Genomic DNA, 111,894 nt, shown 5'->3' on the forward strand with positions numbered 1-111,894 from the left:
GTCCTTGCCCTTATATTGCGCGAGATACCAATCGCCCCTCAGCTTGAGATAGCGGGTGGAGATCTTCTCCTCGCCCTGACGCACTTCATAGGCATGCTTGCCGCGGGTGGAGATGACGAGATCGCTGCGTTCCTCCTCGCCCAGCGCACGATATGTGCCGGTGAAATCGACGCCCGAAGCGGTCTTTGCCGTCAGCAGAGGCTTTTCGGAAAGCCAGCAGGCGGACAGCAGGCATGCCAATGCAGCAACAATGCCGGGGCGAAGAACCGTTCGGGAAAGCCGGGACAGGTCCACTGCCCTAACCCAACCGGATGCTCTCGATTACCCAGCCGCTTTCGCGCCGGACATAGTCGGCCTTCAGCAGGTGCCGCTCGCTGCTCCGATGGGCCATGTTGCCTTGCATCCGCGCCATCTGGAGCAGGGTATCCTCCCCATCCAGTGCATGTTCGGTCTCGACCGTGCAGACATAATGCGCGCTGGCCCGCGCGCCGCCTTCTGCCAGTTCGAAATGAGCGGGTTCTTCCATATCGTCGAGCGAAAGGCGGGCTGCGCCGTCGGCCAGTTGCGGCGCCTTGCCGTCAGCGAACAGTTCCGCCGTCGCTGCCATACCGGAACCGTTGAATCGGCGCACGAAGCTGCGGTTCAGTGCCTCGATCGCGCGTGTATCCTCGAGCATTGCCAGACGGGCGCGGTTGCCGTCATCCGCCATGGCGGCAGCGGCCGCAGGCGATGCGACAACCGCAATGGGGGCTGCGACAATTGCACCCGACTTGAGAAAGGATCGACGCGAAGTCATGGGTTTACCAGCCATTCTTTCAACTCCCTTTCAAGCCCTGTTCTTGAAGAAACGATCAATGTCGAACTTGCCGGCATGGCGGGCATGGGCGCCCACCTGGCTCATGCTCAGCCCTTCCTGGCCGCAGTGATAGCCGATCCCGGAATCATGCATCGTGCGCATATTGATCACGATAGTGCCCAGAGTGCCGTTGCAGGCATCTTCCAGCCAGTAAGCGAAATAGAGATCGTCGCGGATCTTCACGAAATCGCCCGGCCCGCTCCATTCCAGCCCGCCTGCGCCCGTATCGGTGAAGATGATCCACGATACTGTGTGCGGCGTGGAATAGAGGTGCATCGAGGTAAGCCCCGGTGCGTAATTCCAGGTAATCGCCCGGCCCAGCAGATCGTTGGTCCGCTGATGGCGGCGCGCGCCGGCCGATGGCAGGCCCTTCATCTCGATCACGCCGAACAAGGTCCGCGCACCAGCCTCATTCGCGAAATAGGGCGTGTTGAGATGGCCGTTGAAGGTAGTGACCAGGCCGGTTTCGAAATCGGCGCAGATGGAATGGCCGTCATGGTCAGGCTCTCCATCCAGCACATGGCCGAACAGGATCACTCCCGGCGCGGGCTCATAGGCCTGATAGCGCGCCGTTACCCATTCGCCGCCATTCTTGCGCCACTGGAGCGAATCCTCGCTCATCACCTTGTATTCCATCACAAGGCCGCCGTCGTAGCGCAGCGTGAAGCTCTTGCTTGAAAGCCAGTCGACCGCAGGCAACCCGTTGGCAGCCATGCCCGCTGCGCCGCTGCCTGCCCCGGTGCGCGGGGCGAAGACACGAGTGTTCTCCTTCACCGCCGCTGCGACTTCAGCCTTCGACATCTTGGGCATGGTGCCCAGCGGACGATAGATCCCCCGTGCGCCCTTGGCATCGGGATCGAGTTTGCCGGTCTGCCCCGGTCCGGGGCGCGGCTTGGTCGGCCCGCCGCTGATATCGCCGAATTTCTCGAACTGGGCGATCTGGCCCAGCCATTCGCCCTTGCCGGTGAAGGCCCGGAATTCCAGTTCGTCTGCCGCATTGAAGCCCAACCGCAGGCCGACCTGGGCCAGCCGGTCAAGGTCCATCAGATAGACAGTGAAGATGCCCGAAAACTCGCTTTCGGTGCGGGTGTAGAGATAGAACCGGTCGTCGATCTGGATATAGTCTGAGGGCGCGCAATAGCCCTGCTTTCCGTCCAGCCGCGTCAGTTCGACCCAGTGCGAATAGGCAATGGAGGGAAAGAATTCGAGCGTCTCGTCGCCCGTATCCGTCTTCCAGTACAGGCCCTTGCCCTCCACCCGATTGGTCGCCCTATGGCGGCCGACCGGTGCTTCGCCGCCTTTCTCGAACAGATAGCCCTGCCACACGGCGCGGCTCACTTCGCGCTTCGCATCCTGCCCGCCGAACCATAGTTCGAACGCGGTGACGAGGCCCGTGTGATTGTCCACCGCCACCGCATAACCGCGCAGGGTGCCGGGGATCAGATGGGCAAAGAAGGTGAAATGCTCCCACGACAGCGCGACATAGCCTGCGTTTACACCATCGCCGCCATTCTCGGACAGGATCAGCCGGTTGCCGGTCATGAAGCGATAGGACAGGGTCGGCCCGGCATTGGGACCATCCGCATCGGTGACGATCTGCATCGTCTTGCCGGACAGCGAAATATCCGGTGCGGAGGCGCATTGCGGCCCCTGCATGGCGACTTTGTCGATTGCCGCACTGATGCTGGCCTCGGTCAGTTTCGACCAGTCATACCGATAGAGCTGCACGTCGGGATAGGCTTTCCCCGGCATCGTTTCCCCCTCATTCCCGGCGCTCCGCCTCAAGCGGGCTGGAGTCGCTGTTGGGAGCCTATCATGCAGCAGCGCGGCGTCCAGCGCTCAAACACTCCATTTGAGGCTACATACCGTAGCTCAGCACCAGCAGGAATGAGAGTGTGGCCACCATCAGCAGCACCAACGGTACGCCGGTGCGGATATAGTCGGCAAAGGTGTAGTTGCCCTCGCCCATGATCAGCATGTTCGTCTGATAGGCGATTGGCGTGGCGTAACACAGGTTGCAGCCGAACAGCACGGCCAGGATCAAAGGCTCCTGCGGCAGGCCCAACTCGCTGGCGATGCTGAACGCGATAGGCGTGCCGATGGTGGCCGCCGTGGCGTTGGAGGCGAAGTTGGTCAGCAGAGTCACGAACAGCATGATCGCCGCCAGCACGGCGGCGGGCGGCAGATGCTGTAGCCCCAGCGCCATGGATTCGCCCAGCCAGGCCGCCGCGCCGCTTTCCAGCACCAGTTGGCCAACCGCGATGCTGGCCGCGACCAGCACGATCACCTTGGCGGAAAGTGCGCGCCCCACCCGATCGAACTTCACGCAGCCGGTGATGAACATCAGGATCGCCCCGGCCAATGCGGAAATGGCGATGGGTAGCAGGCCTGCCGAAGCAAGGCCGATAGTCCCGAGCATGATGGCCAGTGCCATGATCGCCTTGGACCGGCGCGGTACCTCGCGCGCGCCGTCCAGGATCAGCAGGCCGTCATTGCGGGCGAATTCCTCCAGATCTTCGGGCAGGCCCATGGCAAGGAGCACATCCCCTTCCCCAATCTCGATTTCCCCCGCACCCGGTGGCGGCGGCCCCATCAGGCGGCGCAGCTTGTGGATGCCCAGCACCGCCGTGCTGTAGAGGTCCGCAATACCCGAGGTGGCGAGCGTGCGGCCGATCAGGCGGGAATCCGCCGTCACAGCCATTTCCACCACGATGATGTCATCCCCTTGCGAGCGGGCCTTGCGCTCGATCCGGTCAATCACCCAGCCCGGCGCGGCCTGCCCCTTGAGCAGCCGCAATGCCTCTTCCAGAGCCTCATGCGTGCCCGAAACGGCAAGGCGGTGCCCGGCCTCCAGAGCCGTGGAAGGCACCCCATCGAAAGAAAAGCCGGCAGGCAGCTTTACCCGCACCTGCTCAATGGTCTTGCCCACCAGATCGCTTCCCGCCGGAATGCGCAAAAGGGCGGAAAACCGCCGCGGCTCGAAGCTGGGTTCCTTGCTGTGATCGGGCAGCAGGCGCGGCATGACCAGCCACAGATACGGCAAAGCCACCAGCGCGGCCGCCAGCACGATGGGCGTGAAGTGGAACACGTTCATATGCGGCATGCCCAGATCGCGCGCGATCGAGACGACCAGCAGATTCGTCGATGTACCGATTGTGGTCGCCATCCCGCCGATCAGCACTGCGGCATTGAGCGGCATCAACGTCTTGGATGCGGGCATCGCCCCATTGGCGGCGAGCTGCACGAAAATCGGCAGCAGCAGCACCAGCACCGGCGTATCGTTGACCACCATCGACAGGGTGAAAGCCAGCAGCAGCGATACAAGCATGCCCAACTGCCGGTTGATCGCCCATACCCGGCCCAGCAATCGCGCCGCCGGATCGAGCGCACCCGTCACCACCAGACCCCGCCCCATAATCATCAGGGCACAGATCGTGATCAGCGCGTAATGGCCAAAGCCCGAGAAGGCGAGCCGCAGCCCGTCCGTCGGCTGGCTATGCGGCAACGGATAGAAATACAGCCCCACCGCGATCAGCGCGATCGTGAGGAGCGAGACGATCTCCGTCGGCATACGTCCGCGCGCAAAGGCAACGAACATGCTGATCGTCAGGATAATGGTGGCAATGGCATGCAGGGAAGGAACGGCAATCATCGTCGCCAGACTAGCAAGGCTTTGCCGGAACGCGAACCCGCAAAGCTGACCGTTTGCATGAAGCCGGTCAGCTTCGCGTGGTGCCCCTGGCCCGACTCGAACGGGCACGCCTTGCGACAAACGATTTTGAGTCGTTCGCGTCTACCATTCCGCCACAGGGGCCTGCGCTCGCCGCGCTTAGCGGGCATGGCCTCCGGGTTCAAGCGTGGTCAGAAATTCCAGCCCAGATGAATGCCCGCAGCGCGCATTTTCAGCGCGGCATTCCCATCATCCCAGTCAAGCGACGGCAGGACGGACTGTTTCTGCACGGGTTCCGGCCCGGCAATGCGTGGATAGGCCACTGTCTGCCGCACTGCGATGGGCGAAGGCAGAACGCCGGATCCGGCGGTCTCCGGCAACTGGAATGTCGGCGCCGGTGCCGGCGTCTGGCGCTGCACTACCACTACACGATGCGGTTCAAGCTGCGCCGCCGGCGCAACAACACTTGCGACGGCAAGGCCGCCGAGAATTATGCTGAGACCCATAAATGCCCCCGATCTTTCGGATGGAAGCATTTTGCTGGCCGCGTGCCTAATTCCGGGTTCCCGAATGCGGTGCCCGGAGCATTAAGGACGAAATCGGCGCCCGATCAGCCCTTGATCGCGCCCGCAACCAGCTTGTGCAGGCGCGAATGGAGCGGATCGTTCCCGGCAATTACCTGCTTGTCGCAGATCGCCTCGGACCGGCCGCGATAATCGGTAACGAAACCGCCAGCCTCACGCACCAGCAGGCAGCCCGCCGCCGTATCCCAGGGCGCAAGGTCGCTTTCCCAGAAACCATCGAAACGGCCTGCCGCGACCCATGCAAGGTCGAGCGAGGCAGCGCCGAAGCGGCGGATACCGGCAACCTGCGGGCCAATGGCCGCGAAGATGCGGGTCCATTCATTAAAGTCGCCATGCGCGTGATAGGGAACGCCAGTAGCAATCAGTGCTTCCGACAGGTGACGGCGGGCGGAAACGCGCAGGCGCGCATCGTGCAGCCACGCGCCACGGCTCTTTTCCGCCCAGAAGGTCTGGTCGGTGATCGGCTGATAGATCACGCCGGCAACCACGTCGCCCCAGCCCGAACCGTCGAGCTTGGGTTCCTGCACGGCAATCGAGATCGCGAAATGCGGGATGCCGTGAAGGAAATTCGACGTGCCGTCGAGCGGGTCGATGATCCAGCGCGGCTGATCCGGATTCGGGTCGATTTCGCCGCTTTCTTCCAACAGAAAACCCCAGTCGGGGCGGGCCTGCCTCAGCTCGTCATAAAGCGTGCGCTCAGACGCGTGGTCCGCCTTGGACACGAAGTCCGACGGGCCTTTGCGGCTGACCTGCAGGTGCTCCACTTCGCCGAAGTCGCGACGAAGGCGACCGCCCGCCTTGCGGGCGGCGCGCTCCATCACGCGAATCAGGCCAGAAACTGCTGCCATCGAAGTATTTCCTATTTACGGCGCCGGAGCGCCGCCGGCACTCCAATGCGCGGGATTTGTCAGCGACCCTCGCCGCTCGGCTTTGCGGCAGGCTGGGCATTGGCCTTGAACGAAATGCCGCAAACGCCGGCAGCCGCGCGATAGATATCGCCCGGCTTCTTATCGTCCAGCCCCTGTTCCTTCATCACCTTGCCAGTGGCGACGCTGATCTTGCCCAGCGAATTACCATAAAGGCAGGTGAGCATCCGGGTCTTCACCGGCTGTTCCACTTCCTTGGAAGTGAAGGCGGTGTTGAACAGGCGGAAAATGATCGCCGCACGCTGAATATCGGCCGCCTGTTCGGGCGTAAGCTTGGTGGGAGCCGGCGTGGCCGCTCCTTCGGCACCCGCGGCCTGGGCTGCGGGAGCGACCGACGCAACAAGGGCGGCGGCAGCGGCGGCAAGAAGGAGCGGTTTCTTCATGGTCAGTCGGCCTTTCTCACATATTCGCGTGCATAGACGTCCACCACGATGCGGGTCCCGCTTTCAATATGCGGAGGCACCATCACCCTGACGCCGTTTTCAAGCACGGCAGGCTTGTAGCTGGAGCTGGCGGTCTGCCCCTTAACCACGGCGTCGGCTTCGACGATTAGGGCTTCGACCTGTTCTGGAAGCTGAACGGAAATCGGACGCTCGTCATACATTTCGAGCACCACGTCCATGCCATCGGTCAGGAAGGCGCGGGCTTCGCCCAGCAGGTCCGACTCAAGCGTGATCTGGTCGTAAGTGTCCTTGTCCATGAACACCAGCTGGTCGCCATCCTCATAGAGGAACTGGAAGTCCTTGGTATCGAGGCGAACACGCTCCACCGTATCGGCGCTGCGGAAGCGCACATTGGTTTTGCGGCCGTCGATCAGGTTCTTCATTTCGACCTGCATGAAGGCCCCGCCCTTGCCCGGCTGGGTATGCTGGATCTTCGCGACTCTCCAGATGCCGCCCTCATACTCGAGGATGTTGCCGGGGCGGATGTCCACGCCACTGATTTTCATGGGGTTCAGCTTTCCAATTGCAAAGAGCGTTGCACAAACATGCGTGTGAGCGCGCGCCCTAGCGCGTGGCGTAGCCTTCGGCAAGCTGCAGCCACGTGCAACTGCACTGGCGCACCGCAGCGGCGCATGCTAGCCGCCGCGGCGGAAAGAGGAGCCATGAAGCAGGCATTCAGCAGTTTCCACCGGGCCATGCTGGTTGCGGTTCTTGCCACTGCAAGCCCCGCACTGGCGGATGATGGCGGCCGGCTGTCCACGCTGGAACGTGGCACCTATTCCTGCGAACTGCCCGGCGATGCCGCAACACAGCGCGGTGTACCTGTGGCGGAGGAAGCCTTCGTCATCACCAACGGCTCTGCCTATTCGGCAGAAGGCAAGGCCGGCACCTATCTGCGCATTGGCGATCTGGTGACGATGACCAGCGGCCCACGCAAGGGCAACCGCTATGAAGTGAAGAGCGGCCGCTATCTGCGCAAGCTGGATGAAAAGGGCGAACCGACCGGGCTGCGCTGTATCAGGATTGGCGCGACACCGAAGTGAGCTTTTCGGCGAATGCCCGCACGGCCGCCGCTTCATCTCCGTTCCACACCGCACCCGAAACCGCGAGGAAATCCGCCCCTGCCTCAATCAGTGGCGCGCAGTTTTCAGGGGTAATGCCGCCGATCGCGACGCAGGGAAGCTCAAACAAGGCAGCCCACCACGCCAGGATTTCCGGTTCGGCGCGATGTTCGATTTCCTTGGTCGCCGTAGGGAAGAAGGCCCCGAAGGCGACATAGTCGGCCCCTTCTTCGCCCGCTTCCATCGCAAGATGCCGGCTTGCATGACAGGTCACGCCGATTTGCGCATCGCGCCCCAACCGCTCCCGCGCTTCTTGCACCGATCCGTCTGACTGGCCCAGATGAACGCCATCGGCCCTGATCCGCTTCGCAAGAGAGATGGAATCGTTCACGATGAAGGCCACTTCCCGCTCGGCGCAGATGCGCTGCAGCGGCTCGGCAAGGCGTACGGCCTCGTGTTCATCCACGCCCTTCACGCGGAACTGGAAGGCGGCGACCGGCCCGGCATCGAGCGCCCTTTCAAGGCGCGCAGGGAAATCGCCCCCGACTTCGAGCGGGGAGATCAGATAGAGCTGGCAGTCAGGCGTTTCGGCAGTCATGGGAAGCGCCTGTAGATTTTCCGGGCCGACTAGCCAAGCGTTCCGGCGCGGTTCAGTTGTCCGATCTCAGGAAGCACGCGATGAAACACGCCCTCCTTCTGTTTTCCGCCATGGCGCTTTCTGCCTCTCTCGCTGGCTGTGTCCAGCCGCAGAACACCCCGATCGTCAGCACCGAGCCGGCCCAGGCGGACGGCACACAAGTGGCCATCGGCCAGCCGGTTCAGGTCGGCAGACTGACAGTCACACCGATGGAAGTAGCGGAAGACAGCCGCTGCCCGATGAACGCACGCTGCGTCTGGGCGGGTCGTGTGATCCTCGTCACCAGGATCGACGGCGCAGGCTGGCGCGAAACTGTGCCTCTCACTCTGGGCGAGACTTACGGCACACATGGCACCACCCTTACACTGTCCTCCGTCAGCCCAGAGCGGGTCACCGGGGAAGACCCGGTGCCCGCAAATTATCGCTTCGGCTTCGAGGGCGGGAATTAGGCCGCGCAATTATACAATCGAGGCGCGATAGATCTCGTCGATGGCACTGCCGAGCGCCGAATCGAATTCCTCATCGCTCATCCCCGCGCGCAGATCTTCCAGCAGCGCGCGGCTGAAACTGGCGATCATGCCGGGGTTCCTGGCGAGTTCAGCGCAAGCATCGGGGCGATTATAGCCGCCGGAAAGTGCCACGACGCGGGCCACTGCCGGATGTTCGATCAGCGCCTTGTAATGGTTCGCCACGACCGGAATCGACAGCTTGAGCATCACCATCTGCCCGTCCGGCATGGCGTCTAGCTGCTTGAGGATTTCCTCGCGCAGCAAGGTCTCACCCTCGGCACGGTCAGTGCTCTTGATATTATATTCCGGCTCCAGGATCGGCATCAGCCCGGCGTGCCAGATCTGCGCCCCGACTTCGAATTGCTGCGCCACGATTGCCGCGATGCCGACCGGGTCGGCAGCATTGATCACGCTGCGCATCTTGGTGCCTACTACGCCCAGCGCCTTCGCGCGGGCCAGCAGATCGACAAGCCCCGGCATGGGCTTCATCAACTGGACGCCGTCGGCCTCATCCTCCAGCCCTTTGTCGACCTTGAGGAAGGGCACGACATTGCGTTCACGCAGCAGTGCGGGAACCTGCTTGCCATCGGCCAGACCGTCCATCGTGCGCTCGAACAGGATCGCACCGAGCACCTTCTCACCTGTGAAGGCAGGCGACGTGATGATCCGTACCCGCATTTCATGGATGAGACCAAACATCTCTTCCTCGGAGGACCATGCACCTTCTTCGATGCCATAGCCTTTGAGCGCCTTGGGAGTTGAACCCCCGCTCTGGTCGAGCGCGGCGATGAAGCCCTTGCCCGTCCGTATCCGTTCCAGCATCCGAGCTTCGATCATTGTCCTCTCCCTGACTGCAATCAACGTTCCAGCGCAGCGACCCCCGGCAATTCGCGGCCTTCCATCCATTCGAGGAAAGCACCACCGGCAGTCGAAATATACGTGAAATCGCCCGCAACGCCTGCATGGTTCAGTGCGGCCACCGTGTCGCCGCCACCGGCCACCGAAACGAGCGAACCTTCCTTGGACAAGGCGGCCGCGGTCTTGGCCAGCGCGACGGTCGCCGCGTCGAAGGGCTGCGTCTCAAAAGCTCCGAGTGGGCCGTTCCAAACCAGAGTGCGACAGGTTTTCAATACGTCGCCCAGGGCTTCCACCGCCTGCGGGCCGACATCCAGGATCATTTCGTCGGTAGCGACTTCATGGACGTTACAGATGCGCATGCTGGGCGGGTTGGCGGCGAATTCCTTCGCGACAACCACGTCGTAAGGCAGGTGAACAGTGCATCCTGCCACATCGGCGGCATCCAGGATCTCTTCTGCCGTGGCGGCCAGATCATGCTCGCACAGCGATTTGCCCACGTCCACGCCGCGCGCAGCGAGGAAAGTATTGGCCATGCCGCCGCCGATGATCAGGTGATCCACCTTGCCGACGAGATGCTTGAGTACGGCCAGTTTGGTCGAAACCTTGGCCCCGCCAACCACTGCCGCCACCGGCTTTTGCGGATTGCCCAGCGCCTTTTCCAGCGCCTCAAGCTCTGCCTGCATCGCGCGCCCGGCATAGGACGGCAGCAGGTGAGTGAGGCCTTCGGTAGTCGCATGGGCACGGTGTGCGGCGGAAAAGGCATCGTTCACGAACAGATCGGCATTCGCGGCAATCGCCTTGGCGAATTCGGGATCATTCGCTTCTTCGCCCGGCCAGAAGCGCGTATTTTCAAGGATGGCAATGTCGCCATTGCGCAGAATGCCGATAGCCTGTTCCACAATCGGACCGGCCACCTCAGGCACGAACATCACTTCCTTGCCCAGCACGTCCTGCACGGCATCGAGCACCATCGAAAGCGACTGAGTGGAACTGCGCTGCCCCTTCGGGCGACCGAAATGGGCCAGAAGCAGCACCTTGGCGCCCTTTTGGGAAAGTTCGAGAATAGTCGGCGCACTGGCGCGCACGCGCGTGTCGTCAGTCACGCGGCCGCCATCCATCGGCAGGTTCAGGTCCACCCGGACCAGCGCGACCTTGCCGGTTACATCACCCGCATCGTCAAGCGTCTTGAAACCGGCCATCTCACCCACCTCGCCATTCTGATCAAGCGCAGTCGGAGAGGAATACCGTTCGTGCCCCGACTGCGCGCGGCACGAACGGTTCAATCATGACTTCAGAGGAAGCTCGCCATCACACCTGCGGTGTCGAGCATCCGGTTCGAGAAGCCCCATTCGTTGTCGTACCACGAAAGCACGCGCACCAGCTTGCCCTCGATCACAGCCGTTTCCAGGCTGTCGATGGTCGAGCTGGCCGGGCAGTGATTGTAGTCGATGGAGACCAGCGGCTCGTCCGAATAGGCCAGAACGCCCTTGAGCGGGCCTTCGGCAGCAGCCTTGAGCAGCGCATTGACTTCCTCGGCCGAGGTATCGCGGCCCGGCTGGAAGGTCAGGTCGACAACCGAAACATTCGGGGTCGGCACGCGGACGGAAGAACCGTCCAGCTTGCCCTTCAGTTCGGGCAGAACCTCGCCCACGGCGCGAGCAGCGCCGGTGGTGGTGGGGATCATGCTCATTGCTGCGGCGCGGGCGCGGCGCGGGTCGGAGTGGATCTGGTCCAGGATCTTCTGATCGTTGGTATAGGCATGGATCGTGGTCATCAGGCCGCGTTCGATGCCGATATTGTCGTTCAGAACCTTGGCCAGCGGCGCAAGGCAATTGGTAGTGCACGATGCGTTGGAAACGATCGTGTGTTCCGCCGTCAGCTTGTCATGGTTCACACCGAACACAACGGTGAGGTCCACATTCTTGCCGGGGGCCGAGATCAGCACCTTCTTGGCGCCTGCATCGAGGTGCTTCTGGCAGCTGTCGCGGTCAGTGAAGAAGCCGGTGCATTCCATCGCGATATCCACGCCATTGGCAGCGTGCGGCAGGTTCGCCGGATCGCGCTCGGCAGTCACGTGAATGCGCTTGCCGTTGATGATCAGGTCGTTGCCGTCAACTTCGACGGTGCCAGCAAAAGTACCGTGCACGCTGTCATGCTTGAACAGGCGGGCATTGGCCTTTGCATCGCCCAGATCGTTGATCGAGACGAGCTCCAGATCGTGATCGGTCCGTTCGAAGATCGCGCGGGCCACGTTACGTCCGATGCGTCCGAACCCGTTGATTGCAACCTTGATCGCCATGGTTTGCTCCTTTGCGATGCCAGCTTGAATTACTGGCCCAGTTTTGCCGTGATCTGCGGCACGATGGCTTCAGCGCTGAAGCCGAAATGCTTGAACAGGACTTCTGCCGGAGCCGAAGCGCCGAACCGGTCCAACCCGATATTGATACCGTCGCGGCCGGTATATGCCTGCCAGCCCAGGGTGGTGCCCGCTTCGATCGACACGATCAGCGCATCGCGCGGCATCACCTCGTCACGATAGCCTGCATCCTGCTTGTCGAACAGTTCAAGGCAGGGTGCGGAAACTACGTCCGCGCCAATGCCCAAGGCTTCGAGCGCGTCAGCAGTTTCGATTGCCACGGACACTTCGGAACCGGTGGCTACCAGCACCACCTTGCGCTCCGCCTTGGCGGCGCGCAGGCGATAGGCACCCTTGGCCGAACGGTTGGTGCCCGGGGTCCATTCCTCGTCACCTTCACCACGCAGCGCGGGCAGGTTCTGGCGCGACAGGGCCAGGGCCGAAGGCGTGTTCGGCGTTTCGAGCGCCAGCGCCCAGCATTCCGCCGTTTCGATGGCATCGCAGGGACGATAGACGTTGAGATTGGGGATCAGGCGCAGGCTCATCACCTGTTCCACCGGCTGGTGGGTCGGGCCGTCTTCACCCAGACCGATCGAGTCATGCGTCAGCACATAGATCGCACCGACTTTCTGCAGCGCCGAAAGGCGGATGGCATTGCGGGCATAATCGCTGAAGATCAGGAAAGTGCCGCCATAGGGCACCACGCCACCATGCAGCGCCATGCCGTTCATCGCCGCGGCCATGCCGAATTCGCGGATGCCGTAATAGACATAGCGACCGGAATAATCCTGCGCGGAGAAAGGCTTGGTGGCCGAAGTTTTCGTGTTGTTGGAGCCGGTGAGGTCCGCCGAACCGCCCACGAGCTGCGGCAGTTTCTCGGTGAGCGGGCCGAGCGCCATTTCCGAGGCCTTGCGGCTGGCAACCTTCGGCGCATCCTTGGCAAGGCCGCGAATATAATCGGTCAGTGCATCGCCGGCCTTGTCAGCAACGCTGGCCAGCTGTGCCTCGAACGCATCCTTGTTGGCACTGGCGGCCAGGCGCGCTTCCCATTCGGCGCGGGCATTGGCGCCCTTGGCACCGAGCGAGCGCCAGTCTGCCAGAATATCGTCGGGCACGACGAAGGGTTCGTAGTCCCAGCCCAGTTCGACGCGGGCGGCAGCGACTTCATCGGCGCCCAGCGGCGAGCCATGCACTGCTGACGTGCCCTGCTTGTTGGGCGCGCCCTTGCCGATGATGGTGGCGCAAGCGACGATTGATGGGCGCGGATCGGCCAGAGCCTCGTCAATGGCGCGGCGGATATCAGCCGGATCGTGGCCGTCGCAGCTCACCGTATGCCAGTTGGTCGCACGATAACGGGCCAGCACGTCCTCGCTGGAGGAGAGATCGACCTTACCGTCGATGGTGATCTTGTTGTCGTCCCACAGCACGATCAGATTGCCGAGCTTCAGGTGGCCGGCAAGGCCGATCGCTTCGTGGTTGATGCCTTCCATAAGGCAGCCATCACCGGCGATCACCCAGGTGCGGTGATCGACCAGATCACTGCCGTGAACGGCGTTGAGGTGGCGTTCAGCCATCGCCATGCCCACGCCCATCGCCAGGCCCTGACCCAGCGGGCCAGTAGTGGCTTCGACGCCATCGAGCAGGAAGTTTTCCGGATGGCCGGCGCAGGGGCTGCCGAGCTGGCGGAAATTGCGGATGTCGTCCATCGTCGGCCGTTCGAAACCGGTGAGGTGGAGCAGCGCATAGATCAGCATCGAACCGTGGCCGGCCGACAGCACGAAACGGTCCCGATCCGGCCATTGCGGCGCGGCGGGATCGAACTTCAGGTAATCGGACCACAGCACGGTGGCGACATCGGCCATACCCATCGGCATGCCCGGATGGCCGATATTGGCCGCCTGGACCGCATCCATCGAGAGAGCGCGGATGGCGTTGGCCATGGGCGCGAGGCGGGACGGATCGATGGTCATTCTGGCTGGCTCCTGCGGTGCGCTGCAAACTGGCTGAATTGTGACGATTCGGCGCGGGGCCTCCTTTGCGGGTTGCCGCCCCCCCGTCAAGCGGGGGTGCCCCTGTGTCGATGCAGCGTGTCAGTTGGGACACAAGCACCCCTCGCCGAAGGATAATTCACAACTTTCGTAAGCAAGTTTTTGCGCCGAAGGAGAAGTTTGCGCTAGCGAGCGGTCATGGAACGGCAACGTATCGAACACGCGATTGCCCGAATTGAGGCTGCCGCCGGCCGGATTGAGGCTGCTGCGGCCAATCGGCGTAGTTCAGGCGACCCGGAGCTTGCCCGCAAGCATGAGGAACTGCGCGCCAGCGTCAGCGCTTCGCTGCGCGATCTCGACACGCTGATCGGATCGCTGGACCAATGAGCAACGTTCAACTCACTATCGGTGGACGCACATATACTGTCTCCTGCCAGGATGGGCAGGAGGGTCACATTGCCCGGCTTGGCCAGGCGATTGAGGCCAAGGTAGCTTCGCTCAAGGGCAATGTCGGGCAAAGTGAGCCTCGCACCCTGTTGTTCGCGGCACTGCTGCTCGCCGATGAGGCGCATGATCTGCGCAATCGCCTTGCAGCGGCTCCCGCCCCCACTCTCCCCCTCGACGGCCCGCCTATCCCGGCCGATCGGTTCGAGGCGCTGGCCGAACGGCTCGAAAAACTTGCCGAGAGCCTTGAGGGCTGACGCTCCCTTCCCTAGATAGGCCCGTGACGGGTACTGCCCGGTACGCGCCGATCGAACATCCCTGAGGCTATAAGCAAATCCATGGGGGCTGTCCCTGGCTGGGCCCTGGCCCAGCACAAATGGTCCCCACCTGACGTGAGGCGTCAGAGGATTTCTCCGGCACCGGCCCATGGTGGTCCCGTCACCTGATTCCTTCCGGCTCGCGCCGGTCATGCGGAGCGGATGCGTGACGAGCCCTGTCGAGACCAACCCCGTGGACGAGGAAAAGCAGCGGCTGCGCCGCGCGATGCGCAAGGCGCGCCGCGAACATGCCGCCTCGCTTGATCCGACGACGCGCGCGTTGTTGTTCCGCCGCCCGCCGAATCCGGTGCTGAACCTGATTCCCGCCGGCGCGACCATCGGCCTTTATTACAGCACGCCCGACGAGGCCCCTGCCCTGTCCTATGCGCGCTTCCTGTTCGAGCAGGGCCACATCGTCGCCCTGCCCTGGATCACCTCGCCCGACGCACCGATGATCTTCCGCCAGTGGAGTGACCCCATCGGGGAAAGCGACATCGAAGACGGGCCTTATGGCCCGCAGCCTTCGTCCGAGAATCGGATCGTCGTGCCTGATGTGCTGTTCTGCCCGCTGGTGGCCTTTACGGAGCGCGGCGAGCGCATGGGCCAGGGCGGCGCCTTTTACGACGGATGGTTGGGCCGTAATCCCGGCAAGCTGGCAATCGGCATGGCGTGGGACATCCAGAAGGTCGAATCGCTGCCGCTGGAACCGCATGACGCACCCCTGAAGGCCATCGTCACCCCTACCCGGCTTTACGGACCGTTCTGAATGCGCAGCAAACCCACTTTGCGAATCCCCTTCGGGATTCTCGGACTGCTGATTGCGTTGGCAATCTATGCCCTGTTCGTCGCCTGGGCCTCTCATTGGATCGGCACGCTGCACGTCCTGTTGCAGACGCCGATCTATATCGTGTTGGGAACCATCTGGCTGCTGCCCCTGAGGCGCTTCCTGATCTGGATGGAAACCGGCCGCTGGGGCTGAGCGAGAACACCCCGCTCTCCTGAAAATCTGACCACTTCGCTTGGCGCACGATTGCGCCGGGACGCACTTTGCCAGTGCGCCCGAAGGCGAAGATTATTCCAACTTTTCAAGTAGATCCCCCAAGTGGCGCGAGTGACGGGGCTCGAACCCGCGACCTCCGGCGTGACAGGCCGGCGCTCTAACCAACTGAGCTACACCCGCGTTCTCTTGGGCGTGCACCCCTTGGGGAGCGCCGCCACTAGGGCAGGCTGCCCCCCCTGTCAACAGGGGTGATGACAGGTTTTTCACATCGTCATGGTGAGCGCGCCATTAACCATATGTTGGTGCTTCGCTGAGATGATTCCGCCCGGACAAATGAGGGGGCATTCTCATGCGGAAATTGCTGTGCGCAGCACTGATTGCCAGCGCGATTGCGGCACCGGCCGTGGCACAAAAGCCGGTTTCGCTGGATAGCGCAGTATTCGTTGAACGGCTGGGCCACACGAATGACGGGCGCGTGGAACGCCGGATCGAGCCGGCAAGCCAGCTGCGGCGCGGTGATCGCCTTGTGATGGTGGTGGAATGGCAAACTTCCCCGGAAGGGAAAGCCTTTGCCGTTACCAGCCCGATTCCGCGCAGCATTGCGTTTCAGGACACGAGCACAGATGCGATTCAGGTATCCGTGGACGGCGGCAGGAACTGGGGCCGCCTGGGCGCACTGAAGACCAGCGATCGTTATGGCAACCGCCTCGCCACGCCCGAGGATGTCACGCACCTGCGATGGACAGTCAGCCCTACGGATGCACGGCGCGGAATCGGCCGCGTGACCTATTCAGCCATCGTCCGCTGAGAATCAGACCGCAATCGGCGCCTTGATCGCTCCCTGCGGGGCATAGCCGGTCACTTCGAAATCCTCGATCCGATAATCGAAGATCGAATCAGGCTTGCGCCGTATGGTCAGACGCGGATCGCCCTCCGGCCGGCGCCCGAGTTGTTCCTCCACCAGTTCCGAATGGTTCAGATAGAGATGGGTGTCCCCGCCCATCCACACGAACTCGCCCGGCTCCAGCCCGGCCTGATGCGCGACCATCCGCTGCAGCAAGGCGCCGGACCATAGGTTGAACGGCAACCCCAAAGCCACATCGCAGCTACGCTGATAGAGCAGGCAGTTCAGCCGGTCCCCCGCGACATGGAACTGGTAGGTCTTGTGGCATGGCGGCAGCGCCATCTGGTCAAGCTCCGCCACGTTCCATCCTTCGATGATATGGCGGCGGCTGCCGGGATTGGTCTTCAGGCTTTCCACCAGTTCGGCGACCTGATTGATGCCCTGCCCCTTGCGGAACGTACCGTCGCCATTGGACTCATAAGTCGCCCAGTCGACCCACTGCTTGCCATAGACCGGACCGAGATCGCCCCATTCGGCCGCGAATGATTCGTCCTCCGCGATACGGGCGACGAAGTCGTCCAGCGCAATGTCATGCCCGGTCGCGCGGACATATTTGGCGTGCGGCCATTCGTTCCAGATCTTCACACCCTGCAGCACCAGCGGGCGGATGTTGGTCTCGCCGGTGAGGAACCACAGCATTTCACGCGTGGCCGTCTTCCAGAAGACTCGCTTGGTGGTGATCAGCGGCATGCGCCCTTCGGACAGATCGAAACGCATCTGTGCGCCGAAGATGGATCGCGTGCCTATGCCCGTGCGGTCTTCCCGCTGATCGCCCTGCTCCCATACCTGCCGCAGCAGATCGAGATATTGCCACTCGGGATGCCGCGACTCATGCGCGGTTTCGTCGAAGCCGAAGACGGTATGCGATGCCATGGACGTATCTAACGCCCGCAAGGCACGCAGGTAAACGCGCCGAGCACGCTTGTGCAGGATAGTTTGTGGATGACGGGCGCCGCGCAAAGCGCCCAAGAAGTTAAATGGTCGGGGAGAGAGGATTCGAACCTCCGGCCCCTGCCTCCCGAAGACAGTGCTCTACCAGGCTGAGCTACTCCCCGACCGGCGCCATCGCAGTTTCCTGCGGGGCGAGGCAGAGGCGGCCCAATAGCGGCGAGTTGGCAGGGTGGCAAGCGGGCATTTTGCACCTGTGTAAATGCACGGTGTTCCGCACCTCAAACAGGTTTCAATAGCCACCATCTTTGCTTGGCACCCCTTGTAATCGGCGCGTAACATCGCCATTGGGGCCCCGAAGGAGCGCGAAGGGCGTTCCAAGGCTGGCGAGTCACCCAAAAATCATGATCGAACGCGATTCCCTGCGCGACGAAACCCCGTGGGACATTTGGTCCGACGAATCGGGCGACGACAAGCTCCACGAGGAATGCGGTGTGTTCGGGGTAATCGGTGCGGCAGACGCTTCGGCGATCTGTGCGCTCGGCCTCCACGCGCTGCAGCATCGCGGCCAGGAAGCCGCCGGCATCACCAGCTTTGACGGCAGCGAGTTCTTCTCCCGCCGCGGCTTGGGCCATGTGGCGGAAAACTTCTCTTCCGGCGAGGCTCTGGCCGAACTGCCCGGCCGAACTGCGGCAGGCCATGTGCGCTATTCCACCACCGGTGGTTCCGGCCTGCGCAACATCCAGCCGCTTTATGCCGACCTCGCATCGGGTGGCTTTGCCATCGCGCACAATGGCAACATCTCCAATGCCATGTCGCTCAAGCAGGATTTGGTGAAGAACGGCGCGATCTTCCAGTCGACGTCGGATACCGAGGTGATCATCCACCTCGTCGCCACCAGCCGATTCCCCACCATGCTCGACCGCTTCATCGATGCGCTACGCATGCTGGAAGGTGCCTATTCGCTGATCGTAATGACGCCTGAAGGCATGGTGGCCTGCCGCGATCCGCTGGGCATCCGGCCACTGGTGATGGGCCGCATCGGCGATGCGACCATCTTCGCCAGCGAAACGGTTGCGCTTGACGTCGTAGGCGCGGAATTCATCCGCGAAGTGGAGCCTGGCGAACTGATCCGGGTCGATCATTCAGGCGCGCTTGAAACGCACCGCCCATTCGGCAATCCGAGCGCGCGGCCCTGCATCTTCGAACACGTCTATTTCAGCCGGCCTGACTCGATCCTCGATAACCGCGCTGTCTATTCCGTGCGCAAGGAAATCGGCGTTCAGCTGGCGCTGGAAAGCCCGGCTGATGCGGACCTGGTTGTTGCGGTTCCAGACAGCGGCGTGCCCGCCGCCATCGGTTTTTCTCAGCAATCCGGCATTCCGTTCGAACTGGGCATCATCCGTTCGCATTATGTCGGCCGCACATTCATCCAGCCTTCTGACGGCGCGCGCCATGCCGGCGTGAAGCGCAAGCACAATGCCAATCGCCTGATCGTAGAAGGCAAGCGCATCGTGCTGATCGACGATTCGATCGTGCGCGGCACCACCAGCCTCAAGATCGTGCAGATGATGCGCGATGCAGGCGCCAAGGAAGTGCATTTCCGTGTCGCCAGCCCGCCTACCGGATGGGGCTGTTATTACGGCGTGGACACACCTGAACGCTCCAAGCTGCTCGCGGGCCGCATGGACCTCGAAGCGATGCGCGATTTCATCCAGGCCGACAGCCTCGCCTTCGTTTCCATCGACGGTCTCTATCGCGCCGTGGGTCACAAGCAGCGCAACAATAGCTGCCCGCAATATTGCGACGCCTGCTTCACCGGCGATTATCCCACCAGCCTGACCGATCTTGCCCGTCGTGAGACGGACGCAGCGCAGCTCTCCCTGCCGGTCAACAAGGTCGCCTGATGGCCACTGCTTTCGGTAACAGGCCGCTGGACGGTCAGGTCGCGCTCGTCACCGGTGCCAGCCGAGGCATAGGTGCCGCCACAGCCAAGGCGCTAGCCGCTGCCGGGGCGCATGTCGTCATCACCGGCCGCAATGCCGCCCTGCTGGAGGAAATCGAGGAATCGATCCATCAGGCAGGCGGCAGTGCTACTATCGCCCCGCTGGACCTTGGCGAACCGGACGCAATTGCAAGGCTCGCAACGGCAATCTCCAATCGCTGGGATGCGCTGGACATCATGGTGCTTTCGGCGGCCTTCCTGCCGCAGCTTGGCCCCGTCACGCAGATTGAACCGCGCTATTTCAATCAGGCCCTGACCACCAACGTGCTGGCGACGCAGGCGCTGATCGCCGCGTTCGATCCGATGTTGAAGCGCAGCAAAGATGCGCGGATCGTCGGCCTGACCAGCAGCCTTGCGCAGGCTCCGCGCCCTTATTGGGGTGCCTATGCCGCCAGCAAGGCCGCGTTCGAAGCGCTGCTGGAATGCCATGGGCAGGAAGTGGCTCGAATTTCCGAAATCCGCGTCGCCATTCTCGATCCCGGTGCAACCCGCACTGCAATGCGCGCTCGCGCCTATCCGGGCGAAGACCCGCAAACGGTCAAGGCGCCTGAAGTGGTGGCGGACCGCATTGTGGCGCTGGTGCAGGAGGATTTCCCCACCTGCCATCGTGAACGGGTTCAGCCGGCCGGTTAACCAGCTCCGAAAAGAGCGGATAAAGCAGAATCGCGCATCCTGTCTAAACCACGGGACGCCCCTCCCGTGGACCAGTTTGGCTTATGGGAGACCGCCGCGATGAACAATGAGAGGGTAACGACCCGCTACGAGATCGCCGCGCAGGAAGATCGCTGCGCGCCGCGCACCCGGATCACCATACCCGCCCAATTGCGGGTTTCCGGCGGACGAGGCTTTCAGACCGTCGTTCACGATCTTTCGCTCTCGGGCTTTTCCGCCACAGCGATCAACCGGATGTACCCCCGTTCGATCTGCTGGCTAACCTTGCCGGGACTGGAGGCGTTGCAGGCCGAAGTCGTGTGGTGGGACAATGCGATCTGCGGCTGCGCCTTTTCACAGCTTTTGAGCCCCATCGTGCATGACAATATCATCGCGCGCTTCCGGGGCGACGGTATCTACAAACCGGTCTGAAGGCTCAGCTTTTCACCAGCGTTGCCTGGCTGACCGTGATCCCGCCGCCACGAAAGCCGCCTTCGCAATACATCAGGTAGAAACGCCATAAGCGGCAGAAGCGATCGTCGAAGCCATCCGGCAGCCGGCCCTCGGCCACGGCCCGGTCAAAATTCACGCGCCATGCTTTCAGCGTTTCGGCGTAGTCGATGCCGAAATCTTCCTGATCTTCCCATGACAGGCCACGCTCCGCGGCAAGACGCAGGAACTCGCTGGTGCGAATCAGCAGCCCGCCTGGGAAGACATAGGCCTGAATGAAATCGGCATTGCGGGCATATCCATCAAACAGTTCCTCCCGCATGGCGATGAACTGGATCGCGGCCCGGCCGCCCGGGCGCAGGTTGCGGGCGAGGCAATCGAAGAAGGACGGCCAATATTCACGGCCCACAGCCTCCACCATTTCCACGCTGACGATCCCGTCGAACTGACCAGAAACGTCCCGATAATCCTGATGACGGAAGTCTATCGCGCCAGACTGGTGCGAGGCTGCCCAGTGCAACTGCTCGTCCGACAGGCTGATGCCGGTCACCTGGCTCCCGCGCGAGGCGAAATAATTGCTGAGCGCGCCCCAGCCGCAGCCGATTTCCAGCAGCTTTTCCGGATTGCCGAGCCGCTGAGCGAGTCGCTGCCACTTGGAATGCTGCGAAGCCTCCAGCGCCGCTGCGCCTCGCCTCGTGTCGTAATAGAGCCCGCTGGAATAGCTCATCGTGGGATCGAGCCAGGCGCCATAGAAATCATTGCCCAGATCGTAATGGGCATGGATGTTCCGTTCCGCCCGTTCCCGCGTGTTGCGGTTGAGCCAGTGGAGCAGCCGCCCGGCCAGTCGCCACGGCCCTTTGGCTCTGCCCGCATCGCCCAGCGATTCGCCATTGGCCATTACCAGCGCAAACAGCGCCACTTCATCGGGGCTGGTCCACTCACCGGCTTCCCACGCCTGGTAAAAGCCGACCGAACCCGCAGTGGCCAGCCGGACCAGCGCACGCCAGTCCCGCAATGTGATTTCCGCTTCGAAGCCCGGAGCACGCCCCCCGAGATGACGCGTCGTGCCATCGGGAAGATGGGCGCAAAGCCTGCCCGTTGCGAGGCCGCGATCGAATTCATCCAGAAGCTTGTGCCCGCCCCCGGCAAACAGGCGCGCAAGAAGAGTGGGCCCGGTGTGGACCCGGTGGCTGCCATCAAGCAGCATGTCCCCGCGTCTGATCCCCTCCACAGACATGACGCGAGTATGACTCCCGAGTCGCAATTGGGCAAGACGCCAGCCTATCCGCTTCGGAGCGCACCCCAGGCCGCCAGCGCCCGTTCCCTGCCCTCGCGATGACCCACGCGTTTTCGCGGATAATCGCGCGGGCGCATGCCATAGGAATCGGGATCATGGATGTAAGGTGCGTCCAGCCCGGAAAGCTCCGGCACCCATTGGCGGATATAGGCCGCGCAATCGAACTTCTCGCTCTGCGTCAGCGGCGCCATGATTCGCCCGAACATGTTTGCGTCGGCGCCGCACCCGGCTGACCACTGCCAGTTCACGCCATTATTGCCGTAATCGGCATCCACCAGAGTATCCCAGAACCAGCGTTCGCCATGGCGCCAGTCGATCAGCAGATGCTTGATGAGGAAGCTGGCCGCGATCATCCGCACCCGGTTGTGCATCCAGCCAGTGGCCCACAACTGGCGCATCCCGGCATCGACGATGGGATAGCCGGTGCGCCCCTGCTGCCACGCGGCCAGATCATCCGCCGCTTGCGAGTCGCTGAGCGGATCGCGCCATTCGAATTGCTCGAACTCAGGCTTGTAGGACCGTTCGGGATAGTTCGGAAACTGGCGCAGGATCGTGGCGGCATAATCGCGCCAGACAAGTTCGCGCAGGAAACTCGCGGCTTCAGCACCACTTGCGCCATCCAACCCATGCCACACCTGCGCTGGCGAAATCTCACCGAAATGCAGATGGGGTGAAAGGCGGCTGGACCCGTCGATGGATGGCAGATTCCGCGCCTCGTCATAAGCAGCGACTCGCTCGGCGAAATCTTCCAATTGCGCATGCGCCGCCGCTTCGCCGCAGTGCCACGCTTCGTGGAAGCCCCCTGCCCAAACGGGGTGATTCGGAACCAGCGCCCAATCTTCCAGCCTTTCCGAATCAGGCCATTGGGCGGGCGCGGAAAGTTGGGGTTCCGGCAACGGCTCGGGCGGCGGCATGTGCTGTAACAGCGCGCGGTAGAAGGGCGTAAAAATCCGGTATTGCCCGCCCTGCCCGCTCGTCACGCTGCCCGGCGGCATCAGATAGAGACCGTCATGCCGCTCGAAAGTGACGCCATCGGGCAAGGCATCCTTCACGGCCCGCTCCGCATTGCGCCACCAGGGCTCGACATGGCGCAAGGCATGAACCGCCGCAGCCCCGGTTTCCGCCGCCAGAGCCGCCAGCACTTCGTCACATCGGCCACGCCGCAGGATCAGCCGCGATCCGCGCGCTTCCAGATCGCGCGCCAGCGAGGCGAGGCTGTGATGGAGCCACCAGCGACTTGCCCCGCCCATCTTGCGATGTTTCGGCGTGTCGTCATCCAGCACATAGACGGGAATGACCGGCCCGGCGGCAGCGGCAGCGCGGAACGCCCGCTGATCGGCCAGGCGCAGATCCCGCCGCAGCCAGACGATTTGGGGCGCGGTCACTTGCAGGAAACCCCCGGCACCTCCACCGCGAAGCGTCCGCGTGTCAGCGGATCGAAGAAACGCGCATCGTTGAATTCGATTCCCTTGCCATCCGCAGCCGGGGTAACGATCGGCATACGCGACCAGAAAAGGAAGGCGGCAAGGTCAGGACGGTTCACGGTCAGGCGCTCCACATCAGGCCAGCTGCATTTAGTCGCCGGCTCCAACCATTCGACCTGTCCATTGGGGTATCTGCGCCGGAACCAGCGCCCATCCGCGCCCTGCGCCAGCACATCCCGCTGCCAGAAAGCGAGCGGAACCGGCGTGACATAAGCAACGGCCGGATAGGGTTCCAGCAGCCGGGCCTGTTCAGCGGCAAAGCGGCTGAAAGCGATATTGCCACCGATATAGGCGAGCACCATGGCCAGCGCGATTTGGGCGGGCTTGCGCCAATGGCCGCCTGCCTTCTCCCGCCGTAGCGAGAACCACACGGCAAAGCCCATGCCCAGCCACAGCCACAAGTCGATGATGAAGATCGCGTCGCCATAGAACCAGCGATGGCTGAACGGTTCCAGCAGGCGGATGCCGTAATTGTTGAGCCAGTCCATCGCCGGATGTGTGAGGCAACCAATCAGGCTCAGCGCATAGAGCCAGCCGAAATGCACCGGCAGTCGCCTTTCGGGGCGCTTGCCGCGCTTCGCCTGCCAGCGATCATACCACCACAGAAGCCCGGCCAGGATCAGCGGCAGCACCACCCATGCAATCGGCCCATGAGTCAGCCCACGCCGCATGGCCAGGCTTTCGATGCCATAGACTGTGCAGGTCGCATCGATGTCGGGAATGTTCGCACCGACGATCAGCGCGGGCATGGCCAGCCCCGTCTTCCGCTTCAGCCCGGCCTGCCCCAGCAGCGCGCCGACAAGGCTGTGAGTCAGATTGTCCATGCGAATGCCCCGGTAAAAGTGACACAGAACGGGTGGCGAAACTGTGTGACCATTCGAGGGATTATCGTTTTATAACATCGAGTTGCAGCAGGAATATGCAACACCCTGTGTGACTTTTCGTTCACTCACCTTCTCCCCGGCAATCACAGGCGCCGCCCCGTTCCGACGCATCAAAGCAGCGGGGGCGAGAGTAGGAAAGTGTTTCTTGGGGCAGGCGTCTTGAGTTGGTTCGCAACGCTCTGCCCGTTACCTTCATCGTCATGCTGAACTCGCTTCAGCATCCATCCCTCCCCAAGGGCTGCAAGGCGATCTGGAAAAATGGATCCTGAAACAAGTTCAGGATGACGATATGAGAGGCTGCCCTTCGACCAACAGGACCTCACCTTGAACAGCTCTGCCCAGCCTCGCGATAACCATCTGCACCTGAAAGCCGCACCGATCTTTGCCGGGGTGGCGGTTCTGCTCAGCACCTTTGCCGGGTTGGCGCATGAAGTGACCGAGGATGAGCCGCTTGGTTTCGACCGCGCGATCATCACGGCCCTGCGCAGTCCGCCCGATTACGCGGTGCCTGTCGGGCCGCATTGGTTCAACACTGCCATGGTGGACCTGACTGCACTGGGCGGCGTGACCGTGCTGACGCTGGCGGTGATCCTGTCCACCGCACTGCTGTTGCTCCATCGGCGCTGGCGCATGGCCGGGCTGCTGGTTTGCGCCACGGTCAGCGGGGCATTGGCCGGAACTGCGTTGAAGCACTTGTTCGCCCGCCCCCGTCCGGACGTGGTGAACCATCTGGTGGAGGTCAATTCGCTCAGCTTCCCCAGCGGCCATGCGATGAACAGCGCCATCGTGTTCCTGACGCTGGGCGCCATTGTCTCGCGCAATTACCGGGAACGTTCGACGCGAATGTTCATCCTGATCTGCGCCGTGGGAATGACGCTGATCATCGGATTTTCACGCATCTATCTGGGAGTCCACTGGCCAAGCGACGTGCTGGCCGGATGGAGCATTGGCGGCGCATGGGCGCTGCTGATGGGGCTGGTGGCCAGCCGGATGCAGGAATGGCACAGGATCGAGCAGCCCTCCTCCGATTAGGAAGGCTGCCCGTTCGATCCCGTCAGATGTGGTCGGCGTCCGATGCTTCGACCGTCCAGGTCTGGCCCTTGGCCAGCAGCTTGGCCAGATCGGCGACCTTGCCTTCGCTGGCCTTGGCATTCTGGGCAATCACGGCGCTTTCGAAAGTCGGGCGCGGATCGTCATAGATCACGCCCAAAGCCATCGGGAATGCGCCGAAGGGCATTTCCACCAGCATGTGGGCCAGCGCACGGTTCTTCACATCGTGCACGGCAACACCGGCAGCTTCCCAATCGCCATCGACCACGTCCACCACTTCAAGGCAGCACTTGTCGCGGTTCAGGCTGATGCCCTTGGTGCCATTGGCGAACAGCAGCGGCTGGCCGTCCTGCAACCAAAGCTGGCGTTCTTCCCCGCCCTTGGGCGCGGCGAAATCGTTGAACACGTCCTTGTTGTAGACGATGCAGTTCTGGAAGATTTCCACGAAAGCCGCGCCCTGATGGGCATGGGCCGCCTTGAGCACTTCCGGCAGGTTCTTCGACACGTCGAAACCGCGCGCCACAAAGCGGGCGCCCACACCCAGCGCGAAGGCGCAGGGGTTGGCCGGGCGATCCACCGAACCCAGCGGCGTGGAAGGCGACAAAGTGCCTTCACGGCTGGTGGGCGAATATTGCCCCTTGGTCAGGCCGTAGATCTCGTTGTTGAACAGCATGATCTGCAGGTTCACGTTCCGGCGCAGCACATGCATCAGATGGTTGCCGCCGATGGACAGGCCATCGCCGTCACCCGTGACCATCCACACATCCAGTTCCGGATTGGCCAGCTTGATGCCGGTGGCAAAAGCGGGCGCGCGGCCGTGGATCGTGTGGAAGCCGTAGCTTTCGACATAATAGGGGAAGCGGCTGGAGCAGCCGATGCCCGAAACGAACACGGTGTTCTTCGGGTCGGCACCCAGCTGCGGCAAAGTGCGCTGCACGGCCTTGAGGATCGCGTAGTCGCCGCAACCCGGGCACCAGCGAACTTCCTGGTCGGTTTCCCAGTCCTTCAGGGTGGTCTGGATCGGAGTCATGTCGTTCATTGAGCTTACTCCGCCAGCATGGATTCAATCGCCGCTTCGATTTCGGCGATAGTGAAAGGCTGGCCGCTCGTCTTGGTGAAGGGCCTTGCATCGACCAGCAACTGGTCGCGCAGAACGGTCTTGAACTGGCCGGTGTTCATTTCGGGCACGAGGATCTTGTCGAAGCCCTTGAGCAAATCGCCCAGATTGGCGGGCAGCGGCCAGACATGGCGGACATGAATCTGGCTGACGTCCAGCCCCTTGGCCCGCGCGCGGCGCACGGCCTGGTGGATCGGGCCATAGGTAGAACCCCAGCCGACCACGGCCAGCTTGCCAGTGGCATTGCCCTGGGTCACTTCCTGTGCCGGAACGCCCTTGGCCACTCCATCCACCTTCGCCTTGCGGGCATCGGTCATGGTCTGGTGGCTGGCGGGCGAATAGTCGATATTGCCGGTGCCGGGGTTCTTCTCGATGCCGCCGATGCGGTGCATCAGGCCGGGCGTGCCGGGCTTGATCCACGGGCGGGCGCCCTTCTCGTCACGCGCGAAGGGCAGCAGCAGATCGTTGCCTTCCGCGTCCTTGGAGTTCTTCTCGGTGAGGAACGTCACCGGGAACGGCTCGTAAGACGCAGGATCGGGCACCTTCCACGGTTCGGCTGCATTGCCGATATAGCCATCGGTCAGCAGCATCACCGGGGTCATGTACTGAACCGCGATACGGCATGCCTCGATCGCGCAATCGAAGGCGTCGGCGGGCGAACGGGCGGCGATCACCGGCATCGGCGCATCGCCATTGCGGCCATAGACCGCCTGATAGAGGTCGCTCTGCTCGGTCTTGGTCGGCAGGCCGGTGGAGGGGCCGCCGCGCTGGGAATTGACGATGACCAGCGGCAGCTCGGTCATGATCGCAAGGCCCATCGCCTCGCCCTTCAGCGCAATGCCGGGGCCGGAGGAACTGGTGACGCCCAGCTGGCCCGCATAGGAGGCGCCGATGGCCGAACAGATCGCGGCAATCTCGTCTTCCGCCTGGAAGGTGGTGACACCGAATTCCTTGAGCCGCGCCAGATGGTGCAGGATCGCGGAAGCAGGCGTGATCGGATAACCGCCGAAGAACATCGGCAGATTGGCGAGCTGCGCACCCGCCACGAGGCCAAGCGAAACCGCTTCGGCACCGGTGATGGTGCGATAGAGGCCCGCAGGCTGCGGATAGGCTTCAAGGTGCAGCTTCTTGAGCGGCCCGGCCAGTTCCGCCGTTTCGCCATAGGCATGGCCGGCGTTGAGTGCGGCGATGTTGGCGTCGGCAATGGTCGGCGCCTTGGCGAACTTGCCCTTCAGCCAGTCGATCAGCGGCTGGCGGTCACGGTCGAACATCCACAGGGCCAGGCCCAGCGTCCACATGTTCTTGCAGCGCAGCGCTTCCTTGTTGCCGAGGCCGAAGGGCTTCACGGATTCCATGGTCAGCGCGGAAATGTCGAAAGCCAGCACGTCCCACTTGGCGAGCGAACCGTCTTCAAGCGGGTTCGTATCGTATTTCGCCTTGTCGAGATTGCGCTTCGTGAACTCGCCCGTATCGGCAATGATCAGGCCGCCCGGCTTGAGCGAAGCCAGGTTCACCTTCAGCGCCGCCGGGTTCATCGCGATCAGCACGTCAGGCGCGTCACCGGCCGTGTCGATCTCGGTCGAGCCGAAATTGATCTGGAAGGCCGAAACACCGAACAGGGTGCCCTGCGGCGCACGGATTTCCGCCGGAAAGTCCGGGAAAGTCGCCAGATCGTTGCCTGCCAGCGCGGTGGACAGGGTGAACTGCCCGCCGGTGAGCTGCATGCCGTCGCCACTGTCGCCCGCAAAACGCACTACCACCGCTTCGGGAACGGGAGCTGCGGCGACCGGCTTTTCGGCTGCGAGTGTTGCCATTGTCTTGTCCTTCGGGCGCATTATCGCGCCATTTCGCAATATGGTGCGGCCCCTATGCCCCCCCAAGGCGTGTCGCAATCAAGTTTTTCTGTCCCCGGCAAAATAGGCTGTGGCAAATTCCGGATGGAAAGGCGTGCCCAAGCCCCTTATCCATCGGCGGAAATAAGGGAGAGGAATTACCATGAGCGCCAGCGAGCCTTTCATGCGCGAAGATGTGCGCGCCTTCCTCGCCATGGTGGCGGGCATGAGCCGCCCGGATATTGCCAGCGTTCCCATTGAACAGACCCGCGCGATGATGGCCGCGATGCAGGAATTCGCTCAGCTTCCCGGCCCGGACCTGGCACTGGTGAAAGACCTTGCCGCGCCCGGCCCGGCAGGCCCCGTGCCACTGCGCCTCTATGACGCGCGGGCGGAGCGCGGACCGTCACCGCTGCTGGTCTTCATCCATGGCGGCGGCTTCGTTGCCGGAGACATTGCCAGCTATGACCGGACATGCCGCACCATCGCGGCGGAACTGGATCTGCCGCTGGTCTCGGTGGAATATCGCCTTGCGCCCGAACACCCCTTCCCTGCCGCGCCGGAAGATTGCGAGGCTGCCGCGCGCTGGCTGGCGGGCAGCCCCGCTGAACTTGGCCGTGAAGTGACCGGCCTGATCCCGCTGGGCGACAGTGCGGGCGGCAACCTTGCCATCGTAGTCACCCAGTCGCTGATGCTGGAACCGGCAGCGGTGCCGGTGATCCTGCAGGCGCCGATCTATCCCATTGCCGACCCGCTGGCGCCCCATGCATCCTATGCGCAATTTGCCGATGGCTATCTGCTGACCAGGGACACGATCGAGTTCTTCGACCGGTCCTATGCCCTCGATCCGGAAGACCGCCGGGCCTATCCGATCCTTGGCCCCATCGCCGGCACCCCGCCAACCGTGTTGGCAACGGCCGCGCTCGATCCCTTGCGCGATTCCGGCCGCGCCTATTCGGCGGCACTTATTCAGGCGGGAACCGATGTGACCTATCTGGAACTCGCCGGGAATATCCACGGATTCATCCAGATCAGGAAAGCGATCCCTAGCGCACATGGGGATCTGCTTGCTATTCTGGGTGCAATCAAGGCCACGCTGGAACGGATTGCATGACTACATCCCAATGGGATCTCCCCTATCGCCCCTGCGTGGGCGTGATGCTGGTAAACGGGGATGGCAAGGTTTTCGTCGGCCGCAGGATCGACAACAAGGAAGGCGACGCCTGGCAGATGCCGCAAGGCGGGATGGACGATGGCGAGGATATCGTCACGGCCGGCCTTCGCGAACTGGCGGAAGAAACGGGGGTCACCGATGCCAGCGCCGCGTTGATCGCGCGCAGCCGGGAAGAACTGCTTTACGATCTGCCGGAAGAACTGGTCGGCAGGCTATGGGGCGGGAAATATCGCGGCCAGCGCCAATACTGGCTGCTGATGCGCTTCACCGGGATGGACAGCGAGATCGACCTCGAAGCCCATAATCCGCCGGAATTCTGCGAATGGAAATGGATCGATCCGGAATTGCTGCCGGACGTGATCGTGCCGTTCAAGAAGCGCGTCTATCGCGCCGTGCTGGAAGAGTTCAGAGAACTGATCTGAGAACGAGGCTCGATGTTGCGGCCCGGGCTAGCCCGTGGCTACAACGTCGACTGCCTTCGTCATTGCGAGGGCCGAAGGTCCGAAGCAATCCACGTCTAAGCGCGCATGGCTCTGGATTGCGTCGCTTCGCTCGCAATGACGAACGAAAAATCAGTTATGGCTGACAACCGGCTCCGGCTGCACCGCTTCCGCAGTCAGCACCTTGGGCGCAGGCGCGGTTTCGATGGCGCTGGCGAGGGCCTTGGTTTCGGCGCATTTGGCGCCGCACATGGATTCCAGCTTGGCGAGATTGCGCCGGGCTTTCTCCACCGCGCCCTTTTCCACCAGAGCCTCACCCTCACCGGAGATCGCGGCGAGATTGCTCGGGTCGCGCAGCTGGGCGGAGCGGTAATAATGGATCGCCTTGCCCTGCATGCCATTGAGGCGCGACGCTTCGGCAAGATCGAGATAGACCGAGGAATAGCCCGGATCGACCGCCAGCGCAGCCTCGAAGGAATCGATGGCATCCTGCACCTTGCCCGCTTCGATCTGCGTACGGCCTTCGGCAACAAGTGCCGCAGCCCGCGGATCGGGCTTGTAGGTACCCGCCTCGCCCACGCTGGCCGACACCGCGACAAGCAGCGAAAGGGCACAAGCGGCGGGGAAGTAACGCATCGCAATCTCCTTGAGCGCAGTCATCTTGATACGGTCCTGATCCGCCTTAGTGACTCAGCCATTTCGACAGCGACCTAACATGCCCTCGATAAACGGGCGATGAAAAAACCATCTGTGCCCTCGGCCAATGGAGTCAAGCGGATTCCCCCGCCGCGCGCAGTCCCTGCGGGGAGAGCCACGGCCTCCGCCCGCCAGTCCGCGTGGCGGGCGAGAAAGCCTTCCACCTGATTTGCCCCCTCCTGATCGAGCAGGGAACAGGTGACATAGATCAGCCGCCCACCCGGCCGCACCAGATCGGCGGCAACATCCATCAGCCGGGCCTGAGTATCCACATAACGCGCCAGTTGTGCCTCGGTCAGGCGCCAGCGTGCTTCGGGATTGCGGCGCCAAGTGCCGGTGCCGGAGCAAGGCGCATCGACCAATACGGCGTCCGCCCCGCCCCGCCATTGTTCCAGTGCTGCCAGTTCACGGCCGGGATCGAGCAGCACCGTATGCGCCACAACTGCCCCTGCCCGTTCCGCGCGCGGGGCGAGGCGAGACAGGCGCGCCCGGTCCGTATCGGCAGCGATCAACGTGCCCCTGTTTTCCATCGCGGCAGCGAGCGCGAGCGTCTTGCCGCCTGCCCCGGCGCACAGATCGATCACCGTCTCGCCCGGCGCTGCACCGACTGCCATGCAACATATCTGGCTGCCGCCATCCTGCACTTCGATCTGGCCGAGCTGATAGGCCTGCCACTGATCGACCGGCGTTCCTTCCGGCAGGCGCAGCCCGTCAGGCGCGGCAAGTTCCTCGCCCGCCACTGGCAGTTCCAGCATGTCGCGTGCTGCCTTGAGCGTATTGACCCTGATGTCGAGCGGAGCGCGTTCGAGCAGGGCCAGTGCCCCTGCCCCTTCGATCCCGGAAGCGGCCAACTTCGCTTCCAGCCATTCCGGCGCGATGCCGCCCTGTGCAGGCGCATCCCCGGCAGCGATTTCCGCCGGGCCATAGGCCGAACCGTCGAATAGGGAGCGGAGGGCTGAATCTTCATCTGCAAGACGCAACATAGCCGCGCGGCCATTTTCCGGCACCGGCCCGCAGGCCCGGATGGCGCCATAAACCAGTTCACGGATCGCCCGCCGGTCTTTCGATCCGGCATAGCGGCGTTGGCGGAAGCCTTCGGTAATCAGCCGGTCAGCCGGCGCACCATTGCGGCGCGCGGCCTCAATGATCTGGTCGAGCAGATCGATGGCGGCCTGAACGCGGGCAGCGGGAGTCATATTTCAAATCCTCCTCGGCACGGGGAGGATCAAATTGCTCACCGGGTCGGGTAATTCGGTGCTTCGCGCGTGATCGTCACGTCGTGGACATGGCTTTCGGCAAGGCCCGAATTGGTGATGCGGACGAACTTGGCTTTCTGCTGCAGCTCTTCGATGGTGGCCGAGCCAGTGTAGCCCATCGCCGCCTTCACCCCGCCCACCAGCTGGTGGATCACATCCTTGGCCGGGCCCTTATACGGAACCTGCCCTTCGATCCCTTCTGGAACCAGCTTCATCTGGTCCTTGATGTCCTGCTGGAAATAGCGGTCCGCACTGCCGCGCGCCATGGCGCCGACGGAACCCATGCCGCGATAGGACTTATAGGCGCGGCCCTGATAGAGGAAGGTCTCGCCCGGGGCTTCTTCCGTGCCTGCCAGCAGCGAACCGATCATCACGGTAGATGCGCCGGCCGCCAAAGCCTTGGCCGCATCGCCCGAAGTGCGCAGACCGCCATCGCCGATGATCGGCACGCCAGCCTTGCGGGCTTCTTCTGCGGCTTCGAGGATCGCGGTCAGCTGTGGCACGCCAACGCCCGCCACGATGCGCGTGGTGCAGATGGAGCCGGGGCCGATGCCCACCTTCACTGCATCCGCGCCTGCATCGATCAGCGCCTTGGTCGCTTCAGCCGTGGCGACATTGCCTGCCACCACCTGCACGGCGTTGGACAGTTTCTTCACGCGTTCGACGGCCTTGGCCACATCGCGATTGTGGCCATGGGCCGTATCGATGATCACCACGTCGCATTCCGCGTCGATCAGGGCCTCGGTCCGTTCAAAGCCCTTGTCGCCCACCGTTGTTGCCGCCGCGACACGCAGGCGGCCCGCGCCGTCCTTCGTCGCTTCCGGATAGGTCACGGCCTTTTCCATGTCCTTCACGGTGATCAGGCCGACGCAATGATAGGCATCGTCCACCACCAGCAGCTTTTCGATGCGGCGCTGGTGCAGCAGCTTGCGCGCTTCTTCCTGGCCCACGCCGATACGGACAGTGGCGAGGTTTTCATGCGTCATCAGTTCGCGCACTGGCTGCGCCGCATTATCGGCAAAGCGCACGTCGCGATTGGTGAGGATGCCCACCAGCTTGCCGTTGGCTTCCACCACCGGGATGCCGCTGATGCGGTTGTCGCGCATGATCGCCTGCGCTTCACCCAAGGTCGCATCGGGCGCGATGGTGATGGGGTTCACCACCATGCCGCTTTCAAACCGCTTCACCTGACGGACGGCAGCGCATTGCTGCTTCACCGAGAGATTGCGGTGCAGAACGCCGATTCCACCCATCTGCGCCATCACAATCGCCATGTCGGCTTCGGTGACGGTGTCCATCGCGGCGGAAATCACCGGAATGTTCAGGCGGATTTCACGGGTAAGCCGCGTTGCGGTGTTGGCCTGCGAGGGGACGATATCGCTTTCCGCCGGACGCAGCAGAACGTCGTCGAAGGTCAGGCCGGTCGGGATATCAAGATGTGCCACTGCTCGCTCGCCTCTGGAGAATCGTGGCGGCCCATGTAACCGCACTGTGTGAACTGCGCTAGGGGGCGTCCGTTCAAATGCGATGCGAATTGCGCAATTTTATTACACAAATCCGCAACATGGCCTGAGCGGGGGCGAAGATCCCCTATTCAGCCGTCCACCCGCCATCGATCGAGTAATTGGCGCCATTGATATTTTGCGCCTCGTCCCGGCAAAGGAACAGGGCCAGTGCAGCCACTTCCTCCACCTGCACGAACTTCTTCGTCGGCTGCTTGGCCAACAGCACATCGTGCATGACCTGCTCGCGCGTCATGCCCCGCGCCTTCATCGTGTCGGGTATCTGGTTTTCAACCAGCGGGGTCCAGACATAACCGGGGCTGATGCAGTTCACCGTGGTGCCGAACTGGGCCAGTTCCAGCGCCAGTGTCTTGGTCAGCCCCGCGATCCCGTGCTTGGCCGCCACGTAAGCGGCCTTGAAGGGCGAGGCGACAAGCGAATGGGCGCTGGCCGTGTTGATGATCCGCCCCCAGCCAGCCGCCTTCATATGCGGAATGGCCAGGCGACTGGTGTCGAATGCCGCCGTGAGATTGAGCGCGATGATCGCATCCCACTTTTCCGGCGGAAACTCGTCCACCGGGGAAACGTGCTGCATCCCGGCATTGTTGACCAGAATGTCGACCGGCCCGGCCGCCTCCATCAGGGCCTCCACACCGGAACGCTGCATCAGATCGGCCGGAACATGCATCGCATCGGCCCCGCTCATGGCCGACAATTCGTGGAGAATGGCCGAGATCGCTTCCGCATCGCCGAAGCCGTTGAGCACAACCGATGCCCCCTCGCCCGCCAGCGCGCGTGCGATGCCCAGCCCGATGCCCGAGGTGGAACCCGTTACGACGGCGCGCTTACCCTTGAGGAACATGCTCGACTCCCTGACGAATGCCGTGCCAGAATTCACCCCAAGCGGGCGGCAGGTCCAGCCCTTTTTCGCAACTGCACAATAGCGGGAATGCCCTTTCGATGCGCCTCAATGATTTCAACCCGGCCAAAATCCGCGTGCGTGACCAGCGTGGCGGCGGCGGTGGAGGTGGCGGCCTGCCCGGCGGCGGCATCGGCGTCGTGGGCGTGCTGGTGGTACTGGCCGTCGCCTATTTCACCGGGGCTGACCCGGCTCAGTTGCTGGGCGGGTTGCAGGATGCGCAGCAGGGCCAGGTGCAGGAACAATCCGTGGGCGGGCGTTCGGTGGAGGAAAGTTGCGCGGTCAACCAATACAGCACTGAAGCCTGCGCGCATCTCGCCAGCCTGAATGAGACATGGGAACCCAAATTCCGCGCGGCGGGCGTGCAGTTCGAGCAGCCGATCCTCAATTTCTATTCCCGCTCCGGCAGGTCCGGCTGCGGCGAGGCGCAGAGCGCGATGGGGCCGTTCTACTGCCCCAGTGACATGGGCATCTATATCGACACCGACTTTTTCGACGAAATGGCCCAGCGCATGGGTGCCAAGGGCGATTTCGCCCGCGCCTATGTGATGGCTCATGAATATGGCCACCATGTGCAGAACCTTACCGGACTTGCCCTGCAGGTGCGCCAGTTGCAGAAGCGCAATCCCGATCAGGACAATGCGCTGCAGGTGCGGATGGAGCTTCAGGCCGATTGCTATGCCGGCGTCTGGGCGGCGAACAACCGAGCAAGGATCGAGCCGGGCGATATCGAGGAAGGCATGGCCGCAGCCCACGCCGTTGGCGACGACACGTTAATGGAACAAGCCGGACGGAGGCCAGTAGAGGCCGCCTTCACCCACGGTTCAAGCGCGCAGCGTATGAAGTGGTTGAAAACAGGGTTGGAAACAGGAGACGAAGATAGCTGTGACACCTTCGCCGACATTCTTCGCTAGGGTTACGGTGGCAACAGCCGCCTGTGCCCTCCTCACCGCTCCCCTCGCCGCGCGCGACGAGGACAAGCCGATCACCGACGATACCGTCACTGCACGTGACGTTGCTGTCACCCCGATTGAAGACCTCAATCTGGAAAAGGACGAGATCCCGCCGTTGCTGCTGGCTGCGCAGGCCGATCCCTATTCGCTGGCCGGGCTGAACAAGTGCAGCAAGATCATCATCGCAGTGGAAGAACTGGACGCCATTCTCGGCCCGGACTTCGACATCGCCACTGAGGACGAACGCAAGATGACTGTAGGCAGCGTGGCCAAGTCGGTCGTCGGCGCGCTGATCCCCTTTCGCGGCGTGATCCGCGAGATTTCCGGTGCCAACAAGCATGAACGCGAGTTTCAGGACGCGATCATGGCCGGCGTGATGCGCCGCGCCTATCTGAAGGGCATCGGCCTGAAACAGGGTTGCCGCTATCCTGCCCGACCGGCCGACGATACGGTTCGCGCCCGGTTGAAGAAGGAAGCCGAACTGGCGAAGCAACGCGAAGAGGCTGCCGCAGAAGCGAAGGACTCAAAAGGCAAAAACTAAGCCGTCAGGTCACGCCTCTGAGTCCAGCCGCTCAATTTCCCGATCAAGCGATTCCAGCACTTCCGCGCGGGTTTCCCGGTCCAGCGATGCGTCACGGGCAATGCTGTTGCGGGCATCCATCAAGGCTGACCGAGCACGCTCATTGCCTACGGCAGCGGCCTTGCGACACTGGACAATGGCCTGAGCTTTCCCACCGTTTGCGCTGGCTCGAACAACCTGCCGGGAATTGCCTCCGAGATCGCAGCCGACTCCGGTTTCCTGCAACCGGACCGCCAGCTTGCCGGGAGTGCCGGCCTTGCCGCCAAGCCCGACTTCAACCTGCTTGCCCCATTCTTCCCACTGCTTCGCCCATTGCTCGGCCTGGCGTTCCCATTGGTCGCCATATTTGTCCCAGTCCTGCGAGGTCATTTTTGTCCGCATGTCTTCCAGCGCCTTGCGCTGCGGCGCAGTAAGCGGCTTGTCGCTCTGCAACACGAACCTGCGAACCTTGCCCGGCGTTTCATCGCTGGTCTGGGTGAAAACGAAGACCTGCTTCTCCTCGCTTCTGGTCACAGCGCCCTTGCCCGCATCGCTCGTCTGACGGCTCTGGACCGTGATTACATCCGGCACATCGGGCACCGGCGGCACAGCGGGAATGGCCGGAACAGCGGGAACTGGCGGAACAGGTGCCAGCGGCGCTTCGGGAGGTGCCGGAGGAGCGGGCGGCTTGGGAACCAGACTACCCGCTTCGGCATAGCTGATCGAGGCTGTGAGCGGCAGGGCGAGCACGGCACCTGCCAGCAACAGACGCCCGGCAATCCGGCGGCGCGGAGAAACATCCGACATGGTCAGGCTCCTCAAGCGATGAATGATCGACTTTTCGCCCAGCAGCGGGCCGAAATTGCGATGCCCGGCCATGGGTGCTGCAAGCGACAGGCGCGGACCTGCGGCAAAACTCGCGATAACCCGGCCATATTGCGCCCGGACATGCGGTTCATGTCGGGCGATCACTCGCGCATCGCAGGCCGCTTCCTGATCGCGGCGCATGGCGCGCCAGCCCAGCCAGGCCAGCGGATTGAACCAGTGCAGCGCCAGGATCGGCTGCGCCAGAATATTGGCCAGCAGATCGCACCCGCGATGATGGGCAAGTTCATGCTCGATGGCCAGATCGCGCGCAGCGCGGTCTTCCATCGCCATGAATTCCATCGGCAGGGCGATCACCTTGTCGCTCACACCGAATGCCACGGGAGAACTGACCGCAGGGCTTTCCACCAGCCTGATCCGGCCCACTTCGCCTACTGGGCGCGCACCTGCCAGCAGCCAGTCACGCATTCGGTAATATGTCCACCAGCGCCAGACGAGGAATGCCGCTGCACCGCCCAGCCATGTGATCAGCAGTGCTTCACTCAGCATCCCGCTCACGCCTTCCCAGAAGCCGGGCGTTGCCGGTGGAGCGAAATCGGGCAGGCTGGCAGCGATGGACGCAGATGGCAGTCCGGCCGCAGTGGCGGATTGGGCAGAGACTTCGGCCAAAGGCACCAGTTCCGCCAAGCCCGCCTTGGTCGCCACGACATCGACGCCAGGGGCGAGACTGGCGGGCAGAACCACAGGCGGCATCACAAAGCGCAGCAGTGGCAGCGCCCACAGGGCGTAGCTCATCTGCGGGCCGAACTGGCGCGCCACCGGGCCGCGCAGCAGCAGAACCAGCGCAATCAACGCCCCGCTGTAGACCAGCGTATCGGTGAGCCAGGAAATCATTGCCTGATCTCCCGCAGCAGGGCCTCGATCTCGGCAATGTCGTCATCCGACAGGGCCTCGGCTTCTGCCAGATGGGCCAGGAGCGGCGCGGCGCGGCCACCGAAGAGGCGATCGACCAGACGGCGCGATTCCCCGCCGACATAATCCGCACGGTCCAGCAAGGGACGATAGAGGAAGCGGCGCCCGTCCGGCTCCGTCGCGACGGCCTGCTTGGTGACAAGGCGCGACAGCAGTGTCTTCACCGTGGCAAGGCTCCAGTCCCGGCTTGCGCCGACCTTGTCCGCCACATCGGCAGCGGTAAGCGGCGAACGCTCCCACAAGGCTTCCATCACGGCGTGTTCGGCTTCGCTGATCCGTTCAGGCCGGCCAGCATCCTGGCCCTCTTCATTGTCCGCCACGAGTCCCTCCCTCGCAAAGGCAAAGCGGTTACGAGACATACGACTACAGATGTAATCTGAAGCACAGATGAACAATGCGACAGGTTGCACGCCACGCGCTTTGGATGGCCCGCGCCCATATTCTTGCCCGTGGGTGGATTGGGTAGCAGGCTAGTGGAAATTCCGGCCACGCCCGGCTAACTGACAATCCATGTCCGTAAACGCACCATCGCGCCGCGTCGCGCGCCTCGCCGATTGCCACAATATCGAGGATTTCCGGCTGCTCGCCCATCGCAAGCTGCCCTTCCCCGTCTATCATTACATTGACGGCGCCGGGGATGATGAAATCACCAAGCGCCGCAATACCAGCGCCTTTGACGATTGCGATCTGGTGCCCAACGTACTGGCGGGCGTGGAAGACATCGACACCTCCGTCACCGTCATGGGCAAGAAAACGCCCCTGCCCCTGATCCTGTCCCCCACTGCGCTGCAGCGCCTGTTCCACTGGCAGGGGGAGCGGGCCGTGGCTGCCGTGGCGGAAAAATTCGGCCTGTGGTTCGGCATTTCCAGCCTGGGCAGCGTCTCGGTGGAAGAAGTGGGCGCCCGCTTCACCGGGCCCAAGATGCTCCAATATTACTATCACAAGGATCGCGGCCTGAACGCCGCCCTGATCGAGATGGCGCGCGCGGCGAAGTTCGATGCCATTGCGCTGACCGTCGACACGATCGTGGCCGGCAAGCGCGAGCGCTGCCTGCGTACCGGCTTCACCAGCCCGCCGAAGATCACTCCGGCCAGCTTCCTGTCCTATGCCACCAAGCCGCGCTGGGCGCTGGACTATATGTTCCGCGAGAAGTTCTCCCTGCCCAACCTTGAAAGGCATGTGGCGGCGGGAACGAACGTGGCCACTTCGGTGGCAGATTACTTCAACACCATGCTGGACCAGTCGATGGACTGGAAGGCGGCTGACAAGCTGCGTCAGGATTGGGGCGGCACCTTCGCCCTGAAGGGCATCATGTCGGTCGCCGATGCAAAGCGCGCGGCGGAAATCGGCGTGGATGCCATCTGGGTTTCCAACCATGGCGGCCGCCAGCTCGATGGCAGCCGTTCGCCTTTCGACCAGCTGGCCGAGATCGTGGATGCCGTGGGCGACAAGGTGGACGTCATCATGGATGGCGGCGTGCGGCGCGGAACGCATATCCTCAAGGCCCTGTCCGTCGGCGCCAAGGCCGTCGCAGGTGGGCGCCTTTATCTCTACGCCCTCGCCGCTGCCGGACAGGCCGGTGTGGACCGTGCCGTCTCGATCCTTGAAAACGAGATCATCCGTGACATGAAGCTGATGGGCGCGAAGTCCGTGGCGGATCTGTCGCGCGAAAATCTGAGGTGGCGATGAAACTGTTTGCCCTGCTTGCCATTGCGCCGCTGGCGGCGCTGGCGGCACCTGTATCAGCTGAAGACGCGGCGCCTGCCGATCCGGCCCCCGCAGCGGTCGAACCGGAACGCGTGTGGCAGACAGTGCCTGTCGCCATCGAAACCACGCTGGGCACCATCACCGTGGCTGTCGAAACCGAGCGCGCGCCGATCACGGCAAATAACTTCCTGCGCTACGCCGACGAACATCGGCTGGACGGGACGGAATTCTACCGCGTGCTCAAGCTGGAATGGGGCAAGCAACCCAACGGGCTGATCCAGGGCGGCGCGCAGAACGATCCTGACCGTATCCTGCCGCCCATCGAGCATGAGCCGACCGACAAGACCGGCCTGTCCCACACACGCGGATCGCTTTCCATGGCACGCTATGCCCCCGGTTCCGCCACGGCGGACTTCACCATCATGGTGGGCGATGTGACCGTGCTGGACGCCGATCTCAAATCCGAAGACGCAGACCTGCGCGCGGGCTTTGCCGTATTCGGCCATGTGACCGGCGGGATGGATGTCGTCGAAGCGATTTACGGACAGACCATCGATCCCGACAAGGGCGAGGATTTCATCAAGGGCCAGTTGCTCGCCACGCCGATCAAAATTCTCAGCGTGAAGCGGGTTGAGGCGCCCTGAGGTGAGGGAGTTTTCAGGGCGCCTCTGAGCCGCCCGGGTCAAAGCGGCTCCCGGGGCTCGTCAGCGATGGAAGGTGAGTGCGATGCTGAAGTCGCCCTCCACTTCCAGATGATGCGGAACCTGTGGCGGTACCACCAGTTCCGCAGGGGCAGTCAGTTCCTCCCGCTCCTCGCTGCCGTCCTCCCAGACGAAGACGACGCGACCGGCCTGAAGCCTTAGAAGGCCCCAGACGCCCTCCGCCAGCCGATGCCTGCGCAACAGACCGGAGGGGAGATCGGAAGGCCCGAATGGACCGAGCGAACGATAGGGCGCTGTCCCGTCCGGCAGCGCCTTCGGTCGCCCGGAAACCACGCTCACAGCCCGGCCTGCGCGGCGACCAGCACGATCGCCAGCCCGAAGAAGGCCAGTGCGATGGGAACGGTCAGGACCTGCGCCCATACTGCCCCGGCACTCATCGGGCCGTAAATCGTCTGCAGGGGTTTCCCTGGCCCCACCTGCGTTGCATCCCTGCCGCCAAGACGGGCGAGAACAGCGCCGCATGTGAAATAGGTGAGGATGAACAGACCCGACACCGCCAGCACCAGCCGCGCCGGGCCGCTACCACCGCTGGCCAGCGCCAGCCCGGTGAAGAACACGCCGTAACACGCAAACATCGTCTTCCAGATCGCCATGGGCAGTTGGAAGCCTTCGGGCCGCGGCGGGCGATTATGCCCGAGGGGTGGAGGCATTTGCGTGGTTTGCTCGATTTTCTCAGGCATGAGGCAGGTCCTTTCCGGCTCGCGCCCCGGCCAGACCGGCGCGCTGCGTCTCAATTCCGGTAAGCAGGCTGTCCGCGATCATCCGCGCACGCGCGCCGACAAGGCCGGTGGCAGCCGGATCTCGCTCGTCTTCCCGCAGGGTGGCGTAAAACAGCTTGAGCCAATGCGAGAAATGCGTCGCATCGAGCCCCGGTATCGCCATGTGCTTCACCATGGGATTGCCCGAGAATTCGCCGCTATTATGCAGGATCGAGCGCCAGAAACGCTTCATCCGGCCGAGATGCTCGTCCCAATCGAGGATACGTTCGGCAAAGATCGGGCCGAGCAATTCGTCCTCGCGGATGCGGGCATAGAAGCGGTCAACGAAACTGGCGATGTAATCCGCGTCCACGCCGATTGCTTCCGCCCTTGCCCGTTTTTCCTCTCGCGCAGGACGGACAAAATCCTCGCCCGGCCGGGGTGTTGGGCTGTCTTGAACCGGGGCCTCGCTCATGGCCGACTCCATATTAGGTATTTTCAATTCCTATTTATCCCGCTTGCCCAAAAAAGCAATATCTGAAATACCTATTTCATGCAGCTGAGCCTCCATAGCGACTATGCCCTGCGCATCCTGATGGCCCTTGCCGCGTCCGGGCGGCGCCTGTCCGTGGACGATGTGGCACGCCAGTTCGATATTTCGCGCAATCACCTCGCCAAAGTGGCGCAGGAACTGCAGGCGCAGGGCTTCATCACCACGACGCGTGGCCGCAATGGCGGCATGGAACTGGCGCATGATCCGCAGGACATCGTGCTGGGCGATGTCGTGCGCCGGTTCGAACGACTGGACAGCTTCGTCAGCTGCCTCGGCAATGATGCGCCGGTCTGCGCGGTCAATGGCGTGTGCGGGCTGAAACCGGCCCTGTCAGGCGCGCTTGAGGCGTTCCTTGCCCATCTGGACAATTATCGGCTCGCGGACCTGACACCCAACCGCAAGGCCTTCATGGCGCGGCTGGAATTGGCGGAATAGCCCCAAACGAAAAAGGCCGGAGCAATCGCCCCGGCCCTTTCCTGTCGCAAGTCGCGCCGTCCTCAGTACACCCGCTTCTTCGGCTTGATGTATTCGACGTCGTCGGTCAGCGTATATTCGTGGACCGGGCGGTAATCGAGCTTCACCGATCCGCCCTTGCCGCCCCAGCCTTCGAACCAGCTGGCGGTGTGCTTCATCCAGGTCTTGTCGTCCCGCTCGGGGAAATCCTCATGCGCATGGGCGCCGCGGCTTTCCTTGCGGTTGAACGCGGAATGCATGGTCACCGTCGCCTGGGCGATGAGGTTGTCCAGTTCCAGCGTCTCGATCAGGTCGGAGTTCCAGATCAGCGAACGGTCGGACACGTGAATGTCCTCCATCCGCTTGTAGGTGTCGGCCAGCTTCACCTTGCCTTCGGCCATCAACTCGTCGGTGCGGAACACGGCGGCGTGCTGGCTCATCGTGCGCTGCATCTCGGTGCGGATTTCCGCCGTGGGCGAACCGCCCTTGGCATTGCGGAAGTGGTCCAGACGGCCCAGCGCCATGTCCGCGCTGTCCTTGGGCAGGCTGTCATGCGCAGTGCCGGGCTTGACCAGTTCCTTCAGGCGATGGCCGGTCGCGCGGCCGAACACCACGAGATCGATCAGCGAGTTGGAGCCAAGGCGGTTCGCGCCATGGACCGAGACGCAAGCTGCCTCGCCCACTGCGAAGAGGCCGGGAACCACGGTTTCCGGATTGCCGTCCGCCCCGATGGTCACCACTTCGCCGTGATAATTACAGGGAATGCCGCCCATGTTGTAATGGACGGTGGGCACTACGGGCAGCGGCTGGCGGGTCAAATCCACGCCAGCGAAGATCTTGCCGCTTTCGGTAATGCCGGGCAGGCGTTCCGCCAGCACTGCCGGATCGATATGATCGAGGTGCAGGTAGATATGGTCCTTATGTGGACCGACGCCGCGCCCTTCGCGGATTTCCAGCGCCATCGAGCGCGAGACCACGTCACGGCTGGCGAGATCCTTGGCCGAGGGAGCATAGCGTTCCATGAAACGCTCGCCTTCGGAATTGGTGAGATACCCACCCTCGCCGCGCGCGCCTTCGGTGATGAGCACGCCCGCACCGTAAATGCCGGTGGGGTGGAACTGCACGAATTCCATGTCCTGCAGGGGCAGGCCGGCGCGCAGTACCATGCCGCCACCGTCGCCGGTGCAGGTATGGGCCGAAGTGGCGGTGTAATAGCAGCGGCCATAGCCGCCCGTGGCCAGAACCACGGCATGGGCGCGGAAGCGGTGGATCGAACCGTCATCCATGCACATGGCGATCACGCCCCGGCACTGGCCGTTTTCCATGATCAGGTCGATCGCGAAATATTCGATGAAGAAGTCCGCGTCGTACTTCAGGCTCTGCTGATAGAGCGCGTGCAGCATGGCATGGCCGGTACGGTCCGCCGCGGCGCAGGTGCGCTGCACCGGCGGGCCGTCGCCCATGTTCTGCATGTGGCCGCCGAAGGGGCGCTGATAGATCGTGCCATTGGCGTTGCGGCTGAAGGGCACGCCTGCGTGCTCCAGCTCGTAAACCGCCTGCGGCGCCTCGCGCACCATATATTCGATGGCGTCCTGGTCACCCAGCCAGTCAGACCCCTTCACGGTGTCGTACATGTGCCAGGTCCAGTGATCGGGCGTGTTGTTGCCCAGCGAGGCGGCGATGCCACCCTGTGCCGCCACCGTGTGGCTGCGGGTGGGGAACACCTTGGTGATGCAGGCCGTGCGCAGGCCGGCTTCGGCGCTGCCCATGGTGGCACGCAGGCCCGAACCGCCCGCGCCGACGACCACTACGTCATAAGTATGGTCGATGATCTTGTAAGCTGCGTCGGCCATCAGGCGGCACCTCCCAGCGCGACCTTGAGGATGCAGAAAATTGCGAACACGCTGCCTGCAATGGCAATCAGGTTCAACGCGGCAAGCGCAGCGAACTTGTTCGCATCGTCATGCACATAGTCTTCGATCACGACCTGCAGGCCTAAGCGCGCGTGATAAAAGGTGCTGACGATCAGCAGGATCATCGCCGTGCCGACCACGGGGCTGGAAAGCCAGGTGGCGACTGTGCCGAGTTCAAGATCCGGCAGCAGCACGATGGACGTCACCAGCCATGCGCCGAGGAAGAGATTGCCGATCGCGGTATAGCGCTGGGCCAGCCAGTGATGCGCGCCCTCATGCGAGGAGCCGAGGCCCCGCACCCGCCCGATCGAAGTTCCGTTACCCATGATCAGCCTTCCTTAGAGAAGCACGATAGCTGCCCAGAAGGCAGCGGTAAGAATGACACCGAAGCCCAGCGAGAGCATCGAGCCCGCGCGGTTGCCCTCAAGCTCGTAACCCGCGCCAATATCCATCACGAAGTGGCGGATGCCGGAGCTGAGGTGATTGAAGAAGGCCCAGCTGATGCCCACCAGCACCACATAGCCCAACGGCGAAGTGGCGAGACCCGTGAAGGTTGCATAGGCAACAGGCCCGCTGGCCAGTGCGCCCAGCCACCACAGCAGCACGCCAAGGCCGACTATGGCGAACCCGTCGCCCGTCACGCGGTGGAGGATCGAGACCAGCATATGCGGGCCCCACTTGTAGACACCGAGATGCGGCGAGAGCGGACGTTCGGCCATGGTTCTTCCTGAAACGGTAGGTCTGCGACGCGGCGGACAGCGCCGTAAGCGGCGCATAGCCTGCGCATCCCCTTAGCGATTGTGCCCGCCGTGGCAAGCGCCACAGCCACAGAAAGCGCAATGGAATCGATTGCTCGACACCGCCCGGCTGGAGCGGCATTGTCCGCCCTTAAGGAGAAGGCATGAGCGCACCCGTCATCCTTGTCACCGGATCGAGCCGTGGGATCGGCGCGGCGATTGTCGAACTGCTGCAGGCACGCGGGGCCACGGTCATCTGCCATGCCAGCCGCGATTATATGGACGATACGATTCCCGCCGATCTGGCCGATCCGCTCGGGCCGCAGATCCTGTGGGAAGATGCCCTGGCCCGTGCAGGCGGGCGGATCGACGTGCTGATAAACAATGCGGGTATCTTCGATCCCGCACCCATCGGCCTGTCAGACATCGAATGGCTGGACCGGTGGGAGGACACGTTGCGGATCAATCTCACTGCCGCCGCACAGCTTTCCCGCTATGCCGTAAAGCACTGGCTGGAACGGGCGCAGGACGGCGAGACGGAAGGGCGACTCGTCCATATCGCAAGCCGCGCGGGGCATCGGGGCGACTCGCCCGATCACTGGCACTATGCCGCATCCAAAGGCGGGATGCTGGCCGTGCACAAGACCATCGCCCGCGCCTATGCCGCGCAGGGCATATTGAGTTTCGCGATTGCGCCGGGTTTTACCGACACAGCCATGGCCGGAGACTACCTCTCTACAAGAGGGGGGCCGGGCCTGCTGGCGGACATTCCTCTAGGCCGCGTGGCCGAGCCGGAGGAAATTGCGGCGATCGCCGCATTCTGTGCACTGGATGCCCCGCCAAGCATGACGGGCGCCGTAATCGACGCCAATGGGGCAAGTTACGTCCGCTGACTCGCCCCTATCCAACAGGTTGTTCCTTGCCATGAGAATCGCCATTTCTGCTGCCGCATTGGCGCTGACCGCCGCCTGCGCCCTCCCCGCCGATGCCCAGCCGCCCGTTGCGCCATTGCCCGATGCTCCGGTTTCCGCATTCCTGGCTCAGTGCGAGGGCAAGGACGAATGGAACGATCCGGCCCCGCCATTTCACATTTACGGCAGCACATATGGGGTCGGCACATGCGGCATGAACGCCTTGCTGGTCGCCGATCCGGAAGGGCTGATCCTGGTGGATGTCGGCACACAGGAAGCAGCGCAACTGGTGGCAGAGAACATCCGCCGGCTTGGCTTCCGGCTGGAGGACGTGAAGTGGATCGTGGCCAGCCACGAACATTGGGACCACGTCGGTGGGATCGCCGAAATGCAGCGCCTGACTGGCGCGAAAGTGGCAGCGCTGGCCAGTGCAAAGGATGCGTTCGAGCAGGGCAGACACAATCCCATCGACCCGCAGGGTGAAGCCAAATTCCCGAAAATTCGCGTGGATCGCGTGCTGGCGGATGGCGACAAGGTAAGCGTAGGGGCCAGCGTGCTGACCATCCATGCAACGCCCGCCCACTCTCCGGGATCGTCAAGCTGGACATGGCAGTCCTGCGAAGGATCGTCCTGCAAGACCATCGCCTATGCCGACAGCGCAACGACGATTTCCTCTGACGAATACCGCTTCAGCGATCATCCCGATTACGTCGCCAATGTCTGGCGTGGGCTGGATGCGATCCGCGCCCTGCCTTGTGACATCTTGATTACCCCCCATCCTTCTGCCAGCGCGATGCGCGAACGCCTTGCAGGCGGCACGATGGAAGATAGCGCGGCGTGCCGCACCTATGCCGATCAGGCAAAGGCGCGGTTCAGCGAGCGGTTGGAAAGCGAAAAGAACACATCCCCATGAACTGGAAGATCAGCGCCTTCGCCCCCAAGGATGCCGTGCAGGCAGCGCTTGTCGCGCACGAAGACGCGTGGGACTGGGACCCGGAAGTGGTCCTTTCCGGCTGCGAAATTGCGGAGGACAAACCGGAGGACTGGGTGCTGGAGGCCTGGTATCCGCGCAAGCCAGCTGCGGCCGACAAGGCTGCGGTCAGCTCGCTTTTCGCCGGAACCAAACCGAAATTGATCGTCGAACAATTGCCCGAAGCGGATTGGGTTGCCCTGAGCCAACTGGGTGTCGAGCCGATCCGTGCCGGACGTTTCAATGTCCGCACCCCGGATTTTCCGCCTTGCGACGAGCCCGGCGTGACCGATTTCGTCATCCCCGCCAGTCAGGCATTCGGCACCGGACAGCACGCCACCACAGCAGGCTGCCTCGCCATGCTCACGGCAATGAAGGCGCGCGGCGTGGACATACGCAATCTGGCGGACATCGGCACTGGTACCGGCCTGCTCGCATTTGCCGGGCTTGAATTGTGGCCGCGCGCGCTGGCCACCGCGAGCGACATCGACCCAGTCTGCGCCGGCGTGGTGGACGACAATGCGGAATTGAACGGCATTGCCATCGGAGCGGACCGGGGCGAACTGGCCATGGTTATCGCCGACGGCATGGCCCATCCCCTGCTTGCCGCGCGCGGACCTTACGATCTGCTGATTGCCAATATTCTTGCCGGCCCGCTGGTGGAGTTGGCGCCCGATTTCGCCCGAGCCGTGGTGCCCGGCGGGCACATGTTGCTGGCCGGGTTACTTACCACGCAGGAAGCGGCCGTGCGCCGTGCCTGCCGGCTGGCGGGATTCCGCCTCGCGGCCCGAATGGTTAACGGCGACTGGTCCATCCTGTGGCTGCGCAAGCGCGGGGGTGTTTCGGTAAGGGCGACAAGGCCGGGCAGAATGCCCGATTGGTCGCGCCGCTGGTAAGTGCCTGCCCTCAGTGCATGGTAAACCACGTTTAGACAATCTTAGGCGAAAGTCCGTAGTCTCTGCGGTCGAGGAAGAACCTGACTGACGGAGCCTATGGCCGAATCCCGCAAGATAGTTTTACCCGGCGGAACAATCGGAAACGACATGGCCCGGCTGATGCAGTGGCCACGTCAGTTCCTGGCGATCGAAACCTCTGTCAGCGCAGCCGGAGACGATCTGGAACGTTCTTTGCTGCTGGTTCTGCAGAGCGCCATCCGCATGGTGCCATCAGCCGATGGCGGCGAGATCGAACTGCGTGAAGGCCAGGAACTCGTGTGCCTTGCTGCCTGTGGGGACAGCACGAAGAAAGTTGGCGAACGCACTACAACCGCAGGCACAGTGCCGGGCTTCAGCAGCATGGCCGTGCAGCATCGCAACGGGCTGCGCAGCACGATCACCGCACCGATCCCCTTCCACGAGGATTATGTCGGCCAGCTGAAACTCCATTCACGCACCAAGGATGCGTTCTCCAATACCGATCTGCTGGCGCTTCAACTTCTCGCATGGCTGGTCGTCCACGGCATCGGCCGTCACGCCCATGCCCGCGAGGAACGCGCCCGGGCCGAGGCGGATCGCCGCTTTCAGGCGACTTTCGATCAGGCCGCGGTGGGCATCGCCCATGTCGCGCCCGACGGCTCATTCATCATGGCGAATGACGCATTCTGCCGTATTTCCGGCTGGCCCCGCGAAAAGCTCATGGTGGGTGGCTTTCAGGCTATCACCCATCCCGACGATCTCGATCAGGATATGGCCGAAGTGGAGTCGCTGCTTTCCGGCCGCACCTCCAGCTATCAGATGGAGAAGCGCTATCTGCGCAATGACGGCTCGATCGTATGGGTCAATCTCACCGTTTCGCTCGTCCGCAACAGCGACGGCACGCCGGATTTCTTTGTGTCCGTGGTTGAAGACATTTCTGCTCGGCGCGCAGCCGAACTGGATGCCGAACTCGATCCGCTGACCGGCCTGCTCAACCGGCGCGGCACTCTGCGGCGCTTGCGCGCTGCAATGGACAAAACCGGAAACTGGAACCACGGCGTTGCCGCCACTTTCCTCGATCTCGATGGGTTCAAGGGCGTGAACGACAGGTTTGGCCATGAAGAAGGTGACCGCTGCCTGGTGAAGGTCGCCGCGGCCCTGCGCAGGGCTTTGCGCAATGACGATGTGATCGCGCGCATGGGTGGCGATGAATTCGTGGCCCTGTTCCCTGCCAGTTCGGAAGATCAGGTGATGGACGTGCTGGGCCGCATCCAGCGTGAACTCGACACCGTATCGGAAGGGGAGCCATGGAAGGTCGGCGCCAGCCTTGGCGTTGCCATCGTCCCCCAAGGTTCCATGCCAGACCCGACGAGCGTCATCGCTGCGGCCGACCGGCTTATGTACCGCGCCAAGCAGGCCCATGCTCAGGCACCGGTTGTGGAAACCCTTTCGGTTGCTGCCTGAATAGCGTCAGCCGGCCCGCTCCTTCGGCTTTCCCGCAAGCACATAAGTCAACCCGGCCGCCACCAGCGCCGCCAATGCCATCGCCAGGAACGCATCGCTCCCGTCGCCGCCATTGGCCTCGCGGATGCGGCCCAGCATGTCCGGGCCGACGTAGCCGCCAAGCTGTGACAGGGCGTTGATCCAGGCGATCCCGCCCGCCGCGGCCGCTCCGGACAGAAAGGCCGTCGGCAAGGTCCAAAACACGGCCAGCCATGCCATGGCACCCGCCGCGATCATCGTCAGTGCCGTCACCGTCACCAGAGGCGCCCCTTGTGCAAAGGCGAGCAGCAGCAGCCCGGCCATGGAGACCAGCAGTGCCACAGTGGCATGCCAGCGCCGTTCTCCTGTCCGGTCCGAATTGCGGGCGCACAGCACCATGGCCACGGCGGCCAAACTCCACGGGATGGCCGTGACCACGCCCACCTTGAGGTAATCTGCCTTGTTGATGCCGATTTCCTGCACCAGCGTCGGCATCCAGAAATTGAGCGCATTATTAATGATCGCGCGCAGGAAATCCGCCAGCGCCAACGCCCAGATGCGCCAGTCGGTAAACACGTCCCGCAAGGCATGGCGCTGGCCGTGAACCGCTTTGCGCGCTTCGTCATGCGCCAGACGGGCTTCGATCAGGGCCCGCTCGTCATCGGCCAGCCAGCGTGCATCAGCGGGCCGGTCGGGCAGTCGCGCTAGGACTGCAAGGCCCACCAGTACGGAAGGAATCCCCTCCAGCAGGAACAGCCATTGCCAGCCGCGCATCCCGCCCGTTCCATCGAAGAATTGCAGGATCGCACCCGACAAGGGCGCACCCAGCGCGCTCGCCAGCGGAATGGCGACGAGGAACAGGGCGACCACATGGGCACGCCGCGCAGCCGGGAACCAGAAGGTGAGATACAGGATCACGCCGGGAAAGAACCCGGCTTCCGCCAGCCCGAGGATGAAGCGCAGCAGATAGAAACTGAATTCCGCCTGCGTCAGGCCGAGCATCGTGGGCACCGGCCCCCAATGCAGATCGCCCAGGAACATGAATCCGGCCGACAGAGCGCCCCATGTGATCATGATCCGCGCAATCCAGCGCCGCGCACCCACCCGTGCGAGGATCAGGTTGGAAGGCAGTTCGAAGAAGAAATAGCCGATGAAGAAGATGCCAGCTCCAAAGCCATAGACCGCATCGCTCAGCGCCAGATCACTTGCCATCTGCAGCTTGGCGAAACCGACATTAACCCGGTCCAGAATGGCCACGAAGTAGCCGAGGAACAGCAGGGGTACGAGCCGAAGGGCCAGCTTGCGATAGGTCGCCGCCTCGAAGGCGGGATCTCCGCCCTGCACTGTTCCGCTCATGTAAATCCCCCTCCCCCGTTTGCGGCTTATCCCGCCGCCTTCACAATCTCGGCCCAGGCCGCCTCGTCTATCGCCTCGATCCCCAATTCGGCGGCCTTCTTCAGCTTCGATCCCGCGCCGGGGCCATAGACCAGCAGGTCGGTCTTCGCGCTGACGGACCCTGCCGCGCGCGCGCCCAACCTTTCAGCCTGCGCCTTTGCCTCGTCGCGGCTCATGGTTTCCAGCTTGCCGGTGAACACCACTGTCTTGCCCGCGACTGCGGAATCCTTCGTCTCCACGACGTAGTCCGGGGGCGAAAGCTCACCCAGCAGGTCGTCCCACACTTCGCGATTATGCGGTTCGTGGAAGAACTCGCCCAAAGCCTCGACAACCACCGGGCCGACCCCGTCGATGGAGAGCAATTCCGCCTTCGCTTCCTCGTCCCCGGCATGGGCCTTTTCCGCCGCCTCCCGCAGAGCCGGAAGCGTCACGAAACGCTTCATCAGATCGCGCGCCGTCACTGCACCGACATGGCGGATACCCAGCCCGAACAGCAGGCGCGCGGCATCAGGCGAGCGGCGGTTTTCCACGGATGCCAACAGATTGTCCACAGACTTGTCCTGCCAGCCTTCCAGCTCCAGAATTTCACCACGGCGCTTCCTAAGGCGGAAAATGTCGGCCGGGCTTTCCAGCCAGCCCAGCGCGAAGAATTCGTCGATCGTCTTCTCGCCCAGTCCGTCAATATCCAGTGCCGCGCGGCTGACGAAGTGCTTCAGCCGCTCTGTCCGCTGGGCCGGGCAGATCAGGCCGCCCGTGCAGCGCACATCCACTTCGCCCTCTTCCGCCAAGGCCTCGCTGCCGCATTCGGGGCAATGATCGGGGAAATGGTAGGGCTCGCGCGGTTCGTCGCGAGTGAGGTTTTCCACAACCTGCGGTATCACATCGCCCGCGCGCTGGATCACCACCCGGTCGCCCGGCCGCACGCCCAGCCGCCCGATCTCGTCGCGATTGTGCAGCGTTACGTTGGAGACGACCACGCCGCCCACGGTCACGGGAGTGAGCCGTCCAACCGGGGTCAACTTGCCGGTCCGCCCCACCTGAATGTCGATGGCCTCAAGCGCCGTCTGCGCGCGCTCCGCCGGGAATTTGCGCGCAATGGCCCACCGCGGCGCCTTGGCGACGAAACCAAGCCGCTGCTGCAAATCCAGGCGATTGACCTTATAGACCACGCCATCGATGTCATAAGGCAGTTCCGCCCGCTCGGCCTCGATCCGGCGGTAATGCTGCAGCAATTCGGCCATATCGTCATGCCTGCCGAGCAGCGGGGACACCGGCAGGCCCCATGCGGCGATCTGCTGCATCACCTCCCACTGCGTGACGCCAGGCACTTCGCTCGCATCGCCCCAGCCCCATGCAAGGAAACGCAGCGGTCGCTTGCCGGTGACGCTGGCATCCTTCTGCCGCAGCGACCCGGCCGCAGCATTGCGCGGATTGGCGAAGATCTTGCCGCCAGTCTCTTCCTGCGCAGCATTGAGCGCGGCAAAGGCCTGTTTTTCCATATAGACTTCGCCGCGTATTTCGAACACGGCAGGCGCATCTCCGCGCAGCATTTCGGGGATGTCGGCAATGTGGCGAACGTTGGCCGTCACATCCTCGCCCACTTCGCCATCGCCGCGCGTGGCGGCACGCACCAGACGGCCTTCCTCATAACGCAGGGAGCAGGATAGACCGTCGATCTTGTCTTCCGCCGTCAGTTCCAGCGGTTCGTCAGCCGGATAATTCAGGAAGCGCCGCACGCGGGCGACGAATTCCTCCAGTTCATCGTCAGAGAAAGCATTGTCGAGGCTGAACAGCCGCACTTCGTGCCGCACTTTGGCGAGCGAGGACGATGCAACGGCTGCGCCGATCTGGCGCGAGGGGCTGTCCAGCCGGATCAGGTTCGGGAATGCAGCCTCAAGCTCGTTATTCCGGCGCACCAGTTCATCGAATTCCGCATCCGAGATCTCGGGCGAATCCTCCGCGTGATAGAGCCGGTTGTGATGCGCGATCTGCTTGGCCAGCCGCATCAGTTCATTGGCGGCTTCCGCTTCTGTCATTGTCTCGACGGACATTAAACCCCCTCCAGCAACCGATCCGCCTGCGCACGGGCCTCGCTGGTAATTTCCGCGCCCGAGAGCATCCGGGCGATTTCCTCCTGGCGGCCAGCACTGTCGAGCAGGACCACGCCGGTCCGCGTCACTGTGCCTTCGGAGGATTTGGCGATCTTGTAATGCATGCCCCCGCGCGCAGCGACCTGGGGGCTATGGGTGACTGCCAGCAATTGCCCGCCACCTTCGCCATTGGCCAATCGCGCAAGGCGTTCACCGATGGCGCTGGCGACGGCGCCGCCCACGCCCCTGTCGATCTCGTCGAAGATCACGGTCGCCGCCCCGCCCTGTTCGGCCAGTGCAACCTTGAGCGCGAGGATAAAGCGGGAAAGCTCCCCGCCCGAAGCGATCTTGGCCAGTGGGGCGAAATCGGCGCCAGGATTGGTGGAAATGAGGAATTCCACATTATCCATGCCTGACGGTCCCCAACGATCTTCCGGCAATTGCGTGACTGCCGTGCGGAACTTCGCGGCATCCAGCTTGAGCGGCGCAAGTTCCTTCGCCACGGCCTCGTCCAGCTTTGCGGCAGCGCCGCTGCGCGCCTGATGCAATGCAGTGGCACGTTGGCGATAGGTTTCACCTGCTGCGCGCGCCGCAGATTCCAGCCCGGCAATCGCCTCGTCTCCGGCCTCAATGGCGTCGAGCGCGGCGCGGAAAGCACGCATGCGCTCCGGCAGATCGTCCACTTCGCAGCGATGCTTGCGAGCAAGGCCCCGCAGATCGAACAGCCGGGTTTCGATCCGGTCCAGCTCGGCCGGGTCGAACACCAGCGCATCGGCTGCCGATTCCAGCTTCGCCTCAGCCTCCCCCGCCTCGATTACTGCACGATCGAGCGCTGCCAGCGCTTCGGCCAGCAGAGGATGTTCGGGCGCGATCCGGTCCAGCCGACGCGCGGCAGAGCGTAGCGAGGCGAGCGCGCTGTCCGAACCGTCCCATACATGGCGCAAGTCTTCCAGATCGCCGGCCAGCTTCTCGCCCTTCTGCATAGTGGCCCGTGCCTCGGCGAGGCGTTCTTCCTCGCCCACTTCCGGCTGAAGGGCGGCGAGTTCCTCCAGATGGGCCAGCAGCAGATCCTGCTCGGCCCTTGCCTGCTCGATGGCATCCTTCGCCTCGGCCAGTTTCTCTTCGGCAGCACGCCAGTGGTTCCACGCATCGGCAACACCTGCTGCATCGGCCCGGGCAAAACGGTCCAGCAAGGCGCGATGGCCGCGCGGATTGACCAGCCCCCGATCGTCATGCTGGCCGTGGATTTCCACCAGAGCCGGCGCAATCTCGCGCAGCAGGGCGACGCCCACCGGCTGATCGTTGATATGGGCCTTGGACCCGCCATCGGCCTTGAGGCTGCGGCGCAGGATCAGCGGTTCGCCCGGCTCCACTTCGACTTCCGCATCGGACAGGGCCGCAGCAATCACGGGCGGAAGCTGCCCGAACTCGAAAGTGGCGACAACGCTTGCGCTGTCTTCCCCCGCGCGGACGAGCGAAGATTCGGCCCGGTTGCCCAGCACCAGCCCCAGCGCATCCAGCAGGATCGACTTGCCCGCCCCTGTCTCGCCCGTCAGCACGCCAAGGCCGGGGCCGAAGGCAAGCTCCAGCCCTTCGATGAGGACGATGTTTCGAATGTTGAGCGCGGTGAGCATGGTTCGCCTTACGATCTAGCGAAAGCAAATCCCCGCGTCACCGCTTTCAGACAAGGTTACGAACAGCCCGGCAGGGCCGGCGGATCAGCCGCCGGTCACACCCTGCGTCGTCCAGGGGGCGTGATCTTCCATCAACGAAAAGGCGCGTTCATACCATTTGGAGCCGGGATAATTGCTGCCGAGCACGGCGGCATAGCGCTTCGCCTCTTCCGGAACGCCCAGCGCAAGGCTGGTTTCCGTGAGGCGATAAAGCGCTTCGGGTGCGTGGCTGGTGGTCTGATACTGCTTCACCACGTTCTGGAAATGCAGCTGGGCGGCCAGCCACTTGCCAGACTTTTCATAGAAGCGGCCGATCTCCATTTCCTTGCCAGCGAGGTGATCGTTGACCAGATCGAGCTTCAGGCGGGCATCGGCGGCATATTCTGTGCGCGGGAAGCGGCGATTCACTTCCTCCAGCGCGGTCTGCGCCTGACGGGTGATCGCCTGATCGCGCTGAACGTCGCTGATCTGCTCGTAATAGCACAGGGCGATCAGGTAATAGGCGTAAGGTGCGTCCTTATTGCCGGGATGGATCGACAGGAAGCGCTGAGCCGACTGAATCGACTGATTGTAGTTCCGGCCGACATAATAGCTGAACGAGCTCATCAACTGGGCGCGGCGGGCCCAGGGCGAATAGGGATGCTGACGCTCCACCTCGTCGAACAGGGCGGCCGCCACTTTCACATCGCCCCGGTCGAGCCGGGCGCGGGCGGCGCTATACAGCGTTTCCACGTCTCGGGCGACATAGGCCGTATCCTTCTGCCCGCCGCCCCTGGCGCAGCCGCCGGTAAGCGCAATGGCAACAGCGGCACCGGCAAGGATGAACGGCCGGGCGGACAGGCGAACAGGGCGTCGGTTCAACAGCATGGCCTTGCCTATAGCCAGCGCCCGGCTGAACGCCAAGTGAAGTATGGACAGCATTGGCGCGCCGGATGCTATTCCCAGAATGCCACGCTGCGGCACTCGATGCTCTCGCGGATATTCGCATCTGCAAAGCTGGAATCCCGGAATGCCGTGTGCGGACAGCGCCAGGTCACCGAATGATCGCTGTCAAAGAACTTGAAGAACAGCACATCGTCCGCCTGCATGTTGGAGAAATACCACCAGCGCATGTCCGGATTGTGGGAGAAGATGCTGGCAGCCATCATCTGCTCCTCACCGGGAATCGGCTTCACGGTCTCTTCCTCGCTGGGGAAATCATCGACGATGAACAGCGTGTTGGATTTCTCCTCCCCGCCGAAGCTGGTGCGCCCGTCACACACGGCAAGCGGCACGTCCTGCGGCGGGGGCGAGAACGTGCGCCAGTAGGAACTGATGAGGAAGCGCTTGAACCCCGGCCCGTCCGGGCATTTCTGGGCGTAGGTCATTTCCGCCATGCGGCGCGCGGTCGCCTCGTTCAGATCCACATGCGCTTCGCCTGCAGGCGGCTGAATGCCGCCAGTATGGGCATAGCCTTCCACCTTTTCCTGCGCGCGCTGGCTCAAATCGGCCGAGGTGCGGATCATCCAGCCACGAGCGAAGACCTTGCTCGCGCCGGTCAACTGCCGGATGTGTTCTTCCACCTCGCGCTCATAAACTGCATCGACCTGCGCCTTATCGTGGAAATCCCGCACAGCACTGGGGTTTTTGCCGAGCATGAAGCCGTGCGTTTCCAGCGTGAAGTGATCGCGCATCGGCATGCCGTCGCGCACGGTCACCTCATGGTCGGAATAGGTGCCGGTGTTCATCTCCTTGCCCTGGCTGACGTAGCGGCGGGTGACGAACTTGCCCGGATCGACGAAGCGGATCATTGCGCGGGTCTGACGGGCACCTTCTTCAATCGCATCTGCGCCTGTCTGCGCGCCCACGGGGGCATCGGCCACGGTTGCCATTTCTCGTCTCTCTCCTGTGCGGGTCCGGCGGGCGGCCCGTATGCTTATTCATTTGCATAACTCGCCGATCTGTCCAATCTGCGCAAGGGAATAGGCGGCAAACCGAATGCCGCCGGAGAGGGACATGCAGGGCGATACTCGAACCAGGCTGCTGGAAGCGGCAGAACGCGTGCTGATCGAAGAAGGCGTGATGGCGCTCACCATGCGCCGGGTCGGCGATGTGTCGGGCCTCAATCCCACGTTGATCACATATCATTTCGGCACGGTGGCCATGCTGCTGGCCAATTTGCGCGATCACAACATGGGCCCGATGCTGGAAGACTGGGCCTGCCTTGAAGATCCAATCCCGGCTGGGGCCGATCCGCTCGACACGCTGCTGGAACGGTGGCTGCGCCCGCTGATCGCACCCGCCTGTTTTACCCCATCGGGCCGTGCACTGGTGGTGCTGGACGAAATTGCTGCCCATGGTGAAGGCGAAACGGCCGCAAGACTGGTCGATACGATGACCGAAGTGGCGGACCGTTTCGCCAGCCTGCTCGGCCCGCATCTGCCGGGGCTGGAGCGGCACGAACTGCGCTGGCGGCTGCGCTTCATCGCCGGTGCCGCGCTTGGCCCGCCGCCCCGCGCCCGGCTTGGCCCGGACGAGCGCGATCCGGCAATGAGCGAAGAGGCGCTGGCCGCGCTTACCCGCTTCTGCCGCGCTGCACTGACCGGCGCCGATCACATTGCCACTGCCCAATAAGAGCGGGGCCGATCAAGCAAACACCTAAATCCTGGGGAGGATAAAGATGAGCGCCTTGCCGCCGACCAATGACGATACCGCGATATGGGACACCTGGCTGGCGCAGTTCCGCCTCCCCATCGTCAACACCGCGATCGAAGTCGGCACGTTCAGGGCGCTGTCTGACGGGCCGCTGAGCACGGATGAACTTGCCGCAAGGCTGGAAGTCGATGCCCGCGCCCTCGCCATGCATCTCGCAGCCTTGTGTTCAATGGGCTTCGTCGAGAAACGCCTGGGCAAATGGCGCGCATCGCACACCGCGCGCACATGGCTCCACCCGGAGGCGAAGGGTTTCTGGGGCGCCTTCCTTGGCCAGATCGACCGGAACGAACATTTGCGCGGGCGGCTGCTGGAATCCCTGCGCACCGGCAAACGGCCTGAACAGGGCACGGACAAGCGCCCCGCCGGCTGGGAACAGGGTACGATGCCGCAGGAAGTGGCCGCCAATATCGCTGCCTTCATGCAGGCCCACAGTCAGGCCCCCGCCCTTGGCGCGGCGCGGATGCCGGTGTTCGGCGAGCTTGCCTGCCTAATGGATGTCGGCTGCGGTTCGGGTGTCTACGGGATTGAGATCGCAAGGGCGAACCCGGCCCTCAAAGTCGTGTTGATGGACCTGAAGGAAGTGGCGTTCGAAGCCGCTAAATATGTCGATGCCTCAGGATTGGACGGACGGGTTTCCACCTCGGGCGTCAACATGTTCGAACAGGAATGGCCGCGCGGGGCGGACGGACATTTCTTCTCCAACGTCTTCCATGACTGGACCGAGGAAACCAACCTCGCCATCGCACGCAAGAGCTTCGAGGCACTGCCTTCCGGCGGAAGGATCTTCCTCAACGAAATCCTGATGGATGACGATTACACCGGCCCCTATCAGGCGGCGGCCTTCAGCCTGCTCATGCTGATCGGCACGCTGGGGAAGCAATATTCCCTCGCCGAATTCCGCGCCATTCTGGAAGAAGCCGGCTTTATCGACGTGGAGGCGCAGCGCACCGGCGGCGGATATTATTCGCTGGTGAGCGCGCGCAAGCCCTGACAGGGCGAGAGTACGTACAAGCCGAAGTCCGGCGCTTAACCTTTGCCCGCAAGCCCTGCCTAACCCTGTTCCCGCACTCTCGCGCCGGGAACAGGGAGTACCACCATGCACCGTCTGCTTGCCGACGACACGGGAGCGACCGCGATCGAATACGGGCTTATCGCCGCATTGATCTCGCTCGCCTTCGTCATCGCCTTCACCAATCTGGGCCTGAGCCTGTCTGGTATATTCAATTCGATCACCGATACATTGGCCGGAGCGCTGGCTTAGAAAAGCCTCCAGATCGGAGGGACTTTCATTAACCATTCTTGATTATCGTAAAGGGAATTCGTGCCCCCTTGCGAGTTTCTGGTCTTGTTTCCGTTCGATATTTTTCTGTGCATCCGTGACGATCACGATCTGAAGCTGGTTGTCCTTGCAGCCGCAGTTTGCCTGCTCACTTCCCTCACTGCCGTATTGCTGATCCGGCAAGCCGATCAGGAAGACGCAAAGGCAGCGCACCGCTTCATTCTCGCCGGCGGGTTCGCCACCGGTTTCGGCATCTGGGCTACTCATTTCATCGCCATGCTGGGATACGATCCAGGCGTGATCTCGGGCTTTCAAATCCGCCTGACTGCCGCATCGCTGGTCATGGTGCTGATCTCCATGATCTCGGCATTCCTGATCGCGTCGAAATGGCGCCGCCCGCCCGGCCTGGCTGCGGCTGCATTCATTGCCGGCATCGGCGTTGCCGCCATGCATTATGTGGGCATGATGTCGCTGGAAATGCCCGCGCTGATCCAGTGGAGCGCCCCCTATATCCTGCTTTCGCTGATGCTGGGCACCGTGCCGCTTTTTCCCGCCTTCAGTCTTGCATTTCGGCGGCGAACCCGGGCCAGCGGCCTTGGGGCCGCGCTTATCATGTCCGCGTCGGTCGTGGGCCTGCACTTCAGCGGCATGGCGGCGATAAAGCTGATCCCGTGGTCTGTCGGAACGGACGACGCATTGTTCTCCCCTCACATAATGTCTGTCATGGTCAGCGGCGTGACCTTGGGCCTTCTGACTTTGGCCATGATCGCCTGGCTCGTCTCGCGCCGTACCAAAGCGGCAATCGAAGCGAGCGAGCGACGGTTCAGCATTCTGGCCAAGGGGATTTCGGACTGCGCGCTCTACATGCTCGACCGGGATGGCCGCATCGCCAATTGGAACGCTGGCGCTCAGCGGCTGAAAGGCTATGCCGAACGCGAAGTGCTCGGCACTCATTTCGCCCGTTTCTACACGCCGGCAGCCCTATCGGATCACAGACCTCAAAAGGCGCTCGGCATTGCGCTCGAGCGCGGGAAATTCAGCGGCGAAGGCTGGCGCGTGCGCAAGGACGGTTCGCGCTTCTGGGCACATGTGACCATCGAACGCATCGATACCGAAACCGGGGCCCATGTCGGCTTTGCGAAGATCACCCGCGACATGACCCGGTTCAAGGAAGATCAGGACAGGATCGAACAGACCCGCCACCAGTTGGATACCGCCCTGGAGCATATGCATCAGGGCCTGTGCCTGTTCGATGCGGAAGAGCGCATTGTGCTGCGCAATCGCCGCTTCGTGGAATTGTGGAACCTGCCCGAGGACGCCTGCCCGCCGGGAACGCCGCTGATGGAAGTGGCCAGGGTCACTCTGGCCGCGAGGCTGGGCGGCGATGTCCCGGAGGAACGCCTGCTCAACATCCGCAAGCAATTGCAGCTCGCGCTTTCCGATCCCGATGCCCCGCCCGCCATTTCCGAATTCGGCGACGAATTCGTGGTCGCCATCGCCAGCCGCTCGCTGCCCGGCGGCGGCTGGGTCTCCACCTTCGAGGACATCACCGAAAGGCGACGATCGGAAGCCAAGATCGCCCATATGGCCCTGCATGACGGGCTAACCGGCCTGCCGAACCGAACCAGCTTCAACCGCTGGCTGGACGTGGAGATCGAACATGCCGGCGGCCGCGCACAGCAAGTGGCGGTGGTGGCAATCGACCTCGATCGGTTCAAGGAAATCAACGACGCGCAGGGCCACGCCGCGGGCGATGAGGTTCTGCAGAAGATCGCCGCCAGCCTTGCAGAGATGGCCGGGGATGGCGAAGCAGTGGCCCGGCTCGGCGGCGATGAATTCGCCGCGGCAAAGCTGCTGGAACATCCCGGCGATCTGGCTGATTTCGTGGCACGGGTAAATGCCTGCTTTGCAGCGCCTGCCGCCGCCCAGGACGGGTTCGCCCTGGGGGCCAGCCTGGGCATTGCTGTCTATCCGGGCGATGCCACCACCCGCGAAGTCCTGCTGAACAATGCGGACCTTGCCATGTACCGCGCCAAGAGCACGCTGGGCGAACACATTTGCTATTACGAGCCGGGTATGGACGAGAAGGCGCGCGAACGCCGCCAGCTCGCCAACGATTTGCGGCAAGCCATTCCCCGCAATGAATTTCGCGTGCTCTATCAGCCCCAGCATTCGCTCAAGACCAAGGAAGTCAGCGGCTATGAAGCGCTGCTGCGCTGGGACCATCCGCGGCGCGGCACTGTCTCGCCGCTCGACTTCATCCCTATCGCCGAAGAGAACGGCGAGATCATGCGACTGGGCGAATGGGTGTTGCGCTCGGCCTGTGCCGAGGCAGCAAGCTGGCCGCATCCATGGAAAGTCGCCGTGAACCTTTCGCCCGTGCAGTTGCACCAGCACGATCTGCCCGAAATGGTCACCCGCATCCTCGTCGAAACCGGCCTTTCGCCGCGCAGGCTGGAGCTGGAGATCACCGAAACGGCGATCATCGCCGACAAGACCAAGGCCCTGCACAGCCTGCGCCGGATCAAGGCATTGGGCGTGAGCGTGGCCATGGACGATTTCGGAACGGGCTATTCCTCGCTGGACACGCTGCATTCCTTCCCGTTCGACAAGATCAAGATCGACAAGTCCTTCCTTCTGCAGTCGCAAAGCAGTGGGCAGGCGCGCGCGATCATCCGCGCGGTCCTTGCCCTTGGGCGCAGTCTCGACATCCCGGTCCTGGCCGAAGGAGTGGAGACGGAGGAACACCTTGCCCTGCTGATCGGAGAAGGCTGCGCGGAAGGACAGGGCTTCCTGTTCGGCGCCCCGGAATTGCCCCCGCCAGCGGCTGCCGGCACGGCGATCAAACCGGATAACAAGCGTTCTAACGGCAGCTGAAGGCCTGCCGTTTCTGTGCATACGTGTGTCACGTTTTGCAGCAAGTGACTGACAGGAAAAATGAAATCCGCTGTTAGTTACAAAATGGGTCTTTCGCCCGGACGATATTCGGACTAGCAAGATTGTGCGACCCGAAGGGCTGCGGCAGCAATGGCGCAGACCTCAACTTCTAAAGGCGGCCTTCTGCAAGGGGGCCGCCTTTTTTTGGCTATGCGCCTCTTCCAGCCATGGATTCAGTGCGCCGTCTGGCCCCCGTCGATCACGAAGGTCGCCCCATTCACGAAGCTGGCCGCATCCGAACACAGATGCAGCACCGTACCCGCGATTTCTTCCGGCTGGGCACAGCGCCCCGAAACATTGTGCTGGAAGAAGGCCGAAGTGAATTCAGGGCTGTCCGCCCAGTGCTGCGTCATTGGCGTGACGACGAAGCCCGGCGCAATCGCGTTCACCCGGATATTGTGGCGGGCATATTCCACGGCGGCCCCCTTTGTCAGTCCGATCACCGCATGCTTCATTGCGCAATAGGCCGCCATGTTCGGGTCTGCGATCAGACCGCCCACCGAAGCGGTGTTCACGATGGCCCCGCCACCGACATTCAGGAAATGACGGACCTGCGCCTGCACGCAGTACCACACGCCCTTGAAATCGACGTCGATGGCGGCGTTCAGTTCCTCATCCGGTACTTCATGGATCGGGCGCTGTGGCGGCAGGATACCGGCATTGTTGAATGCTGCGTCCATACTTCCGAAGCGCTTGAGGCACGCTGCCACCAGAGCTCGAACCTGAATCCCGTCCGCAACGTCGGTGCGAACGAAGTCGGCCTCCCCGCCAGCTTGCCGGATGATGGCCACCGTTTCCTCCGCCCGCTCGTCTACATCGCCGATCATCACGCGGGCGCCTTCCGCGGCAAAGGCGGTTGCGCTGGCGCGGCCGATCCCGGTCGCTCCGCCAGTGACGAGCACGGTCTTTCCTTCGAAACGGGTCATGCAACCTCCTGAAATCCTCGATGGAGAGACGGCCGGAACGCACACCGGGAAAAGGGGGGTAGGTCTGCGCTCCGGCCGCCGGGCACGCCCCGGGCGTGGGGGTGCCTGTTCGTTACATCATGCAATGCCCTGCTTGCCGGGGGCGATGATGTGATTGGGATCGAGCGCTTGCTTCAGCAGCGCATTCACCTGCCGATTGGCCTCGCCATACTGCCCGGCGATCAGGTCCATCGTCGAAACGGCGGAGCGATAGGCGCACCAGCCCTTCTCTCCGAAACGCTCGATCATTTCCTTCATGCAGGCATCGGCCCGCAAGGCTTCCTCGTCGCTGCCCTTGTCGTACATCAGAAAGATGATGTGGTGCAGTTCACGCCCGCCAATGGCGTAGGCGGGCGCATAGTCGAACCCATATTTGTTCATGATCTCGGTCGCCAGCGCAGTCTGGCCCAGCGTCTCACCGCCCTTGGCCGGAGCGACAGGTGCGAACGCAATCGCCCCGCCCAGCCCGCGCCACCGCACCAGGCCGATTTCCTCCAGCGTCATGCCGCCACGCATCAGCGTCTTGTGATGTTCGAACCACGGATTGCCGTTCATCTCCGCATCGGTCAGCACTTCCCCGCCCGAAGCCTCAAACGCGGCGCGCACGATCTTCTCGGTCGCAGCGATGATCTCGTCCGTGCCGTAAAGCGCGAAATAGGTGTTCCACATACCAAGGCCGTTGCGCTTCGCCTCTGCCTGTAGAACATCAAGCGGGATCGGGCCGTCACCAGCGAAAATATCGGTGCGGCGCTTGAACATCGCGAGCTGGTAGAGCGCCCCCATCATCAACACCCCGTTGGGGATGAGGTTGTTCATGCGGAACGGCCGGATCGTATCGGTCGCCTTCGCCACATCGCCCACATCGGGATAGCGCACTACAAAGGGCTTGTAGACCGGCGGCCGCGGCATCAGCCACATGCCCAGCTTGGTTACCACCCCGAAGTTGGACTGCGTGAAAATCCCGTCCAGATAGGGACCATAACCCCATTTGAATGCCTGCCAGGTGTTGGAATCCTTCACCGATCCCATGCCCGTCTTCAGGATCGTGCCATCCGCCAGCACCACTTCCATGCCGCATTGCATGAAGAAGTGATCGCCATAGGGCGTATAGCCGACCCCGCGTTCCAGCGTGTTGCCGACCATCGAAACGATCGGGCCGACCGTCGGCACGTCGATCCAGAACGGCAGATCGTGCGCTTCGATATAGTCGTGGATGTCCTGATAGGTGACGCCCGGCTCCACCAGAATGGTGCCCAGTTCCGCATCGAAATCGAGGATACGGTTCATCCGCTTGAGATCGAGGATCATCTGCCCGGTGCTGGCAGGCGTGGCACAGCCATAGCCCATGTTCTTGCCGGTCGAGACAGGCCACATCGGCAGGCGATATTTGTTCGCCACGCGCAGGATGGCCTGCACCTGCTCCACACTCGCCGGGGCCACTGCGCCCGAAGGAATATGCTGGCCGTGCACATCGGGGATGAAGCTCTTGCGATAGGAAATCGTGCTCTCCTCATCCGCAAACACCCATTCGTCGCCCACAATGGCGCGCAATTCCTTTACGGCTGCGGCAAAGGCGCCCTTGTCCATGTCGAGCGGCAGCATGCGCGGCCCGTCGAGCGGAGAGGCGACCGCGCTGGAGGCAGCCACCAGTACGGAACCGGCAGCGCCTGCGCGCAGCACGTCACGGCGGGAAATCGCGCTCATTGCCCATGCTCCTTCGGGTCTGCCTTGGATGTGCTGATCCAGCGGGCCAGCGCCGCCAGTTCAACATGCGTGATCTCGGTGGGCTTGAAGGCGGGCATGGCGCCATTGCCGCTGCGCACCATCGCCTCGATCGCCTCAGGAGGAAGCGCCCGGCCACGAATGATCGGGCCGATATTGTGCCCATGGCAATAGCCGCAAGTGGTGCGATAAATCCGCTCCGGCTCGCGCGGGGCAGGCGCGTTCGCACCGCCATCCCCGACCGTCGCGGAATAGGCGGGCATCGCCAGAGCGACGATCCCCGCAAGGCCCGCTGCGGCCATCACGGCACGCAGAGGCACTGCCCGGTTCCTACCGAGTGAAAACATGCATCCTCTCCCGTCAGCGGGCGTCGTTGCGCGCCACCGTACCGGCAGAGAGCTATTTCAAATTTTACATTCCGTCAACTTCGTATCAATCCAGCGAGCAACGCGGCGATCCGAGCGTTGGAAGCGGGCGGTTGGCGATCTCTTTCGCCGTGTCGAACGGCACGCCCATGGCCAGCAATATATGGCCCGCCACCAGTTCGGGCTGGTCCTGTTCCCCCTCCCCGCGCAGCATGGTCGAGATGGCCGACAAGGTCGTGCCCAGCACCAGATCGCGCCCCAGCACACTGCTGCGCAGGTGCAGCAAGCCGGCCTGCATCGCCTCGGCCACGGTCAGTTCCGCCTGCCGGTGAGTCTCCGCCCCGAAGACGATGCCGTTGGCGCTGATATTCACCATCGACCACGCCCAGCGCCGGTCCAACCGTGCGCGGTGGAGATACAGGCGAATTGCCGTGCTCGCCCGCTCACGCGGATCTGACAGCGAACGGGTGATGGTGTTCACCCCCTCCAGGAAATCGTGAGTCACTTCATAGCTTACTGCCTCGCGCAGTTCCGCCATGCCGCCGAAGTGATTGTAGAAGGTGGCGCGCGTCACCCCGGCCTTGGCCGCTATGTCTTCGATCCGGGTAAACAGGCCTTCCTCGCTGCCGAACAGATCGAACGCCGCCGCCACGATATTCGCCCGCGTCCGCGCCCGCCGCTGCCGCCCGACTTCCAGCCTTCGTTCCTGCGCCACATCTTCCATGGCGCCTGCCTAGCCGCAAACACGCAGGCCGCCAACCTGCCCTGCGGCGGAAGAGGAATTACTCCTCGCCCATCCGCAGCGCGGCAATGAAGGCTTCCTGCGGGATCGACACATTGCCGTATTCCCGCATCTTGGCTTTGCCCTTCTTCTGCTTTTCCAGCAGCTTCTTCTTACGGGTGATGTCGCCACCATAGCATTTGGCGGTCACGTCCTTGCGCATGGCGCTGATCGTTTCGCGGGCGATCACCTTGCCGCCGATGGCTGCCTGAATCGGGATCTTGAACAGGTGCCGCGGGATCAGATCCTTCAGGCGTTCGCACATGTGGCGGCCGCGTTCTTCCGCCACGGAGCGGTGGACGATCATGCTGAGCGCATCCACCGGATCGCCGTTCACCATGATGCCCATCTTCACCAGATCGCCCTCGCGCATGCCGATCTGCTCGTAATCGAAGCTGGCGTAGCCGCGGCTGATGGACTTCAGACGGTCGTAGAAGTCGAACACCACTTCGTTGAGCGGCAGTTCGTAGCTCACCTGCGCGCGGCCGCCCACATAGGTCAGGTCGGTCTGGATGCCGCGGCGATCCTGGCAGAGCTTGAGGATCGAGCCGAGATATTCATCCGGCGTGTAGATCGTGGCCTTGATCCAAGGCTCCTCGATCGTCTCGATCCGGCTGGGATCGGGATAGTCGGCCGGGTTGTGCAGGAAGATCTCCTGCGCATCCTCAGTCTTGGAAGCGCGCAGCTGTATGCGATAGACCACGGAAGGCGCGGTAGTGATCAGGTCCAGATCATATTCGCGCGTCAGGCGTTCCTGGATGATTTCCAGATGCAGCAGGCCGAGGAAGCCGCAGCGGAAGCCGAAGCCGAGCGCGGCGGAGCTTTCCATTTCGAAACTGAAGCTGGCATCGTTGAGGCGCAGCTTGCCGATGCTTTCGCGCAGCTTCTCGAAATCGGCCGCGTCCACCGGGAAAAGGCCGCAGAACACCACCGGCTGCACTTCCTTGTAGCCCGGCAGAGCCTCGGTCGCGCCAGCCTTCACGGTGGTGATGGTGTCGCCGACCTTGGCCTGTTCGACTTCCTTGATCTGCGCGGTAATGAAGCCGATTTCACCCGGCCCGAGTTCCGGCAGTTCGATGCGCTTGGGCGTGAAACAGCCCACGCGGTCGATCAGATGCTGGGTGCCGCCCTGCATGAACTTGACCTGCAGGCCCTTCTTGATGACCCCGTCGATCACACGCACGAGGATGACGACGCCCAGATAGGGATCGTACCAGCTATCCACCAGCATCGCCTTGAGCGCTGCCTCGCGGTCGCCCTTGGGGGCGGGGATCTTCTGGACCACGGCTTCGAGCACTTCGGCAATGCCGATGCCGCTCTTGGCGCTCGCCAGCACGGCCTCCGAAGCGTCAATGCCGATGATGTCCTCGATCTCGGCGCGGACCTTCTCCGGTTCGGCGGCGGGCAGATCGATCTTGTTGATGACCGGAACGATCTCGTGATCGTGCTCGATCGACTGATAGACGTTGGCGAGCGTCTGCGCTTCCACGCCCTGCGCCGCGTCCACCACCAGCAGCGCGCCTTCACAGGCGGCAAGGCTGCGGCTCACCTCATAGGCGAAGTCGACATGGCCGGGCGTGTCCATGAGATTCAGCTCATAGGTCACGCCATCCTTGGCCGTATAGCTCAGGCGCACGGTCTGGGCCTTGATGGTGATCCCGCGTTCGCGTTCAATGTCCATATTATCAAGGACTTGCTCGCTCATCTCACGCTCGGTCAGCCCGCCGGTGAATTGAATCAGCCGGTCGGCCAGGGTGCTTTTCCCATGGTCGATATGCGCGATAATCGAAAAATTGCGGATCTGCGAAAGCTCGGTCATTCCGCGCCCTTAGCCGGACTGAAACCCGCTGTCAGCAGGCGGAATGCGTCAATATTCCAGCTTGGCCTTGAGGTTCTTCGTCCCGAAGCGTGGGACGGAGAGCAACATCGGGTTTTCCGCCTTTTCGGCCAGCGGGAAATGACCCGGCGGCAATTGCGCAAGCGGCAGACCGCCCGCGGCAAGCAGATAGGGCGAAACGCGGTTGCGGGTACACAGCCCCCCTGCCCCGTCCTCCACCAGCGGGTTCTCGAAAGTGAGGCCCTGCTGATCCTGATGGCTGCGCACCACCTGCGCCACGGCAAGCTGACCCTCGCCGAAATCGACCACGAATTCCGTCCCCACCGGAACATCCAGCAGGCCCTCGATCATCGCCCCTGTCCGTGAAAGGTCGCGCAGGACGACGTCGTAATAATGATCCTCGTGGATCACATGAATGCGGCGATAAAGCTTGCGACGTTCGGACCGCTGCTTTTCCGGGCCGGTAGGCATCATCTCGCGATCATGCCCAGCCAGCAGTTCCTCGGCTTCCTCGGGTGCAAGGGGCTGCGCATAGACGAAGCCCTGCACGTTCTTCACGCCCTGTTCGGACACGAGGCGGAATTCCTCCATCGCCTCCACGCCTTCAGCCACCGTCTCGATATTGAGGGCGTCAGCCAGCGCCACGATAGCACCGATCAGGTCGCCATTGCGGCTGCCTTCCTCGAAGGCACCGCGCAGGAAGCTCGGGTCGATCTTGATCGTCTCGAACGGTGCGCGCTTGAGATAGCCGAGCGAGGAAACGCCCGTGCCGAAATCGTCCAGTGCGAGGCGTACGCCCAGCCGCCGCAATGCCTTCAACTCACGCTCACTCACGTCGCCATCGCCGAAGTGAACGCTTTCCTTCAGCTCGCATTCCAGCCGGTCGGCAGGAAGGCCGGCAGAGGCCAGCGCATTCGCCACCACGCGCGAAATGCCCTGAGTGATGATCTGCTGTTCAGAGACGTTGACGCAGACACGCACATCGTCCGGCCATTTGGCCGCATCCTCGCAGGCCTTGCGCAACACCCATTCACCGATGACAGAGATCAGGTTGCTCTCTTCGGCAAGCGGGATGAAGATTTCAGGCGAGATCTTGCCGCGTTCGGGATGATACCAGCGCAGCAGCGCCTCCATCGCGATGATGCGGTTGCTCTTCACATTGACGATCGGCTGGTATTCCAGCGTGAGCTGGCCCTTTTCCAGCGCGCCGCGCAGGTCTCGCTCCAGTTCGCGTCGCAACTGGGATTCGTTCTGCAAATCACTGGAATAGAAACGGAATTGGCCCCGCCCGCCATTCTTTGCCGCATAGAGGGCGATGTCGGCGCTGTGGACCACTTCTTCGCGCGTGATCCCGTCATAGGGTGCGATCGCGATGCCGATCGAAGCGCCGATGGTGCAGCGCCCTTCCGAAAGGGAATAGGGCTGGGTCAGCATGGTGATGGCGTTCATCGCCAACTCGCCCAGCCTTCCGCGATCGTCCATATCGGGGATCAGCACCTGGAACTCGTCGCCACCCAGACGGCCGATCTCGCAGGTCGTATCGAATACGCGCTGGAGACGCTGGGCGACCTGCTTGAGCAGTTCGTCGCCAGCCTTGTGGCCCAGTGTGTCGTTCACCTGCTTGAAGCGGTCCAGATCGAACATCATGATGGCGCAATTGCGCTTCGCGGCGCGGAAGGCCGTCAGCATCGCATCGATCTTGCGCTGCATGCGCGGTCGGTTGGAAAGGCCAGTAAGTGAATCGAACTGCGCCAGACGCTCGGTTTCGTTTTCCGCCCGGCGGCTCTCGGTAATGTCGCCGCCATGGCCGCGATAGCCACGGAAATTGCTCTCGGCATCGAATTGCGGCTTGCCACTGAGCTGCCAGTAATAATCCTTGCCGTCGATGTCCGCCCGCACGGTCAGCCCGTTGAAGGTCTTGCGGCCGCCAAACAGCAGAGAAACGCTGCGCGGCGTGGAGCCGTCACCAGTCTGCTCGGCAGTAAACAGCGTATGGAAATGCGTTACAGCAAGGATTTCCGGTGCCTTGCCGAACAGCTCAGCCATCGGCTCGGACAAATAAGTGATATAACCCTGCTCGTCGGTTTCCCAGAACCAGCCGATGCCGGACTTTTCATATTCCGACATCAGGGCAAGGCGTCGCTCTGTCTCGCCCAAGGGTATGGGCGGAGGCGCAGTTTCGACGGCAACGCTCCTGCCGCCCCGCAAGCCTTTCAGAATGCCCCTGCTCAATCGCGTATTCCTGCCGTCATATCAGGCAAAGCCAAGACTGCCTGCCACGCATCATTCTAAACACACAGGGTTTATAAATTGCTAAGGGCACTGCATCTGTCTGCACCGATGCGGAACTTCGACGGGCAAATCAGGCCGATTTGCGGACCGTCATGCGGCGATCCAGATCAGGTCCGGCCTCGCTCATGATCGCGATCCGGCCCGAGGCATCCCGCTGCAGCGGCGCCGCGAATTCCACGCCCATCCGGTCTTCCTGGCACCAGCGCGATGTAGCTGTAATGGAGTGGTTGCTGGACAGGCGGATGCGGAAGATCGTGCCGTCCGGCACGTTCCACAGCCCTTCGATCAGCGCGCCAGTGATGGAAATATTGCGGATCGTGCCGTTGTATAACTGCCCGGCGTGATCCAGCACGACCTTGCGCAGCATGGTCTGGCGCGGCGCGCGGGCGGATCGCGGGCCGCGAGCCACCGCCGCAAGGCCGGTGCGCAAACGCTCTGCCGCGGCGCTGGCTGAAAGTGGCTGTTCGTAGATAAAGCCCTGCACATGGCTGCAGCCCTGCAGGCGGATCAGGTCAAGCTCGTCCAGCGTTTCGACACCCTCGGCCGTGGTCTCCATGCCAAGCGCCTGCGCCAGGCTGGTGATCGAGGCGATAATCGCACCATTGCGGCTGCCCGGCTGGGTGGCCCCGCGCACAAAGCTCTGGTCGATCTTGATCTTGTCGAACGGCGCCTTTTTCAGATAGCCGAGCGAGGAATAGCCTGTGCCGAAATCGTCGAGGGCCAGCCGCACACCCACGCCCTTGAGCGCGGCGAACATCGCGTCCGTGCCTTCGTTGTCGTCCAGGAAGACGCTTTCTGTGATCTCCAGTTCCAGCCTTGCCGGATCGACCCCGGCTTCGGCGATGGCGCTGGTAACAATGGCCGGCAATTGCGGATTGGCGAATTGCAGCGGCGATACGTTGACGGCCACGCGCACGTTGCCCGGCCAGCTGGCCAGATCGTGGCACGCCGTGCGCAGCGCCCATTCGCCCATCTGTCCAATCAGGCCGGCTTCCTCGGCAATTTCGATAAAGCGCGACGGCGACATGGCCCCGCGTGTGGGGTGGTTCCAGCGCATCAGCGCTTCGAACCCGCTGATCTGCTCTGTCGCCGTATCCACCACAGGCTGATAATAGAGTTCCAGCCCGCCATGGCTGATTGCGTCGCGCAGATCCTGTTCCAGCTGGCGGCGTTCCTCGGCTCGGGAATGCAGATCGTCGGCATAGAAATGATAGCGCCCGCGACCGCCATCCTTGGCCGCATAAAGCGCAAGGTCGGCATTGCGGATCAGGGCTTCGCTGGTCGAACCGTGATCGGGCGCAATCGAGATGCCGATAGAGGCACCGATGACAACCCGGTGCCCCTCAATCGAGTAGGGCTGCGAGAGCGAGTTGATGATGTCCTGCGCCAGATAGGCCAGCCGGTCACGATTGGCGGTGCCAGCCACGATCACTTCAAATTCGTCGCCGCCGAGGCGACCGACCAGCCCCTTTTCCCCCACTGTCCGTTCAAGGCGCTGCGCCACCTGCTTGAGCAAGGCATCGCCCGCCGGGTGGCCCATCGTGTCGTTGACCTGCTTGAACCGGTCGAGATCGAGCAACAGTACGGAACAGCAGCGGTGCATCTCGAACGGCGCATTGAGAATTTTTTCAAGCGACTGCGACATCTTGAACCGGTTCGCCAGGCCGGTGAGCGAATCGTAATGGGCAAGGCGCGAGGCCTTTTCCTGCGATCGCTTGCGCTCGGTCAGGTCCGTACCCGAGCCGCGATAGCCCACGAAATTGCCGAATTCGTCATAGACCGGGCGGCCGCTGACCGACCACCAGCGTACTTCCTGCGCGGCGGCGCGCACAGCCAGTTCATGAAAGGACGAACGAGCTGAAAGGTGGAACGTCAGCGTACGTTCGCCATCGCTGCCGCTCGCTTCAAGATCGAACAGTTCGGTAAAATTGTTGCCCGCCAGCGTCTCCACATCTTCGTGGCCTAGGACCTTGGCGACGGTGTGCGAGATGTAGGTCAGCGATCCACGGCGGTCGGTCTCCCAGAACCAGCCCTGCCCTGTTTCCTCGTAATCGTTGAGGATTTCTTCAGCGCGGTCGCGCACGCGGTTGCGTTCGAGTTCCTGTTCTTTCTTCTGCCGGTTGATCTGCATCTGGCGGCGGCTGACCAGAATGGAAAAGACGATGCAGCCCGCCAGCAAGGCGTAGGAAATGCTGGAGCCGGTCACAATTGCCACCGCCGTCCAGCAGGCGATCTGGGCAGTGAACAGGCCGGGCGACTTGGCACTCTGGATCACCGCCGCCAGCGAAGTTGTGACGATCAATACGCCCAGCGCCAGTGGCCAGGTCAATCCCCCGGCTGCCGCCCAGAGGCCCATCGCCATGCCATAGGCCAGCATCGGCACACCGACCACGAACAGCATCGTGCCGATGCGCAGGGCCAACCCGGACTTTTTGCGCCGCTCGAGCTTACGAATGAAGGGCGTGGCGAGCGGCAGAGTTGCTGCAAGCAGGGCGAGAAGGACGCAGATCAGCGGCGGCGTGGAATGGCCGACGATGCCGGCAAAGCCCAGTGTCACCACCACAACCGGCGCCATATGAGGCCATTGCGACGCGATCAGCGAAGGCGCGAATTCTGAGGCTTCAGCCCGGCGCGAACGGGAGTTGCGAACGGTATGACGTTCGGCAATCGCCAGCCTTTCCGCCACTGGGGCGACACCGGGATTTTCGGCAGAGGTGAAACCGGACGCGCGGGCCGGAGGAGAAATCCCCCCACTATCCTCTTTCAGGATCGCATTTCGCCGTGATGTTGCGCCCGCCATCATTGCCCGTTGCCAAAACGGTTTTGAGAAAGCGTTAATGATCGGGCAAGCAAATCACAGGAAAGAAATCCTTCAGTTTTTCCGGGGATTGCAGGCGGCCCTCGCCCATGGCAGCTTGTGTCGGGCGAACGCCGGAAAACCGGCGCGGCAATCGCGGGAGATGGGCGATGCGGCATGTGGCGATCATCGGCTCCGGCCCTGCCGGATATTACACCGCAGAAGCGGTACAAAAGGCCTTTGGCGAGGAAGCACGCATCGACGTGTTCGATTGCCTGCCCGTCCCATACGGCCTGATCCGTACCGGGGTCGCACCCGACCACCAGTCGATCAAAGGCGTCTCGCGCCGCTACGAGCAGACAGCGCTAAGCGAAAACGTTCGTTTCGTGGGCAATATTACTGTCGGCAAGGACGTGACGATTCCCGAATTGCAGGATCTTTACGATGCCGTGGTGCTTGCCACCGGGGCCCCGGTGGACCGGCCGCTGGACCTGCCTGGCGACGATCTGCCCAACGTCTTCGGCAGCGCGGCCTTCGTGGGTTGGTATAACGGCCACCCGCAATTCGCGGACCTCGCCCCGGACCTGTCGGGCAAAACCGCCGTAGTGATCGGCATGGGCAATGTCGCGCTGGACGTGGCGCGCATCCTTTCCAAATCGCGGCGCGAATTCGAGGGAAGCGATATCGTCGGCCACGCGCTGGACCTGCTGGGCCAGTCGCGGATCGAACGGATCGTGATCCTTGGCCGGCGCGGGCCGCACCAGATCATGATGACGCCCAAGGAACTGGGCGAACTGGCAAAGCTGGACCGCGCCTCGCCCCATGTGGACAAGCGCGACCTGCCCGATGAAGGCGAGGATGCGATCCTTGAGCCGGGACTGAGGAAATCGGTCACCCTGCTGCGCGGCTTCGCAGCAATTCCCGAAGCAATCCACGCGGAAAAGCCGATTGAGATCGAATTCGATTTCTTCGCTTCACCCAAGGCCCTGATCGGCAACGGCCGGCTGGAGGCCATCGAGGTGGAGCGCACGGAAGTGCGGACAGGGCGCGCCCATGGCACGGGCGAAATCTATCGCATTCCCGCCGGGCTGGTGGTGTGCTGCATCGGCTATCGCAGTTCACCGATCCCCGACGTTCCTTTCGACGAGCGTCAGGGCCGCTTCGCCAATGACGAGGGGCGGATCATGCCCGGTCTCTATTGCGTCGGCTGGGCGCGGCGCGGCCCTTCGGGCACCATCGGCACCAACCGCCCGGACGGTTTCGACATTGCCGACAAGATCGCGCAGGATGCAGCATCGGGCGTACTCGGCCCGGCGAACAAGCACGGCCGCCCGGCCTTCGACACCCTCGCCCGCGAGCGCGGCCTGAAGCTCGTCACTTTCCGTGACTGGAAGAAGATCGAGGAAGCAGAAGAACGCGCGGCCCGAGACGGTGCCCCACGTGAGAAGTTCGTCGACATCGGTTCAATGATGAAGGCGCTGGACTAGCCCCCCGCCGACACCGGCGAGTTCCAGAATCACCTCCCGAGCGGCGTCAGTCTCGCAGATGCTGGACACGCTGCTAGCTGGCGGAACCGTCTTCCACGGTCGTCCCGGAAACGCTTGCGGACCAGTCCAGCAGAGCCTGCCCATGCGCCAGCCATCGTGGCTGACACACCGCGTTATAGCGATCATAGACCGAGTCATCGGCATCCATCGCATTGATTGCATCCGCCAGCGCGTCGCCGAAATCGTCGCCCATTATCGCCTGATAGCGGCCGAGAAAGTAATTGAACGCCATCGCCATGCTATTGTCGGCGACGTCATCCTCGGCATAGCTGCCGGTGTAGGACGCCCAGGCAGCGCATTCGATATCGTCCTGCGGAGTCGTCGCCTGCTCCTCCGCCGCCACGGCCGGAACAGCCATGGCGACGAGCGCCGCCGAAGTGGCAAGGAGCAAAGGCTTCATCAGACGCGCATCGGCATGAGGACGTAAAGCGCGGGGCTGTTATCGTCCTGGCGGATGAGCGTCGGCGCGCCGGGATCGGCAAGGTGAAGTTCCACCGAGTCGCCTTCGATCTGGTGCAGGATGTCCTTCAGATAATTGGCGTTGAAGCCGATCTCGAAGGTCTCGGCCGAATAGGCGGCGGGCACTTCTTCGGCCGCCGTGCCGTTATCGGGCGAGGTGACCGAAAGCACCACACGATCCTGTTCCAGCCCCATCTTCACAGCGCGGGTTTTCTCCGTGGCGATGGTCGCCACACGGTCCACGCCTTCGAAGAAGCTCTTCGGATCGAGCTTGAGCAGCTTGTCGTTGCCGGTGGGGATCACGCGGCTGTAATCGGGGAATGTCCCGTCGATCAGCTTGCTGGTGAGCACCACGCCGCCTTCACCGCCCAGGGTGAAGCGGATCTTGCTCGCGGACAGATCGATCTCGACATTGCCGTCCAGCGCCTCGTCCAGCAGTTTGCGCAGCTCGCCCACGGCCTTTCGCGGCACGATCACGTCCGGCATGCCTTCCGCCCCGTCCGGGCGCGCCAGGGTGTAGCGCGCGAGGCGGTGGCCGTCAGTCGCCGCAGCCTTCAGCAGCGGCTGGCCATCGTCCGAGACGTGCAGGAAAATGCCGTTGAGGTAATAGCGGGTTTCCTCGGTCGAAATGGCAAAGCGGGTCTTGTCGATCAGTTCGGCCAGCACGCGTGCGGGCAGTTCGAAGCTGGTCGGCAGATCGCCTTCCACAATCACCGGGAAATCGTCCCGCGGCAGGGTGGGCAGCTGGAAACGGCTGCGTCCGGCCTTCACCGTCAGCCGGTTATCCGCTGCTTCCAGGCCGACCTGACTGCCTTCGGGCAGCTTGCGGGCAATGTCGAACAGCAGATGTGCCGAAACGGTGAGCGCGCCCGGCGTATCGACCGAAACCGCAGCGAGGCGTTCCACCACCTGCAGGTCAAGGTCAGTCGCCATGATGCGCACGGTGCCATCGGCCGATGCGTCAATCAGCACATTCGAGAGGATGGGGATCGTGTTGCGCCGTTCCACCACCGACTGGACATGGGACAGGCAGCGCAGCAGCGTCGCACGTTCGATGGTTGCCTTCATCGTTCCTATTCGGTCCCCCTGGGGCGCACGGGCTGAATCGCCCGGGAGCGCGGGTTGCATGGGTAACAAGCCTTAACGCGGCAGGCGGTCACCGCAAGGTTGCGTTTCCCGCAAGGGGCAGAATCTGGGGATAAACCGCAGTCCTGTGCCGGAACGGTTCAGTCCCGGATCAGTTGAACGAACCCGCCAGCGTGTAATAGGCGGCGGTTGCGGCAGCATAGGCGCCGACCTTCTGCCATGCGTCGGAACTGACAGATGCTGTATCCAGGCCCTTCGCTTCCAGCCGGTCCAGCAGAGCGTCCACCACTTCCTGCGGGAATTCATCGGGCACCAGATTCACGCGCCCTTCCCCGATATTCATTTCCTCGTCGATGAATGAGGGTGGGATACCTTCCTCTTCCAGATCAACGGCAAGGCGGGTCATCACAATGCCCGACATGGTCAGGTTGAGGTAATCCTCCTCCCGGTCATCCGCGATGCCATGGACGCTGCGGCAGGCATTGCCGATCGTCTTCACCTTGGCTGCGATGGCATCCTGCTGCTCCGCCGTGGGTTCCGTCACTGACATGACATCGGCCATCTCGCGCGCGACGGCAGCAGGAACAATCAGGACGGGGCACTGTACCGCCTCTTCGGTGGTCGCATATGCCGGAACGGCGCCGAGCAGGCCGAGAGCGGCCACGGCAGGCAGAAGCAGGAAACGCATCGGGAAAGCCTTTCGCGGGACTGGGATCAGGACATCATCGCCATGCCGCCATTCACGTGCAGAGTCTGGCCGGTAACATAGCCAGCCTCCTTCGAGGCGAGATAGGCAACCGCGGCGCCGATGTCCTCGCCCTCGCCCATGCGGCCCATCGGAATGCGGGCATTGAGCGCGTCCTTCTGCGCATCGGGCAACACGTCGGTCATGGCAGTGCGGATGAAGCCGGGGGCCACGCAGTTCACGGTGATCCCGCGGCTGGCCACTTCCTGGCCGAGCGACTTCGACATGCCAACAAGGCCTGCCTTTGCCGCGGCATAGTTGACCTGGCCGGGATTACCGGTGGCGCCGACAACCGAGGTGATGGTGATGATACGGCCGAAACGGGCCTTCATCATCGGCTTGCAGGATGCGCGCATCAGGCGGAAGGCAGCCTCGAGATTGATCCTGATGACCTGATCCCACTCCTCGTCCTTCATCCGCATGGCGAGATTGTCGCGCGTGATGCCGGCATTGTTCACGAGGATGTCGATCTTGCCGAGCGTATCCACGGTGGCAGGCACCAGTTCTTCCACCTGAGTGGTGTTGGAAAGATCGCAGGTGATCTCGACATGATCGTGCCCGAATTCGGCGTTCAGTTCGTCGCGGAAGGCGCGCAGCTTTGCGGAATTGGAGCCCGAAAGCGCCAGCCTAGCACCCTGCGAGGCCAAGGCGCGTGCGATGGAGGAACCGATCCCGCCGGAAGCGCCGGTGACAAGGGCGGTCATGCCAGTAAGGTCGAACATCGGAACTATCCTCTCAATTCTTCGCAAAAACTCGCGCCCAGTGAATCCGGGTGAGCCTGGCGGCCAGCAGCGCGCCCGTAAATGTGGCATTTTCGTCTGTCGCGGCAACGCCCGAATTTTCGAGCAGGCCGCCCAGATAAATCAGATCGTCATCGGAAGGCTCGGCAGTGCCGTAGAAGTCAGGATCGATCTGCGGCCCCATGGAACGGAGCAAGCGTGCTTCGTCGGCAGCGGCAAAACTGGCCTCCAGTCTGCCAATTTCCTCGGCGGAAATCGGGGCGTTGGCCTTCAGGCCTTGCTCCAGAAATCCGCCGATAAGCCACAGAAAAGCATCGGTGCCCGCCTCATCCGACCAGCCGAATTCAATCGCGCACATGTCGGCACGAGCGTTCATCACATCGGCCAGAACCTCACCGCCGCCGGTAACGCTCCATTCCACGAGATCAAAATCCCGGACAAACCCATCGACCACTTCCTGATCGCCGGCCTCGAAAGGACGGCTCATGCAATCAAGATTGTCCGCCGCTGCAGCACTGGTTCCCGTCAGGGCAAATGCCGCTGCAGACATGGCTGCCAGAAGTGTTGTCCGCTTGCCCCGCATAGCCTTCAAAGCTCCTTCGCCAGCGCCTCGATATCCGCCATCGTCACCACGCTGGAGACAGTGACGCCTTCCACCGTGCGGCCGATCATCGGGCCGACGACCTTGCCGCCCAGTTCCACGAAATGGGTCACGCCCGCTTCGCCCATGGCAATCACACTTTCCCGCCAGCGCACGCGGCCGCAGACCTGCTTGACCAGCAGATCGCGTTCTTCGGCCGGGTCGGTCACGGCGGAGGCAGTGAAATTGGCATAGAGCGGCAGGCGGAAGGCCGAAGGCGGCAGGTCTGCAAGCGCCTTGTCCATCGCCTCGGCCGCAGGGCCCATCAGGTCACAATGGAAGGGCGCGGAAACCGGCAGGATCACGCCGCGCTTGATGCCATGCTCCTTGGCAAGCGCAACGGCCCGCTCGATCGCGGCACGGTGACCGGACAGAACGACCTGCCCCGGATCATTATCATTGGCGATCTGGCACACTTCGCCTTCGGCAGCCGCATCGGCCAGCGCCTGCGCCTTGGCAATGTCGGCGCCCAGCAGCGCACACATCGCGCCCACGCCCACCGGCACGGCGGCCTGCATGGCCTGCCCGCGCAGCTTGAGCAGGCGGGCCGTGTCGGCCAGCGAGAAGGCGCCCACGGCGCACAGGGCGGTATATTCGCCCAGCGAGTGGCCAGCCACGCAATCGCCCTTGTCGGCGATGGTCAGTCCGCCTTCCTTCTCCAGCACGCGCAGAGTGGCGATGGCATTGGCCATGATCGCGGGCTGCGCATTCTCGGTCAGCGTCAGCTGATCTTCCGGGCCTTCGCGCATGATGGTGGAGAGCTTCTGCTGGAGAGCCTCGTCCACTTCCTCGAATACTTCGCGGGCAATGGCGCTGGCATCGGCGAGTTCCGCCCCCATGCCCACCTTCTGGCTGCCCTGCCCCGGAAATACGAATGCACGCATGTCTCAGTCTCCTGTCCCGTGCTGTCTGGCCCGCGCGGTTAGGTTTGCGCTTGCGCGGAGGCAAGCCCGAAGGGAACAATTCTGTTGGCTTCATCATGCCCGATATCGGCGAAACCTAGGAAGGGAATGCCGGTGCGTTCGCACCAGAAGCGTGCGATTTCCTCCGGCTCTGCACCAAAGGGCCGGTCATTCTCCGGCACGTCGCTCACCCGGCCCAGCCGCAACCCGGCTATGCCCGAAAGATGCTGGGTCACGTGGAAGAACAGCCGGTCCACCGCATAGAGATATTCGCTGACCTCCTCCACCATCACCACATGGCCGGAGAGGTCCGGCATCAGGTCGGTGCCACACAGCATGGCCAGCGTCATCAGATTGAAGGCCACAACGGGGTGTTGGTCGATATGCGGCTCGAGGCCGGAACGATCCCCCGCGAGCCATGCGAGGCTGCGGCGAACGGCATGCTCTCCACCCGCACGCCTTATATCCACCGGCATCGGCGCATGGACCGCCTGCCCGATCCCCGCGCGATAAAGCGCGGCGAGCAGATAGCCGCCATCAGAATAGCCGAGGAACGCCTTGCCCCGCGCCGCATCGCCCATCCCCGCAACCGCCTGCGCGGCGATACGATTGGCGCCATAACCGCCCCGCGCGAACCACACGGCATCGAAGGCAGGATCGTTGGCGCATTCCAGCAGGGCAGCCAGCCGCTGTTCGTCCGAACCGGCAAAATGCCCCTGCGAGAGATAGCATTGCTCGTGAAAGGCCAGTTCAAGCGAGGGGAACTCGGCCGCCACTGCCTCCACCCGCGCCACATCCTCGGGCGTCAGCGGGGTGGAAGGGGCACAGATTGCGATGCGGGTCATGCCTGCCCCTGATAGTCGGCTTGTGTTGTCCCGCACAACTGCATAGCGAGGGCGCCATGAGCGAAACCGCCGACCTTACTTCCCACCCCTGGTTCTTCTGCGGCATCGGCGGATCGGGCATGTTGCCGCTGGCCATGATCCTGAAGGGGCAAGGCGCCACTATCGCCGGGTCCGACCGCAGCCGCGATCAGGGCCGCACTCCCGAGAAATTCGCCTGGCTGGAGCGGGAAGGGATTGCCCTGTTCCCGCAGGACGGCAGCGGCGTGACCTCGCCCGATCAGGTGCTGATCGCTTCCGCCGCGGTGGAAGATACCGTGCCAGAAATGGTCCGCGCAAAGGAGCTGGGCTGCGCGCGGATGACGCGGGCGGAACTGCTCTCCACCCTGTTCAACCGCGCGGCCAGTTCCGTGGCGATTGGCGGCACCAGCGGCAAGTCCACCGTCACCGGAATGACTGGCTGGATCATGCAGCAGGCCGGGCGCGATCCCACCATCATGAACGGCGCGGTGATGAAGAACTTCGCCTCGGCGGAAGTGCCCTTTGCCAGCGCGCGGGTTGGCGCGGGCGATGTGTTCGTTTCCGAAGTGGATGAAAGCGACGGTTCCATCGCGCTCTATCGCCCCTCGGTCGCCGTGCTGCTGAATGTCAGCCTCGATCACAAGGGCATGGAAGAATTGCGCATACTGTTCGGCGATTTCCTCGCCGTGTCCGGCGCCGCAGCCGTGAATGCCGACGATGAGGAAGCCATGGCCCTCGCCCCGCGCGCGGCAAGCCTCGTCACCTTCGGTATCGAGAGCGCGGCGGCGGACATCGGCGTGGTTCCGGGCTCTGTTTCGGAAAGCGCCATGGGCATCGCCGCGCAAGTGGTAGAGCGCAAGACGGGCGAGCAACACGCCCTCACCCTCGCCATGCCGGGCCGCCACAACCTCTCCAACGCGCTCGCCGCGATAGCCGGGGCGAAGGCCGCAGGCGTGCCAGTGGCGGAAGCGGTGACCGCGCTGGCGAGCTTCAAGGGCCTCGCCCGACGGTTCGATGTGATCGGCACCAGTGCTTCCGGCATCACGGTGATCGACGATTTCGGCCACAATCCGGAAAAATGCGCCGCCACCCTGCGCACGCTGAAAAGCCAGCCGGGCCGCGTGATCGCCTTCTTCCAGCCGCATGGCTATGGCCCGCTGCGCCAGATGGGCCATGAACTGGCGGAAGTCTTTGCCCGGCTGCTCGGCCCGGAAGACCTGACCTTCCTGTGCGACCCGGTCTATTTCGGCGGCACGGTGGACCGCAGCGAAGGCAGCGAGCGGATCGTGCGCCTGATCGCGGAAGCAGGCGGCCATGCGGAATATATCCCCAGCCGCGAGGATTGCGCCGAACGTATCCTCGCTCTCGCACGCCCCGGCGACCGCATCGTCATCATGGGCGCCCGCGACGATACGCTTACCGCGCTGGCGCAGGGGCTGCTGGAGAAATTGGGGTAACGCACTTTGCCTCCGTCATTGCGAGCGAAGCGAAGCAATCCAGAGCGTAATGCGCCTAGCCATGGATTGCCGCGCGACCTTCGGTCGCTCGCAATGACGAGAATGCCCCTCACTTCATCTTGTAGAACCTGATCTTCACCGCCGGACCCTCGGAAGGATCGGCCATTTCCAGCGTGCCGATGAAGGCGGTCTTGGACATCCACTCATACTTGCCCAGCGGAGCCTCGAACACGGGATGCGTACGCACCGGCGAGGGCGCAGCGCCCGGAGCGGACGGGCACAGGGCGCCCTTGTTGATCACGTTGATCACTACGCCATCGTCGGTCTTGAGGAAGTAGTCCGCCTCCACCTCGGTGCAGCCATCGGCGCGGGTCAGTTGCCAGTCCCAGCCGCCGGGCACGATCTCGCCCTTGATGCCCGGCCCTTCGAAACGGCCGCCAGTGATCGGGATGATCCGCCGTTCGCCCTTGGAAGTCTTGCCCACTTCCACCACAGGGCCGAGCTTCACAATCTCTTCCAGCACGAATTCCGCATTCGGCGCGGGCGGCGCATCGGCGGCCAATGCCGGGCCTGCCAGCAGTGCAGCAGCCATGACGGCCGGCGCAATCACCTTTTGCATCAAATCCTCCCCTGTCAGTCTTTTCCGGGCCCGTTGAAGCCCATCGGGAACCTTGCGGCAAGTGGCTGAAACTGCGGTTTCGTTTTCCTACACATCTGATTTCTGCTTGGGTGGCGCGGTGAATGCTGCCCTGCCCCGGAAACGCCCTCTGCCCCCGACGAAAACCGACCAAATGAAAAGTCACACGCTGAACAGGCATAATTCACTGAAGATACTGTTTTAACATAATAAATTCTGATTGCCCGTCCGAGTTTCACCCCTCGTTCTGCGTCAACTTCGCTGCACCTCCGCAACCGGCCCTCTGCCACTGCCTGCCGGGCGCCCATCCTTTCCTTGCAATTGCGCCCCAAACCTGTATGTGCGCCGCTTCCTCGGCTCTAGGGCGGCGGAAAGAAGAAGGCCGGAGGGGTCCCCGCATGGGGCGGGACAAACCAGCGATCGGCATAACAGTGAAAGGAACGCACATGCCGTTTTACGAGCATGTTTTCCTGGCGCGTCAGGATCTGAGCCAGGCTCAGGTTGATACTCTGGCCGCCGGCGCCACGGAAATCGTGGAACAGGGCAACGGCAAGGTCACCAAGACCGAGACCTGGGGCCTCAAGAACCTCGCCTACAAGATCGATCGTAACCGCAAGGCGCACTTCGTCCTGCTGAACATCGAAGCTCCGGGCGATGTCGTGGCCGAGCTGGAACGCCAGGCCCGCATCAACGAAGATATCATTCGCTACATGACCGTTCGCGTCGACGAGCTGGAAGAAGGCCCGTCCGTAATGATGCGCAAGAACGAGCGTGAGCGCCGCCGCAGCCGTGAGAGGGGTGAAGACTAATGGCCCGTCCGTTTTTCCGTCGCCGCAAGAGCTGCCCGTTCTCGGCCAAGAATGCACCGAGCATCGACTATAAGGACGTGCGCCTGCTTCAGGGCTTCATGTCCGAACGTGGCAAGATCGTTCCGAGCCGCATCACCGCCGTTTCCGCGAAGAAGCAGCGCGAACTGTCGACCGCCATCAAGCGCGCTCGCCAGATCGGCCTTCTGCCGTACATCGTGAAGTAAGGAGCGCTCAGCCATGGAAATCATCCTGCTCGAACGCATCGAAAAGCTCGGCACGATCGGCGACGTCGTCACCGTGAAGGACGGCTATGCCCGTAACTTCCTGCTTCCGCAGAAGAAGGCCCTTCGCTCGAACAACGCCAACCGCGCCGTCTTCGAAGCCAACCGCGAACGCCTTGAAAAGGAAAACGCGGAACGCCGCGTCGAAGCCGAACAGGCCGGCACCACGCTCGATGGCGTGGAAGTCGTGCTGATCCGCGCTTCGTCGAACTCCGGCCAGCTTTACGGTTCGGTCAACGTGCGCGACATCGCCGCAGCCCTTGAAGAAAAGGGCCACAAGGTCGACAAGCGCCAGGTCGTCATGGGCGGCCCGATCAAGTCGATCGGCATGTCCGACGTCACCGTTGCCCTGCACCCGGAAGTTCGCGTCACGATCAAGGTCAATGTGGCCCGTTCGGACGACGAAGCCGCGCTGCAGAGCCAGGGCGTCGACGTGATGGCCCAGATGTTCGAAGACGAACGCAACGAGAGCGAAGGCTTCACCGAAGCCGTCGATCCCAATGCCGAACCGGGCGAAATCCCGGCCGACCTTCTCGAAGGTGCGGACGAGGAAGCCAGCGCCTAAGCGCTGTTTCCGGTCCATACGGCCCATTCGAAAGGGCGCGGTTCCGCAAGGTTCCGCGCCCTTTTGCTTTTGCGCCTTTGAAATGTAGGAATTGGCGCGTTAGCTTGCGCCATGAACCTCACGACTTCCGAAGCCATCGCCGAACTTTCCCGTCTGTTTGACGAGACCGTTGCCACCCTGCGCGGTGACATAATCGCCTACGGAGAAGCCGGCGCCCTGCCCGATCCTGCAAAGCGGCAGGACGGCAGCTATTGCTATCCCGAACTGGTCATCCACTTCAGCGGCGAAGGCGAACGATCCGAAGAACCCCGCGCCTATGGCAGGCTACAGGTGGCGGGCACTTACGCCACCACCATCACGCGCCCTGCCCTGTTTGCCGATTATCTTGCCGAACAGCTTGGCCTGATCGCACAGGATTACGACGTGCGGTTCGAAGTGCGCCGATCCCGGCAGGAAATGCCCTTCCCCTATGTGCTGGATGGCGAGGCCGGCGCCCGGCTGGCCGGCATTCCGCCCACGGAACTCGCGCGGCATTTTCCCAGCACGGATCTCGCCCTGATCGGTGACGAACTGGCTGACGGAATCGAGATCGGCGGGCCGAACGATCCGATTCCGCTCTCCCTGTTCGACGGCCTGCGCACCGATTACTCGCTCGCCCGCCTTGCCCATTACACCGGCACAAGGCCCGAGCATTTCCAGCGCTTCGTGCTGTTCACCAATTACCACCGCTATGTGGATGAATTCGTCGACTGGGCAGGCGCGCAGCTGGGGCAGGATGGCTATGTCGCCCTGTCCGGCGCAGGCGGGCTGTATCTCGACCAGCCGGCCAAGGGCGCCCGCGAGCAGCTATCCGACACGGCATGGCGCCGCCACCAGATGCCCGCCTATCACCTGATCCGGCAGGATGGTTCGGGCATTACTCTGGTCAATATCGGCGTCGGCCCGTCCAATGCCAAGACGATCTGCGATCACGTAGCGGTGCTGCGCCCCGATGCTTGGCTGATGATCGGCCATTGCGGCGGGTTGCGCCCCAGTCAGGCAATTGGCGATTACGTGCTGGCCCATGCCTATCTGCGCGACGATCACGTGCTGGACCCGGTTCTGCCGCCTGAAATCCCGATCCCCGCCATTGCCGAGGTTCAGCGGGCGCTGGCAACCGCAGCGGAAGATGTCAGCGGCCAGCACGGGGCTGACCTGAAGAAGCGCATGCGCACCGGCACGGTGGTGACAACGGACGACCGGAACTGGGAACTGCGCTACACCCATTCTGCGCTGCGCCTGTCCCTCAGCCGGGCCGTCGCCATCGAGATGGAAAGCGCCACTATCGCCGCACAGGGCTATCGCTTCCGCGTGCCCTACGGCACTCTGCTCTGCGTTTCGGACAAGCCACTACATGGCGAAATCAAGCTGCCGGGGCAGGCGAACAAATTCTACGAGGAAGCCATCGCGGCCCATCTCCAGATCGGCATCCACGCCTGCCAGCGCCTGCGCGCCGAAGGCCCCCGCCTGCACAGCCGCAAGCTGCGGGCCTTTAACGAACCGCCGTTCCGGTAACGCATTTCGTCATTGCGAGGGGCAAAGCCCCGAAGCAATCCAGCGCCGCGTGCGCAAACGCCCTGGATTGGTTGGCCAAGGCCAGCTTCGCTTCCGCTACGCTCGCAATGACGATCCGGCGCAGGAAGCCTAGCCCTTCCCCCGCGTCTTGGTCTTCCCCTTCACCGCATTCTCTTCGAGGAATTCGATGATCTTGCCCGCAATATCCTTGCCGGTCGCCTGCTCGATCCCTTCAAGGCCGGGGGAGGAATTGACTTCCATGATCACCGGGCCGTGATTGCTGCGCAGCATATCCACGCCCGCCACGTTCAGGCCCAGCTTGCGCGCGGCGCGGATCGCGGTGGAGCGTTCCTCCGGCGTGATCTTGATCGGCCCCGCCGAGCCGCCGCGATGGAGGTTGGAACGGAAATCGCCCGGGCTGCCGGTGCGCTGCATCGCGGCCACCACCTTGCCCCCGATCACGAAGGCGCGGATATCCTGCGAGCGGCTTTCCTTGATGAATTCCTGCACCAGGATGTTCACATTGGCGCCGCGGAATGCCTCGATCACCGACTTGGCCGACTGCTCAGTCTCGCCCAGCACCACGCCGATGCCCTGCGTGCCTTCCAGCAGCTTGATCACCACCGGCGCCCCACCGACCATGCGCAGCACTTCGTCGGTCTGCTTGGGATCATGGGCGAAGGCCGTCACGGGCAGGCCCAGCCCGGCACGGGCAAGGATCTGCATCGAGCGGAGCTTGTCGCGGCTGCGGCCGATGGCCACGCTTTCGTTGAGGGACCAGATGCCCATCATCTCGAACTGGCGCAGCACGGCCAGACCATAGAAAGTGATCGAGGCGCCGATGCGCGGGATCACCGCATCGTAAACCGGCAGCTTCGATCCGTTATAATAGGCTTCCGGCCGGTGCGAGGTGATGTTCATCGTCACCCGCAGGGTGTTGAGCACATCGATCTCGTGCCCGCGTTCCCGCGCGGCCTCAACCAGCCGGCGGTGCGAATAAAGGTTGGCGTTGCGCGCCAGCATTGCGATTTTCATGGGTGTGTTTTCATTATCTGGCCCCTTCGGGGCCGGGTGTACCGTTTCGCGGCGCCGACCGTTCCGACCTCAGGAAGGTGCGGGATGGATCGACCAGGAAGCGCTTGCGCAGCGCCGTCCGCCCGATCAGCACCGGGTGGATCATGTCCGACCGGTCCGTCAGGCTGAATTCGGCGTCAAACAGTTCCCCTCCCAGCGAAAGCCGGGTCGTGACAACGATCCTCTCTTCCGAAAGACCGTTGGAGCTGGTGATCTTCCTGCGTGACACATGGGAAGCTTCGCACACTGCCGTTTCATGTCCGTGACCAAGGTCGATACGGAAGCGCACATGCTGCACCCCGTCCCGTTCGATCAGTTCGACATGTGTGGCATGGAGCGCGGAAGTCCGCGCCCCGGTGTCGATCTTTGCCTGAATGCCGGACAGGCCGAATTCTGGAAGGCCCACGGCCTCCCGCCAGCCCAGCACGGGGATTGATGTCATCGAAGTTCCGAAACCGGGCGAATCGCCGCCGCTGGCCGCCCTATAGAGCGGCTATTGCGACCGTCCAGTGACAGGAGATCAGATCACCGGGGAAACTCCCGACCGGAGCCGGGAGCCGCCTCACCAGCCCTTGGTTTTGCCCTTGTTCTGCTCGTCCAGCCACTTCTTGAGCGGTGCGAAATATTCCACCAACGCCTTGCCGCTGATCTCGCGCGTGCCGGTGAAGGCTTCCAGCGCATCGGGCCAGGGCTTGGACGCGCCCATTTCCAGCATCGCATTCAGCTTCTCGCCCACTTTCTCGTCGCCATAGAAGCTGCAGCGGTGCAGCGGCCCCTTCCAGCCGGCCTGCTTGCATGCCGCCTGATAGAACTGGAACTGGAGGATGCGCGCCAGGAAATAGCGCATGTAGGGCGTATTGCCGGGGATGTGATATTTCGCACCCGGATCGAAGGCATCGGCAGGCCGTTCCACCGGTGGAACGATGCCCTGATATTCGCGCTTCAGGTCAACCCAGGCCTGATTGTACTGTTCCGGCGGGATCGACCCGTCGAACACGCCCCAGCGCCATTTGTCCACCAGCAGGCCGAAGGGCAGGAACGCCACCTTGTCGAGCGCCTGACGCAGCAACAGGCCGATGTCCTTGTCTGCGCTGGGCACCTGATCGCGCTCCAGCAGGCCGATCTGGACGAGATATTCCGGCGTGATCGAAAGGGCGACGAAGTCCCCGATGGCTTCATGGAACCCGTCATTCGCGCCATTGAGATAGAGGAAAGGCTGCTGATTATAGGCCCGCTGATAGTAATTATGGCCCAGCTCGTGGTGGATGGTGATGAAATCGTCGCCATTCACCTTGATGCACATCTTGATGCGCAGATCGTCCTTGTTGTCGATGTCCCAAGCGCTGGCGTGGCAGACCACTTCGCGATCGGCGGGCTTTTCAAACTGGCTGCGTTCCCAGAAGGTTGCGGGCAGTTCCTTGAAGCCGAGCGAGGAGTAGAACCCCTCCCCGATCTTCACCATGTCCATCGCGCCGCGACCCTTGTCGACAAGCAGATCGGTAATGTCATAACCCAGATCGCCCGTGCCGGGCGGGGCGACGACGGGGTAGATATTGCCCCATTCCTGCGCCCACATATTGCCCAGCAGGTCGGCGCGGATCGGCCCGGTGCTGGCCTGCACCGCATCGCCATATTTCTCGTTCAGCTTGGTGCGGACATAAGTGTGCAGCGCCACGTAGAGCGGCTTCATTTCCTGCCACAGCCGCTCGGTCATGGCCTCGAATTCCTTCGGGTCCATGTCGTAATTGGAACGCCACATGGCGCCCGCATCGGTAAAGCCGAGCTCCTTGGCGCCATCATTGGCGATTGCGGCAAGGCGGGCGTAATCATCCTTCATCGGGGCACCGACATTGTCGTGCCAGCTCGCCCACATCTCCGCGAATTCGGCAGGTGTATGGGCCATGTTACCCATCTCCGCCTCGATATCCGAACCGTTGATTTCCTTGCCGTCCAGCGTGCCCCGGCCCCGGCCATATTGGGACTGGAGATCGGTGGCGATGGTGTTCAGCTCATCCGCCGCACCCGGCGTGGTCGGCGCGGGCAGCACGATCCCGGTCCGCAGGATGTCCAGCTTGCGCGCCACATCGGGATCGAGGCCCGGCAAGGCGCGATATTTCGCCGCGTCCAGCGCATAGCGCACCGCCTTTTCCGTGCCGATCGCGCCAATCCTTGCGGCGAGCGCATCGGTATCCACTGTGATGTAAGTCGCATTCACCCACTGCGTGCGGCCCGCCTCCACCGAATAGGCAAACAGATCGGCCTCTGCCGCCGCGACAAAATCAGCTGCGCCCTGCGCTGTCATCGGGAATTGCGCCGTGCTGTCAGCGGCAACAGTGCCAGCCTCCTGCGCGGCAGCAGGAGTGGCAAGGCCGGCGGCAAGCGCCAGCAGGGCGGCGGAAGCAAGCATTTTCATCGCGGAAATCCCTCGGGAATCGAAACCGGTTTCAGTTGCTACCGGTCTGGACGCTCCGCCGCGATGAATCAAGCCGTCAGGAAGTGCACCAGTTCATCGCCCAGCGCGCCTTCGGTAACCGAACTCATATGCGTTCCGGGAATCCAGGCGAGCCGAGCGTCCGGCAATGCCTCCACCAGCGCTTCCGGCGAGCCATTGTCCCGGTCTTTCTCGCCGCATAGAACCAGCGTGGGCATGGTGATGGCCGCAAGGTCGCTGCGTTCGGTATCGCCGATGGATTCCAGCAGCAGCCGCGCCGCCACGCGATCGACCTTCATTGTCTTCATGAACTGCACCGCGAAATAGGCCGGATCGCCCTGCCGCACGCTGTCGAACCGCGCGATTGCATCGAGGAAGAAGGCAGAGCGGCGCGCCCAGCCAGCCAGCCCTTCCAGCCCCATGCCGGTCAATACAAGCCGTCGCGGCGCGAGGCCCGCGATCACGCAGCGCGCCGCCGTGCGCGAACCGAGCGAGAAACCGACCAGATCGAAGTCCGTCAGCCCCAGATGGGCAACCAGCGCCTCCACATCGCGCACCAGCACGTCATGCGGATAGGCCGCTGGATCGTGCGGAGCCGCGCTCTGCCCATGGGCGCGCAGATCAGGCATGATCGCGCGAAAGCCCGCATCGGCCAGCTTCTGCGCATGGCCGAACTTGATCCAGTTCATTTCCGCACTGGAAAACAGCCCATGCAGCAGCAGCACCGGCCGTCCTTCCCCGATGCAACGAAAAGAAAGGCTTGCGCCGTCGAAGGATGCAAAACTGTCGGTCATGAAATGACCTATCGGGCAATTGACGCCATTCTGGCAAGGCTTCGGACCGGCCTTCGCTTGATTTGCTAAGCAGGCTTATTATACGCCCGCACGTGACTCACATCGGCTTTTTACTTGCGGATAATTCCCGCCTCGCCCGCTGGTCGTTCGACCAGCAGGTGCGCGCGGCCGGAGTGACCGGCCCGCAGGCGCGAATGCTGTTGATGCTCGAACGGAAGCCGGGCGAAAATCAGGGCTTCTATGCCGAACAGCTGGAAGTCGAACCCATTACCCTGTGCCGCATGGTGGACCGTCTTGAGGAAGCCGGGCTGGTGGAACGCCGCCGCGATCCGGCAGACCGGCGGGCCTGGCAACTCCACCTGACCGACAAGAGCCGCCAGATGGTTGGGCAAATCCGCCATGAGGCCGATCTGCTGGTGGACATGATGCTGGAAGGCGTCTCGGAAGAAGACCGGGCCGAATTCCATCGCCTGCTGAAGATCGTAGGCACCAACCTTGCCGCCCGGCGCGAATCCACCCGTACAATTGCGAGAGCTTCCAATGGCTGATGCCGAACCGCAAACTGCCGAAACCGCCGCGCCTGCCCCTCGCCGCCGCTGGGGCCGGATCGCCGTGATGCTGGCCGTGCCGCTGGCACTGGCGGGCGGCGCCGCGATCTACTGGCACAGCCTGCAGGGCAAGGTGGAAACCGACAACGCCTATGTGAAGCAGGACAAGGTCTCGGTCAGTTCGCTGGTGGGCGGCACTATCGTGGATGTGCTGGTGAAGGAAAACCAGACGGTGCAGCAAGGCCAGTTGCTGTTCCGGATCGACCCCCAGCCCTATGAAATCGACCTCGCGCAGGCGAATGCGCAGATCGCCACGGCACAGGCCGACATTACCGCTCTTTCCAACGACGCCGCCCTTTCGGGTGCGGACATTTCCTCAGCGCGTGAAGAAATCGCCTTCGCCCAGTCCCGCCTCGAACGGCAGAAGGCGCTGTGGGATCGCGGCTTCACGACCAAGGCCGATCTCGACGCCGCCGAACATGCTGTCGCACAGGCCCGCGAACAGCTGCGCGCCGCCGAAGCCCGCCAGACCGAAGCCCGCGCCAAGCTCGCCAATGGCGCTGCCGTTCCGGGCCAGAATCCTCGCGTGGCGGCCGCACAGGCACAGAAGGCCGCCGCCCGGCTCGACCTGTCGCGCACGGAAATCCGCGCGCCGATGGCAGGCCTTGTCGGCCAGGCAGATCGACTTCAGCCCGGCCAGCAGGTGTTGGCGAACCTTCCCGTGCTGACGCTGGTGGGTGTCCATGGCACTTATATCGAGGCCAATTTCAAGGAAACGGACCTGGCCGACATGAAGGTGGGCCAGCGCGCGGAAGTTACCTTCGATGCCTATCCCGGCATCAGGCTGAAGGGCCACGTCGCCTCGATCGGCGCGGGGACCAATTCGGAATTTTCCCTGCTGCCCGCCCAGAATGCCAGCGCCAATTGGGTGAAAGTCACCCAGCGCGTGCCGGTTCGCATCGAGCTGGACGAAAAGAGCCCGCGTGACCTGATCGCGGGCCTCTCGGTCGACGTCACAGTCTTCACAGACGGCAAGAAGCGCTGAACGGATGGCCAGCGCGGCCGCCCATAATGAGAAGATGATGCGCGACGAGCCTGAGGTCGTCGCGAAGAACTACCCCCTGCTCGTGCTGGGGGTGATGCTGGCTTCCTTGATCCAGCTGCTGGACACGACGATCACTATCGTCGCCGTGCCGCATATGCAGACGACGTTGGGCGCATCGGCTGAGACGATCACCTGGGTTCTGACCAGCTACATCATTGCCAGCGCCGTGTTCATGCCGATCACCGGCTGGCTTTCCAACCGGCTGGGCCAGCGGCAATTGTTCCTCTGGTCCGTCTCGGGCTTCATCGTTGCCTCGATGCTCTGCGGCATGGCGCAGAACCTCGAACAGATGGTGCTGTTCCGGGCCATTCAGGGCATCGCCGGAGCCTTTATCGGCCCGCTGAGCCAGTCCGCCATGCTGGACGCCACGCGCCCCAGCAAGCGCGCCCAGATCATGACCGTGTGGGGCGTAGGCGTCGTGATGGGGCCGGTGCTCGGCCCGGTGCTCGGCGGAATCCTGACAGAAAACTGGAACTGGCGCTGGGTGTTCTATGTGAACCTGCCCATCGGCGCTCTGGCCCTGTTTCTGCTGGTCACGCAATTGCCCCGGCGCGAAATCGTGCGCCGCCCCTTCGACCTGGCCGGTTTCGCTTTCATCGCGATCACCCTGTCCGCCCTGCAGCTGTTGCTGGACCGCGGGCCGCGGCTGGACTGGTTCGATTCGCTGGAAATCTGGATCTACGCGGTCGTCACCGTATCCTGCGCCTGGATGGCCCTGGTCCACCTCGCGACGGCACTGCACCCCCTGTTCGACCGCAGCCTGTTTCGTGACCTGAACCTGATCACGGCGATGTTCTTCATCTTCGTGGCAGGCGCGATCCTGTTTTCCTCCATGGCGCTGCTGCCCACCCTGCTGCAGAGCGTGATCGGCTATGGCGTGGTGGAAACCGGCATGATGCTGGCCATGCGCGGCCTTGGCGTGATGGCCAGCATGCAGGTTGCGGGCCTGCTGATGCGCTTCGGCGCCGATACGCGCGCGCTGATCGGCATGGGCTACGCCGTTACCGGCTATTCGCTCTACATGATGTCGAGCTGGAACCTGGACATCACCCCTTGGGATGTGGCGATCCCCGGGCTGGTTCAGGGCCTGGGCATCGGGATGGTGTTCATCCCGCTCAACACCAGCGCCTTTGCCACCCTGCCCGCGCATCTGCGCACCGACGCATCCAGCCTGATGAACCTGTTCCGCTCCATCGGATCGTCACTGGGCATTGCGATCCTGACCGCGATCCTCACCCGCAACCTGCAGATCGCCCATGTGGACCTTGGCGCGAACGTCACCGCCAGTGCCTCCACTTTCATCGACCTGTCCTCGATCGACCGCTTCGGCGAACTGGGCAGTGCGGTGATGGCGATGGCGGATCTGCAGGTAAACCGGCAGGCCGCGATCATTGCCTATACGGACGATTTCCGGGCGATGATGTGGCTGTCATGGCTGGTGGTGCCGCTGGTGATCATCATCAAGCCGCCACGACGCCATCCGCCCAGACGCTAGGCCCGCGTGCCCCGCGCGCGCAGGGCAATCGCGCCAATCGACACCAGCGAGCCAAGGGCCGCCAGAGCCATGTCCTTCTGCGCATCCCAGATGTCACCCTGCTGGCCATTATACTGATCGGCCATCTCGCCTGCCAAAACGATACCCAGCAGCCATTCGACGATCTCGTAAAGGCAGGACACTGCAAGGACGAAGGCAAGCGCGGACCACAGTGCGCCGCGCAGCTTGAGGCCGCCCATGCGCATCACTTCAACCACCGGCAACACGCTCAGCACGCCGAAAGCGAAGTGGACGAGCCGGTCGTAATTATTGCGCTGCCAGCCGGTAATCGCGGACAGATCGCCACCGGTCAGGCTGCGATACCATTCATCATAGGGAAGGTTCGTATAGGTGTAGCGCCCGCCCAGCGTGTGCAGCAGGAAGAACACCACCACGCAGCCCAGCGATGCGTTGGAAATCGGCCAGCGCCGCAGCAGCCATGGCGCAGCAATAAGCAGCAGCAGGGTGGGAATATGGTGGAGCGGCGCGACGTCCGGATAGGGCTGATCGATCTGCGCGGCGACAAGGGCGATGGCCAGCAGTGCCAGCCATCCCCATTGCGCAACGCTCAGCCGCGGCACAGCGCCGCCCCTCCCTTGAAGGATCAGCCCTTCTTGAGGTGACGACGGCCGAGCAGTTCGGCGATCTGCACTGCGTTCAGCGCCGCGCCCTTGCGCAGATTGTCGCTGACGCACCACAGGGCCAGACCGTTGTCGACCGTGGAATCCTCACGCACGCGGCTGATGAAGGTGGCGTAATCGCCCACGCATTCGATCGGGGTGACATAGCCGCCATCTTCGCGCTTATCGATCAGCATCACGCCGGGCGCCTCGCGCAGGATGTCCTGCGCCTTCTCGGCCGAGATTTCGTTCTCGAACTCGATGTTCAGCGCTTCGGAATGGCCCACGAACACGGGAACGCGCACGCAGGTGGCTTGCACCTTCACCTTGGGGTCGAGGATCTTCTTGGTCTCGGCCACCATCTTCCATTCTTCCTTGGTCGAACCATCGTCGAGGAAGACGTCGATATGCGGGATCACGTTGAAGGCAATCTGCTTGGTGAACTTCTTGGGTTCCACCTGATCGCCCACGAAGATCGCGCGGCTCTGTTCGAACAGCTCGTCCATGCCCGCCTTGCCCGCGCCGGAAACCGACTGGTAGGTGGAAACGATCACGCGCTTGATCGTGGCCGCATCATGCAGCGGCTTGAGCGCGACGACCATCTGCGCAGTGGAGCAGTTGGGGTTCGCGATGATGTTCTTCTTCGTGTAGCCGTCGATCGCTTCCGGGTTCACTTCAGGAACGATCAGCGGCACGTCCGGGTCCATGCGGTAGAGCGAGCTGTTGTCGATCACCACGCAGCCGGCAGCCGCAGCCTTGGGCGCATATTCAGCCGTCGGGCCGGAACCCGCCGCGAACAGGGCAATATCCCAGCCAGTGAAATCGAAATGTTCGATATTCTGGCACTTGAGCATCTTGCCGGTATCGCCCAGCTCGATTTCCGTCCCAGTCGAACGCGGCGACGCAACAGCGGCCACTTCGTCCATCGGAAATTCACGCTCAGCCAGGATCGCCAGCATTTCGCGGCCGACATTCCCGGTGGCACCGACAACAACTACCCGATAACCCATCGAACAACCTTTCTTTCACAGCTCAACGCTGCGGAAATGGCGCGTTAGTCGCCCTTCCCGCATTGCACAAGTTCAGACAAAACCCATTAGATAGAGGATCAGCATCACCGCAGCGGCGAGCGATCCGGCGAAACCGGCCATCGCCACCCAGCGCGCACCTGCGCGGCGGATGAAGGCGATGGCATTGACCAGCGCGAAGATCATCAGGAACACGAAGCTGGCCCCTTCGACCAGGCTCTCGATCCCGCCCACAGTCACCAGCACCGCCGCGACAGCGGCGATCAACAGCGTGGCCGCCCATGGCACATCGCGCTTGCCGCGCTGGGCAAAGACCTCCGGCAATTCCTTGTCCTTCGCCGCATGCTCGGCCAGCCGCGCCGTGGCAAAGACAGTGGCGTTGATGGCCGATGCGGCGGAAAATACGGCGGCCAGCGACACGGCATAGAAGCCGAACGTCCCCAGCGCCTCGCGCCCGGCAATGGCCAGCGCGACTTCTTCCTTTGCCACGATCTCGTTCGCGCCGGCCAGCATCCCGGCCCCCAGCGCCACGAGAATATAGACAACGGACGTCACTACGATGGCCAGCGGCATGGCAATCGCAATGGTGCGCGGGGCATCGCGCATCTCGTCATAATCATAGCTGAGCAGCTGGAAGCCCTCATAGGCCATGAACACTACCCCGGTGCCGACCAGCGCCTCGCCCCAGCCCACCGGATGGCCATGTTCGAGCACCAACCGTTCCGGCGCCCAGTGCCACACGCCCAGCAGCGCAAGGCCAAGCAGGATCACCAGCTTGCCCCATACGGCCACCAGTTCCAGCGTGGTGGATTCGCTCGCCCCGCGCAGGTTCACGGCAGCGAGGATGGCAATGGCGGCAATGCCAGTCAGCGTGATGGTCACCCCATCCCTGCCGAAGACATTGGCCGCATAGGCGCCGAAGGTCACCGCATAGACCGAGACGGTCAGCGTATATCCCCCGATCAACAGCCACACGACATAGCGCGCCGCCCGACGCTGTCCGATGGAGCGCAGATAGGCGTAGGAGCCGCCCGGCTCGTCAAGCTGGCGGGTCAGCGCGGAATAGGAATGGCCCGATGCCAACGCGATCAGTCCGCCGATCAGGAAGCTGAGCCAGGCCCATTCCCCCGCGACAGAGATCACCACGCCCAGAGTGGAGAATATGCCGCCGCCGATCATCCCGCCTACGGCCATCGCCCAGGCTCCGCCCAGCCCGAGAACGGGCTGCTTTCCGCCGGATTGTGGAGGCGTGTTCATCACGGATTTCCGATGACTGGGGGGGGAAGGACGGCTTGCGGACAAGAGAAAAGGGCGCCCTGGCTTTGATGCCAGGACGCCCTTTGAAGACTAGCTTGTCAGCGGCGTTAAGGGCCTTAGCCCTCCTGGCCGGCGCTCTGGTATTCGCGCCGCTCTGCGATGCGCGCACTTTTACCCGTGCGGCCGCGCAGGTAGTAGAGTTTCGCCCGCCGCACGACACCGCGACGGACGACGGTAATCGATTCAATGTTCGGCGAGTAGAGCGGGAACACGCGTTCCACGCCTTCGCCGAAGCTGATCTTGCGAACGGTGAAGTTGCTGCCCATGCCGCGGTTCGAACGGGCAATGCAGACGCCTTCGTAATTCTGGACGCGGGTGCGTTCGCCTTCAACGACGCGCACGCCGACGCGGACGGTGTCGCCCGGACGGAATTCGGGGATGTCCTTCGAAGCCTTGGCGATTTCTTCGGCTTCAATCTGCTGGATCAGGTTCATTGACCTAGGTCCTTCATCAATCACTGCGCGCCAGAGGCAGGTCAGTCCCGAGCGCCCCTGTGGCGCTCCCAAAGGTCTGGCCTGCGTAACCGTGTGTCATCTACCGCCCTTTGTTTCCGCCAGGCGGCGATTTTCGCATGATCCCCCGATCGCAGCACTTCAGGGATCGTGCGCCCTTCCCATTCAACAGGTCGGGTATAGTGCGGATATTCGAGGAGACCTTCTTCGAAGCTCTCTTCGGTACCGCTGGAAGCGGCGCCCATTACGCCGGGAAGCAGGCGAATGCAAGCGTCCAGAAGCATCAAGGCGGCAGGTTCTCCGCCCGAAAGCACGATATCGCCGACAGAGACCTGTTCGATAGGCCTTCCTTCGAAGATTCGCTCGTCGAATCCCTCGAAACGGCCGCACAGGACAGTCACGCCCGGCCCTGCCGCAAGCGCGCGAATCCGGGCCTGCGTGATCGGCTTTCCGCGCGGCGTCATTGCCAGCACAGGGCTGTCCGGATGGCGTTCAAGCGCATGATCCACCGCACGGGCGAGGACATCGGCCTTGAGCACCATGCCTGCCCCGCCGCCTGCCGGAGTGTCATCGACGGTGCGATGCTTGTCCTGCGCAAAGTCGCGGATCTGCACGGTCTCGCACGACCATTTGCCTTCCTCAAGCGCACGCCCGGCCAGCGAAATGCCCAGCGGCCCGGGGAACATCTCCGGATAGAGTGTGAGGATGGTGGCGGAGAAGGTCATTCCGCGAAGCCGGCGGCGACAACCAGGCGTTCCGCATTCCATTCGGGTACGGCGGCTTCGTTCATGGGGACCATGAACTTCTTGCCCGGTTTTCCGTCTTCGGAGGGCTTCTCGATCTCGATCACGTCGCCCGCGCCATAATTCTCCACGGCGACCACTGTGCCCAAGGCCACTCCCTCATCGGAAATGGCTGGCAGGCCGAGCAGATCGGCATGGTAATATTCGCCCTCCTCCAGAGGAGGGAGCGCGGAACGGGGGACGGTGAGAAGAGTGCCGCGCAGTTTCTCAGCGGCAGTGCGGTCGGCAATTTCCGCGAAACGGGCGATTGCACCGCCCTTGCCGTCGTCGCGCATCTTCTTGAGGGTCAGCGCGCCGTCATTGAACAGCTTGAAGCGGGAGAGCGCCGGAACGCCCTCCCCGAACAGCTTGAGGCGGACTTCGCCCGTCACGCCATGCGCGCCGGCCACGGCGGCGAGAGTGACGGGCTTGTCCTGCACTGCAGCTTAGCCTTCAGCCTGTTCCTCAGCCGGAGCTTCGGCAGCCGGAGCTTCTTCAGCGGCAGCTTCTTCGGCCGGAGCATTGGCAGCTTCTTCAGCGGCGCGTGCAGCTTCTTCGGCTTCAGCCAGCTTGGCAGCCTTTTCTTCAGCGCGTTCCTTGGCCTTGTCGCCCGGTTCGCCCTTCTTCAGGTTCACGCGGGCAGCGCGTTCCTTGATGCCGGCATTGTCCAGGAAACGGGCAACGCGGTCGGTCGGCTGCGCGCCAACGCCCAGCCAGTAGCGGATGCGGTCTTCGTTCAGCGTGATGCGGGCCGGGTTATCCTTGGCGAGCACCGGGTTGTAGGTGCCGACCTGCTCCAGATACTTGCCGTCACGCGGGCTGCGCGTGTCCGAAACGACGACGCGGTAGTAAGGACGCTTCTTCGCGCCACCACGCGACAGACGGATTGCAATTGCCATTGTAGTTTACCTTTCCGAACCAAACTTTTGAAATTACTTCTTGTTCAATAAATCCTGGATGTTCGACGGGAGCTGGCCGCCAGAGCCGAGACCCGGCAGGCCGCCGCCCCCCGCGCCGCCGCCAAGGCCGGGCATTGCAGCGCCCATGCCACCCTTGCCGAACAGGGCACCCAGCCCCTTGAGGCCGCCCATCTTCCTGATCTGCTTCATCGCGCGCGCCATTTCCTGGTGCATCTTCAGCAGCTTGTTGATGTCCTGCACCTGCGTGCCGGAACCCTTGGCCACGCGAATCTTGCGCTTGGCATTGAGCAGTTCGGGCCGGGCGCGTTCCTGCGCCGTCATGGAGCCGATGATGGCATCCATATGCAGCAGCACTTTGTCGTCCATACCGCTCTGCGCCATCGCCTGCTTGGCCTTCTTCATGCCGGGCATCATGCCCGCCAGCATGCCGAGGCCGCCCATGCTCTGCATCTGCCGCAGCTGGGTGCGAAGGTCGTTCAGGTCGAACTGCCCCTTCATCATCCGCTCGGCCAGACGGTCGGCATCTTCCTTCTGGATCGTCGCCGCGGCCTTTTCGACCAGCGAGACGATGTCGCCCATGCCCAGAATGCGGCCGGCAACGCGCGAAGGCTCGAACGTCTCGATCGCGTCCAGCTTTTCACCCGTACCGGCAAACTTGATCGGCTTGCCGGTGACGGCCCGCATCGACAGCGCCGCACCGCCGCGCGCATCGCCGTCCATACGGGTCAGCACCACGCCGGTCAGATCGACTTCGCCCGAGAAGCTCTGCGCGACGTTCACTGCGTCCTGGCCGGTCAGAGAATCGACCACCAGCAGGGTTTCCTGCGGACGGGAGATCGCCGCCACGGCCTTCATTTCGGCCATCAGCGCATCGTCGACATGCAGGCGGCCCGCCGTATCGAGCAGCAGCACGTCCACGGCCTGCAGCTTGGCAGACTGAAGCGCGCGGGCAGCGATGTCGGTGGGCATCTGGCCCGGAACGATCGGCAGGGTGGCAACGCCGGTCTGCTCGCCCAGAACGGCAAGCTGTTCCTGCGCCGCCGGGCGATTGACGTCGAGCGACGCCATCAGCACCTTCTTGCCCTGCTTTTCCCTGAGCAGCTTGCCGAGCTTGGCAGTCGTGGTGGTCTTACCAGAGCCCTGCAGACCGACCATCATGATGACGGCGGGCGGGCTTACCGCGAGATCGAGGCCAACGGCTTCCTGTCCGCCCAGCATTTCGACCAGCTCGTCATTGACGATCTTGACCACTTGCTGGCCCGGCGTGACCGAGCGGAGCACTTCCTGCCCCACGGCCTTTTCGGTGACCGAATCGATGAAGCGGCGAACCACCGGCAGCGCGACGTCGGCTTCCAGCAGGGCAACGCGCACTTCGCGCATCGCTTCGCGGACATCGTCTTCCTTGAGCGCACCGCGCCCACGCAGGCGATCGAATACACCGCCAAGCCGGTCAGAAAGACTGTCGAACATCGACCGCTGCAACTCCTCTGCCGGCATGAAACCGGCCAAACGCGAAAAACGCCGGCGGACGAAACCTCGTCAGCCAGCGGGGAAATCCAAATACTCGCCCATGCGCTAAAGCATGGATATATCGGGTGAATGGTGGAGCCTAGCGGGATCGAACCGCTGACCTCCTGCATGCCATGCAGGCGCTCTCCCAGCTGAGCTAAGGCCCCATTCATTCATTTACCGGAAGACTGGGAGCCTTCCGAAAGCCGACCTTGCCGGGCCGGGAGGCAGCCCTTTATGAGCACTCCAGACCCTTGGCAAGGGGATATTTTATCTTCGACGAAGTTTAATTGTCGTCGTCGTCGTCATCGCCGGCACCGGCAACGCCGAGATCGTCGTCACCGCCAAGGTCGACGTCGTTATCCGGCGAATCCGTGTCCTCGTCGATGTCTTCCAGATCATCGTCGGCCAGATCAGAATCCTGATCCTCGACTTCCTTTTCCTTCACGGCTTCCTCGAACGGAATCGGCTGCTTCGACTTGAGCACCGGCTCCGGATACCACTGGTTGCCGCATTCGATGCAGGCCACCGGCTCTTCCTTGCCGAGGTCATAGAAGCGGGCGCCGCATTTCGGGCAGCTGCGCTTCGTCCCCCATTCAGGCTTGACCATAATCATTCCTCAACTGGGCCCGCGAAAGCCACGGGCGGTAAATCTTGCATGGTGATGGATATTACCGGCGCCGGAATCAAGTACCGCCGCCTCACCGGGTGGCGCGCCTTGCCATAGGGCAAAGGCACTGTCAAAAGCCGCGCGCAATCAGCCCTCCCTATAGAGAGTCTTCAGTACCTTGTCGCACGCCGATCCTGCCGCCGCCCGCCCGCGCCGCTTCACTGCCACAGGCCCCCTGCGCGGCAAGATTCGCGTTCCGGGCGACAAGTCCATCAGCCACCGCGCAATCATGTTCTCCTCGCTGGCCGTGGGCAAAAGCCGCATCACCGGCCTGCTGGAAGGGGAAGACGTGATGGCCACCGCGGCCGCCATGCGCGCCATGGGTGCCCATATCGAGCGCACTGGCGAAGGCGAATGGCGCGTCAACGGCGTGGGCGTCGGCGCCCTGCTCCAGCCCGAAGCGCCGCTGGACATGGGCAATAGCGGCACCTCCACCCGCCTGCTGATGGGCCTTGTCGCCAGCCACCCGATCACTGCCACCTTCGTGGGCGATGCCAGCCTGTCGAAGCGCCCGATGGGCCGCGTAACCGGCCCGCTCTCGCAAATGGGTGCAGCTTTCGAGACGTCGGAAGGCGGCACCCTGCCCCTTACCGAACGCGGCATCGCGCCGGCCGTGCCAATCACCTACCGCCTTCCGGTCGCCAGCGCGCAGGTGAAAAGCGCGGTGCTGCTGGCCGGGCTGAACACGCCGGGCATCACCACAGTGATCGAACCCGTGCCCACTCGCGACCATACAGAACGGATGCTCACCGGCTTCGGCGCCGAGCTCTGGGTGGAAGAGGAAAATGGCGAACGCGTCATCCGCATTCGCGGCGAGGCGACGCTCAAGCCGCAGGTGATCGATGTTCCCGGCGACCCCTCCTCTGCCGCCTTCTTCATTGTCGCCGCACTGATCGTGCCGGGCAGCGACGTGATTATCGAGAATGTCGGCCTCAATGCCACGCGCGCCGGGCTGATCGAAGTGCTGCGTCAGATGGGCGGCAGTATCGTCGAACTGGACCGCCGCGAAGTGGGCGGCGAGCCCGTGGCCGACCTGCACGTGACCCATTCCGCGCTGAAGGGCGTGAATGTCGATCCAGCCATCGTGCCCAGCATGGTGGACGAATTCCCCGCCCTGTTCGTGGCCGCAAGCATGGCCGAAGGCCGCACGGTGACGAGCGGGCTGGAAGAACTGCGCGTCAAGGAATCGGACCGGATCTCCGTGATGGCCGCCGCGCTCACCGGCGCGGGCGCCCGCGTGGAAGAAACCGAAGATGGCCTGATCATCGACGGCACAGGCGGCGCACCTCTGCGCGGCAATGCCGACAGCAGCGCCAAGACCCATCTCGACCACCGCATCGCCATGAGCATGGCCGTGGCCGGCCTTGCCTCGCAAGATGGCGTGGAAGTGGACGACACCCGCCCCATCGCCACCAGTTTCCCCAATTTCGAAGCACTTCTGGACGGGCTTGGTTCCGCGCGATGAGCTATGACCTGATGGTCTTCGATGCTCTTGCCGCCCCGCTGGAGCGGGAGGCCTTCATGGCCTGGTACAGGGCGCAGACCGGATGGAGTGATGGCCATTCCTATGACGATGCCGCGCTGACGACGGCGGAGCTGTGCAACTGGTATCGCGCGATGCTGGCGAAATTCCCGGCCATGAACGGGCCTGACGCGCCGGACCGATCGGCATGGCAGGAAGATTCGCCCCTGTGGGACGATCCGCATTTCACCGATTATTCCATCGGCAGGCAGGTGATCTATTGCGCCTTCGCGCCGAGCGTGGCGGATAATGCGCGCAAGGAAGCGATGCGCCGGGCATCGCAGCACGGCGTGGGCCTGTTCGATGTTTCGGAGCCGGATGGAATGATTTTCTTCCCCGACGGGCTGACGCTGTGATCATCGCGGTCGACGGCCCCACCGCGTCGGGCAAAGGCACTATCGCCAAGGCGCTCGCCGCGCATTTCGGCCTACCCCATCTCGATACCGGGCTGCTCTATCGCGCGGTCGGGCGGCAAACCCTGCTCAATGGCGGCAATCCCGACGATCCGGCGGATGCAGAGGCAGCCTGCGCCTTTCCCGATTCGCTGCTGGACGATCCCGCCCTGCGCAGCGAGGAAACCGGCGGGCTGGCGAGCCGCGTCTCGGTTCATCCCGGCGTGCGCCGCGCACTCTATGAACGCCAGCGCGCCTTTGCCACGCGGCCCGGCGGCGCCGTGCTGGACGGACGCGACATCGGCACGGTGATCGCGCCGGAAGCCGGGGCAAAGCTGTTCGTCACCGCCAGTGTGGAGGCGCGCGCGCGCCGCCGCTTCCTCGAAATGCGCGATCGCGGCGAGGATGTGACACTGGCCGCAATCGAGGCTGACCTGCACCAGCGCGACGAGCGGGATCGCAATCGCGCCGCAGCACCGCTTGTCGCCGCCGCCGATGCCGTGCGGCTCGACACCAGCGAGTTGAATCGCGACGAGGCCGTCAGCGCGGCCATCCGCATCGTGAACGAGCTTACCGGGCAGACGCCCTGCCCCTGAGAATATCCCTGCAAACCCGCGCCGGAGTTACCTTGCCTATGCGAATCCTGCTCCCTGCCCTCGCCCTTGCCTTCCTGCTGCCCGCCACCCCGGCCATGGCCGAGGATATTCCGCTGGTAATCGCGCCGGTTCCGGGCCGCACGGCCGAGGCGGATGAGGATTGGGCACAGATGGTGCCGCAGGCCTATCTCGCCGGATCGGACCAGCCCTGCGACAGCCCGATCCTCTATCGCGACGCGGCAAGCAACGATGGCAAGGTGCTGTTCCAGGAAGTGTGCCGCTGGACGACGAGCCATTATATCGTCGCGGTCGACCTTGCGACCGGCACCCGCACCGGCCTGACCGACGGCAGCGATCTGGCCGTGCTGCGCGAAGGCCAATACAAGGGCAACCTACTGATTTCACGTCATAAATATCGAGATGGCGATGAAGGCGGCAGCTATGATCCGACCTATGTCGTCTCGCCCGCCGGCAAAGACGTGCTGATGGTGCCCGGCACTGACGGACTGGAACCGGAAGAGGCACTCAAGGCCTGGGTCCGCGCAACCGATAGCGAGGCCTGGTAGGGTTCATCCACCTGCCAATGGCGGAAAGCCCGGATTTCCAGGCCTCGCAAGCGTGTAACAGGTGTAACACCCCCTGCCCCATTGCGCTGGCGAAACCGTCATTTTCCTTGCTTTTCGGCGCGGTTTGCCATAGGCGCCGCAGCGTTCGACGGGCGCGTTGCGCCGATCGATGGCCACCAATGCATTCCGGGCCTTCTGCACGGCTTTCCGCCGCAGGGCTTCCGCATTGGGGACCATCGCCGGTTCCCTCGCCTTTAGGATGCCCGTCGCTGCGTTCGGCTCGGCGGGCGGTTCGGCCCTTTGGCCCGCCACGGCAATGGTGCCACGGCGGAGAAAGACCGGCGGAAACAACCGCCTGGCCGGAAAATGTCAGTACAGGAACTTACAGGAATGGCCTCTTCGGCAAATCCCTCGCGCTCCGATTTCGAAGCGCTGCTTAACCAGTCTCTCGGCGATGCCGCCGACGGCGGCTTTGAAGGCCGCGTCGTCAAGGGCACCGTCACCGCGATCGAAGGCGACAAGGCCGTGATCGACGTTGGCCTCAAGAGCGAAGGCCGCATCCGCCTCAGCGAATTCGCCGGCCAGACCCTTTCCGTGGGCGATGAAGTCGAAGTCTTCGTCGACCGCGTCGAAAACGCCGACGGCGAAGCAATGCTCAGCCGCGACCGCGCCCGCCGCGAAGCCGCCTGGGACAAGCTCGAATCCGAATTCGGCGAAGGCAAGCGCGTCGAAGGCCGCATCTTCGGCCGCGTGAAGGGCGGCTTCACTGTCGACCTCGACGGCGCCGTGGCCTTCCTGCCCGGTTCGCAGGTCGATATCCGCCCCGTGCGCGACGTCACCCCGCTGATGGACATCCCGCAGCCCTTCCAGATCCTCAAGATGGATCGCCGCCGCGGCAACATCGTCGTTTCGCGCCGTGCGGTTCTGGAAGAAACCCGCGCTGAACAGCGCAGCGAACTGATCGACAAGCTGGCCGAAGGTCAGGTGATCGACGGCGTGGTGAAGAACATCACCGATTACGGCGCCTTCGTGGATCTGGGCGGCATCGACGGCCTGCTCCACGTCACCGACATGAGCTACAAGCGCGTCAACCACCCGAGCGAAGTCATCAATATCGGTGACGTCGTGAAGGTGCAGATCATCCGCATCAACCAGGATACGCAGCGCATCAGCCTCGGCATGAAGCAGCTCGAAAGCGATCCCTGGGATGGCGTTGCCGCCAAGTACCCGGTCGGCGCCAAGCTGCACGGCACTGTCACCAACATCACCGAATACGGCGCCTTCGTGGAGCTGGAAGCAGGCATCGAAGGCCTGGTCCACGTTTCGGAAATGTCCTGGACCAAGAAGAACGTCCACCCCGGCAAGATCGTCTCGACCTCGCAGGAAGTCGACGTGGTCGTGCTCGAAGTGGATGCCGAAAAGCGCCGCATCAGCCTCGGCCTCAAGCAGGCCCAGCAGAACCCGTGGGAAGCCTTCGCCGAGAAGCACCCCGTCGGTTCGACCGTGGAAGGCGAAGTCAAGAACGCCACCGAATTCGGCCTGTTCATCGGCCTGGACGGCGACGTGGACGGCATGGTCCACATGTCGGACATCGCATGGGGCATTTCGGGCGAAGACGCTCTGGCTCTGCACCGCAAGGGCGAGCAGGTCACGGCTGTGGTCCTCGACGTGGACGTCGACAAGGAACGTATCAGCCTTGGCATGAAGCAGCTTGAAAAGGGTGCTCCGGCAGCCGGCGGTTCGACCGGTTCGGGCGGCCTCAAGCGTGGCGACGTTGTCACCGTGACTGTCCTCGAAGTGCGCGATGGCGGCCTCGAAGTTCAGGCTGGCGACGATGGCGCGACCGGCTTCATCAAGCGCAGCGATCTGGGCCGCGACCGTGACGAACAGCGTCCGGACCGCTTCCAGTCGGGCCAGAAGGTCGACGCGATGGTTATCGGCTTCGACCGTTCGAAGAAGCCGAACTTCTCGATCAAGGCTCATCAGCTGGCTGAAGAAAAGCAGGCTGTCGAACAGTACGGTTCGTCCGATTCGGGCGCCTCGCTGGGCGACATCCTGGGCGAAGCCCTGAAGAAGGCCGACTAAGGCCTCCAGCCTTTCACAGGCTCAAGAAAAGGCCCGTCGCTCACCCGAGCGGCGGGCCTTTCCTACATGGGGGCACGGCGCTAGGGTCTGCGCCATGGCCGATCCCCTGCCCCGATCCGAAACCCGCGAGGCGCGATGTCTGTGCGGCGCCCTGCGCGCCGAAGTCGCCGCCAATGCACAACCCATGACAGTCTTGTGCCATTGCCGGGACTGCCAGCGCCGCAGCGGATCCGCCTTCGGCATCACGGCCTATTTCCCGCAGGAAAGCGTCTCCATCTCGGGCGAGGCACGCGAATTCACGCGGCCCACCGATGAAGGCAACATCTTCACCACCGGTTTCTGCCCGCAATGCGGCAGCACTCTCTACGCCCGGCCGAGCAAATATCCCGGCATTCTGGGCGTGACGGTCGGCACCTTCGCCGATCCCGAATTTCCACGGCCTGCCCGTTCGGTCTATGAACAGTCCAAGCATGACTGGATCGGCCTGCCCGAGGACATGCCCCGACATCCACGCGGAAGAGACAGCTGACGATGCTCCAGATTCACCAGTTCCCCTGCCTGTCCGACAATTACGGCTATCTGCTCCACGATCCCGCCAGCGGAGAAACCGTCTGCATCGATACGCCCGACGCGGATGCCTATCTGCGCGAAGCAGCGGCCAAAGGCTGGACCATCACCCAGATCTGGAACACCCACTGGCATGCTGATCATGCGGGCGGGAACGAGACGATCAAGGCCGCGACGGGCTGCACCATCACAGCCCCGGCAGGTGACGCAGCGAAGATCGCGGGCGTGGATCGCACTGTCGGCCAGGGCGACACACTGAGCCTTGGTGAGTTCTCCGGTAATGTGATCGACGTGGGCGGGCACACGATGGGCCACGTCGCCTATTATCTGCCGCGCGCGGGTGTCGCCTTCGTGGGCGATTCACTCTTTGCACTGGGATGCGGGCGCATGTTCGAAGGCACTCCGCCCCAGTTCTGGGCCAGCCTCTCGCGCCTCAAGGCCCTGCCGGGCGAGACGAAAATCTATTGCGCGCATGAATATACGGCTTCGAACGCGAAATTCGCGCTCCATGCCGATCCGTATAACACGGCGCTGGCGGACTATGCCCGCGAAGTCGAGGAAAAGCGCGCTGCCGGAAAGCCGACCGTGCCAACGGTTTTGTCGCGGGAACTGGCGGCCAATCCGTTCCTCAGGGCCGATACGCCTGAAATGAAGGCGCGCTGGGGCGGGAACGAACCGGCCGAAACCTTCGCCGCATTGCGGGCGGCGAAGGATTCGTTCTGACCGGAGGCCTTCGGCTCAATAAGCGGCGGTGAAGCGCGCCCGGCTGTGCCGGTGCTGTTCCAGCTCGTCGACCATGGCGATGGCATAATCGGCAAAGCTGATCTTGCTCTCGCCATTGGCGTCGCTGACCAGCTCGTCACCGCCCAGACGGAACGTACCGATGCGCGGGCCTTCAAAGATGATCATCGCGGGCGAGAAGAAGGTCCAGTCGACTTCGGTTTCCTTGCGGATGTCGTTCAGGAAATGGATCGCCGGAAGGACGAAGGGCTTGATGTTCTCCGGAAAGTTCGGGGAATCGTAAAGCATCACGCCATCCGGCCCATTAAGGCTGGCCGCGCCGCCCGTGATCAGCAGGCGCTTCACGCCAGCCTTCTTCACGGCCGATAGCAGAGTGTCAGCCGAGACATCGAAATGGATCGCGCTGATCACGGCGTCGACGCCCTTGATGACCTCGGCCAGTGCTTCCGGATCGCTCGCATCGCCGGCCACTGCCGTAACGCTCTCGCCCGCGGCAATCGCTTCGGGCTTCCGGGCAACGGCCAGCACCGAATGCCCGCGCGAGACCAGTTCCTTCACGATTTCCGAACCTGCTCGCCCACTGGCGCCAAGAACCGCAACATGCATCGTCTAATCTCCCACCTCTCTGACGTGCGCTGTCCCTGCATCAGGTGAGTGGCCAACGGCAAGCCGTATCGTGCGCGCAAACGAAAACCCCCGCACTAGGCGGGGGTTTAAGTTACGATGAATCAAAGTGCAGGATCAGAGGCCGGAGATCGCCTTGTCCACCAGAGCCTTGTCGGCATCTGCATTGTGGCCCTTGACGATCAGACCGCGCGCAGCGGTTGCAGCCGCATTGGCCGCCCGATTACGAAGCTCGTCAACCGCGCCACGCTGGGCAGCAGCGATCTTGTCTTCAGCCATCTGCTTGCGGCGCTTGATCACGGCTTCGGTATCGGCCTCGGCCTTGGCGACGATCGCCTCTGCCTCGTGCCGTGCGTGATCGATCATGGCCGCTGCGTCCTTTTCGGCGCTGGCGATCTTGTCCGCATATTCCTTGCGCAGGGCTTCCGCCTCGGCACGAAGGGCCTTGGCTTCGTCGAGCTGCTTGCGGATCTCGGCGATCTTCTTGTCAAGACCTCCGGTGATCGTGCCCGGAACCTTCTTCCACACCAGGATGAGGATGAAGACAAGCATCGCAAGGCCAACCCAGCCAGCGGGCGCAATGCCCAAGGCGCTTGGCTCAGCGTGATGCTCTTCTCCCGCGGGCACCTCGGTGGTTTCAACGAGGTGCTCGTTATGGTTCATTTCGAGCTCGGGTCCGACAGGAGCGGTCTCAGCCATGGTTCAACGCCTCCTTAACGGCGGACTTGGCAGCCGCGGCAGTCACCTTCACGCCCGCAATACGGGTGACGATGTCCTGCGCCGCTTCGGCGGCCACGCCCTCGATCTCGGTCAGCGCGGCACTGCGCGCCTCGTCGATCGCGGCATCGGCTTCGGCAATTTTCTTGTCGAGCCGGGTCTGCGCGGCGGCGAGCTTCTTTTCAGAAGCTGCCGCAGCATCAGCCTTGGCCTTGGCAATAAGAGCCTGTGCCTGGGCGCGATTAGCGTTTTCACGCTCCCGCCAGGCAAGCTCCTCCTCGTCGGCCTTGGCGCGCGCGTCTTCGGCGGCGGCAAGATCGCCTGCAATCTGCGTGTCACGCAGCGTCACGGTGTCCATCACCTTGGGCACCATGCCGCGCCCGATCACGAAGAAGACGAGCCCGAAGATGACCAGCAGCCAGAAGACCTGGCTGGAGTAGGTTTCAGCGAGCTGTGCTATCTGTGGCATCGATCAGATCCGATGGTCAGCGCGTCAACACACCCGGCCCGGCCGGAGAACATCCGGCCGGCACGCGGGCAATCGGCATTCGTCAGGCGACGAAGATCAGGATCATCGCCACGACGAAGGCGAGCAGACCGAGAAGTTCCGCGGCCGCGAAGCCGATGAACAGACGGCCCTGCTGGCCGTCGGCAGCACCCGGATTGCGCAGTGCGCTTTCGAGGAACGAGCCGAACACGTTACCCACGCCGATGGCAGCCATGCCGGCGCCGATAGCAGCGAGACCCGCACCGATCAGCTTTGCAGCCTGAGGATCCATTTGAAAACTCCTTTTCCTTAGAATTCGGTCAGTTAGTTCAAGTTCTTAGTGAAGATTCTCGGCATCGTTGATGTAAAGCGAAGCCAGCAGCGCGAAGACGTAGGCCTGAATACCAGCCACCAGAATCTCCAACGCGCAGATTGCAATCATCAGGGCGAAGCTAAGGAACGCAACCACCGGACCGATACCGCTCGATGCGGCATTGATCCCGTCAATCACGAAGCTCGACAACACTTCCAGCAGCACGTGACCAGCCATCATCGCGACGAACAGTCGCAGACCGAGGCTGAAGGGCCGCACAAGGAAGCTGACCAGCTCGATTACGAAGATCATCGGGATCATCACGAGCGGCGTGCCATGCGGCACGAACAGCGAGAAGAAGTGCAGCTTGTGCTTCCAGAAGCCCACCACCAGCACGATCGCGAAAGACATTACCGCGAGAACGCCGGTCACCGTGAAATGGCTGGTGGACGTGAATGCGTGAATCCCAACCAGACCCAGGGGCAGCGGAAGCAGGCCCAGCAGGTTGGCGAAGAGAATGAACATGAAAATGGAGAAGATATACGGAACGTACTTCTTCCCGGCAGGACCGACATTGGCGGTCAACAGGCTGTCGATGAAGCCGGTGAAGCTCTCCACAGCCATCTGCCAGCGGCCGGGCACGAGCTCGCGCTTCATGCCGCCTGCCACGAAAATCCACAGCGCCAAGGCGGCAATCGCCATCCACAGCGCGCTGTTGGTGAAGGCAATGTTGTAACCTGCCAGCTCCCAGTGCTGCGTACCGAACAGAGGTTCGATCGCAAACTGGTGCATCGGGTCGACCTTGGCTTCTTCGCCTGCCACTCTACCGTCCCTGTGCCAATGAACGGCAGCGCCCCTCTTCCCCCATTGCGGGTTCAGTCAGGACGCTGGTTCGAAATCCGAATAATGTTCCTGAAGGCAACAATGATCCCGAGGAACATCATCACCAACAGACCCCAGGGCGAAGTTCCCGCAAACCGGTCGATAACCCAACCGATCAGCGCCCCGCCACCGATCCCCCCCAGCAAATCCGCCAGCACCCGGTTGCCTGTGCGGTAATTCGCATCGGCACCCTGCACTTGCGGCTTGTTGCGCTGTTCTTCCCGCTCGCGTGCAGCCTTCAGCCGCTCATCGAGCGCGTCGATCCGCGCATCTTCACCGATAGGTTCCCGTGCAGTCTCGTCTTCGCTCATGCCGCCTTCCTAATCAGGAGATGCAACACAAGCAAATCCGCCCCTGCCAAGAGCGCCGCCCCCTTAGGCGGGGGGTATCCCCGAGTCAACCGCAAGCGGCGTCTCAATCGGGCATGAAAAAGGCCTTCCCGCATCGCCCTTGCAGGAAGGCCTCTTCAACCTCGGATTTGCGTGGTTTACGGGCAGCGGCTGTCGCGCACCGGGGCTTCGCCCGCGGAACGGGTTTTCCAGGTGCCGTCGGGCGCCTGGTACTTTTCACCGGCCGCCGTATCGCGGATGTTCTTGCAGCCGGCGCCGAAGGCGAATTCTTCCACAGAAACGCCGGCACCCTGCGCGCCCTGCGTGTAGACTGCCTTGCGCTTGATGTTCAGATCCTTGACCATCTTGTCGACATCGGCCGGAACCGAGCCAACCGTGCCGAGATAGCCATCCATCTTCTCGCCCACCTGCCCTGCTGTGCGCGCGGCCTGATAGGCCGGATCGCGCTGCGCGGCGGCAGGAGCGGCAACAAGCGCCAGCGCGGCAAGAGCCGCAGCTGCGTGGAAGAGAGTGTGAGCCTGTTTCTTCATGGTATCGCGTGCCACCTTCAGAAAATTCCCTGGTTCTGCTCGATCGTATCCTGCACCTGGTTCTCGATCTTGTAGAGAACCTCCTGCTTGATGTTGATGTTCAGCTCGATCACGATCTTGTCCTCTGGGGCCTTGATCGTGATGCAGCCGCCCAAGGCAATCAGCCCCGGCACCACCACCAGCATTTTCGCCCCTCCGGCGAGTCCCTTTCGAATAATCTCCATCGGCGCCTTATGCGCCGGGCCATCCGGGGAGGTCAATTTCGGGGACTTCATGGCACTGGCTCACTTTCTGGGTGCTGAATGCCGGATTCATCATCCGGAAGGTCGTCCGCCCCCGGTACCGGAGGCTTGAGGGTCGGGTTCTGGATTATGTTGCCGTCCGCATCGATCAGGCCCAGGTCGCGCGGATTGCGGGTCAGGGCCGGATCGTACATCGACTTGAAGCTGCCGATGAGCTGATAGAACGGTGCGTGGATGTTCACGTTGAACCGGATCGGCAGCTTGGCGATCTGCTTCGTGAGGATGTTCTGCGACGTGCCCGCGCCCTGCCGGATGCCGTCGAACCGCACCTGAGTGACGATTTCGCCAGTGAGCGAGCCGTTCAGTGCGATGTCCATCTGCTTGTAGTCGAGCGATTTGAGCGCATCGAAGGCGTAATTGGCAAACGGGTTCATGTCCTCATAGGTCAACTTGCCGACATAGGAGACGTTACCGCCCGGCAGACGCGAGGTGAGCGAACCGCCTTCGATCCGGCCGCCATTCTCATCGAACACCAGCGGCACCCGGCCATCGAACGTGCCAGAGGCCGAGATATTCGCCAGTTCCATACGTTCGATGAACTGGGCAGCGTCCACCCCTTCGAGCTGGAGGGCAAAACGCCGGTCTTCCGCCTGGGCCATGTGAATTACGGCCGGCTCCAGCACCAGCGCGCCGCCGATGAACGGCCAGCGCCCACCGTGGATCACCATGGTCTGGTTGGGCCGAATCTCATAACGCATCTCGCCGCTCTCCACCTCGATGCCGGGGTTGAATGAGCGGATGTGCAGAACCTGGTTCGGCGCCGTGACCATGCCGAGCAGATCAGTGAACTCGATTGTGCCGGACACGCCTTGCACCGGACCAAAGGCAGCGGCGAAGTCGAAGTTGTCGGTCGAAAACTTGCCGCTGCTGGTCACCGTGTCCGGGTTCCAGTCGATCCGGCCCTTGCCAGTGATCGTGCCATCCGCATTGGCGACGAGACCCAGCGCGAGGCCGGTCAGCGTATCGGGCTGCATTGCCTGATCGAAGACTAGCGCCGGAATGTCGAGATCGGCATGGCCGACACCACTGATCAGATCGTGGACGATATTGGCCGCCGTTACCTCGCGGTCGCTCTTGGGTTCGCGCAGCACGGCATTAGCAGTGATGCGATTATCCACGAGCGACAGAGTGGCATCGCGTGCCATCAGCGGCTCGAACCGCCCGGGGGCTTGGCGGTCGACGAGGCGGAAAGCGCCCTCGCTCAAGTCCAGCCTCCCATCGGCAAAGCGCCATTTGCCCGAGGCTTCCAGCAGATCGAGCGGCACGGCGAAGAGCTTCGCATCGGTGCCGGAGAAGCTGCCGGCGATCTCGTCAGCGATGCGGGCATCGACCTGCGTGAGACGGAAGCGGGTGGGTGCGTCGTCCGCGCCCATGGTCACGTCGACATTATTGGCTACCAGCGTGCCCGGCCAGGCAAAGCCGACCGCGCCGGATCGGAGCTGCGATGGCGTATCGCCCAGCTTCCCGGACAGATCGAGCGAGGGCACTCCAGCGGCGACACGAACGCCGGCCTTGTCGCTGCGCAGGATAGCGCTGCCGGTGGGCGGGCAAAGCTGCAGCGTCCTGCCTTCCAGCGTGAGGCTGGCGAGCGACAGGCTCTCAAAGCCTATCGTCGTGCAGCCACGCCAGACAGCAAGGCCCTGCCCCGCTGACCAGTTGCCGCTGAACGGCACCACCAGCCCCTGCGCCGAGCCTCCGGGAATTGCGCCACTGGCCAGCGCGCGGCCAGAAAACGCCAAAGTCCCGTTCGCCCCCTGCGCGACAGTCAGTTCCGGCAGTTCGAGGCTGCCGCCGCCCGCGGAATAGCGCGCCATGCGCATCCGCAGTTCGGCCGCGCCGCGACCGCCGTTGCTTTCCATTCGCCCGCTGATCTGGGGAATTCCGGCGCCGCCGGTGACGAAATTGCCCGAAAAGCGCGGCGCGCCGCCCTGCCCGTCACTGGCGAGTTGCAGGCGCGACAATGCCAGCAGTGTCGCTCCGCTCGATCCGCGAATCCGGGCCTGCGGCACCACAGCGGAGAGCATCGAGCCGGTCTTGCGCAAGGTCATTTCTGCGGCGAGATTGCTGGCCCGCCCTTCCCGCGCCAGTGCATCACGAATGTTCGCCAGCATCGGGCCAAGCAACGTGCCCTCTGCCGATTTTGCTGCATCGACCAGCGCTGTGTCCAACGCCGAACCTGGGCGCAGACCCGTGCCTTCAAGGTTTGCCTGCACCTCCACCCGGTCGATCCCCTCGCGGGTGCGTGCGGATCCTTCCAGGGCAAGCGAATCGAGCGCCAGCTGGGCCGTATGCAAAGCGCCGAAGCCCAGTTCGTACTCAGCCGTCAGCGCATTCTTGCGCCAGGTGAACCTGCTCGTCCCATCAAGTCCGTTCAGCCGGTTCTCGCCCAGCGCGAAGCTCTTGCCTGCCAGCGCTGCCTTGCCTTCCACGCCGTCCAGCGTGCGGTCGATCCGCGTATCGAGCGTGACTGCCAGATCACGCAGCCCTGCCCCATTACCCGTACAATCCAGCGCGCCCAGCCGCAGCGGGCCGGAAAATCCGGGCCGTTCCGCATCTATCGTCACCTTGCCGTACAGGGTCGCGCCCGTGGCGATACAGCCTTCAGCCTCCAGCCGGGGAGCATTGGCGGCAAGAATCCCCGCAAAGCCCCCGCGCAGATTCCCGCTGCCCTGCGCCTTGAAGCCAACCGGGCCGTAATCGCTTTCCAGCAAGGCCCGGCCGTCGACCAGTTCCAGTTCCATATCCGGGAAGCTGAAC

115 protein-coding genes and 4 tRNA genes (2 of these 119 running past the window's edge) are annotated in these 111,894 nt (G+C 63.0%); 42 read left to right on the forward strand and 77 right to left on the reverse strand.

Annotated features, from left to right (window positions below):
- The 9 genes from SZ64_RS06315 to efp form a co-directional block, all read right to left on the reverse strand.
- A protein-coding gene (locus tag SZ64_RS06315; protein ID WP_054530039.1) for a hypothetical protein crosses the window boundary here: on the reverse strand, positions 1–240 show its beginning. 258 nt of this gene lie to the left of the window's left edge; only the first 240 of its 498 coding nucleotides appear in the window; its start codon is at positions 238–240; the stop codon falls past the left edge of the window.
- A gap of 58 nt (positions 241–298) precedes the next feature.
- Positions 299–811: a hypothetical protein gene (locus tag SZ64_RS06320; protein ID WP_156313556.1), complete on the reverse strand. Its 513-nt coding sequence runs from the start codon at positions 809–811 to the stop codon at positions 299–301.
- 15 nt (positions 812–826) lie between these two features.
- A complete protein-coding gene (locus SZ64_RS06325) occupies positions 827–2,608 on the reverse strand; it encodes a MoaF N-terminal domain-containing protein (RefSeq protein ID WP_054530041.1) in 1,782 nt (593 codons plus the stop codon).
- 106 nt (positions 2,609–2,714) lie between these two features.
- Complete coding sequence (locus tag SZ64_RS06330) at positions 2,715–4,508, reverse strand: SLC13 family permease (protein WP_193391513.1); 1,794 nt, start codon at positions 4,506–4,508, stop codon at positions 2,715–2,717.
- Positions 4,509–4,586: 78 nt separating this feature from the next.
- Positions 4,587–4,670, reverse strand: a tRNA-Leu gene (locus tag SZ64_RS06335).
- A gap of 47 nt (positions 4,671–4,717) precedes the next feature.
- Positions 4,718–5,032, reverse strand: coding sequence for a hypothetical protein (locus SZ64_RS06340; protein ID WP_054530042.1), 315 nt, complete (start codon positions 5,030–5,032; stop codon positions 4,718–4,720).
- 104 nt (positions 5,033–5,136) lie between these two features.
- Complete coding sequence (locus SZ64_RS06345) at positions 5,137–5,958, reverse strand: inositol monophosphatase family protein (protein ID WP_054530043.1); 822 nt, start codon at positions 5,956–5,958, stop codon at positions 5,137–5,139.
- 59 nt (positions 5,959–6,017) lie between these two features.
- The gene (locus SZ64_RS06350) at positions 6,018–6,419 is read right to left on the reverse strand and encodes a hypothetical protein (RefSeq protein ID WP_054530044.1); all 402 of its coding nucleotides are present in this window, start codon (positions 6,417–6,419) and stop codon (positions 6,018–6,020) included.
- Between the two features lie 2 nt (positions 6,420–6,421).
- The gene (efp, locus tag SZ64_RS06355) at positions 6,422–6,985 is read right to left on the reverse strand and encodes an elongation factor P (RefSeq protein ID WP_054530045.1); all 564 of its coding nucleotides are present in this window, start codon (positions 6,983–6,985) and stop codon (positions 6,422–6,424) included.
- A gap of 156 nt (positions 6,986–7,141) precedes the next feature.
- Between efp and SZ64_RS06360 the strand changes: the two genes are divergently transcribed.
- Entirely contained in the window at positions 7,142–7,522 is a 381-nt protein-coding gene (locus tag SZ64_RS06360) for a hypothetical protein (protein ID WP_054530046.1), read from the forward strand.
- Here SZ64_RS06360 and thiE read toward each other — a convergent pair.
- The gene (thiE, locus tag SZ64_RS06365) at positions 7,497–8,138 is read right to left on the reverse strand and encodes a thiamine phosphate synthase (RefSeq protein ID WP_054530047.1); all 642 of its coding nucleotides are present in this window, start codon (positions 8,136–8,138) and stop codon (positions 7,497–7,499) included. The genes SZ64_RS06360 and thiE overlap by 26 nt on opposite strands.
- A gap of 80 nt (positions 8,139–8,218) precedes the next feature.
- On the opposite strand from thiE, the gene SZ64_RS06370 reads away from it, so the two are divergent.
- A complete protein-coding gene (locus tag SZ64_RS06370) occupies positions 8,219–8,626 on the forward strand; it encodes a hypothetical protein (protein WP_054532124.1) in 408 nt (135 codons plus the stop codon).
- A gap of 9 nt (positions 8,627–8,635) precedes the next feature.
- On the opposite strand, the gene SZ64_RS06375 is transcribed toward SZ64_RS06370, so the two are convergent.
- The 4 genes from SZ64_RS06375 to tkt form a co-directional block, all read right to left on the reverse strand.
- Entirely contained in the window at positions 8,636–9,523 is an 888-nt protein-coding gene (locus SZ64_RS06375; protein WP_054530048.1) for a fructose bisphosphate aldolase, read from the reverse strand.
- A 20-nt stretch (positions 9,524–9,543) separates the two neighbouring features.
- Positions 9,544–10,743, reverse strand: coding sequence for a phosphoglycerate kinase (locus SZ64_RS06380; RefSeq protein ID WP_054530049.1), 1,200 nt, complete (start codon positions 10,741–10,743; stop codon positions 9,544–9,546).
- Between the two features lie 92 nt (positions 10,744–10,835).
- The gene (gene gap / locus SZ64_RS06385; RefSeq protein ID WP_054530050.1) at positions 10,836–11,843 is read right to left on the reverse strand and encodes a type I glyceraldehyde-3-phosphate dehydrogenase; all 1,008 of its coding nucleotides are present in this window, start codon (positions 11,841–11,843) and stop codon (positions 10,836–10,838) included.
- A gap of 29 nt (positions 11,844–11,872) precedes the next feature.
- Complete coding sequence (gene tkt, locus SZ64_RS06390; RefSeq protein ID WP_054530051.1) at positions 11,873–13,870, reverse strand: transketolase; 1,998 nt, start codon at positions 13,868–13,870, stop codon at positions 11,873–11,875.
- A gap of 216 nt (positions 13,871–14,086) precedes the next feature.
- Between tkt and SZ64_RS06395 the strand changes: the two genes are divergently transcribed.
- The 4 genes from SZ64_RS06395 (at position 14,087) to SZ64_RS06410 (ending at position 15,628) form a co-directional block, all read left to right on the forward strand.
- Positions 14,087–14,275 carry a hypothetical protein gene (locus SZ64_RS06395; RefSeq protein WP_054530052.1) on the forward strand — a complete coding sequence of 63 codons (189 nt, stop codon included), beginning with the start codon at positions 14,087–14,089 and terminating at the stop codon, positions 14,273–14,275.
- Entirely contained in the window at positions 14,272–14,589 is a 318-nt protein-coding gene (locus SZ64_RS06400; RefSeq protein ID WP_054530053.1) for a cell division protein ZapA, read from the forward strand. The genes SZ64_RS06395 and SZ64_RS06400 overlap by 4 nt, the downstream gene beginning before the upstream one ends.
- A gap of 226 nt (positions 14,590–14,815) precedes the next feature.
- On the forward strand, positions 14,816–15,415 hold the full coding sequence (locus SZ64_RS06405; RefSeq protein ID WP_241772993.1) for a 5-formyltetrahydrofolate cyclo-ligase: 600 nt from the start codon (positions 14,816–14,818) through the stop codon (positions 15,413–15,415).
- Positions 15,416–15,628, forward strand: a complete 213-nt coding sequence (locus tag SZ64_RS06410) for a DUF2842 domain-containing protein (protein ID WP_054530054.1) — start codon at positions 15,416–15,418, stop codon at positions 15,626–15,628. It begins immediately after the preceding gene.
- A 124-nt stretch (positions 15,629–15,752) separates the two neighbouring features.
- On the opposite strand, the gene SZ64_RS06415 is transcribed toward SZ64_RS06410, so the two are convergent.
- Positions 15,753–15,829, reverse strand: a tRNA-Asp gene (locus tag SZ64_RS06415).
- Positions 15,830–15,998: 169 nt separating this feature from the next.
- On the opposite strand from SZ64_RS06415, the gene SZ64_RS06420 reads away from it, so the two are divergent.
- Positions 15,999–16,457, forward strand: a complete 459-nt coding sequence (locus SZ64_RS06420) for a hypothetical protein (protein WP_054530055.1) — start codon at positions 15,999–16,001, stop codon at positions 16,455–16,457.
- A 3-nt stretch (positions 16,458–16,460) separates the two neighbouring features.
- Here SZ64_RS06420 and thyA read toward each other — a convergent pair whose 3' ends face one another.
- Together thyA and SZ64_RS06430 are read right to left on the reverse strand one after the other, a co-directional pair.
- The gene (thyA, locus tag SZ64_RS06425) at positions 16,461–17,426 is read right to left on the reverse strand and encodes a thymidylate synthase (protein ID WP_054530056.1); all 966 of its coding nucleotides are present in this window, start codon (positions 17,424–17,426) and stop codon (positions 16,461–16,463) included.
- A gap of 105 nt (positions 17,427–17,531) precedes the next feature.
- Positions 17,532–17,608 (reverse strand) — tRNA-Pro (locus SZ64_RS06430).
- 237 nt (positions 17,609–17,845) lie between these two features.
- Here SZ64_RS06430 and purF point away from each other — a divergent pair.
- The 3 genes from purF to SZ64_RS06445 all read left to right on the forward strand — a co-directional run bounded on the left by purF (position 17,846) and on the right by SZ64_RS06445 (position 20,529).
- Positions 17,846–19,348 (forward strand): amidophosphoribosyltransferase, encoded by a 1,503-nt coding sequence (gene purF, locus SZ64_RS06435; protein WP_054530057.1) that lies wholly within the window; start codon positions 17,846–17,848, stop codon positions 19,346–19,348.
- Positions 19,348–20,079, forward strand: a complete 732-nt coding sequence (locus SZ64_RS06440; protein WP_054530058.1) for an SDR family NAD(P)-dependent oxidoreductase — start codon at positions 19,348–19,350, stop codon at positions 20,077–20,079. The genes purF and SZ64_RS06440 overlap by 1 nt, the downstream gene beginning before the upstream one ends.
- Positions 20,080–20,178: 99 nt before the next feature.
- Complete coding sequence (locus tag SZ64_RS06445; RefSeq protein ID WP_054532126.1) at positions 20,179–20,529, forward strand: PilZ domain-containing protein; 351 nt, start codon at positions 20,179–20,181, stop codon at positions 20,527–20,529.
- A gap of 4 nt (positions 20,530–20,533) precedes the next feature.
- Here the strand turns inward: SZ64_RS06445 and SZ64_RS06450 are convergent, their stop codons facing one another.
- Genes SZ64_RS06450 through SZ64_RS06460 form a run of 3 tightly spaced genes read right to left on the reverse strand, consistent with a single transcriptional unit; the run spans position 20,534 to position 24,152 of the window.
- Entirely contained in the window at positions 20,534–21,784 is a 1,251-nt protein-coding gene (locus SZ64_RS06450) for a cyclopropane-fatty-acyl-phospholipid synthase family protein (protein WP_054530059.1), read from the reverse strand.
- A 44-nt stretch (positions 21,785–21,828) separates the two neighbouring features.
- Positions 21,829–23,229 carry a deoxyribodipyrimidine photo-lyase gene (locus SZ64_RS06455; protein WP_054530060.1) on the reverse strand — a complete coding sequence of 467 codons (1,401 nt, stop codon included), beginning with the start codon at positions 23,227–23,229 and terminating at the stop codon, positions 21,829–21,831.
- The gene (locus tag SZ64_RS06460; RefSeq protein ID WP_054530061.1) at positions 23,226–24,152 is read right to left on the reverse strand and encodes a metal-dependent hydrolase; all 927 of its coding nucleotides are present in this window, start codon (positions 24,150–24,152) and stop codon (positions 23,226–23,228) included. The genes SZ64_RS06455 and SZ64_RS06460 overlap by 4 nt, the downstream gene beginning before the upstream one ends.
- Before the next feature lie 384 nt (positions 24,153–24,536).
- Between SZ64_RS06460 and SZ64_RS06465 the strand changes: the two genes are divergently transcribed.
- Positions 24,537–25,244, forward strand: a complete 708-nt coding sequence (locus SZ64_RS06465) for a phosphatase PAP2 family protein (protein WP_156313557.1) — start codon at positions 24,537–24,539, stop codon at positions 25,242–25,244.
- 22 nt (positions 25,245–25,266) lie between these two features.
- Here SZ64_RS06465 and SZ64_RS06470 read toward each other — a convergent pair whose 3' ends face one another.
- Positions 25,267–26,301, reverse strand: a complete 1,035-nt coding sequence (locus tag SZ64_RS06470) for a 2-oxoacid:ferredoxin oxidoreductase subunit beta (RefSeq protein WP_054530062.1) — start codon at positions 26,299–26,301, stop codon at positions 25,267–25,269.
- A 5-nt stretch (positions 26,302–26,306) separates the two neighbouring features.
- Complete coding sequence (locus SZ64_RS06475; protein ID WP_054532128.1) at positions 26,307–28,193, reverse strand: 2-oxoacid:acceptor oxidoreductase subunit alpha; 1,887 nt, start codon at positions 28,191–28,193, stop codon at positions 26,307–26,309.
- Between the two features lie 181 nt (positions 28,194–28,374).
- On the opposite strand from SZ64_RS06475, the gene SZ64_RS06480 reads away from it, so the two are divergent.
- Together SZ64_RS06480 and SZ64_RS06485 are read left to right on the forward strand one after the other, a co-directional pair.
- Positions 28,375–29,325, forward strand: a complete 951-nt coding sequence (locus tag SZ64_RS06480) for an alpha/beta hydrolase (RefSeq protein WP_082384455.1) — start codon at positions 28,375–28,377, stop codon at positions 29,323–29,325.
- Positions 29,322–29,807 (forward strand): RNA pyrophosphohydrolase, encoded by a 486-nt coding sequence (locus SZ64_RS06485; RefSeq protein ID WP_054530064.1) that lies wholly within the window; start codon positions 29,322–29,324, stop codon positions 29,805–29,807. The genes SZ64_RS06480 and SZ64_RS06485 overlap by 4 nt, the downstream gene beginning before the upstream one ends.
- Before the next feature lie 150 nt (positions 29,808–29,957).
- Here the strand turns inward: SZ64_RS06485 and SZ64_RS06490 are convergent, their stop codons facing one another.
- The 4 genes from SZ64_RS06490 to SZ64_RS06505 all read right to left on the reverse strand — a co-directional run bounded on the left by SZ64_RS06490 (position 29,958) and on the right by SZ64_RS06505 (position 34,141).
- On the reverse strand, positions 29,958–30,485 hold the full coding sequence (locus SZ64_RS06490) for a tetratricopeptide repeat protein (RefSeq protein ID WP_054530065.1): 528 nt from the start codon (positions 30,483–30,485) through the stop codon (positions 29,958–29,960).
- Positions 30,486–30,535: 50 nt separating this feature from the next.
- Positions 30,536–31,717, reverse strand: a complete 1,182-nt coding sequence (locus SZ64_RS06495) for an RsmB/NOP family class I SAM-dependent RNA methyltransferase (protein ID WP_054530066.1) — start codon at positions 31,715–31,717, stop codon at positions 30,536–30,538.
- A 38-nt stretch (positions 31,718–31,755) separates the two neighbouring features.
- On the reverse strand, positions 31,756–33,222 hold the full coding sequence (guaB, locus tag SZ64_RS06500; protein WP_054530067.1) for an IMP dehydrogenase: 1,467 nt from the start codon (positions 33,220–33,222) through the stop codon (positions 31,756–31,758).
- A 145-nt stretch (positions 33,223–33,367) separates the two neighbouring features.
- Positions 33,368–34,141, reverse strand: a complete 774-nt coding sequence (locus SZ64_RS06505) for a 3-hydroxybutyrate dehydrogenase (RefSeq protein WP_054530068.1) — start codon at positions 34,139–34,141, stop codon at positions 33,368–33,370.
- A gap of 98 nt (positions 34,142–34,239) precedes the next feature.
- Between SZ64_RS06505 and SZ64_RS06510 the strand changes: the two genes are divergently transcribed.
- The gene (locus SZ64_RS06510) at positions 34,240–35,112 is read left to right on the forward strand and encodes a neutral zinc metallopeptidase (RefSeq protein WP_054530069.1); all 873 of its coding nucleotides are present in this window, start codon (positions 34,240–34,242) and stop codon (positions 35,110–35,112) included.
- Between the two features lie 7 nt (positions 35,113–35,119).
- Positions 35,120–35,692, forward strand: coding sequence for a hypothetical protein (locus SZ64_RS06515; RefSeq protein WP_054530070.1), 573 nt, complete (start codon positions 35,120–35,122; stop codon positions 35,690–35,692).
- A gap of 9 nt (positions 35,693–35,701) precedes the next feature.
- Here the strand turns inward: SZ64_RS06515 and SZ64_RS06520 are convergent, their stop codons facing one another.
- Positions 35,702–37,429, reverse strand: a complete 1,728-nt coding sequence (locus tag SZ64_RS06520) for a M56 family metallopeptidase (protein ID WP_054530071.1) — start codon at positions 37,427–37,429, stop codon at positions 35,702–35,704.
- Positions 37,426–37,827, reverse strand: coding sequence for a BlaI/MecI/CopY family transcriptional regulator (locus SZ64_RS06525; protein ID WP_054530072.1), 402 nt, complete (start codon positions 37,825–37,827; stop codon positions 37,426–37,428). Before SZ64_RS06525 ends, SZ64_RS06520 begins: the two co-directional genes overlap by 4 nt.
- A gap of 190 nt (positions 37,828–38,017) precedes the next feature.
- Between SZ64_RS06525 and SZ64_RS06530 the strand changes: the two genes are divergently transcribed.
- Positions 38,018–39,196: an alpha-hydroxy acid oxidase gene (locus SZ64_RS06530; protein WP_054530073.1), complete on the forward strand. Its 1,179-nt coding sequence runs from the start codon at positions 38,018–38,020 to the stop codon at positions 39,194–39,196.
- Positions 39,193–39,858 carry a peptidylprolyl isomerase gene (locus SZ64_RS06535; RefSeq protein ID WP_054530074.1) on the forward strand — a complete coding sequence of 222 codons (666 nt, stop codon included), beginning with the start codon at positions 39,193–39,195 and terminating at the stop codon, positions 39,856–39,858. Before SZ64_RS06530 ends, SZ64_RS06535 begins: the two co-directional genes overlap by 4 nt.
- A 60-nt stretch (positions 39,859–39,918) precedes the next feature.
- On the opposite strand, the gene SZ64_RS18735 is transcribed toward SZ64_RS06535, so the two are convergent.
- From SZ64_RS18735 to SZ64_RS06550, 3 genes are all read right to left on the reverse strand, one after another.
- Positions 39,919–40,215: a DUF1971 domain-containing protein gene (locus SZ64_RS18735; RefSeq protein WP_162225079.1), complete on the reverse strand. Its 297-nt coding sequence runs from the start codon at positions 40,213–40,215 to the stop codon at positions 39,919–39,921.
- Positions 40,212–40,529, reverse strand: coding sequence for a hypothetical protein (locus SZ64_RS18740; protein WP_162225080.1), 318 nt, complete (start codon positions 40,527–40,529; stop codon positions 40,212–40,214). The genes SZ64_RS18735 and SZ64_RS18740 overlap by 4 nt, the downstream gene beginning before the upstream one ends.
- 79 nt (positions 40,530–40,608) lie before the next feature.
- A complete protein-coding gene (locus tag SZ64_RS06550; protein WP_156313558.1) occupies positions 40,609–41,109 on the reverse strand; it encodes a group III truncated hemoglobin in 501 nt (166 codons plus the stop codon).
- A gap of 78 nt (positions 41,110–41,187) precedes the next feature.
- Here SZ64_RS06550 and SZ64_RS06555 point away from each other — a divergent pair, with 78 nt between their 5' ends.
- Positions 41,188–41,622: an Rrf2 family transcriptional regulator gene (locus tag SZ64_RS06555; RefSeq protein WP_054530077.1), complete on the forward strand. Its 435-nt coding sequence runs from the start codon at positions 41,188–41,190 to the stop codon at positions 41,620–41,622.
- Positions 41,623–41,684: 62 nt separating this feature from the next.
- Here SZ64_RS06555 and sdhA read toward each other — a convergent pair whose 3' ends face one another.
- The 3 genes from sdhA to sdhC are packed head-to-tail and all read right to left on the reverse strand — an operon-like array spanning position 41,685 to position 44,272.
- Positions 41,685–43,493 carry a succinate dehydrogenase flavoprotein subunit gene (sdhA, locus tag SZ64_RS06560; protein ID WP_054530078.1) on the reverse strand — a complete coding sequence of 603 codons (1,809 nt, stop codon included), beginning with the start codon at positions 43,491–43,493 and terminating at the stop codon, positions 41,685–41,687.
- Positions 43,493–43,879 (reverse strand): succinate dehydrogenase, hydrophobic membrane anchor protein, encoded by a 387-nt coding sequence (sdhD, locus tag SZ64_RS06565; RefSeq protein ID WP_054530079.1) that lies wholly within the window; start codon positions 43,877–43,879, stop codon positions 43,493–43,495. Before sdhD ends, sdhA begins: the two co-directional genes overlap by 1 nt.
- A gap of 12 nt (positions 43,880–43,891) precedes the next feature.
- A complete protein-coding gene (sdhC, locus tag SZ64_RS06570; RefSeq protein ID WP_054530080.1) occupies positions 43,892–44,272 on the reverse strand; it encodes a succinate dehydrogenase, cytochrome b556 subunit in 381 nt (126 codons plus the stop codon).
- Between the two features lie 182 nt (positions 44,273–44,454).
- Between sdhC and SZ64_RS06575 the strand changes: the two genes are divergently transcribed.
- The 4 genes from SZ64_RS06575 (at position 44,455) to SZ64_RS06590 (ending at position 48,549) form a co-directional block, all read left to right on the forward strand.
- Positions 44,455–45,183 carry an SDR family oxidoreductase gene (locus SZ64_RS06575; protein ID WP_054530081.1) on the forward strand — a complete coding sequence of 243 codons (729 nt, stop codon included), beginning with the start codon at positions 44,455–44,457 and terminating at the stop codon, positions 45,181–45,183.
- Between the two features lie 31 nt (positions 45,184–45,214).
- Entirely contained in the window at positions 45,215–46,114 is a 900-nt protein-coding gene (gene bla / locus SZ64_RS06580; RefSeq protein ID WP_241772994.1) for a subclass B3 metallo-beta-lactamase, read from the forward strand.
- Positions 46,111–47,067: a 50S ribosomal protein L11 methyltransferase gene (locus SZ64_RS06585; RefSeq protein WP_054530083.1), complete on the forward strand. Its 957-nt coding sequence runs from the start codon at positions 46,111–46,113 to the stop codon at positions 47,065–47,067. Before bla ends, SZ64_RS06585 begins: the two co-directional genes overlap by 4 nt.
- 147 nt (positions 47,068–47,214) lie before the next feature.
- Positions 47,215–48,549 carry a GGDEF domain-containing protein gene (locus SZ64_RS06590; RefSeq protein ID WP_054530084.1) on the forward strand — a complete coding sequence of 445 codons (1,335 nt, stop codon included), beginning with the start codon at positions 47,215–47,217 and terminating at the stop codon, positions 48,547–48,549.
- A 6-nt stretch (positions 48,550–48,555) separates the two neighbouring features.
- Here the strand turns inward: SZ64_RS06590 and SZ64_RS06595 are convergent, their stop codons facing one another.
- From SZ64_RS06595 to SZ64_RS06615, 5 genes are all read right to left on the reverse strand, one after another.
- Positions 48,556–49,923 (reverse strand): MFS transporter, encoded by a 1,368-nt coding sequence (locus tag SZ64_RS06595; RefSeq protein WP_054530085.1) that lies wholly within the window; start codon positions 49,921–49,923, stop codon positions 48,556–48,558.
- A 26-nt stretch (positions 49,924–49,949) separates the two neighbouring features.
- Complete coding sequence (ligA, locus tag SZ64_RS06600; protein WP_054530086.1) at positions 49,950–52,013, reverse strand: NAD-dependent DNA ligase LigA; 2,064 nt, start codon at positions 52,011–52,013, stop codon at positions 49,950–49,952.
- Positions 52,013–53,686 (reverse strand): DNA repair protein RecN, encoded by a 1,674-nt coding sequence (recN, locus tag SZ64_RS06605; protein WP_054530087.1) that lies wholly within the window; start codon positions 53,684–53,686, stop codon positions 52,013–52,015. Before recN ends, ligA begins: the two co-directional genes overlap by 1 nt.
- Positions 53,687–53,770: 84 nt before the next feature.
- Positions 53,771–54,592 carry an outer membrane protein assembly factor BamD gene (locus SZ64_RS06610; protein WP_054532130.1) on the reverse strand — a complete coding sequence of 274 codons (822 nt, stop codon included), beginning with the start codon at positions 54,590–54,592 and terminating at the stop codon, positions 53,771–53,773.
- A gap of 68 nt (positions 54,593–54,660) precedes the next feature.
- Positions 54,661–55,596 (reverse strand): CmcJ/NvfI family oxidoreductase, encoded by a 936-nt coding sequence (locus SZ64_RS06615; protein WP_054530088.1) that lies wholly within the window; start codon positions 55,594–55,596, stop codon positions 54,661–54,663.
- A 124-nt stretch (positions 55,597–55,720) separates the two neighbouring features.
- On the opposite strand from SZ64_RS06615, the gene SZ64_RS06620 reads away from it, so the two are divergent.
- The 4 genes from SZ64_RS06620 to SZ64_RS06630 all read left to right on the forward strand — a co-directional run bounded on the left by SZ64_RS06620 (position 55,721) and on the right by SZ64_RS06630 (position 60,575).
- Complete coding sequence (locus tag SZ64_RS06620) at positions 55,721–56,338, forward strand: TetR family transcriptional regulator (protein WP_054530089.1); 618 nt, start codon at positions 55,721–55,723, stop codon at positions 56,336–56,338.
- A 46-nt stretch (positions 56,339–56,384) separates the two neighbouring features.
- Positions 56,385–57,410: a methyltransferase gene (locus tag SZ64_RS06625; RefSeq protein WP_054530090.1), complete on the forward strand. Its 1,026-nt coding sequence runs from the start codon at positions 56,385–56,387 to the stop codon at positions 57,408–57,410.
- A 105-nt stretch (positions 57,411–57,515) separates the two neighbouring features.
- The gene (locus tag SZ64_RS18210) at positions 57,516–57,680 is read left to right on the forward strand and encodes a Flp family type IVb pilin (protein ID WP_082384460.1); all 165 of its coding nucleotides are present in this window, start codon (positions 57,516–57,518) and stop codon (positions 57,678–57,680) included.
- 84 nt (positions 57,681–57,764) lie between these two features.
- Complete coding sequence (locus SZ64_RS06630) at positions 57,765–60,575, forward strand: EAL domain-containing protein (RefSeq protein WP_054530091.1); 2,811 nt, start codon at positions 57,765–57,767, stop codon at positions 60,573–60,575.
- 233 nt (positions 60,576–60,808) lie between these two features.
- Here SZ64_RS06630 and SZ64_RS06635 read toward each other — a convergent pair whose 3' ends face one another.
- The 7 genes from SZ64_RS06635 to SZ64_RS06665 all read right to left on the reverse strand — a co-directional run bounded on the left by SZ64_RS06635 (position 60,809) and on the right by SZ64_RS06665 (position 71,172).
- On the reverse strand, positions 60,809–61,561 hold the full coding sequence (locus tag SZ64_RS06635) for a glucose 1-dehydrogenase (protein ID WP_054530092.1): 753 nt from the start codon (positions 61,559–61,561) through the stop codon (positions 60,809–60,811).
- A 117-nt stretch (positions 61,562–61,678) separates the two neighbouring features.
- Positions 61,679–63,304, reverse strand: coding sequence for an FAD-binding oxidoreductase (locus tag SZ64_RS06640; protein ID WP_054530093.1), 1,626 nt, complete (start codon positions 63,302–63,304; stop codon positions 61,679–61,681).
- The gene (locus SZ64_RS06645; RefSeq protein WP_054530094.1) at positions 63,301–63,642 is read right to left on the reverse strand and encodes a cytochrome c; all 342 of its coding nucleotides are present in this window, start codon (positions 63,640–63,642) and stop codon (positions 63,301–63,303) included. Before SZ64_RS06645 ends, SZ64_RS06640 begins: the two co-directional genes overlap by 4 nt.
- Before the next feature lie 112 nt (positions 63,643–63,754).
- The gene (locus tag SZ64_RS06650) at positions 63,755–64,411 is read right to left on the reverse strand and encodes a TetR/AcrR family transcriptional regulator (RefSeq protein WP_054530095.1); all 657 of its coding nucleotides are present in this window, start codon (positions 64,409–64,411) and stop codon (positions 63,755–63,757) included.
- Between the two features lie 58 nt (positions 64,412–64,469).
- Positions 64,470–66,287 carry a translation elongation factor 4 gene (lepA, locus tag SZ64_RS06655; protein WP_054530096.1) on the reverse strand — a complete coding sequence of 606 codons (1,818 nt, stop codon included), beginning with the start codon at positions 66,285–66,287 and terminating at the stop codon, positions 64,470–64,472.
- A 48-nt stretch (positions 66,288–66,335) separates the two neighbouring features.
- The gene (locus SZ64_RS06660; protein ID WP_162225082.1) at positions 66,336–68,537 is read right to left on the reverse strand and encodes an EAL domain-containing protein; all 2,202 of its coding nucleotides are present in this window, start codon (positions 68,535–68,537) and stop codon (positions 66,336–66,338) included.
- 130 nt (positions 68,538–68,667) lie between these two features.
- Positions 68,668–71,172, reverse strand: coding sequence for an EAL domain-containing protein (locus SZ64_RS06665; RefSeq protein ID WP_241772995.1), 2,505 nt, complete (start codon positions 71,170–71,172; stop codon positions 68,668–68,670).
- Positions 71,173–71,564: 392 nt separating this feature from the next.
- On the opposite strand from SZ64_RS06665, the gene SZ64_RS06670 reads away from it, so the two are divergent.
- Complete coding sequence (locus SZ64_RS06670) at positions 71,565–72,881, forward strand: FAD-dependent oxidoreductase (protein ID WP_054530099.1); 1,317 nt, start codon at positions 71,565–71,567, stop codon at positions 72,879–72,881.
- A 73-nt stretch (positions 72,882–72,954) separates the two neighbouring features.
- On the opposite strand, the gene SZ64_RS06675 is transcribed toward SZ64_RS06670, so the two are convergent.
- The 7 genes from SZ64_RS06675 to SZ64_RS06705 form a co-directional block, all read right to left on the reverse strand.
- Positions 72,955–73,341: a hypothetical protein gene (locus SZ64_RS06675; protein ID WP_054530100.1), complete on the reverse strand. Its 387-nt coding sequence runs from the start codon at positions 73,339–73,341 to the stop codon at positions 72,955–72,957.
- On the reverse strand, positions 73,341–74,468 hold the full coding sequence (gene dnaN, locus SZ64_RS06680) for a DNA polymerase III subunit beta (RefSeq protein ID WP_054530101.1): 1,128 nt from the start codon (positions 74,466–74,468) through the stop codon (positions 73,341–73,343). Before dnaN ends, SZ64_RS06675 begins: the two co-directional genes overlap by 1 nt.
- 169 nt (positions 74,469–74,637) lie before the next feature.
- A complete protein-coding gene (locus SZ64_RS06685; protein WP_054530102.1) occupies positions 74,638–75,174 on the reverse strand; it encodes a hypothetical protein in 537 nt (178 codons plus the stop codon).
- A 26-nt stretch (positions 75,175–75,200) separates the two neighbouring features.
- A complete protein-coding gene (gene fabG / locus SZ64_RS06690; RefSeq protein WP_054530103.1) occupies positions 75,201–75,953 on the reverse strand; it encodes a 3-oxoacyl-[acyl-carrier-protein] reductase in 753 nt (250 codons plus the stop codon).
- A 13-nt stretch (positions 75,954–75,966) separates the two neighbouring features.
- A complete protein-coding gene (locus tag SZ64_RS06695; protein WP_156313559.1) occupies positions 75,967–76,554 on the reverse strand; it encodes a hypothetical protein in 588 nt (195 codons plus the stop codon).
- Positions 76,555–76,559: 5 nt separating this feature from the next.
- Positions 76,560–77,495, reverse strand: a complete 936-nt coding sequence (gene fabD, locus SZ64_RS06700) for an ACP S-malonyltransferase (protein WP_054530105.1) — start codon at positions 77,493–77,495, stop codon at positions 76,560–76,562.
- A gap of 38 nt (positions 77,496–77,533) precedes the next feature.
- Entirely contained in the window at positions 77,534–78,358 is an 825-nt protein-coding gene (locus SZ64_RS06705; protein WP_054530106.1) for an LD-carboxypeptidase, read from the reverse strand.
- Positions 78,359–78,414: 56 nt separating this feature from the next.
- On the opposite strand from SZ64_RS06705, the gene SZ64_RS06710 reads away from it, so the two are divergent.
- Positions 78,415–79,833: a Mur ligase family protein gene (locus SZ64_RS06710; protein WP_054530107.1), complete on the forward strand. Its 1,419-nt coding sequence runs from the start codon at positions 78,415–78,417 to the stop codon at positions 79,831–79,833.
- Between the two features lie 109 nt (positions 79,834–79,942).
- Here the strand turns inward: SZ64_RS06710 and SZ64_RS06715 are convergent, their stop codons facing one another.
- Positions 79,943–80,452, reverse strand: a complete 510-nt coding sequence (locus tag SZ64_RS06715) for a DUF3237 domain-containing protein (protein ID WP_054530108.1) — start codon at positions 80,450–80,452, stop codon at positions 79,943–79,945.
- Positions 80,453–80,916: 464 nt separating this feature from the next.
- Between SZ64_RS06715 and rpsF the strand changes: the two genes are divergently transcribed.
- The 4 genes from rpsF (at position 80,917) to SZ64_RS06735 (ending at position 83,679) form a co-directional block, all read left to right on the forward strand.
- Positions 80,917–81,279: a 30S ribosomal protein S6 gene (gene rpsF, locus SZ64_RS06720; protein WP_054530109.1), complete on the forward strand. Its 363-nt coding sequence runs from the start codon at positions 80,917–80,919 to the stop codon at positions 81,277–81,279.
- The gene (gene rpsR, locus SZ64_RS06725) at positions 81,279–81,503 is read left to right on the forward strand and encodes a 30S ribosomal protein S18 (RefSeq protein WP_054530110.1); all 225 of its coding nucleotides are present in this window, start codon (positions 81,279–81,281) and stop codon (positions 81,501–81,503) included. Before rpsF ends, rpsR begins: the two co-directional genes overlap by 1 nt.
- A 13-nt stretch (positions 81,504–81,516) precedes the next feature.
- Positions 81,517–82,125, forward strand: a complete 609-nt coding sequence (rplI, locus tag SZ64_RS06730; RefSeq protein ID WP_054530111.1) for a 50S ribosomal protein L9 — start codon at positions 81,517–81,519, stop codon at positions 82,123–82,125.
- A 111-nt stretch (positions 82,126–82,236) separates the two neighbouring features.
- Positions 82,237–83,679 (forward strand): AMP nucleosidase, encoded by a 1,443-nt coding sequence (locus SZ64_RS06735; RefSeq protein WP_054530112.1) that lies wholly within the window; start codon positions 82,237–82,239, stop codon positions 83,677–83,679.
- Between the two features lie 129 nt (positions 83,680–83,808).
- Here the strand turns inward: SZ64_RS06735 and rimK are convergent, their stop codons facing one another.
- The 4 genes from rimK to SZ64_RS06755 all read right to left on the reverse strand — a co-directional run bounded on the left by rimK (position 83,809) and on the right by SZ64_RS06755 (position 87,978).
- A complete protein-coding gene (gene rimK / locus SZ64_RS06740) occupies positions 83,809–84,714 on the reverse strand; it encodes a 30S ribosomal protein S6--L-glutamate ligase (protein ID WP_054530113.1) in 906 nt (301 codons plus the stop codon).
- 13 nt (positions 84,715–84,727) lie between these two features.
- Positions 84,728–85,195 (reverse strand): RimK/LysX family protein, encoded by a 468-nt coding sequence (locus SZ64_RS06745; protein ID WP_054530114.1) that lies wholly within the window; start codon positions 85,193–85,195, stop codon positions 84,728–84,730.
- Between the two features lie 120 nt (positions 85,196–85,315).
- Positions 85,316–87,166, reverse strand: coding sequence for a M2 family metallopeptidase (locus SZ64_RS06750; protein WP_054530115.1), 1,851 nt, complete (start codon positions 87,164–87,166; stop codon positions 85,316–85,318).
- A gap of 68 nt (positions 87,167–87,234) precedes the next feature.
- Positions 87,235–87,978, reverse strand: coding sequence for an alpha/beta hydrolase (locus tag SZ64_RS06755; RefSeq protein ID WP_054530116.1), 744 nt, complete (start codon positions 87,976–87,978; stop codon positions 87,235–87,237).
- A gap of 92 nt (positions 87,979–88,070) precedes the next feature.
- Here SZ64_RS06755 and SZ64_RS06760 point away from each other — a divergent pair, with 92 nt between their 5' ends.
- Genes SZ64_RS06760 through SZ64_RS06770 form a run of 3 tightly spaced genes read left to right on the forward strand, consistent with a single transcriptional unit; the run spans position 88,071 to position 91,126 of the window.
- Complete coding sequence (locus SZ64_RS06760; protein WP_054530117.1) at positions 88,071–88,526, forward strand: MarR family winged helix-turn-helix transcriptional regulator; 456 nt, start codon at positions 88,071–88,073, stop codon at positions 88,524–88,526.
- On the forward strand, positions 88,519–89,571 hold the full coding sequence (locus SZ64_RS06765) for an HlyD family secretion protein (RefSeq protein ID WP_054530118.1): 1,053 nt from the start codon (positions 88,519–88,521) through the stop codon (positions 89,569–89,571). Before SZ64_RS06760 ends, SZ64_RS06765 begins: the two co-directional genes overlap by 8 nt.
- 4 nt (positions 89,572–89,575) lie before the next feature.
- A complete protein-coding gene (locus SZ64_RS06770; RefSeq protein ID WP_054530119.1) occupies positions 89,576–91,126 on the forward strand; it encodes a DHA2 family efflux MFS transporter permease subunit in 1,551 nt (516 codons plus the stop codon).
- On the opposite strand, the gene SZ64_RS06775 is transcribed toward SZ64_RS06770, so the two are convergent.
- The 10 genes from SZ64_RS06775 to SZ64_RS06820 form a co-directional block, all read right to left on the reverse strand.
- Positions 91,123–91,746 carry a DUF2238 domain-containing protein gene (locus tag SZ64_RS06775; RefSeq protein ID WP_054530120.1) on the reverse strand — a complete coding sequence of 208 codons (624 nt, stop codon included), beginning with the start codon at positions 91,744–91,746 and terminating at the stop codon, positions 91,123–91,125. The two genes, SZ64_RS06770 and SZ64_RS06775, sit on opposite strands and share 4 nt — an antisense overlap.
- 23 nt (positions 91,747–91,769) lie before the next feature.
- Positions 91,770–92,795: an aspartate-semialdehyde dehydrogenase gene (locus SZ64_RS06780; RefSeq protein WP_054530121.1), complete on the reverse strand. Its 1,026-nt coding sequence runs from the start codon at positions 92,793–92,795 to the stop codon at positions 91,770–91,772.
- A gap of 72 nt (positions 92,796–92,867) precedes the next feature.
- Entirely contained in the window at positions 92,868–94,070 is a 1,203-nt protein-coding gene (locus SZ64_RS06785; RefSeq protein ID WP_082384462.1) for an APC family permease, read from the reverse strand.
- 116 nt (positions 94,071–94,186) lie between these two features.
- A complete protein-coding gene (gene rplS, locus SZ64_RS06790; RefSeq protein WP_054530123.1) occupies positions 94,187–94,564 on the reverse strand; it encodes a 50S ribosomal protein L19 in 378 nt (125 codons plus the stop codon).
- A gap of 41 nt (positions 94,565–94,605) precedes the next feature.
- Positions 94,606–95,307 (reverse strand): tRNA (guanosine(37)-N1)-methyltransferase TrmD, encoded by a 702-nt coding sequence (gene trmD, locus SZ64_RS06795; protein WP_054530124.1) that lies wholly within the window; start codon positions 95,305–95,307, stop codon positions 94,606–94,608.
- On the reverse strand, positions 95,304–95,804 hold the full coding sequence (rimM, locus tag SZ64_RS06800; RefSeq protein ID WP_054530125.1) for a ribosome maturation factor RimM: 501 nt from the start codon (positions 95,802–95,804) through the stop codon (positions 95,304–95,306). The genes trmD and rimM overlap by 4 nt, the downstream gene beginning before the upstream one ends.
- Before the next feature lie 6 nt (positions 95,805–95,810).
- Positions 95,811–96,263: a 30S ribosomal protein S16 gene (gene rpsP, locus SZ64_RS06805; protein ID WP_054530126.1), complete on the reverse strand. Its 453-nt coding sequence runs from the start codon at positions 96,261–96,263 to the stop codon at positions 95,811–95,813.
- A 33-nt stretch (positions 96,264–96,296) separates the two neighbouring features.
- Positions 96,297–97,754 (reverse strand): signal recognition particle protein, encoded by a 1,458-nt coding sequence (ffh, locus tag SZ64_RS06810; protein WP_054530127.1) that lies wholly within the window; start codon positions 97,752–97,754, stop codon positions 96,297–96,299.
- A 130-nt stretch (positions 97,755–97,884) separates the two neighbouring features.
- Positions 97,885–97,960 (reverse strand) — tRNA-Ala (locus SZ64_RS06815).
- A 119-nt stretch (positions 97,961–98,079) separates the two neighbouring features.
- Complete coding sequence (locus tag SZ64_RS06820; protein ID WP_054530128.1) at positions 98,080–98,403, reverse strand: TIGR02300 family protein; 324 nt, start codon at positions 98,401–98,403, stop codon at positions 98,080–98,082.
- A gap of 178 nt (positions 98,404–98,581) precedes the next feature.
- Between SZ64_RS06820 and aroA the strand changes: the two genes are divergently transcribed.
- From aroA to gloB, 7 genes are all read left to right on the forward strand, one after another.
- The gene (aroA, locus tag SZ64_RS06825; RefSeq protein ID WP_054530129.1) at positions 98,582–99,928 is read left to right on the forward strand and encodes a 3-phosphoshikimate 1-carboxyvinyltransferase; all 1,347 of its coding nucleotides are present in this window, start codon (positions 98,582–98,584) and stop codon (positions 99,926–99,928) included.
- Positions 99,925–100,341: a hypothetical protein gene (locus SZ64_RS06830; protein WP_054530130.1), complete on the forward strand. Its 417-nt coding sequence runs from the start codon at positions 99,925–99,927 to the stop codon at positions 100,339–100,341. The genes aroA and SZ64_RS06830 overlap by 4 nt, the downstream gene beginning before the upstream one ends.
- Complete coding sequence (locus SZ64_RS06835) at positions 100,338–100,973, forward strand: d(CMP) kinase (protein ID WP_054530131.1); 636 nt, start codon at positions 100,338–100,340, stop codon at positions 100,971–100,973. Before SZ64_RS06830 ends, SZ64_RS06835 begins: the two co-directional genes overlap by 4 nt.
- Positions 100,974–101,011: 38 nt before the next feature.
- The gene (locus SZ64_RS06840) at positions 101,012–101,539 is read left to right on the forward strand and encodes a hypothetical protein (RefSeq protein ID WP_054530132.1); all 528 of its coding nucleotides are present in this window, start codon (positions 101,012–101,014) and stop codon (positions 101,537–101,539) included.
- A gap of 366 nt (positions 101,540–101,905) precedes the next feature.
- Positions 101,906–103,624, forward strand: coding sequence for a 30S ribosomal protein S1 (gene rpsA / locus SZ64_RS06845; RefSeq protein WP_277813737.1), 1,719 nt, complete (start codon positions 101,906–101,908; stop codon positions 103,622–103,624).
- 94 nt (positions 103,625–103,718) lie between these two features.
- Entirely contained in the window at positions 103,719–104,153 is a 435-nt protein-coding gene (locus SZ64_RS06850) for a GFA family protein (protein ID WP_054530134.1), read from the forward strand.
- A 2-nt stretch (positions 104,154–104,155) separates the two neighbouring features.
- Complete coding sequence (gloB, locus tag SZ64_RS06855; RefSeq protein WP_054530135.1) at positions 104,156–104,914, forward strand: hydroxyacylglutathione hydrolase; 759 nt, start codon at positions 104,156–104,158, stop codon at positions 104,912–104,914.
- 15 nt (positions 104,915–104,929) lie between these two features.
- Here gloB and SZ64_RS06860 read toward each other — a convergent pair whose 3' ends face one another.
- From SZ64_RS06860 to SZ64_RS06895, 9 genes are all read right to left on the reverse strand, one after another.
- Positions 104,930–105,538, reverse strand: coding sequence for an NAD(P)H-binding protein (locus SZ64_RS06860; RefSeq protein WP_054530136.1), 609 nt, complete (start codon positions 105,536–105,538; stop codon positions 104,930–104,932).
- A gap of 135 nt (positions 105,539–105,673) precedes the next feature.
- The gene (locus SZ64_RS06865; protein ID WP_054532131.1) at positions 105,674–106,219 is read right to left on the reverse strand and encodes an ATP synthase subunit B; all 546 of its coding nucleotides are present in this window, start codon (positions 106,217–106,219) and stop codon (positions 105,674–105,676) included.
- 28 nt (positions 106,220–106,247) lie between these two features.
- On the reverse strand, positions 106,248–106,742 hold the full coding sequence (locus SZ64_RS06870) for an ATPase (protein ID WP_054530137.1): 495 nt from the start codon (positions 106,740–106,742) through the stop codon (positions 106,248–106,250).
- Between the two features lie 82 nt (positions 106,743–106,824).
- Complete coding sequence (locus SZ64_RS06875) at positions 106,825–107,052, reverse strand: F0F1 ATP synthase subunit C (protein ID WP_054530138.1); 228 nt, start codon at positions 107,050–107,052, stop codon at positions 106,825–106,827.
- A 45-nt stretch (positions 107,053–107,097) separates the two neighbouring features.
- Positions 107,098–107,895: a F0F1 ATP synthase subunit A gene (locus SZ64_RS06880; RefSeq protein WP_277813738.1), complete on the reverse strand. Its 798-nt coding sequence runs from the start codon at positions 107,893–107,895 to the stop codon at positions 107,098–107,100.
- A 53-nt stretch (positions 107,896–107,948) separates the two neighbouring features.
- Entirely contained in the window at positions 107,949–108,266 is a 318-nt protein-coding gene (locus SZ64_RS06885; RefSeq protein WP_054530139.1) for an AtpZ/AtpI family protein, read from the reverse strand.
- A gap of 176 nt (positions 108,267–108,442) precedes the next feature.
- Entirely contained in the window at positions 108,443–108,850 is a 408-nt protein-coding gene (locus SZ64_RS06890; protein ID WP_241772996.1) for a YdbL family protein, read from the reverse strand.
- A 2-nt stretch (positions 108,851–108,852) separates the two neighbouring features.
- Positions 108,853–109,059 (reverse strand): YnbE family lipoprotein, encoded by a 207-nt coding sequence (locus SZ64_RS18215; protein WP_241772997.1) that lies wholly within the window; start codon positions 109,057–109,059, stop codon positions 108,853–108,855.
- A gap of 47 nt (positions 109,060–109,106) precedes the next feature.
- Positions 109,107–111,894 carry the 3' portion of a YdbH domain-containing protein gene (locus tag SZ64_RS06895; RefSeq protein ID WP_054530140.1) on the reverse strand. It continues 434 nt past the right edge of the window, so only the last 2,788 of its 3,222 coding nucleotides appear in the window; its start codon lies beyond the right edge, outside the window; the stop codon is at positions 109,107–109,109.

It is taken from the genome of Erythrobacter sp. SG61-1L (assembly GCF_001305965.1).
Classification (GTDB): domain Bacteria; phylum Pseudomonadota; class Alphaproteobacteria; order Sphingomonadales; family Sphingomonadaceae; genus Andeanibacterium.

Bases quoted from the DNA above. Each gene is read 5' to 3' on its own strand.
- SZ64_RS06475 (WP_054532128.1), bottom strand. From the start codon at position 28,193: ATGGCAACACTCGCAGCCGAAAAGCCGGTCGCCGCAGCTCCCGTTCCC.
- SZ64_RS06485 (WP_054530064.1), top strand. From the start codon at position 29,322: ATGACTACATCCCAATGGGATCTCCCCTATCGCCCCTGCGTGGGCGTG.
- rpsP (WP_054530126.1), bottom strand. From the start codon at position 96,263: ATGGCAATTGCAATCCGTCTGTCGCGTGGTGGCGCGAAGAAGCGTCCT.
- SZ64_RS06320 (WP_156313556.1), bottom strand. From the start codon at position 811: ATGGCTGGTAAACCCATGACTTCGCGTCGATCCTTTCTCAAGTCGGGT.
- SZ64_RS06375 (WP_054530048.1), bottom strand. From the start codon at position 9,523: ATGATCGAAGCTCGGATGCTGGAACGGATACGGACGGGCAAGGGCTTC.
- rimK (WP_054530113.1), bottom strand. From the start codon at position 84,714: ATGAAAATCGCAATGCTGGCGCGCAACGCCAACCTTTATTCGCACCGC.
- SZ64_RS06440 (WP_054530058.1), top strand. From the start codon at position 19,348: ATGGCCACTGCTTTCGGTAACAGGCCGCTGGACGGTCAGGTCGCGCTC.
- bla (WP_241772994.1), top strand. From the start codon at position 45,215: ATGAGAATCGCCATTTCTGCTGCCGCATTGGCGCTGACCGCCGCCTGC.
- SZ64_RS06420 (WP_054530055.1), top strand. From the start codon at position 15,999: ATGCGGAAATTGCTGTGCGCAGCACTGATTGCCAGCGCGATTGCGGCA.
- lepA (WP_054530096.1), bottom strand. From the start codon at position 66,287: ATGACCGAGCTTTCGCAGATCCGCAATTTTTCGATTATCGCGCATATC.
- SZ64_RS06450 (WP_054530059.1), bottom strand. From the start codon at position 21,784: ATGTCTGTGGAGGGGATCAGACGCGGGGACATGCTGCTTGATGGCAGC.
- SZ64_RS06330 (WP_193391513.1), bottom strand. From the start codon at position 4,508: ATGATTGCCGTTCCTTCCCTGCATGCCATTGCCACCATTATCCTGACG.
- gloB (WP_054530135.1), top strand. From the start codon at position 104,156: ATGCTCCAGATTCACCAGTTCCCCTGCCTGTCCGACAATTACGGCTAT.
- SZ64_RS06585 (WP_054530083.1), top strand. From the start codon at position 46,111: ATGAACTGGAAGATCAGCGCCTTCGCCCCCAAGGATGCCGTGCAGGCA.
- SZ64_RS06860 (WP_054530136.1), bottom strand. From the start codon at position 105,538: ATGCATGTTGCGGTTCTTGGCGCCAGTGGGCGAGCAGGTTCGGAAATC.
- SZ64_RS06495 (WP_054530066.1), bottom strand. From the start codon at position 31,717: ATGACTCCCGCTGCCCGCGTTCAGGCCGCCATCGATCTGCTCGACCAG.
- SZ64_RS18210 (WP_082384460.1), top strand. From the start codon at position 57,516: ATGCACCGTCTGCTTGCCGACGACACGGGAGCGACCGCGATCGAATAC.
- SZ64_RS06750 (WP_054530115.1), bottom strand. From the start codon at position 87,166: ATGAAAATGCTTGCTTCCGCCGCCCTGCTGGCGCTTGCCGCCGGCCTT.
- SZ64_RS06765 (WP_054530118.1), top strand. From the start codon at position 88,519: ATGGCTGATGCCGAACCGCAAACTGCCGAAACCGCCGCGCCTGCCCCT.
- SZ64_RS06595 (WP_054530085.1), bottom strand. From the start codon at position 49,923: ATGAGCGGAACAGTGCAGGGCGGAGATCCCGCCTTCGAGGCGGCGACC.
- SZ64_RS06360 (WP_054530046.1), top strand. From the start codon at position 7,142: ATGAAGCAGGCATTCAGCAGTTTCCACCGGGCCATGCTGGTTGCGGTT.
- sdhC (WP_054530080.1), bottom strand. From the start codon at position 44,272: ATGGCCGAACGTCCGCTCTCGCCGCATCTCGGTGTCTACAAGTGGGGC.
- tkt (WP_054530051.1), bottom strand. From the start codon at position 13,870: ATGACCATCGATCCGTCCCGCCTCGCGCCCATGGCCAACGCCATCCGC.
- rplS (WP_054530123.1), bottom strand. From the start codon at position 94,564: ATGAACCTGATCCAGCAGATTGAAGCCGAAGAAATCGCCAAGGCTTCG.
- SZ64_RS06785 (WP_082384462.1), bottom strand. From the start codon at position 94,070: ATGAACACGCCTCCACAATCCGGCGGAAAGCAGCCCGTTCTCGGGCTG.
- SZ64_RS06840 (WP_054530132.1), top strand. From the start codon at position 101,012: ATGCGAATCCTGCTCCCTGCCCTCGCCCTTGCCTTCCTGCTGCCCGCC.
- SZ64_RS06710 (WP_054530107.1), top strand. From the start codon at position 78,415: ATGAGCGAAACCGCCGACCTTACTTCCCACCCCTGGTTCTTCTGCGGC.
- SZ64_RS06550 (WP_156313558.1), bottom strand. From the start codon at position 41,109: ATGAGCGAGGCCCCGGTTCAAGACAGCCCAACACCCCGGCCGGGCGAG.
- rpsR (WP_054530110.1), top strand. From the start codon at position 81,279: ATGGCCCGTCCGTTTTTCCGTCGCCGCAAGAGCTGCCCGTTCTCGGCC.
- SZ64_RS06770 (WP_054530119.1), top strand. From the start codon at position 89,576: ATGGCCAGCGCGGCCGCCCATAATGAGAAGATGATGCGCGACGAGCCT.
- SZ64_RS06370 (WP_054532124.1), top strand. From the start codon at position 8,219: ATGAAACACGCCCTCCTTCTGTTTTCCGCCATGGCGCTTTCTGCCTCT.
- SZ64_RS06665 (WP_241772995.1), bottom strand. From the start codon at position 71,172: ATGGCGCCGGTTGTGGTGGTGACACTGGGCTTTGCCGGCATCGTCGGC.
- SZ64_RS06575 (WP_054530081.1), top strand. From the start codon at position 44,455: ATGAGCGCACCCGTCATCCTTGTCACCGGATCGAGCCGTGGGATCGGC.
- SZ64_RS06345 (WP_054530043.1), bottom strand. From the start codon at position 5,958: ATGGCAGCAGTTTCTGGCCTGATTCGCGTGATGGAGCGCGCCGCCCGC.
- SZ64_RS06675 (WP_054530100.1), bottom strand. From the start codon at position 73,341: ATGAAGCCTTTGCTCCTTGCCACTTCGGCGGCGCTCGTCGCCATGGCT.
- sdhD (WP_054530079.1), bottom strand. From the start codon at position 43,879: ATGGGTAACGGAACTTCGATCGGGCGGGTGCGGGGCCTCGGCTCCTCG.
- SZ64_RS06695 (WP_156313559.1), bottom strand. From the start codon at position 76,554: ATGCGGGGCAAGCGGACAACACTTCTGGCAGCCATGTCTGCAGCGGCA.
- rpsA (WP_277813737.1), top strand. From the start codon at position 101,906: ATGTCAGTACAGGAACTTACAGGAATGGCCTCTTCGGCAAATCCCTCG.
- SZ64_RS06395 (WP_054530052.1), top strand. From the start codon at position 14,087: ATGGAACGGCAACGTATCGAACACGCGATTGCCCGAATTGAGGCTGCC.
- rpsF (WP_054530109.1), top strand. From the start codon at position 80,917: ATGCCGTTTTACGAGCATGTTTTCCTGGCGCGTCAGGATCTGAGCCAG.
- SZ64_RS06325 (WP_054530041.1), bottom strand. From the start codon at position 2,608: ATGCCGGGGAAAGCCTATCCCGACGTGCAGCTCTATCGGTATGACTGG.
- SZ64_RS06745 (WP_054530114.1), bottom strand. From the start codon at position 85,195: ATGACATCAATCCCCGTGCTGGGCTGGCGGGAGGCCGTGGGCCTTCCA.
- thyA (WP_054530056.1), bottom strand. From the start codon at position 17,426: ATGGCATCGCATACCGTCTTCGGCTTCGACGAAACCGCGCATGAGTCG.
- SZ64_RS06820 (WP_054530128.1), bottom strand. From the start codon at position 98,403: ATGGTCAAGCCTGAATGGGGGACGAAGCGCAGCTGCCCGAAATGCGGC.
- gap (WP_054530050.1), bottom strand. From the start codon at position 11,843: ATGGCGATCAAGGTTGCAATCAACGGGTTCGGACGCATCGGACGTAAC.
- ffh (WP_054530127.1), bottom strand. From the start codon at position 97,754: ATGTTCGACAGTCTTTCTGACCGGCTTGGCGGTGTATTCGATCGCCTG.
- SZ64_RS06875 (WP_054530138.1), bottom strand. From the start codon at position 107,052: ATGGATCCTCAGGCTGCAAAGCTGATCGGTGCGGGTCTCGCTGCTATC.
- SZ64_RS06685 (WP_054530102.1), bottom strand. From the start codon at position 75,174: ATGCGTTTCCTGCTTCTGCCTGCCGTGGCCGCTCTCGGCCTGCTCGGC.
- SZ64_RS06520 (WP_054530071.1), bottom strand. From the start codon at position 37,429: ATGATTTCCTGGCTCACCGATACGCTGGTCTACAGCGGGGCGTTGATT.
- ligA (WP_054530086.1), bottom strand. From the start codon at position 52,013: ATGTCCGTCGAGACAATGACAGAAGCGGAAGCCGCCAATGAACTGATG.
- SZ64_RS06470 (WP_054530062.1), bottom strand. From the start codon at position 26,301: ATGAACGACATGACTCCGATCCAGACCACCCTGAAGGACTGGGAAACC.
- SZ64_RS06610 (WP_054532130.1), bottom strand. From the start codon at position 54,592: ATGCTGTTGAACCGACGCCCTGTTCGCCTGTCCGCCCGGCCGTTCATC.
- SZ64_RS06530 (WP_054530073.1), top strand. From the start codon at position 38,018: ATGTCCGTAAACGCACCATCGCGCCGCGTCGCGCGCCTCGCCGATTGC.
- SZ64_RS06705 (WP_054530106.1), bottom strand. From the start codon at position 78,358: ATGACCCGCATCGCAATCTGTGCCCCTTCCACCCCGCTGACGCCCGAG.
- SZ64_RS06850 (WP_054530134.1), top strand. From the start codon at position 103,719: ATGGCCGATCCCCTGCCCCGATCCGAAACCCGCGAGGCGCGATGTCTG.
- SZ64_RS06885 (WP_054530139.1), bottom strand. From the start codon at position 108,266: ATGAGCGAAGACGAGACTGCACGGGAACCTATCGGTGAAGATGCGCGG.
- SZ64_RS06780 (WP_054530121.1), bottom strand. From the start codon at position 92,795: ATGGGTTATCGGGTAGTTGTTGTCGGTGCCACCGGGAATGTCGGCCGC.
- SZ64_RS06380 (WP_054530049.1), bottom strand. From the start codon at position 10,743: ATGGCCGGTTTCAAGACGCTTGACGATGCGGGTGATGTAACCGGCAAG.
- SZ64_RS06625 (WP_054530090.1), top strand. From the start codon at position 56,385: ATGAGCGCCTTGCCGCCGACCAATGACGATACCGCGATATGGGACACC.
- SZ64_RS06615 (WP_054530088.1), bottom strand. From the start codon at position 55,596: ATGGCAACCGTGGCCGATGCCCCCGTGGGCGCGCAGACAGGCGCAGAT.
- purF (WP_054530057.1), top strand. From the start codon at position 17,846: ATGATCGAACGCGATTCCCTGCGCGACGAAACCCCGTGGGACATTTGG.
- fabG (WP_054530103.1), bottom strand. From the start codon at position 75,953: ATGTTCGACCTTACTGGCATGACCGCCCTTGTCACCGGCGCTTCCGGC.
- sdhA (WP_054530078.1), bottom strand. From the start codon at position 43,493: ATGGCCGACGCAGCTTACAAGATCATCGACCATACTTATGACGTAGTG.
- SZ64_RS06640 (WP_054530093.1), bottom strand. From the start codon at position 63,304: ATGAGCGCGATTTCCCGCCGTGACGTGCTGCGCGCAGGCGCTGCCGGT.
- efp (WP_054530045.1), bottom strand. From the start codon at position 6,985: ATGAAAATCAGTGGCGTGGACATCCGCCCCGGCAACATCCTCGAGTAT.
- SZ64_RS06865 (WP_054532131.1), bottom strand. From the start codon at position 106,219: ATGAACCATAACGAGCACCTCGTTGAAACCACCGAGGTGCCCGCGGGA.
- SZ64_RS06445 (WP_054532126.1), top strand. From the start codon at position 20,179: ATGAACAATGAGAGGGTAACGACCCGCTACGAGATCGCCGCGCAGGAA.
- SZ64_RS06460 (WP_054530061.1), bottom strand. From the start codon at position 24,152: ATGGACAATCTGACTCACAGCCTTGTCGGCGCGCTGCTGGGGCAGGCC.
- fabD (WP_054530105.1), bottom strand. From the start codon at position 77,495: ATGCGTGCATTCGTATTTCCGGGGCAGGGCAGCCAGAAGGTGGGCATG.
- dnaN (WP_054530101.1), bottom strand. From the start codon at position 74,468: ATGAAGGCAACCATCGAACGTGCGACGCTGCTGCGCTGCCTGTCCCAT.
- SZ64_RS06535 (WP_054530074.1), top strand. From the start codon at position 39,193: ATGAAACTGTTTGCCCTGCTTGCCATTGCGCCGCTGGCGGCGCTGGCG.
- SZ64_RS06735 (WP_054530112.1), top strand. From the start codon at position 82,237: ATGAACCTCACGACTTCCGAAGCCATCGCCGAACTTTCCCGTCTGTTT.
- SZ64_RS06830 (WP_054530130.1), top strand. From the start codon at position 99,925: ATGAGCTATGACCTGATGGTCTTCGATGCTCTTGCCGCCCCGCTGGAG.
- trmD (WP_054530124.1), bottom strand. From the start codon at position 95,307: ATGACCTTCTCCGCCACCATCCTCACACTCTATCCGGAGATGTTCCCC.
- SZ64_RS06510 (WP_054530069.1), top strand. From the start codon at position 34,240: ATGCGCCTCAATGATTTCAACCCGGCCAAAATCCGCGTGCGTGACCAG.
- SZ64_RS06505 (WP_054530068.1), bottom strand. From the start codon at position 34,141: ATGTTCCTCAAGGGTAAGCGCGCCGTCGTAACGGGTTCCACCTCGGGC.
- SZ64_RS06670 (WP_054530099.1), top strand. From the start codon at position 71,565: ATGCGGCATGTGGCGATCATCGGCTCCGGCCCTGCCGGATATTACACC.
- SZ64_RS06555 (WP_054530077.1), top strand. From the start codon at position 41,188: ATGCAGCTGAGCCTCCATAGCGACTATGCCCTGCGCATCCTGATGGCC.
- SZ64_RS18215 (WP_241772997.1), bottom strand. From the start codon at position 109,059: ATGGAGATTATTCGAAAGGGACTCGCCGGAGGGGCGAAAATGCTGGTG.
- SZ64_RS18740 (WP_162225080.1), bottom strand. From the start codon at position 40,529: ATGGCGATCTGGAAGACGATGTTTGCGTGTTACGGCGTGTTCTTCACC.
- thiE (WP_054530047.1), bottom strand. From the start codon at position 8,138: ATGACTGCCGAAACGCCTGACTGCCAGCTCTATCTGATCTCCCCGCTC.
- SZ64_RS06870 (WP_054530137.1), bottom strand. From the start codon at position 106,742: ATGCCACAGATAGCACAGCTCGCTGAAACCTACTCCAGCCAGGTCTTC.
- SZ64_RS06635 (WP_054530092.1), bottom strand. From the start codon at position 61,561: ATGACCCGTTTCGAAGGAAAGACCGTGCTCGTCACTGGCGGAGCGACC.
- SZ64_RS06480 (WP_082384455.1), top strand. From the start codon at position 28,375: ATGAGCGCCAGCGAGCCTTTCATGCGCGAAGATGTGCGCGCCTTCCTC.
- SZ64_RS06350 (WP_054530044.1), bottom strand. From the start codon at position 6,419: ATGAAGAAACCGCTCCTTCTTGCCGCCGCTGCCGCCGCCCTTGTTGCG.
- SZ64_RS06400 (WP_054530053.1), top strand. From the start codon at position 14,272: ATGAGCAACGTTCAACTCACTATCGGTGGACGCACATATACTGTCTCC.
- SZ64_RS06715 (WP_054530108.1), bottom strand. From the start codon at position 80,452: ATGCAAAAGGTGATTGCGCCGGCCGTCATGGCTGCTGCACTGCTGGCA.
- recN (WP_054530087.1), bottom strand. From the start codon at position 53,686: ATGCTCACCGCGCTCAACATTCGAAACATCGTCCTCATCGAAGGGCTG.
- SZ64_RS06490 (WP_054530065.1), bottom strand. From the start codon at position 30,485: ATGACTGCGCTCAAGGAGATTGCGATGCGTTACTTCCCCGCCGCTTGT.
- SZ64_RS06340 (WP_054530042.1), bottom strand. From the start codon at position 5,032: ATGGGTCTCAGCATAATTCTCGGCGGCCTTGCCGTCGCAAGTGTTGTT.
- SZ64_RS06410 (WP_054530054.1), top strand. From the start codon at position 15,416: ATGCGCAGCAAACCCACTTTGCGAATCCCCTTCGGGATTCTCGGACTG.
- SZ64_RS06650 (WP_054530095.1), bottom strand. From the start codon at position 64,411: ATGGAAGATGTGGCGCAGGAACGAAGGCTGGAAGTCGGGCGGCAGCGG.
- SZ64_RS06620 (WP_054530089.1), top strand. From the start codon at position 55,721: ATGCAGGGCGATACTCGAACCAGGCTGCTGGAAGCGGCAGAACGCGTG.
- rplI (WP_054530111.1), top strand. From the start codon at position 81,517: ATGGAAATCATCCTGCTCGAACGCATCGAAAAGCTCGGCACGATCGGC.
- SZ64_RS06755 (WP_054530116.1), bottom strand. From the start codon at position 87,978: ATGACCGACAGTTTTGCATCCTTCGACGGCGCAAGCCTTTCTTTTCGT.
- SZ64_RS06590 (WP_054530084.1), top strand. From the start codon at position 47,215: ATGGCCCGGCTGATGCAGTGGCCACGTCAGTTCCTGGCGATCGAAACC.